This is a genomic window from Psychrobacter sp. CAM01 (assembly GCF_032842965.1).
GTDB classification, from domain to species: domain Bacteria; phylum Pseudomonadota; class Gammaproteobacteria; order Pseudomonadales; family Moraxellaceae; genus Psychrobacter; species Psychrobacter celer.
The window spans coordinates 1-115,343 of the sequence record NZ_JAWJBL010000009.1 but is presented as its reverse complement, the minus strand read 5'-3'; the positions used below and the strand labels follow the sequence as shown (position 1 = coordinate 115,343).

Genomic DNA, 115,343 nt, shown 5'->3' with positions numbered 1-115,343 from the left:
ATTAGCCCGTATGTTGTAAGAGCATTAGGGGTTAGGGCGTCGCATCGCTACTTTTTAAGTGCAGAAGTGTTTGATGCCAAAAAAGCGCATCAGCTCGGTTTTATCCATGAGCGGGTTAGTGAGGAAGCGCTCGAAGATGCGGTGGCAACGTTTTGTGCCAAGATGGTCAAAAACAGCCCCGATGCAGTGAGAACCTGCAAGCAGCTGTTGCATGATATCGCAGGCGCGCCCATTAGCGATGAGCTGATCGCCGATACGGTAAAAGGCATCGCTGATATTCGCTCATCCACACAAGGTAAGGAAGGCGTGCAAGCGTTTTTGCAAAAACGTAAGCCTGACTGGTTGACGGCAGACTAGCGACAAAAAACGATAGCCAAGCCGACAAATAAAAACGACAAGACACAGGGATAGTTATGTTTTCTAAAATTTTAATCGCCAACCGTGGTGAAATTGCCTGCCGTGTGGCCGCGACTGCCAAGCGCTTAGGCGTTCGTACCGTCGCTGTTTATTCTGATGCCGACCGCGGCGCCAAACATGTCGCCGTCTGTGATGAAGCCGTTTATTTGGGTGGCTCATCGCCGAAAGACAGCTATCTAAAAGGCGATGCGATCATTGCGATTGCTCTCGATGTAGGCGCGCAAGCGATCCATCCAGGCTATGGCTTTTTAAGTGAAAACGCTGACTTTGCTCAAGCTTGTCAGGATGCGGGGCTGGTGTTTATCGGTCCATCCGCTGATGCTATTCGCGCGATGGGCGGCAAGTCTGAGTCCAAGCGTTTGATGGAAGCGGCTGGCGTGCCGCTGATACCGGGTTATCATGGTGACAATCAAGACGCCGAGTTTTTAAAAGCGAAGGCCGACGCGATTGGTTATCCTGTATTGATTAAAGCCAGTGCCGGTGGCGGCGGTAAAGGCATGCGTATCGTTGAGCAAAGCAGCGATTTTATCGAAATGCTAGACTCTTGTCGCCGCGAAGCAATCACCAGCTTTGGTAATGATCAGGTACTCATCGAAAAATACGCGCTAAAGCCGCGCCATATCGAAATCCAAGTATTTGGTGATACGCATGGCAACTATGTACATCTGTTTGAGCGTGATTGCTCGGTGCAGCGCCGCCATCAAAAAGTGCTAGAAGAAGCGCCAGCGCCCGGTGTCGATGCAGCGATGCGTGAAGCCATGGGGACCGCGGCGATTGAGGCGGCGCGTGCGGTCAGCTATGTCGGCGCAGGGACGGTTGAGTTCATCGTTGAGCAGCGCGAAGGCACGATGAGCTTTTATTTTATGGAGATGAATACCCGCCTGCAAGTTGAGCATCCAGTCAGTGAAGCCATTACTGGTGTTGATTTGGTCGAGTGGCAGCTTTTGGTCGCCTCCGGTCAGCCATTGCCAAAGTCGCAAGATGATTTGGCGATTAATGGTCATGCGATTGAGGCGCGTATTTGCGCGGAAAACCCTGACAATGATTTCCTGCCAGCGACGGGTACACTCTTTACGTATCAAAAACCTGAACACCGCACCTTTGATGTTGCCGACGTACGTATCGATGATGGCGTACGCGAAGGCGATGTGATTAGTCCGTTTTATGACTCTATGATTGCCAAGCTTATCGTGCATGCGCCGACGCGCGAGCAGGCATTGGCCAAACTCGATCGTGCATTGGCACAAACGCGCATCGTCGGTTTACCTAATAATGTGGCGTTTTTGCGTTATATCTTGAATACAGAGTCGTTTAGTCAAGCCAATCTCGATACGGCGCTTATCGAGCGCGAGGCGGACGAGTTATTTGATCAGCATCCACTTGATTTATCGACGCTGGTTATGACTGCTATCGCCCAGCAGCTGGCTAGTGAAGACATGGCGCAAGACGCCGATCCTTTTAGTAAGCCGACAGGATTCCGTGCTTATAACGATTATACACGCTCGTTTAGCTTGGTTTATGATGAGCAATCTTATAGCGCTCGTATTAGTCATTGGTACAACGCCACTGCCGCTGATGATAAAAAAAGCACAGATAATCTGAGCAGCTTTACACTAGTGATTGAAAAAGAAATCGCGAACGCTGACGAAAACGCCAATGCCAATGTCGCCGCGCCAACCGAAACGGTATATGAAGGTGAGGTCAGCTACGCCAGCGATGACGCGCACCATCATACATTATGGCTCGATGGCGCACGTATCAATGCGCAGAGCTGGGTGAACAATGAGACCGTCTATGTGTTCACCGATCGTGGCCGTGACGAGATTACACTTGTCGATGTGATGGCACACGTAGGCGAAGAGTCTGCGGCAGTCGGTAGCTTAAAATCACCGATGCCAGGGCAGGTCGTTGCCTTTAAAGTGGCTGTCGGCGATAGTGTAAAAAAAGGCGAGCCACTCGCCGTGATCGAAGCGATGAAAATCGAGCACACCATTACTGCACCCACCGATGGCGTGGTGGGAGAGTTGTTATTTGCAGCAGGCGATTCGGTGGCTGATGGTGATGAGCTGCTACGTATTGATACCGAAGCTAGTGGCGCTTAAGCGCTGAAGTATAAGAGCTGAAGTATAACAACTAAAATATAAGAACCTGAACAGAAGAAAAGTGAAAGGATAATAACCATGAGCCATTCGTATCCAGAGCACGTCACCATCGTTGATGTCAGCCCGCGTGATGGCTTGCAAAACGAAGCCATGACGGTACCGACGGCGGTTAAGCAAACGTTGATTAACGATTTAATCACAGCAGGTGTCAAAAAGCTGGAGGCGACCAGCTTTGTCTCGCCAAAGTGGGTGCCCCAAATGGGCGACAACAGTGAGCTGATGACCGCGCTGGCAGAGACGCGGCATAATGACGTTATTTATTCGGTACTGGTGCCGAATATGCGCGGCTTTGATAGTGCTATCAATTACCGCCCTGATGAAATCGTTATCTTTGGTTCAGCCAGTGAAACCTTTAGTCAAAAAAACATCAATTGCAGTATTGATGAAAGTATTGAACGTTTTGCACCTGTTGCCGCTGCGGCAAAAGCGCAGGACATAAAGGTACGCGGCGTCATCTCTTGCACGGTTGGTTGCCCTTATGAAGGCGAGATTGACCCAAGCCAAGTGGCGTATGTCACCAAACGTTTGGTAGAGATTGGTGCTGAGCAGATTGGTATTGCTGATACTATCGGCGTCGGCACCCCGCTAAAAGTACAGCGCGCGCTACAAGCTGCTCTCGAGTATGCAGATATCACTATGCTATCAGGCCATTTTCATGATACTTATGGTCAAGCCGTCAGTAATACCTTGGCCGCCCTACAGATGGGCGTCAGCGAATTTGATACCTCGGTTGCGGGGCTTGGCGGCTGTCCGTATGCCAAAGGCGCAACGGGCAATGTCGCTACCGAAGATGTCGTCTACATGCTGCATGGTATGGGTATCAGCACAGGCATAGATTTAGATAAATTGGTCGTGGCAGGTGAGCGTATTAGTGAGTTTCTCGGTCGCCGCAATGGTTCAAGCGTGGCACGTGCGCTGATTAATAAGCGTCAGTCTTAACGAAAAAATAAAGCTAGACATAAGCTAAATGAATAGAAATAAATGAATTGATAGCTGGTATAAATTTTTTGAAGCCTCTGGAGTGACGCAGTCGCACAGCAAGCGATAAAAATTTGTACCAGCTATATGGTCTCTTTTTGAATGGATCTAAATTTTTAAGAAATTAAACATCAAAATACAAGGAATGGTTATGAGTTTACCCGGATTGAATTTCCAGCTTGGCGAAGATATCGACGCACTGCGTGACGTGGTACAGCAGTTTGCGGCTAATGAAATCGCCCCGCGCGCAAGCGAAATCGACAGCAGCGATGAGTTCCCAATGGATTTATGGCAAAAAATGGGCGACTTGGGTTTGCATGGCATTACTGTTCCTGAAGCGTACGGCGGCTCGGATATGGGCTACGTGGCTCATATGGTCGCAATGGAAGAAATCAGCCGCGCTTCTGCCTCTGTGGCGCTGAGCTATGGCGCGCACTCAAACCTATGTATCAACCAAATCAAACGTAATGGCAATGAGGCGCAAAAACAAAAGTACTTGCCTAAGCTCATCAGTGGTGAGTTTATTGGTGCGCTGGCGATGAGTGAAACCGGCGCTGGCTCAGATGTGGTCAGTATGAAGCTCAAAGCCGAAGAAAAAGACGGCTATTATGTGTTAAACGGTAGCAAAATGTGGATCACCAATGGCCCAGATGCTGATGTGATGGTGGTGTATGCCAAGACCAATCCAGAGCTGGGCGCCAAAGGCATGACTGCATTTATCGTAGAAAAAGGCATGAAGGGCTTTGGCACCGCACAAAAGCTCGACAAGCTCGGCATGCGTGGCAGTCATACTGGTGAGATGATTTTTGATAATGTCGAAGTGCCAAGTGATAATATCTTAGGCGGCGTCGGTGAAGGCGTCAAGGTGCTGATGAGCGGCCTTGATTATGAGCGTGCGGTACTTGCCGCAGGCCCTATCGGTATCATGCAAGCGGTAATGGATAATGTCGTGCCTTATATCCACGACCGCAAGCAGTTTGGGCAAGCGATTGGTGAATTTCAGCTTATCCAAGGCAAAGTCGCGGACATGTATACCATCTTGCAGGCGGGACGCAGCTTTTTATACACGGTCGGCAAAAACCTCGATATGCTCGATCAGCGTGGTGCAGGTCATAGCCGAGAAGTGCGTAAAGACTGTGCCAGTGTGATCCTGTGGTGTGCCGAAAAAGCCACATGGATGGCAGGCGAGGGCATTCAAATCTTTGGCGGCAATGGCTATACCAACGAGTATCCGCTCGGTCGCTTTTGGCGTGATGCCAAGCTCTATGAAATCGGCGCGGGTACCAGTGAGATACGTCGTATGCTGGTTGGGCGTGAGTTATTTAACGAGACTAAGTAGCAACACGTACTTTCATATTAATACTTTCATATTAAACCAAAAAAGCAGGTCGCTTAAAACGTCCTGCTTTTTTATGTTTATTTTATGTCTTATAAAAATCTTAGATCAAAAATGTTATGTCTGTTTACTATGGTCAAAATAGCGTGCCAGGCCATTTAATAGTAAATCATCACGTAGTCGTACAGGGCGATTGACGTGCTGGGCGATGATGGCGGCATCGCCACCCGTCATGATGACTTCGAAGTTAGGATGACGATGGCTGATCTCGTTGATCGCGCCAACGATAGAGAGCAGTATGCCGCGATGTACCGCGTCTTGAGTGGTCATGCCCTGGCCGACGCTATCGAAGGCACCGTTAGAGATGGTGATTTGCTTGGTGCCAGAAAATAGCGACTCGCGCTGCAAATAAATACTGGGAAAAATATAACCGCCCAAATGTGTCGCATGATCGATCAAGTCAATCGTCACCGCGGTCCCGCAACCTATCACGCACTGGCGCTTTTTTTTATCGACTGCGCCCAGCATCTGTAACCAGCGATCACAGCCGAGCTGCTGATCGTTATAGTCGCTACGCATCAATGGGTGCGAGGCATCGACATGGACAAACTCAAACGGGATATTTAGACGGCTGAGGGTTTCGGTGACTTTTATATTGAGCGCTTCACCGAGCACAGATGAGATGCCGATAAAATCGGGTGCATATCGCTCAAAGCGATCGGTGAGACCCATGAGCAATTCGGCAGGCGCTTGCAAATGCTGCTTGGCATCATGAGCGACGATCTGACCGATATCATCGGTGAGCCAGTATTTTAAGCGGGTGTTGCCAAGATCTAACCAGAGCATAAAAATCCCTTTATATAGTCAATTCACTAAAAAATGTTATGGCAAAGCTTGTAGTTGAAGCTTGTCAATAAAACCCAGAGACTTTTATGCCATAAGGGCGATAGCGCCCGCAGGCTCTATGTGTTAGGCCTGATGAATCACGTCAATGCGTCCAGTAAAAAGCGCAGAAATATTACCGTTATCTTGGCGCAATTGCAAACACCCATGTGTATCGATACCGCAGGCATATCCTGTCACCACAGTGCTATTGCCATGATGCTCTTGAGTGACACGTAGGCGCCGTCTTGCGAGGGCATCGACGTCATCAAACTGCTCTAAAAAACGATCCAAATAGTAGGTATGACCGGTGGGTTTTTCTAAACTAAAATATTCAAAACGCGTCATCGCTGCCATCAGCGCTTTGCTCATTTGCTGATAGAGTGTTTTGAGATTTGGCAAGCGCATCGTCGCCGCGTCAGGCAGCATCTGACAGATATCTTGTAGACTGATCGCCTGATAGCTCATGCCTTCGCAAGTCTGCGCGGTCAGCGCTGGTGCCGCTTGTACATTTAGCCCCACACCCATCACCACACCGACCAACTTGCCTGCTATGGTGACAGGCTCTATCAAGATACCCGCAAGCTTTGAGAACGGCTGAGTTTGTATTGCTTGCTCAGAGGGTGTCAACGCTGGCTTGGATATGGCAGCAAAAAAGCCCAAGTCATTGGCCCATTTTACCCCGATAGGCGTCAGCTGGCGCGCGCGCAGTTGCTCATTGAGCGCTTGAATGACAGGCATTTTTGCCAGCTCGACACCGATGACTAAAGACAACAAACCGCTAATCGGCTGATGCACAGGGTGATATAACGACAAGTAAACATTACCAGGTGGCGACTGCCAAGAGCGTCCGTGCTGTCCGCGACCAGCGCTTTGGGTGTCGGCAGTCAGCAGATGCATCTGTGCAGCATCAAGCGTGCCATCTTGTACCGCTGTGATCAGCTCGCTATTGGTCGAGGCGCTACTAGCGAGATGCCGATGGTTGAGCTCAGGCAAATGTACAAGCGTTGGCGATGTATCTGACGTAGTTGGCGTAGAGGCCTCGGCTAAAGGGTCAAAAGAGGCTGCAGATAAAGGGGCTGATGGCGGCATAAGTTTCGTCGATGTGGTTAAGGTCGTAGGAATAATCTTTGCTATACTGAGCGCGGGTCACGGCTTGGTATGAATAAGCGCGAATGAGCATGAATAATCATAGTGACGCGGCTTAGTGGCGGTAATCAAATAGCATAAAGATCAGCTGCAGGTTTGGCAAATAGAATATATAGTCAATTGCAAATAAAACGGTTATATAAAGTTAAACGTGCTACTGGTATAAGTTTTCCTTGCTGTGCCTACGACTTACAAATGCGTAGATGCGCTAAAAATACTCCAAAAAACTCTAAAACCCCAAAATAAAAGGCTGAGCTAATGATGTTATATGTATGGTTTGTGATTGCAGGGGCGTTTGCTGGGGTCTGTGCAGGCTTGTTTGGGGTAGGCGGCGGTATGATTATCGTGCCCGCCTTGGTGTGGATATTTACCGCCTATGACTTTTCGCCTGATGTCATTACCCATCTGGCGATTGGTACCTCGCTTGCGACCATTGTTGTCACCTCTATTAGCTCATTGACAGCACATAATAAACGCGGCGGTGTGCGCTGGGAAGTCTGGCGCAAGATGGCGCTGGGCTTGGTCATCGGAAGCCTTGTCGGTGCCGGTATCGCTGATATGATTGATGGAAAAGTTTTGCAAGCCATCATCGGTGTTGGTGCGTTATTGGTCGCGCTAAAGATGCTGTTTTTGTCTAACAAAGAGCAGCTCGGCAAGCCTTTGCCGCCCGCTGGCGTGCAGTTTGGCGCGGGTACAGGGATTGGTATGGCGTCCTCTATCTTTGGTATCGGCGGTGGTAGCTTGACCGTACCGTTTTTAAACTGGGCAGGACTGCCAATGAAGCAAGCGGTTGGCACCTCGGCCGCGTGCGGTTTACCGATTGCGGTGGCAGGCGCGGTAGGATTTGCATGGTTTGGTCAAGACGTGGTCAATTTGCCTGAGGGTACACTCGGTTTTGTCCATATCACAGGGTTTTTATGCATATCCGTCGCCAGCTTTATGATGGCAAAGGTCGGTGCTAAGCTTGCCCACATCTTGCCAGCCGCCACGCTTAAGCGCGCGTTTGGCGTGTTGTTACTGTTTGCCGGCGGGCAGCTGCTGCTGAGCGCGATTGGGGTGATATGACTTATCTTTTTTCAAGCGCATCGAGCCCCAAGCGCATCCATTTCATGGCCAGCTCGTCATGGTCGGTGAGCATATTCCATAACGCATCTTCGCTAAAGATAGAGTGCGCTTCGCCCGAGTGCTCGATGGGCAGATCTGCTTCACGGTCTTTCATCCACTGCGGATCCAGATAGTAGGTTTTTAGGTCATTTAGCAGCGCTTCTGCTTGTGCGAACTGCTCTTGCGCCTCTAGTTGCTGGCGGTATAGCTTGCACCACTGCTCATATTTTTGTTGTAATTCTTGTGGATTATAATCAGCCATTTTATTTCCTTTTGTTTTTTATGTTTAGATAAATCGCTTGAACATCAAGCCATAGTATCACACCTGCACAAAGTCCAAAAAATCGTCATCATTTGCGGTAGAATAGCCGCCTGTTTTTGTTAAGTTTGTCGATCCTTCATGCGTCTAAAATCTCTTAAGCTGGCAGGATTTAAATCCTTTGCCAATCCTACGACCTTTACCTTTCGTCATGGCATCACCGCCATCGTCGGGCCAAACGGCTGCGGCAAATCCAACGTCATCGATGCCATTCGCTGGGTGCTGGGTGAGACCTCCGCCAAGCAGTTACGCGGCGGGGCGATGAGCGATGTTATCTTTGCCGGTACTCAAGACAAAGCGGCCAAAAGTGTCGCCAGTGTCGAGCTGACCTTTGAGCATACTCAAGATGAGCAAACTGGTATTCGCCATGAATTGAATCTGTACCATGAGCTCTCTGTGCGCCGTCAGGTCAATAAAGAGGGACGTTCAGACTATTTTATCAATGGCACGCGCGCGCGCCGCCGTGATGTGGTCGATGTGTTTTTGGGTACTGGACTTGGGGCGCGTAGCTATGCGGTGATTGAGCAAGGCATGATTGGGCGTATTGTCGAGTCAAGTCCGATGCAGCTACGTGAGTTTATCGAAGAGGCGGCTGGGGTATCGCGCTATCAGGCACGCAGAATAGAGACACAAAAAAAGCTTGAGAAAACCCAAGACAATCTGGCGCGCCTGCATGACATGCAAAGCGAGCTGGTCAGTCAACAAAAACGCCTGTCCAAGCAAGCCGCTAGCGCTGAGCGTTATAAAGCGCTGGCACTGACACTGGCGGACATTCAGCAGCAGCTGGCCATTCAGCAGCTGTATCAGGCCAAGCATAGCCAGCAGCAGCAAAAACGCGCCCATGAGCAAAGCTGTGCTGAAACCGCTCGCCTGCAAGCACAGTATGAGGATCTAAAAGCCAAGCAAGATAAGCTGACGGTTCATATCAATCAAGAGCAATGGCTCAAAGACGATGCACAAAGCCGCCATTACCAGCAGCAGCTCAATTATCAAAATGCCGAGCACGCGCTAAACGATGCCAAATCGCAGCTTGCCAGTTTGGCGCAGCAGATGAGCAGCTTGGCGCAGCAGCGCGAGCAGGCCGTCAATGAGATTGAACGCATCACCACCGAGCAAGCCGAGCAGCAAAACGTGCTAGAAAAATTGCGCCCGCAGCTCGATGAGATAGCGAGTAAACGCGAGACGCATCAACGTGACGAGCGGCCGCTACAGCGCGCCTATCATGATGCACAAAACCAGCTGTCACGGCTACAAGACAATCATCGTGTGCTAGAGCAGCAGCAAGCGATTAATAGCCAAGCACAAAAACGCCAGCAGCAAAGCCATGAAAAATGGCAGCGCCGCCAGCAGAACTGGCAAAACCTCTGGCAGCAGCTACAGCAGTCACTGTCTGTCAAAGTAAATGCGGCTAATACACATAGCGCAGATGGACAAAATCCGACCTTAGCGTCGCACATTGATGAGCTGAATAAACAGCTACAACAGATCGAGCGCCAACAAGATAGCGTCGATGAGCGACTCTCCGAGCTACAGCCGCGCGCGCATGAGCTGCAGCAGCTTTTACATAAGCAGCAGCGCGCGCTGGGCGAGGAAGAAAAACGTCATGCAGTGTTGACCAGTGAATACGACACCTTGCACCAGATACTGCATCCAACACCTACGCCAAAGTCACAACAGTCTGCTAAGGTAAAAACCACCGATGTAGTAACAACTGATTTAGCAAATCAAGTAGTAAATAACGATAACGACTTAGCCATTACCACCTTGCGCGAGCAGATTGAGCTGAGTGCAGTAGGCAAGCAGCATGCTGAGCTGCTCGATAAGGTGTTAGCACTATGGCTCGATAGTCATGTGCTGACTTCTAAACAATCAAGTAATGAAAAAGTTAACGGCGAGGTGCAAAAAGCGAATAGCTTATGGCAAGCGCTTGAGTATAATTTAAGGGATGTGTTTACTTATCAGAATGCGCAAAACGAACAGACTAATACACAGGACAATTCGTCAATAGAAACGGGTCATAGCTTGTGGCTATCTGCTAAGCAAAATGATGTAAACGAAAAGCCATTTGTTGGCGCATTGCCAAATACTTTGACTGATAAGGTACTGCCTTTATCACAGCTGATCGCGGCGCCCACCCTAGCGCTTTGGCAGCAGTGCTATCTATATATCGCAGACCTTACAACAAACAGCCATCAGACCTTCGATGTGCTGGCAGATATACTCAAAGCTCTCCCACCGTCAGCGATTTTGCTAACGTCTGATGGCTGGCTTATCAGTCGTCAAGGTACGATAAATCTTGGCAAGCTTATTGGTGCGCAAGATGGTCAAAACGACAGCAATAGTCAATTTTTGACGCAGCGTCTACAGCAGCGCGAGCGGCTGCAGGCCTTAGAAGAACTACTTGATGGGCTTGAGAATAAAATAGAAGAACAGCGAAAAGCCATTGCCAATAATCAGCGAAGCTATGATGCGTTGACGATTGGATTAGAGGAGGCGCGGGCGCAAGCTGAGCAGCTGACGCGTGATAAATATAACTATCAGGAGCAGCTGACAACCCAGCGCGCTGCCGCTGAGCGCCTGCAAGCAGATAGCCAGCGCCTAACTGCGGACAAAGCAGCCCTTGAGCAAGAGCAGCAGGAACTGGCGCACGAGCAGCAGGCGCTTACGCATGAGCAGCAGCATATCGCAAGCGAGCTGGCAGCCCTTGCGCCGCAAATCACTGAGGCGCAGGCGACTATGCAGCAACTGCAAGCTGAGCGCCGTGAGCAGCAGCACCGTCAGCAAGCAGATGACGACGCTTGGCAAGCCCTGCAGCTACGTGTACAGCAAAGCCAAATGCGCCTTGAGCACAGTAGCAGTAGCCTAAAACGCGCAAATGCGCAATATGATAAGGCGCAACAAAACGAGAAAAGTCTAAAAACGCAGCATGAGCAACAGCAAAACAAACTGCCAGCGCTGCAGACCGCCTTGCAGGCACTGCAACAAACGCGCGATGAGCAGCAGGCGCTCTTGGCAGAACGCGCTGCGGCATTGACCGCGCTAAAAGAGACCTACAGTCAGCAGCAGGCGACTTTAGACGCGCTACAGCAGACGCTACAGACGCAGCAAAGCGAACAGTCCGCCCTTGCCACTGAGCTGGCATTGAGCACCGCGCGTTTAGAGGAGGCGAGTCGCTATGCTGAAGAAGCCATGGCCGAGTATCACCGTACCAGCGAACAGGGTGACACCGCGCAATTGATGAGTGTCTCGGGCTTGTTGGCGGATTTTATCGCCCATGATCGCCGCGTGCGCCCTGATAAAATCGCCGAGCTTGAGCGCGAAAAGTCCAAGCTTGAGCAGCAAATCAGCAAGATTGGCGCGGTTAATCTGGCCGCCGTGGCAGAGCTGGCCGAGGTCAATGAGCGCCTAGAGCCGCTCGCGCAGCAGACCACTGACATCACTGCCAGTATGAAGACATTGAGCGAGGCGATTGCTGCTATCGACGAGACCACCAAGACCTTGTTTATCGAGACCTTAGAGGCGGTGAATACTGAGCTTGCCAATTTGTTTGCTAAAGTCTTTGGCGGCGGTCAGGCAAGCTTGACCTTAAACTTAGAGGATCTACCAGCAAACACACCCAAATCAGAGCAGTGGCGGGCGGGGCTGACCTTGATGGCGCAGCCAAAAGGCAAGCGTAATAGCCGCCTTGCGGTACTCTCAGGCGGCGAAAAAACTCTAACAGCGCTCAGTCTTATTTTTGCCATTTTTAAGCAGCATCCTGCGCCGTTTTGTGTGCTTGACGAGGTCGATGCGCCACTCGATGATGCTAATGTCGGGCGTTTTACTAGCCTCATTCATGAGCTGGCAGGTGACTTGCAGTTTATTTTTATCAGTCATAATAAGCTGGCCATGCAGATCGCTGACGAGCTAAAAGGCATCACCATGCCAAGCGCTGGGGTCTCTCGTTTGGTGAGCGTCTCGCTCGATGAGGCGGCGCGCTATATTAGTGAATAACAAGAAGCATGAGGACACGCGCTAGACAAAACAAATCACGGAGCAATAAAATAGTGATAACAGCAAGCGGCGAGCAATGGTATAGTAAATAGCACGCCAGCAACGTCACACAACTGTGTCAGGCTGATGATAAACGATGACTATATGATGACGATATTCATAAGCCATGCTAGACTATTGCCATTTATTGTTTCTTGTGTATTCCCTTTTGTCATATATTAGGATGTATCTCTCATGACCGCTATTCAGTTTATCTTGATTGCCATTGCTACGTTTATCGTGCTCGCAGGACTGTATATGGTCATTCGTAGCTTGAAGCGTCGTAGCAGCGCTGACGCTCCTGTCGTCAATTATGACAAAAACGGTATTCCGATCATACCGCGTCACGAGCGCAACATCGTCGACCAACCAGATTTAGAAGATACTGTCGCCGGCGAGACCAGTATCGGCCCTGATCGCAGTTACTTAGATACGGTGGTTGAGCAAGAGCCTGTGGCTGCGCCTCACAATGCTGCGACCCCGTCAGCCACGGCGCAAAGCTCGGCCAATGATACGCCTGATAGCAATGATGAAGACTATATGCGCTGGCAAGAAGCCGAGCTGCGCCGTGATGATGCAGAGTTTGCGGACACAGCGGCGCAGATGGACAGTGAGCAAGAGCTCGATGCGTTCTCAAGTTTGGTATCGGCGACTGATAGCTTGATGCCGTCGATTGATACGGCAGAAGAGCCAAGCTTTGATAGCAACAGCCCCATACTAGATCAGCACCTCTCAGAGCCGGTCGATGAAGCGCAAAACGCGCCGCTTATCAACGCCCAAGACAACATCAACATCACTATTTTACCAACCCAGTATCGTGATCGCCCAACGGCGATTATTCGTGGCCGTGATTTGCTGGCACTAATTGACAAATATGGCCTGCGCTATGGGGCGATGAACATGTTTCATCGCTATGAAAAAAAAGACGGCACAGGCATGCTATGGTTTAGTATGATGGGTATCACCGAAAGCGGTATCGCTCCTTTTGATCCGCATAGCGTCGCGACCAATGTCTATAACGGTGTGGTGGTGTTTTTGTCATTGCCGCATCCACAAGCGCTGCGCAGCTTTGATAGTATGATGAGCATCGCTTATATGATGGCAAGCGATTTGGACGCTATCTTACTTGATGAAAATAACGAACCGATCACGCCCGAATACAAGCAGCAGCTACGCAACCAAGTCCGTGACTATGAAGCCTAAGCGCCAGCGCTAAATAAACCAATAAAAATTAAAATCAAAAGCAAAAAACATCATGATAGCGTGATGTTTTTTGCTTTTTTTATGAGCGGTTTATCACAATATTGGCCAAACTTGTTATGATATCAGCATCTAGAATAATCAAGACGCTGACTATGACTGACCTGCACTTATCGCCTGCCACGGCAAAAAAACCCCAACAACCCGCCACACCTGATGACATCGTGGCACAGATGCGCACGCTGATCGCTGCCATCAAAAAACACAATTATGCCTATTATGTACTCGATAATCCTATTTTGGACGATAGCGAATACGATCAATTGCGCCGCGCATTGCTTGAGATCGAAGAGGAATATCCAGATTTAGTGCAGTCCGATAGCCCTATCAACCAAGTCGGCGACATACCGCTGTCGGCATTTACGCAGGTGACCCATGACATCCCTATGCTATCGCTTGGCAACGTCTTTGATTATGACGAGCTGCACGGCTTTATGCGCCGCGTCAATGATCGCCTGAGCGATGCCCAACAAAACCCTGAGTACGAGATGGAGCTAAAGCTAGATGGCCTAGCGGTGTCACTCAAATACGAGTATGGGCAATTTGTGCAAGCGGTGACGCGCGGTGATGGGCAGACAGGCGAGGACATCACCCAAAACGCCAAAACCATTCGGAACTTGCCGCTATATCTTTGTGAAGCAAAAGACATCCCGCTATTAGAAGTGCGCGGCGAGGTGTTGATGCCAAAGGCGGGGTTTTTACGTTTAAACCGTCTGGCAGAAGAAAGCGGCGACAAGACCTTTGCCAACCCGCGCAATGCTGCCGCCGGTAGCCTGCGCCAACTCGACCCTGCTATCGCCGCCAGCCGCCCGTTGGCGTTTTATGCGTATTCGGTCAATCAAGGTCTGCCGGCGGCGATTGAGACTCAGTCCGATGCACTTGCTTGGCTAAAAGAGCTTGGCTTTACCGTGAGCGCCGTCGAAGTGGTACAGAATCCACGCGAAGCACAAGCCTACTATGAATCGGTGATCAAGAGCCGTGACGCGCTACCGTTTGAAATTGATGGGACAGTGATTAAGGTCAACCGTTTGGCATTGCAGCAGCAGCTTGGGTTTTTGTCGCGTGAGCCGCGCTGGGCGACGGCCTATAAATTCCCTGCCGAGACGGTGATGACGCGCTTAAACGATATCGAATGGCAAGTGGGGCGCACCGGGCAGATCACCCCTGTGGGTAAGCTTGAGCCTGTACAAGTCGGCGGCGTGACAGTCAGTAATGTCACCTTGCATAACTTTGGCGAAATCCAGCGCTTGGATGTGCGCGCAGGTGATATGGTCAGTGTGCATCGTGCCGGCGACGTCATCCCCAAAGTCACGCGTGTCTGGCACGACCAGCGCCCAGCGGACGCAAGGCCAGTCGAGCTACCATCGGCTTGCCCCGTGTGTGACTCGCCTGTGGTGCTGCCAGAGGGTGAGGCTTTGGCGCGCTGTAGCGGTGGCCTGTTTTGTCCTGCGCAGCAAGTCGAAGCGCTTATCCACTTTGTCTCACGGCGGGCGATGGATATCGATGGGCTGGGCGAGCGCTGGCTGATAAGTTTTTTTGAGCATGGCCTTATCAAAACCGTCGCTGATATCTATGACTTACACAACCATACCGACGAGCTGATCACTTTTGAAAAACTGGGCGAAAAATCAGTAAAAAATCTCATTAGTGCTATCGACGCCAGCAAGCAGACGACACTCGCACGCTTTATCTACGCGCTTGGTATTCGCGGCGTGGGTGAGACGACCGCGCAAAACCTCGCCCAGCAGTTTGGCGAGCTTGATGCCTTAATGTCTGCCAGTATCGAAAAACTGCTCCTCACGCCTGATGTCGGTGCGATCACCGCCGAGCTGATTTATGAGTTTTTCCGAGCGCCGCACAATATCGAGGTCATCACCGCGCTACGCGAGGCGGGCGTGCATTGGGACAAAGTCGAGCAGGTCGCAGCAGAAGGGCTACCACTTGATGGGCAGACGTGGGTCATCACCGGAGCGCTTGCGAGCATGGCACGTGACGAAGCCAAGGCCAAACTACAAGCCTTAGGCGCAAAGGTGGTGGGTAGTGTCTCCGCCAAAACTACCGCATTACTAGCAGGCGAAAAAGCAGGCTCAAAACTGACCAAAGCGGAAAAGCTCGGCGTAAAAGTGGTGAGTGAGGATGAGTTCTTGACGATGGTTGGGGAGTAGGGTATGAATATTGATGATATGGAAGGTCTGGACAAAGAAACTCGGAAAGAAATTGAAGAGTTGCTGACTGTGACGCGTGAGAGCGAAAGTGATGAGCAATTCTCACTTGCTCAGAGAAAGCTGGCTGAAATATTCTATAAGAATGGATTGCTTGATGAAGCTGTTAGAGTTAGTAAATTAATTGAGCCTCAGGACAATAGAGAACATTATAAAAAAGCACAATATAATATTGCTACTGTTTATGAAGAACAAGACAAAACTGAAGAAGCTCTAAAGATATGGTCGAAAATAGAAGCAGACTCTTCAGAGATATATTCTAGAGCACAATATAATATTGGCACTATAAAAAATGACTTAGGTGAATTTGAAGAAGCAAAAAACGCGTGGAGCAAGGTTAAGAAAAGCGGTAGTCCAGAGGCATATGCTAGAGCACAATATAATCTAGCTTCTCGACTTGTCAAAGAAGGTCAGGAAGACAATGCTATTCGAGCATGGCGTAATATAGGAAAGAAAGATGACTCTGAGATATATGCACTTGCACAGTTTAATATAGGCGTTAGTCTAAATATCAAAGACAGTACTTATGAAGCTTTAGAGACATGGGAAAAAATAGAAGCTAAGGATTCTTTAGAAGCATTCAATCGTGCTCAATACAATATTTGCACAGTATCGTTGGAAAATACGCAGTATCAAGATATTAATAGAGCTGAGAATGCACTTAAAAAAATCGTAAATGGGTATCAATATGAAAAGCGATGTCTAGAAAAAATCTGTAGATTGCTTAAGACTTCCTCTACTGATATTGGAAAACATTTATTACTACTATTCATTCGTACTACTGAGATTATTGAAATACTTAAAGTAGATTTTAGTCATAGAGTAAGTGACAATAAGCCTGTAGAACGTAAACTAGCTCACTATACTGGTACAGATACAACAAATAAATTACTAGATATAGAAAAAGGAAAAGAACAACCAAGCTCATTCCGTCTTAACACTATAAATAACGTAAATGATCCTAGTGAAGGTAAACTTCTTATAAATTACCTAAAAGAAATCAAAGAGGATTTTTCATATAATTCTCAATTTGATGAAAACTTACATGCTTTTATTAGTTGCTTTACTTTTAACCACGATAGCCTCAATCAATTCAGACTATACGGTAAGCAAGATAATAAAGAAGCCTCTGGAATTAGCTTAGTGTTTAATGAAGGTTTTTTTCAAAAATATAATTCTACTGTAGGGTTGTCTTACGTAGCATTTGAAGATAATTCAAAGGAAGTCAGCATAACTTCTGTTCAAAAGCATGTTGATGATAAATCTGGTAAAAATAATATAGAAGCTATAAACAAAATAAAAAAGCAGCCAGTAATGAGATGTGTTTATCTTGATCCTACGTCTGATTACATTCATTTAGCTCAACGTAATCGACTAACGTTTTTTCGAGAATTTAATGATGAAGTTGTACAGTTGGAAAGTGAGCAGATAAGTAAAGCCGAACACGAGTGGAAGAAATACCAGAGCTTTATTGATAAAAAGACTGAAGATTTCAGAATGGCCTTTATAGACCTTAGAATTGCTTATACAGCTATTGTAGAAGAATTAACTAAGATTGAGGAAAGAAATCCGAGTTTATCAGGCAGAATAAAAAATTTATTAAATGGAATTCTTTTACCTCTAAAATACCTTATCAAACATTCAGCATTTCAAGAAGAGCAAGAGTGTCGTATGGTTTATATGACTTCACTTGACGATGAAAAAGTACAAATGGACTTTGGCAAGTTTTTATATGTGGAATATGAGGCTGACGTAAAATCTAACCTTGATAAAATTTACATTGCCCCAGCTGCAATACAATATCAACCTTACTTAGCTAAACTACTTTGCAATACGAATGTCAAAATTGAACTTTCAAACAACCCATATCGTCAGACTTAATATTTCTTCGTAGCGTGTGTGATAAGACTCAAAACACACGCTATGAACTTCTACTCCGCCATTTCCCCATGCGCCTTTGCTTCACCTTTTTTACCATCTGGCTGAATGACGATAGGCAAGACCAACCCTTTTGCAAAGTCATCCGTCAATACATAATCATAACGGCTGGCCGCCACGTCAGGCGTGGTATGAATGACAAGTTTTATCTCTTCACTATCGATAATCTCATGTGAGGTATAGCGCTCGCTCAGCTGATCTAGCACTTTTGAGAGTGCTTCGTTGCTCGCCATGCTCACCGTGAGGTTATGCTGGGCAGTAGCAGCATCCATATCAAAATACTCGGCATAATCGAGGACGTTTTGGCTATCGATGGCAAAGGGGTACTCATAGGTGCTGCGTTCAGCAGGCTTTTCGCCGCTCGCGACCGATGACCAATCGATGGTGTAGGCGGCAGGCGCTGAGGTTTGTGCAGTGCCATCGCTGGACGCTGCCGCTTGCTCAGTTGTAGGTTTGGCTATCTCAGTTGGTTGGTCACAGCCTACTAGCGCCCAACCAGCAGTAGCCATCAGTAATATACTCGTTAAGCGCATTCCCATCGATGTATCCTCTTTGTTATTGGTCGTTATGGTTGCCCGTTGTGCTATTTTGCCAGCTTTTGCTCGGCTTCTCTAGGGCGTGTTCTCAACACTTTCTAATATCTCAATATTACCTGCGCTATTCTCGTTGTTTGATTAGGGCGTGTTGAACATTCAACCATGGCACTGACAGAGACTATTAACACGCATAAAAAAACAGCCATCTTTTGATGACTGCTTTTGACGTACTTTATTGGTTTGGCTTTTTGACCTTCTGTCGTTTAAACGCAAAAGCTTAACGACTAAACCTTAAACATTATCTACCGATCTGGCAGTTTACTTGATATTCTTTACCGTTTGCCCATTTGATGGCAAAGATACCTTTGTCGCCTTTCATATGCCAAGCATAGACTGCTTCTGGGTTTGAGTCATTGATATAGCTGGCTACGTCACCTTGTACGCCGCCGTTTAGGATAATTGGCTGCTCTGCCCATTTTACTTTAGGCATGGTGGCGTTTAGCATAACTTGTTTTTTATTGATAGACTGTTTTGCCATGATTTGGCTGTCATCAGTACAGGTATAAGGTGCTGGTGCCATACGGTCGTAAGCGGCATCCGTGACGCTCTCTGATGCTGGCGTGTTTGTAGCGTTTGGCGTGGTCGGTGCGGTAGTCGCACAAGCGCTTAGCAGTGCAAGGGCAGGTAAGGCAGTAGCGATTTTGGTTAGGGTCTTCATGGTATTCTCCAAATATTTAACAAAATTATAAGAGGTCTTAAGACGTTTATAAAAATTATCATGTATTTATTATTAACAATGCATTAAGCCGAAAATGCATTAAACATAGGCATAAGCATATAGTGCCTATGGTAACGAAAACTGCCTCTGATAAGTGTTAGAAATTGTTTGTTACATGTTCATTAAGTTACGTAAACACTGACTAATGTAACGCTATGGGACAGTCGTTAGTGATAGTCGGCTCGCTGCCCGTGCCACATTTGACAGTTAATGCGATATAACACCCTACAATCACCAAAAAAAACGCCTGCCGACCGTTGGTCGATAGGCGTTTTGCTTAAACAGCGCTTAGGATAGTTCTAGCCATCGTCCAGACTATTTAGTCTTGCGCGGCGGCAGGCCAGTATGCTGCGTCTGAAAGTTGCCTTTACTGACGCGCTTTTTGCTATTTTTGTTCCCAGCTTTTTTGGTCGTTGGGCGATCAGAGGCGCGGTTGCTGCGTTTGAGCGAGTCATTGCCGACGCGGCTGTTCTTTTTGCGTGCAGACTGGTAGCTGTCTTGCGCCGCATCACGGCCTTCTAGATGGGCGTTATATGGCGGTATCAGGCAGCCGCGGTTTTTACCGATCAGGTCGCTGCGGCCCATGTCTTGTAGCGCGCGTCGTAGTAATGCCCAGTTTTTTGGGTCATGGTAGCGAAGAAAGGCTTTGTGCAATTTGCGCTGCTTGCCTGATTTGACGATGTCCATATCACCACCCTCACGGCTGACCTTGTGTAGCGGGTCTTTGTGGGTATGGTACATGGTGGTCGCGGTCGCCATGGGGCTAGGATAAAACGCCTGCACTTGGTCGGCGCGGTAGCCGTTACGCTTTAGCCACAGCGCAAGGTTCATCATGTCTTCATCTTTGGTGCCAGGGTGAGCGGCGATAAAGTAAGGAATCAGATACTGCTCTTTGCCAGCCTCGGCGCTGAAGCGCTCAAACATGGCTTTAAATTCGTCGTAGCTGCCCATGCCCGGCTTCATCATCTTGGACAGTACGCCTTCTTCAGAATGCTCTGGGGCGATTTTTAGATAGCCGCCGACATGATGGCTGACCAGCTCTTTGACATACTCAGGGTCTTTGACCGCCAAGTCATAACGCAAGCCTGAGGCGATTAGGATTTTTTTTACACCTTTGATATCACGAGCTTTACGATATAGCTGGGTGAGGTTGCTGTGATCGGTAATGAGGTTTTCACAGACATCAGGATAGACACAAGACGGCTTGCGGCAGTTTTTCTCAATGGTCTCATCTTTGCAGTTGAGGCGGTACATGTTGGCAGTAGGGCCACCAAGATCGGAGATAACACCTGTGAAGTTAGGCGCAGTATCGCGGATGGCTTCGACTTCACGTAGGATGGAGTCCTCTGAGCGGTTTTGAATGATGCGGCCTTCGTGCTCAGTGATAGAGCAAAATGTACAACCACCAAAGCAGCCGCGCATGATATTGACCGAAAACTTAATCATGTCATAAGCTGGGATGCGTGCGTCACCATAGCTCGGATGCGGCAAGCGGGCATAAGGCAGGTCAAACACATAATCCATCTCTTCGGTGGACAGCGGAATCGGTGGCGGGTTTAGCCACACATCGATGGCGCTGTGTGAATTACCACCGCCGCTGCTGTGTCGTTGCACCAGCGCTCGAGCGTTACCGGGATTGGTTTCTAAATGCAGGATGCGGTTGGCATGCGCGTAGAGCACAGGGTCTGATTTGACCTGCTCATAGTCAGGCAGGCGAATAACTGTCTTATCACGTGGCGGCATTTTTAGCTTATGTTTCCGCGCGGTCATCGGCTTGTTTGTTTTTATCTTATCAAACCCGCGCATCTGTACCACTTGCGTGTCGGTATCGACTTGATCAGCATTTAAGACTTTGTTGGTGACGGGCTCGGCGACGAAGCCAGCATATTGGGCAGACATTCCTGTCATGGCTGATGTGGCTTGCCCAACTGGCGAGTCCGATGGTTTTTCTTGTTCGATTTTACAGCTATCAACGTCCTCGGTCATCACGTACGGGTTGATGATTGGATCGACGCGGCCGATGGTATCGACATCGTTGCTGGCGACCTCAGTCATATCCGCTTGCCAATGGCGACGACTCGGCGAGAGTAGGTACGCTGTGCCTCGCAGCTTACTCATCTGCTCAAACGTATAGCCTTTAGACAGACCATGTACCACATCGACGATGGCGCGCTCGGCATTGCCGTACAGTAACACATCAGCGCGGGCGTCGAGCAAGACGCTACGGCGCACTTTATCCGACCAGTAGTCGTAGTGGGCGATACGGCGAAGGCTACCCTCGATACCGCCGAGGATAATTGGCACATCGGGATAGGCCTCACGGCAGCGCTGGCTATAGACGATCGCAGCGCGGTCGGGGCGTTTGTTTGCCACGTTGCCTGGCGAGTACGCATCATCGCTACGAATCTTACGATCGGCGGTATAGCGGTTGATCATGCTGTCCATATTGCCCGCGGTCACGCCGTACGCATAGACTGGCTTGCCAAGCGCCATAAAGGCGTCTTTACTCTTCCAGTCAGGCTGGGCGATGATACCGACGCGAAAGCCCTGCGCTTCTAATAAGCGACCGATAATCGCCATACCAAAGCTTGGGTGATCGACATAAGCGTCGCCTGAGATGATAATGACATCACAGGCATCCCAGCCCAGCGCGTCCATCTCAGCACGGCTCATCGGTAGATAAGGCGCAGGCTCGTAGCAGCTCGCCCAGTGTTTGTCATAATCATAAAGCGGTTTGATGCCTTGTTTAAAGGCGGTACGGGCGATGGTATCGGCAGACATGGGCGGACCTGTTAAATAAAAAGAGACACTAAAAAATAAGCCGTTATTTATCAATAATAATAACGGCTCATTAAAAAACGCTCATTTTAACATGAATTGTCTTCAGGATGTCATAAAGCCGTTTTAATGAGTAAAGGGTAAGTTATTGATAGCGTAAGAAAATATTGAGCGTAAAGGCGGACACCAAACCGCTGGCTTGTGCCGTATTTTTAAAATCATGACTGCTTTAGTCAAAGACACAAGCTAATCGCCCAATAATTGTAATGGAAAAGTCACCACATCAAATGCTAAGGCAAAAGGCAGTAACACCAGTTTTTGGGCGCTATTAGGGCCGCGGCGATTGACCTGCTCGTGCTCTGTTTGTGTATAAAAGCTGACGGTATAAGGTTTGGTCAGTGAGCGGTAATTGGACTGAATCAAACGTAAATTGCTGACTTGCGGATAGATAGCGCCTTTGACAGGAACGCTAAAGCAAAAGCGCTGTGCATCGATGCGCTGGTCGCTAGTGGTGGTGCAGTCACGGCCATTATTTTGCAAAAAGAACTGATAGTCTGAGCGCTGAAACTCGTCTTTTAATTTGGCATAAGACAGCTTCATCTCTCCTTGAAAAACGCCAGCGTTATCGGGTACATAAAAGCTCATGTCATTATCGACGTGGATGTTTTTGGGTGTCAGGGTGCTCAGTAAGCTGATCATCTCTGTCCCGCCCTGCGTCAACACATAGCTGTTTTTTTCGCCGACGATGACCATGGTAGCATTGGGTGTTTTGGGTAACACTTGAGCTGGGCGACCAAAAGCGACGATCTGATCTTCGGATAATATCTCTTTGCTGGTTTGGCTGCTGACATGACGATCATTTTCTAGTAGTGCGCTGGTAGCGCAGCCTGAGCTGGCAAGTAGCGCTGCAAGCGATAGCCCTATACAGCTGGCTTTTAGATACCTGTTTAGGTATACGTTTAGGTACACGGCTGCGCTCATGCTTTGCAGCTTATGAGAGAGTGGGGTTTTTGATGGGGTCATGGTCGCACTTCCTTGTTTGCGATATTGTTGTGGGGAGATGACGGTGGTTTTCTGTAGATATCCTACCTTGTTTATCCAATACTTTGCTACTGCAAATAGAGGTTTTGCGGCGATGATATATAGCTATGGGCTGATCTGGTTCGGTATTGTGTGTTTACTGCTTCATGGTATCCGTCAGCTGCGCGGTGCCAAGAACGAAACGTTAGGCATTAAAGCTGCGGCTTAACGCATGTACGCTGGGGCGATATCTATAATAAAACAGGACGGTTTACGCGGTGGTAAATCGTCCTGTTTATCAGCTCGATAGGAGCAACGTCTGCCAGAGCATTCAATCCAAATGCTGCTTAAAGCCGCGCTGCTTATCGCGCTCCCAGTCGCGGTCTTTCAGGGTTTTACGTTTATCGTGTTGCTTTTTACCGACGGCAAGGGCGATCTGACACTTGACCATCGAGCGCTTCCAGTAGCAAGACAGCGGCACACAAGCGTAGCCTTTTTGATTGACCGCGCCATATAATTTGTCGATCTCGCGGCGGTTGAGCAGCAGCTTACGGGTACGGATGCTATCGGGGCTAATGTGTGTCGAGCTAGATAGCAGAGGCTGGATATGAGCACCAAACAAGAAAGCCTCACCATTACGAAAGGTAATATAAGCCTCGGTGATGGACATTTTGCCTGCACGAATGGCCTTGACTTCCCAGCCTTGCAATGACAAGCCTGCCTCAAAGGTTTCTTCGATAAAATACTCGTGCCGCGCTTTTTTATTGGCGCAGATTTGATTGTCTGGTTTTTTTGCTTTTTTTGACATAAATTCTCCATCAGGATGTCAGTGCGCTGCATCCTTGTCTTACCATTCCTCATCCAAGACCATTGGCGGCCTACTATGTGAGATGAGTCGAAGCGCTTATTGTAGCAAAGCAAAGGGGCAAAAGGTAAATCGGCTGTTAGGACAAATGTAGCAGATAAGTATTAAATGTAGGCAAAATTTGCTAGCATGTGCAGTATCATTAACGACCAGATTAACACTGCTATGAATTCAGCAAATGTCGCCCATGCTTCAAAGCCTCAGACCAAGATTTTATACCCTGGCACCTTTGACCCCATTACCAATGGCCATGTCGATTTGGTGACGCGAGCGACCAAATTGTTTGATGAGGTGGTCATCGCCGTGGCATCAGGGCACCACAAAAAACCGCTGTTTAGTTTTGAGGAGCGGGTGGATTTGGTCGAGACGGTGTTTGCAGATTTGCCGCAAGTGTCGGTGGTGGGTTTTGAAGGTCTGCTTGTGGATTTTATGCGCCTGCAAGGTGCCACTGCCGTCTTGCGTGGCCTGCGTGCGATGTCGGATTTTGAGTATGAGTTTCAGCTGGCCAATATGAACCGCGAGCTCGATGAAAATTTTGAGGCGGTGTTTTTGACGCCATCGCAAAACTACTCGTTTATCTCATCGACGATGATTCGTGAGATTGCCAAGCTTGGCGGCGATGTCAATAAATTTGTGCCGCCTTGTGTCTCGCAAGCTTTTGCCAAAAAGCTCACGCTTAACTAGCCGTCACCGTTTATCTGCTGACAGTTATTTTATCCTTCACCAAACTCGCCAGAGTAATCTGCCGCGCTTGTTATTAGTCATACATAAGGAGCAGTTTATGGCATTGTTCATCACTGACGAATGCATCAACTGTGATGTCTGCGAGCCTGCTTGCCCAAACGAGGCCATCTCTGAGGGCGATGATATTTATGTGATCGACCCTGACCTGTGCACAGAGTGTGTCGGTCACTTCGATGAGCCGCAATGCGTGGTCATCTGTCCTGTCGACTGTATTCCAAAAGACCCTGACCATGTCGAGAGCGAAAGCGATTTATTGGCCAAATACAAGCGTATCACTGGTCAATAATGCGCTGAGATGCTACTGCCCAACAACGCCTAGGAATAATATGATGAATACGGATATTCAACTGCCCATAGACTTTTTTCAACATACATACTTTTCGTTTGCGAGCAGACAATGAGTATGCCTACCAGCGACTTCGACCACCAGCACTTGTGGCATCCCTATGCCAGCTTGCCGCCCACTTATCCAAATATCGTCATTGACCATGCCGAAGGTGTCTATATCGTCACCCAAGATGGTACGCGCCTCATAGATGGTATGTCGTCATGGTGGGCAAGCGTGCACGGCTATAATCATCCGGTGCTCAATGCGGTAATGACTCATCAGCTCGGCAAAATGGCGCATGTGATGTTTGGGGGCTTGACTCATCAGCCGGCGATAGACTTGGGTGAAAAATTGCTCTCCATCGTACCAGCAGGCCTCGATGCTATTTTTTATGCTGATAGCGGCAGTATCGCGGTGGAAGTGGCATTAAAGATGGCGCTACAGTATCAGATTGCTGCTCAGCGTCCGCAAAAGTGCCAGTTTGCCTCGACACATTCAGGCTATTATGGCGATACCTGGCATGCGATGAGCGTCTGCGATCCTATCAATGGCATGCATAGCTTATACGGTAAGCAGCTGCCGGTGCAGCATTTTGTCCCAGCCCCGCCATTGGGATTTGAACATAGATTAACGCAAGACGTGCGCGATGAATTAACCCAGTTTTTTGCTAAACATAGCGCTCAGCTTGCCGGATTCATTATCGAGCCTGTCATTCAGGGCGCAGGCGGCATGCGCTTTTATAATCCAGAGTATTTGCAATTACTGCGGCAGTTATGTGATGTGCATGATGTGCTGTTGATTACCGATGAGATCGCCACAGGCTTCGGCCGTAGTGGTAAGCTTTTTGCGTGTGAGCATGCCGATATCAGCCCCGATATCATGACCGTGGGTAAGGCGCTAACGGGCGGCTATATGACCTTTGCGGCCACCTTATGCACCCGCCATATTGCCGATACCATTCATCACAGCGACTATCCTGCACTGATGCACGGGCCCACCTTTATGGGTAATCCGCTGGCTTGCGCGGTCGCTTGTGCGTCGATTGATTTGATTTTGTCTTACGATATCGAGAGGCGTACGGCAGAGATGCAAGCCGTTATGGAGTCGCAGCTTGCGCCTGCAGCGACATTGGATGGTGTCAAAGAGGTACGTTGTTTGGGCGCGGTCGCTGTCATTGAATTGGATGAAGCGGTCGATATGCCCGTTTTCCAATCCTTATTGATTAAAAATGGCATTTGGGTTAGACCCTTTGGTAAATTGGTCTATATCATGCCGCCCTATGTCATGACGGATGATGAGCTGATGACGTTATGTCAGTCACTACTGGCCGTCGTTACCTCTTATTTAAATCAAACTTGTGTCACCAATAGAGCGGCCATATGAGTGTGCTGTTTATCTCCGGTATCGATACCGACATTGGCAAAACTTACGCCACCGGTATGCTGGCTAAGGCCTTGATGCGGCAGGGCATAAATATCATCACCCAAAAGCTGGTACAAACGGGCGTTGGGGTTGATTTGGTCAGTGGTGAGATGGATATTGCTGATGACATTGTTACTCATCGCCAGTTGATGGATGTACCGCTACAGCCGTGTGACCTTGCTCACAGCACATGCCCTTATCGTTATAAAAAACCTGCGTCGCCGCATCTGGCGGTCAGGCTGGCCGATGACGTGTTAGACCCTGATATCATCACTCAGGCGACGCGGCAATTGCAAGTAAACTACGATGTGGTGTTGCTAGAAGGGGCAGGCGGTTTGCTCGTACCCATAACCGAGCAATTACTGACGCTAGATTATATTGCTACCCAAGGCTATCCAGTGGTTTTGGTGACCTCGGGTCGCCTTGGCAGTATCAATCATACTTTGCTTAGCCTTGAGGCCATCAAAGCACGCGGTTTAACGCTGCATAGCGTGATTTATAATCCCATTCATGATAATGCGGCTCAGACAGATACTGAGATTGCGACGAGTACCATGGCGTTTTTACAGCACCATCTGCAGCAGTACCATCCAGACACGCACTGGCTGACCCTGCCCTATATAAAGCAAGATAAGCAACGTCACACTCTGCCAGATTTTTATTTACCAAATGGTTTTTTCTGAGGCGGCTACAAGCGATTATTTGACGAGGCGAAATTAGTCACAAAAGATATTCCCAGATGAGCCTTGGGTTTGCTATACTAGCGCCCTTGGTAGACTAGGCGATCGCCGCTGCACACTGGCAACAGATGCGCAGGGGAGGAAAGTCCGGGCTACATAGGGCAGCGTGCCAGCTAACGGCTGGGCAGGGTAACCTGACGACCAGTGCAGCAGAGAGGAGACCGCCCCGCGCAAGCGAGGTAAGGGTGAAAGGGTGCGGTAAGAGCGCACCGCGTGGCCAGCAATGGTGCACGGCATGGTAAACTCCACGCGTAGCAAGACCAAATAGGCATCGGCATGGCGCGGCCCGCGTTCGATGCGGGTAGGTTGCTTGAGCGTATCAGCGATGATGCGCCTAGAGGAATGATCGTCCACGACAGAACCCGGCTTATCGGTCTACCAACTTTTTTATGCTTCGTTTTTTAAGCGTTGTGTCTAAACATTGTTTTTACGCATTGTTTTTACACTTCGTTTGTATAGTTAGCAGTGATGTTTTTGCGCTTAATTTGAATAAAACTCAATTTTTTTGCAAAAAAAGCCAATTAGGGGTTGACGATACCCACCTCTATCGGTATTATACCGAGCCTTAAATGGCGATGTAGCTCAGCTGGTTAGAGCGCACGACTCATAATCGTGAGGTCGAGAGTTCAAGTCTCTCCATCGCCACCATATATCATAAAACCTAATCAGTTTTAAAAAGCCAATCTTCAATGATTGGTTTTTTTTTGCCTAAAATAACTTAAAAAATCTGTCAGGCTGAGGGCTTTTTATCATGAAGCCGCTTATAAAACAGCCATTAAGCTTACGGATTTCTTGCTATATCATTGGTTTATCGGTTTACTCACAGATTAATTCTTGTAACTTATGTCCTGCTTACTTATCATAGGGGCTGTTTTCGGTAAAGTCCTGTAACGCCATGTCTGTACAACTGCCTCCTTATCGTCCTATCAAGCACCGTAGTGGCCTTAAAGTCATGGGTGCGGCATTTCATGCGTTGCTGATGCGTGAGCTACAGACGCGCTTCGGTGGTTATCGTTTGGGCTATCTGTGGGCGCCGCTTGAAGTCTTGTTTCAAGTGCTTATCTTTTTGGTTATTTTTGGCGTGATTATTGAACGCGCTTTACCAGGGATGGGTTTTCCGCTGTTTTTGGTGACAGGCATGGTGCCTTTTCGCATGTTTCAAACGATAGCGACGAGAGCATTAGGCGCTGTTGAAGGAAACAAAGGCTTGTTGATGTATCGCTCGATACGTCATATTGATGTCATTATTGCTCGATCGGTATTAGAACTAATCATCTATTTTATTACCTCGATTATTTTGTTAGTTGGTTTGGCCTTTTTTGATATTTATGCCAGCTTAGAGAATCTACATATCGTACTGTTTTGCTGGATCACACTGTTTTTATTTAGTTTTGGCATTGCACTGATGATGATGGTTATTGGTTATTATGGTGGTGAGATTAGCAAGGTGATTACCATTATATTTACCATCTTGTACTTTGCTTCTGGCATCATTTACCCGATTCATGTGGTACCAGAGCCATACTTTAGCTACCTGCTTTATAATCCTTTTATTCATAATATCGAGCTGATCAGGCATGCTTTTGCCCCTAATTATCCCGCTTATCATATTGATATCACCTATTTTTTGAAGTGGACAGTGGCTGTCAACTTCTTAGGTTTGCTCATGTATAAAGCGGTAGAAAAAGATCTAATACGCTCAAAATAAAGCTCGTAGTATTTCATTTTTATGATATTTATAATGTTTGATTTTATTTTATGGTAAATAAATGATTGAAGTTAAAAACATTTCTAAGTCATTTATGACAAAAAAAGGTCGGCATTATCTTTTTAAAGATCTCAATCTGACCATTGGTGATAAACAAAGTGTTGGCCTGCTCGGGCGTAATGGTGCGGGTAAGTCAACCTTGCTGCGTATCATCTGCGGACTTGATGAGCCAGACCATGGCGAGATCATCACGGACTCTACCATTTCATGGCCAGTCGGCGTGGCAGGGGGCTTCCAAGGCAGTTTGACGGGTCGGCAAAACGTCCGCTTTGTGTGCCGGCTGTATTCGAGCGGAGCATATATCGATGAAAAAATTCGTTTTGTCGAAGAGTTTGCGGATATTGGCAACTATTTTGATATGCCTGTCAAAAGCTACTCATCTGGTATGAAGGCTCGTTTGACCTTTGGGCTGAGTCTGGCGTTTGATTTTGATTATTATATGCTCGATGAAGCGGGGGCGGTGGGTGACGCGGCTTTTCGTAAGCGCAGCGAAGAGATTTTGGCCGCCCGCCGTGAGCAAGCAGGGTTTTTGATAGTGTCGCATAATATCGGTGATATTAAGCGTAACTGCGATATTGGTATTGTATTAATGGATCAGACAGCACACGTCTTTGAAGATACAACAGAAGCGATTGAGGTTTATGAAAAGCATATCCACAAAGCAAAAAAGTAAGATAATTAACCTCTCGTTATTTATCGGCTTAGTCATACTGCCTTGGGTGCTCGTGATATTTTATGTCATGACGCTGGCTCATCCGCGTTATATATCGACCGCTGATGTGGTGGTAAAGCAAGTCAGCGAGTCAAGTGTGCCGTCCGGTGGTGGTCTGTCTGCTTTACTGGGTGTCAATAGCACCAGCAAAGAAGACGCCACTTATCTGACGGAGTACATCTTATCGAATGATATGGTCAAGCGCCTTGATGATAAGTTTAAGTTTCGCGAGGCTTATTATGTCGATGGTTCAGACCCCATCTATGAGATTGATCCAGATGCCACGCAAGAAGAGCTACTCGATTACTTCAAAAAGCGGGTACACATCAACCTCGATGAGCAAAGCTATGTGCTGTCGGTGGCGACAGAAGCCTTTGATTCACGCTACGCGTATGAGCTAAATAAAACCATCTTGAACGAGTCTGAGAAATTCGTAAACCGTATCTCACAAGAAGTTGCGCGTGATCAGTTGGTGTTTGCCGAAACCCAATTAGAAGAGTCACAAGATCGCCTAAATGACGCCAAAGAAAAACTACTCAATTATCAAAACACCAATGAGATTTATGACCCGCAGGCCAACGCCCAGATTATCAATCAGCTTATCGGCAGCCTACAAGGACAGCTGAGCTCTCTACGTACTGAGGAGCGGCAACTGCTTAGCTATCTCAACCCTGATGCGCCGCAAGTGGTGTCGATCAGAAGCCAAATCAAAGCGATTGAAGCGCAAATTCGTCAAGAGCAAACCAAGCTGACCTCGCCAAATACCACCAAGCTAAACCGTCAAGCGGTGCAGTTTGAGACCATCAAAGCGGATGTGGACTTTGCCACAGAGCTGTATAAGCTGTCGCTATCATCACTTGAAAAGGCGCGCCTAGAAGCCTTTAAAAAGATGAAAAACCTGATTGTGATCTCAACCCCTTATGAGGCCGAAGAGGCGTTGTATCCACGCCGCGCTTATATCATTTGGACATCACTTATATTGTTATTGATATTCTACGGCTTTGTGCGTTTGGTGATGGCCGTTGTCCGCGATCATCGTAGCTAGTTTGCGGTCTGCCAGCTTTGACCGACCAGATACCACTAATGATCGACAGATCAGTAAAGGAATATAATTCATGAATACGAAACCACGTGCGATCGTGATGATGATAAGTGTGGCGATGGCTGCTATGAGCATGTCAGCAAACGCCGTCAGTTATGCCGAGCAAATGGCAGGCTCTAGCTTTGGTACAAGCGCCAATAATGCCAGCCAAGATCAAAATCGTAATAATATCAATGTCTCAACCCAAGCGTTTGCTGGCGGTGTAGCCGGGCAGGCCACCACTCAAGAAGCGGTGAATGCCGCCAGCTTGCCCAGTCAGTCGGTTATTAACACCACCCGCCCTTACCAAGACATCAACACCCAAGACATGATGTTTGGTGAGCAGCTATTTCGCGGGGCTTTTTCGACCACCTCCGGCTCGACCTTTAACGACAGCTATGTGATAAACCCAGGCGACAATGTCCAAGTGCGCATGTGGGGTGCTTATCAATTTGCTTCCACCATGACAGTCGATCCACAAGGCAATATTTTCTTACCAAACGTCGGTCCGGTACGTATCGCTGGGGTTCAAAACGGCAACTTGCAAAACGTGGTCAAAAGCGCGGTCAATCGTATCTACCGCTCAAACGTCGGCGTCTATGCTTCTTTAGAGCAAGCACAGCCGGTCAAAGTATTTGTCACCGGTTTTGTCAAACAGCCTGGTTATTATGGCGGGCTGGCGGCGGACTCGGTGCTGTCTTATCTGGACAGAGCCGGCGGCGTCGACCCGACACGCGGCAGCTTTATCGACATTCAGATCAAACGCAATGGCCAAATGCTCCAGCAAGTCAATCTTTATGATTTTTTATTGGCCGGTAAGTTGCAGCCTTTTGCCTTTCGTGATGGTGATGTGATTACAGTGGCTCCGCAGAAAAAAACCTTTGAGGTCAGCGGCCAAGTACAAAACGAATATACCTTTGAGTTTGATGTCAATGACCTGACCATCGGTGATGTCTTGCAAGTGGCCAATCCTGCCGCCAACGCCACCAACGTCAGTATTACCCGCAGTGCAGGCCGAGCCCAGACAGCGGAGTACTACTCACTGGCAGAGGCGCAAAACGTGCCTGTCTATAATGGTGATCAGATGGTAGTGACCTCAGATCGCTATGCTGGGACGATCGCTGTACAGGTAAAAGGGGCGCATACGGGCAATGGCGCGATGGTGGTGCCTTATGGCGCTCGTCTCAAAGACATCGTGCCGCAATTGCAGCCAAGCCCGCTGGCTAAGCTGACGCATTTGACCATTTATCGTCAGTCAGTCGCTGAGCAGCAAAAACGCATGATCAATGAGTCGCTTGATCGCCTAGAAGAGCTGACACTTGCCACGCAGTCAACGACCCGTGAAGAGGCCGCACTGCGTCAAGATGATGCCGCTTTGGTCAAGCAGTTTGTGGCAAAAGCGCGAAATGTACAGCCAGACGGTCAGATCGTTGTGGTGCCAAACTCATGGCAAGACATTATCCTTCAGCAAGGCGATGTCATCGAGATCCCCGCGCAGACGTCTGTGATTACGGTCAATGGACAGGTACGCGCGCAAGGGGCGTTGACCTTTAACCCAGATTATACCGTCGGCGATTATGTGGCCAATTCAGGCGGCTTCGGTGATAATGCAGATACCAACGAGATTTTGGTTGTCCATCAAAATGGCGCCAGCGAAGTGGTGAATACCGCTTACCGTATCCAGCAAGGCGATGAAATTATGGTATTGCCAAAGGTTAAGACCAAGCGGGTAGAGATTGCGCGCGGACTGTCGCAGATTTTCTATCAGTTGGCCATCGCTGCAAAAGTGGTGCTGGATCTATAACGACTGATAGGCGTTTTATAGGATAAGGTGTTTATACTAAAGTATCAGTGATTGGTACATCACTGATTGACAAGGGGAAATAATGGCAAACAGCGTCACAGATGAAGGCAAAAGCGCCTCTATATCGGCCTTTGATGACACGCTGTTTTTGCCCTTAACCCAGCGCTTGCAGCCGATGCAACTGGCGGTGATTGGTAAAGGTATGCAGCGTAATAATCTTTTGCTACCACAAGTGCTGCATGCTGATATTCAGCGCTGGTATCCGTGGTCAGCAGGGCAACAAGGTGTCACGGGCCCTGCTGCATCACTGCTGTCTAGGTTGCCCTTACCAAACCGTATCAAGAATCAGATCAAAACCATATCGAAGCCTCAGCCTGAGGCTTTTATCGGTTGGGGACGCAAAAAAAGCTTCCAGCGCGCCCATAAAGCCGCCAGCAAACAAAGCTGTGCTGCGCTGAGTATCGAAGACGGCTTTTTGCGCTCACTAGACTCTGGCATCAGTAGCCGCCATGCTGTCAGTGTGGTCGTCGATGATGTGGGTATTTATTTTGATTTGACCCAAAGCTCGCGCTTAGAGCAGCTTATCGTTGCCCGTGCCAGTTTTGACAATCATAACAATCGTGACAATCGTGACAGTGCTGGGCATCATGCGTTGCATCACCGTCGTGCCCAGCAGCTGATAGCACGCATCTGTGCAGAAAAGCTGAGTAAATATAATGCGGTGACGGCTTGCCCCTCACTCAATGAGTTGGCAAACAGCAAAGCGGCAAAGCGAAAAGTCGCCAATACCGCAAGCACTCCTCGGCAGCCACATATCTTATTAATCGATCAAGTCGCAGGCGATGCCTCTGTCAAAGGAGCTGGTGCAGATAAACGTCAGTTTAGGCGTATGCTAAAAGCCGCTTGCCGCAATCATCCGAATGCCCATATTTGGATAAAAGCACACCCTGCCGCCCGCACAGGTTATCTGACTGGTCTCAAACTACCCAAAAACGTGCAAGTGTTGACACAGGTGCTCAATCCTATCGCCTTACTGGCGCAGGTCGATCATGTGTATACAGTCAGCTCGCATATGGGTTTTGAGGCGCTGATGCTTGGTAAGCAGGTGCATTGCTTTGGGGTCAATTGGTATAGCGGCTGGGGGCTGACAGATGATAGCGGTGCGCCCAAACGCTTGTATCATACGGTCATGCACCGTCGTCAAAAATTTGCGATGGGTTTACCGCCGTCAAACCCCCAGCCTAATTCAGCCTTATTTCCACCAGCTTTTTCTCAAACGACGTCTAGAGCCAAGATGGCGAGAAACGTGAGCGCGACTCTAGAGATGCTGTTTTATAGTGCTTATGTCGATTATAGTCACTATGTTGATCCTGCGAGCAGAAAATCGTGCGACATAGAGGCGGCGATTGAGTGGCTGGTGACCAACCGTCACTGGCAAGCGCAGCTGGCAGGTCGTTTGACGGTTTATGAATTTAGCCGCTGGAAGCTGCCATTTGTTAAGGCTTTTTTGGATTTGCCGCGTACTGATTTGTTTATCAAACCAAAACCTCGTCTAAAAAACCTGCTGCATCCTGATCATTTACGGGTGGATTATCAGCAGCCGTTACTGGTTTGGGGCTTAGCAAAGCGGCAGCAGGTACAACAAAAACGCCAGCGCAAGCAGGTAGGTTTTGGCGCAGATAGCCCAGCTATCTACTGTATGGAAGATGGTTTTATCCGCTCCAACGGTCTGGGCGCAACGCTACTGGCGCCTTTATCTGTGGTGATAGACAAACAAGGCATCTATTACGACGCCACCGCGCCCTCGGATTTAGAGACGCTGTTACGCCATTGTCAGCCGCTAAGTCAGCTGCAGCGTCAGCGCGTCCAAAACCTACAAGCCAAACTGCTCACCCAGCGAGTCAGTAAATACAATGTGGGTGCAAGCCTCAGTCGTCAGGCAAGTCGTGATGGCAGCTGGCTCATACAGGCAAAGCAATCTGGCAAGCGTCGCCTCCTTATCGTTGGACAAGTAGAAGATGATCTCTCTGTGCAGCACTGCGGGTCAACGATCAAAAAAAACCGTGATCTGATCGCGCGCGTTAGGCAAGACAATCCTGATGCATATCTCATTTATAAACCGCATCCCGATGTAGAGGCAGGACTGCGCGCTGGCAAGGTAGGCGCTGATAGCTTACAGCTGGTAGATGCGGTCGCTCATGATACCGCGATGCCTGACTGCTTAGAAGGGGTCGATGCGGTGCACACCATCAGCTCATTGACAGGTTTTGAGGCGCTGCTTCGCGGTTTGAGTGTGACGTGTTATGGTCTGCCGTTTTATGCAGGGTGGGGGCTGACCACAGATATCGACGCGCATCTGCCGCTAAAATCTCAGTATCTGGTCAGACGTCATCGCGCCACTCCTTTATCGCTTGAGCAGCTATTGTATTGTACTCTGATTCGCTACCCGTTATATCGCCTGCCAAATGGCCATGGGCTGGCGCAAGTGGAGCAGGTCATCGACTATTTGTATCCGCCTGATGACGATGATTTGATGGCCAGTTCAGAGGCTTTCATTACTCCCAGCACCAAGAGCCCTATGCGCGCTTTATTACCAACGCCTACCCAATTAAAACGCCGCGCCGCGACGCGTTTTATGCAGTATCGCCATCAGTGGCAACAGCGTCTAAGTAATAAACCGCACTAACCTTATCTCAACAATCAACGTAAATCCCCTGCGACAGTCATGTCTTTTTTAGGTATAATTGCCTGTCGTTTATGCGGTTTTTTTGTATATTGGCCTGTTTTGATGCGACCTTCTTTTTCTTTGATTAATGGTAATTTGATACTATGACAGCTTCGATGTCTCATCTGCTTACTCATCGACATGTCTTGCTATTACAAGGAAAAATGGGCGGGTTTTTTCATCGTTTCTCAAGTTTTTTGCAGACGCAAGATATCAAGGTCAGCAAGATTAACTTTAATGCTGGCGATGCGCTGTTTTATCATCATCCCAATACTTACGAATACACAGGCACATTGGCGCAGTTTTCGTCGTGGTTGTCTGCTTTTATTCAAGAGCAAGGGGTCGATGCCATCGTCTGTTTTGGCGACTGCCGTCCGCACCATACTCAAGCGGCGCGGGTCGGTGAGCAGCTAGGCACCTCATTTTTCGTATTTGAAGAAGGCTATTTGCGCCCTGATTACATCACCTTGCAAGAGCATGGCATCAATGGCTACTCACGCCTCAATACGGCTGATATCAAGGCGCTGAAAAAAGCCAACGACCAGCCGCTATATACGCATAATCGCTTTTATCGCTTGAGCGTCGCGGCTGTCGTTTACTATGCGGCCACTTGGCTGTATAAAGGCCGCTACCCGCATTATTCCCATTATCGTGGCATGACCGCCTGGCAAGAGGCAATCGCTTGGCTAAAAGCGCCGTGGCGCAAGCTGCGTGGCTACTTACCTGACAAGCGCTTACAACAGCGGCTAACGCGGCAAGATAGCAATAATTATTTTTTGATTAGCTTACAGGTGCATAATGACTCGCAAATCACTCATCACAGTGACTATCGTGATGTGGTGCAGTTTATTGACGAGGCCATCGCAAGTTTTGCCCATCATGCCGATGCTGCGCAGCTGCTGGTATTTAAGCATCATCCGCTAGACCGAGGTCATCGGGATTATCGTGAGTTGATAGCAAGTTTGGCAGCGCGCTACCAAGTCGCAAACCGAGTGTTTTATGGCTGTGATATGCATCTGCCCACCTTGATTAAGCACAGTATCGGAATGGTCACCATCAACAGCACCACGGGTCTACAATCGGTATATCATAAAAAACCGACCAAAGTTATGGGCCGCGCTATCTATGACACTCCCAAACTGACGGATCAAAAGCCACTCGATAAATTCTGGCAGCAGCCAAAGGGCCCAGACAACGAGTTTTATCTGCGCTTTCGTGAGTATCTGATAGAGCAAACCCAGCTAAATGGTGCTTTTTATGGCAAGTCGCCATGGATATATAAGTATCTAAGCGCGACAAAAAACACTGACGATTCAGCGTTTTCTGAGAGTAAGACGCCCTAAAAAATAGCGGAGGTAAACGTGCGATATCGCAAAAGACACAGACGCGATAAACAAATTAGCCAACAATCTGTTGCCTCCTTTTTTTCTGTAGCGTTATCGGCTTGTAACCTCACTGGTAAATCCTCTGCCAACGCATAAAATCGCCTTACTTTATAGTGGAAAACTGCTAGAATACGCTTTTATGTTTGCGCATAACGGTTAGTGTCTTAAGTGGTTGACTAAAGACAGTAATACCGGATATCGGTCTGATAATATCTAGATATTTATGGCTCATTTATGGGCCGCCAGTTTTTAGATATCGACTTTTTAGATAGCGACCGTGTGACATGCGCCTGACAGCATTTGCTCGAATCTTTTTATTCTATCACCCTTAATTTAGTAGGCGCTTTGTGACTGCATTAGCAAATATTCGTAACTTTTCAATCATTGCCCACATCGATCATGGCAAGTCGACGCTTGCCGATCGTTTTATCCAGATGTGCGGTGCCTTGCAAGATCGCGAGATGCAAGCGCAGGTACTTGACTCCATGGATATCGAGCGTGAGCGCGGTATCACGATTAAGGCGCAGTCGGTCACTTTGTTTTATGACCATCCAAATGGCGAGCGCTATCAGCTTAACTTTATTGACACGCCAGGCCACGTCGACTTTTCTTATGAAGTGTCGCGCTCACTTGCCGCCTGTGAAGGGGCGCTGCTGGTGGTGGATGCTGCGCAAGGCGTCGAAGCACAGTCGGTGGCCAACTGCTACACCGCGGTCGATCAAGGTTTGGAGGTCATGGCAGTCTTAAATAAGATTGATTTGCCACAAGTAGAGCCTGAGCGCGTGATTCAAGAGATTGAAGACATCATAGGGATTGAAGCCATTGATGCGCCTCGTGTCTCTGCCAAATCAGGTCTAGGCGTCGATGAGCTATTAGAAACGTTAGTAGAGGTTATCCCCGCGCCAACAGGCGACCGCGACGCCCCGCTACAAGCCCTTATCATCGACTCTTGGTTTGACAGCTATTTGGGCGTGGTATCGTTGGTTCGTGTCCGTGAAGGGACGGTGAAAAAAGGCGATAAGATTTACATCAAATCGACCCAAGAGTCTCACCCTGTCAGCTCTATCGGTGTCTTTACGCCAAAACCTGTCGATACCGGCGTCCTAGAAGCAGGGGAGGTGGGTTTTGTCATCGCTGGTATCAAGGACATCGCAGGCGCGCCGGTGGGTGATACCATCACGCATGCCAGCACGCCTGACGTTGAGCGTATCCCAGGTTTTCAGCAAATCACCCCGCAGGTCTATGCAGGTATGTTCCCTGTCGATGCCAATGATTTTGAAAAATTCCGTGAAGCCTTACAAAAACTACAAATCAATGACGCTTCGCTTTTCTTTGAGCCAGATACCTCAGATGCGTTAGGGTTTGGTTTCCGCTGTGGCTTTTTGGGCATGCTGCATATGGAGATTATCCAAGAGCGCTTAGAGCGCGAGTATGACTTGGATTTGATCACCACTGCGCCATCGGTGATTTATGAGATTGTCAAAAAAGACGGTGAGATTATCTATGTCGATAACCCATCGAGATTGCCTGAGCCAAACAATATCGAAGAGTTCCGCGAGCCGATTGCCCGTTGTCAGATTTTAGTACCGCAAGATTACTTGGGTAACGTCATGACTTTGTGTATCGAGCGCCGCGGCGTACAGGTCGATATGCGCTTTATGGGTAAGCAAGTCCAGCTGACCTTTGATATTCCGATGGGCGAGGTGGTCATGGACTTCTTTGACCGTCTAAAATCAGTCTCGCGCGGCTTTGCCTCGTTAGATTATAACTTTGAGCGTTATCAAGTCGATAAGCTGGTGAAAGTAGATGTACTTATCAATGGTGATCGAGTTGATGCGCTCGCGATGATTGTCCATCAGGACCAAGCACGCTTCCGTGGCAACCAGCTAGTGACCAAGATGAAAGAGCTGATTCCGCGTCAGATGTTTGATGTGGCGATTCAGGCGGCGATTGGTAGCCAGATCATTGGCCGTAGTACGGTCAAAGCCATGCGTAAAGATGTCCTAGCCAAATGTTATGGTGGTGACGTATCACGTAAGAAAAAGCTGTTGTCTAAGCAAAAAGCGGGTAAAAAACGTATGAAGCAGGTGGGTAGCGTCGAGATTCCACAAGAAGCCTTCTTAGCCGTGCTGCAAGTAGATAGCTAAGAGTACATTCTGCTTTGGTAAAGGTTTGATAAAAAATACGTCACAGATGGTTTGATCTTATCGATGCTGCAATAAGATAAGCCGCTCGTTAATAGGCAAGTTATTATGGATTTTGATTTTAATTTAATTTTAGTGCCATTAACCATCGGCTTAGGTATCATCTGGCTATTAGATAAATTGACCCTCAAACAGCGTAAGACTCGCGGACGCGGCAAGGAGAGCTTATTGGTCCGCTGGGCCTATGACTTTTTCCCCGTATTGGCCGTGGTGTTAGTGGTACGCTCATTTTTGATTGAACCTTTTAATATTCCCTCATCATCGATGGTGCCTACGCTGTACACAGGCGACTTTATCGCGGTCAATAAGTATGCGTATGGTGTGCGTCTGCCTTTGACGTACAATAAAGTATTGGACACAGGCGAGCCTGAACATGGCGACGTGGCCGTGTTTCGCTATCCAGAAAATCCAAGTATTTACTACATAAAACGTGTGATTGGTCTGCCAGGGGATACGGTGAGCTATGATAAAGGGACGCTTGCGATCAATGACGTACCAGTAAAAACCAAGCCTGTCAGCTTTACGGCCAATACAGATCTGACGTCTCAGCTTTATTTGCCAGGACAGATTGCCCCCGGTCAAATACTCACCGAAGAGAGCGCTGCTGCCATGGGCCAGCAAGAAGAGCGTGAAGCGCAGTATTTTGCCGAAACCCAAGGGGATACGACACATCTTGTGCGCTATTTGACCGATATGAATAGCGCGCAATATGCGCCTTTTTTGCAGCAACAAGCGCCAGAAGTGGTCAGCTCTGAGGGCACACAGTGGCGTATCCAGGTACCAGAAGGTCAGTATTTTGTGATGGGTGATAACCGTGATCGCAGTGCTGACGGCCGGTTTTGGGGTTTTGTGCCCGAACAAAACCTAGCGGGCAAAGCGGTCTACATCTGGATGCATAAGCCGCCTGGCCTAAACCTGCCCACCTTTTCACGTAACGGTACGATTCACTAACCATAAAGATTGACTAGAGCGCCTCTTCACTTAGGGTTTAGATTGAGGCGGCGCGTACAAGCATGATATGTCTGCTGATAAACAAGCAATGCCGCTATTGGTTTCTTTATCGATAATAGTTTTGTGCTAATATTGTTACTAGTTAATAAACGCTCGCCTCATAGGTAGGCGGCGGTTAAAAAAGTGACTTATCAATATGGACCAGTAAAGGAAAAGGATCATGCAGCAGATATCTGGCTTGGCAACGCAGCGCGGTGCAAGTGTGACCAGCATCGTTTTAGTTATTATGGTTTTGGGTGTTGCTGCCAAACTCATCGTTGCTATCGTACCCGCTCACATTGGTGATTATCAATTAAATAAGACTTTGAGTGCCCAGCTAAAAGAGTCGAATAAGAATAACGAAACCGCCAGACAGTACGTCGAACGTGTCAATCGGCAGTTATCTATCAACGCTGATTATGACACCAAAGCAGAGGACGTCTTTACCTTTACCAATAAAAAAACGGGTCAACTGGCGATTCATAAGCAGTATGCGGTCACCAATAACTTCTTTGGCAATGTCGATATCGTCAATCGTTTTGAGGCCGATATCGATATGAATAGTGCAGAGTAGCGCAGCCGAGCCGCCGATGATTTTTATATCGCATTTATCATTTCAATCATTCACCACATCAGTAAAAACAGAAGGGATAACCATAAGCCACGCATGAAACCAACTTCGCAGCACTCCCAAGCGGTTACTACTCCCAAAAAAAATAGCACGTCTGTCGACAACCACGTTGTGAGTACAGAGTTCGTCCAACGATTAGCGGTTTTGACACGCAAATTAGGCTATGTGTTCAACGATTTGAGCTTGCCAAAGCTTGCGCTGACGCACCGCTCTTTTGACAGCAAAAAAAACTACGAGCGTTTAGAGTTTTTGGGTGACGCCCTGCTAGGGATGATCGTCGGAGAAGCTTTGTACCATCGTTATCCGACGCAAAATGAAGGGCGATTGACGCGTATGCGAGCCACCTTAGTACGTCAAGAGTCGCTGGTAATCATCGCGCAAAATCTTGAGCTCTCCAACCATTTGATTTTAGGCGTGGGCGAGCGTAAAGGTGGCGGACGCAATCGCGCTTCTATCTTGGCCGATGCCGTAGAGTCTTTGATTGGGGCGATTTACCTAGATAGCCAAGACATGGACATCACGCGCCAGTGCGTACTGTCGTGGTATGGAGATTTGATCGACAATGTCAACGATCAAAAAGCCTTAAAAGATGCCAAAAGCCGTTTGCAAGAGTGGCTACAGTCCAAGCAATTTGATTTGCCGCATTATGAGCTATTAGAAACTCGAGGGAATGCGCCGCATCAGATATTTGTAGTGCGCTGTCATGTCAATATTGATGAATGCCCTGATATTACTGAGTCTGGTGAGAGCCGCCGTATCGCTGAGCAAAAAGCGGCCGAGCTGATGATTAATCAGTTGCACAAGCTGCCAAACTCTGCCAAAAAACGCTTATAGCAAGTGATAAACCCACAGCCTTACGTATAATATGATTGTTGCAAGGCAGTTTGTCCATATTGATTTTACTCGTCTTGGCCACATATATTATAAAAGTACACCTATTTATTAGCCCATAACGCAATGGATGTTTTAATATTGGTGATAACACACCATTTAACGCCTAGTGATTTTTTATCAAACACCGTTTGGCTGGTGATAAACCCTACAGGATTACCTTATGAGCAATCATTCTGATTTGCCATCACACAATGCAGATAATACTGACAATATGACTGAAAATACCCCCATGCCCGCAGACCAAAATCAGGTAGCAATGAGCACAGACGAGATCAATCAGTCAGAAGATGTCTCATTAGAAAACGATGCCGCCATTGAGGCGTTTTTTGCACCGAGTAGCCAGACGCGTATCGCGGAGGATTTCAGGTCGGGCTATGTGGCGATTGTTGGTCGTCCAAACGTGGGTAAATCGACGCTGATGAACCACTTGCTTGGGCAAAAACTGTCTATTACCTCGCGCAAGCCGCAAACCACCAGACATCGTATCCACGGTATTTTGTCAAACCATGAGATGCAAGCGGTGTTTGTCGATACGCCAGGTATCCATCGTAACGAAGTACGGGCGATCAATGAGCGTATGAACAAAGCCGCGGTTTCGGCTTTGGTCGATGTGGATTTGGTGCTGTTTGTGGTCGACTCGGATCAATGGCGCGATGATGACCTTCTTACCTTGCAAAAACTTGGTGAGACAGATCTGACCGTGGTATTGGTCATTAACAAAGCCGATACCTTAAAGGATAAAGGTACGCTCTTGCCCCTGATCGAAACGTTCCACGAAAGCTTTGACTTTGCTGATATCGTTCCTGTATCTGCGCTAAAAAACCAAAACCTCGATCGCTTGCAAGAGGTGATCGCCTCACATTTACCAGTGGCGTCGCCTATTTATGACACCGAGCAAATCACCGACCGCTCAGAGCGCTTTTTGGCCAGTGAGATCATTCGCGAAAAAATCATGCGCAGTGCAGGCGATGAAGTACCCTATGATTTGACCGTGCAAATTGATGAGTTCAAAGACGAGCCTGCGCATACAGATGCCAAAACTGGCCGTCCACGCAAAGCTTGTACTTTTATTGATGCGACCATCTATGTGGAGCGTAGCGGACAAAAAGCCATCGTCATCGGAGATAAAGGCCAGCGTATCAAGCAAGTCGGTATGGATGCTCGTAAGGATATGGAGCAACTGTTTGACAAAAAAATCATGCTGACCTTATGGGTAAAAGTCAAACGTGGCTGGTCTGATGACGAACGAGCCTTGACCAGTTTGGGCTATTGATGAGTAGCGATATCGATAGGTACAGCCGTTTTTAAGTCACCTGATAGACATGGTTGCTGAGGTAATAGACATGCGTAACGAAGCGTTGACCGGTTACTTATTGCATCAGCGTCCTTATCAAGAAAAGCGCGCATTATATTGTCTTTTTTCTCAGCAGTATGGGGTCGTACATGGAGTTGGCAAAAAAGGCGCACCGCTATTTATGCCTTTGCAGCTATTTGCCAGTGGCAAGCGTGATTTAAAGACGTTTAGTCAAATCAACATCGCTGTACACAGTAATAGTGATGAAAAAGTCTCTTCAGATGCCCATCACGATAATGCAGCGGTAGATGACGCACACATGCTTACTGCCATGCCTTATGAGACAATCACGGGTCAACAGCAGTATTCAGCATTGTATCTCAACGAGATATTGTGGCGTCTTTTGCCAACCGAAGATCCAATGCCGACACTGTGGCAGCACTACCAAAACAGCCTATACCAACTCAAACAGCCTTTAACCCAGCAGCAGCTGCGTCTATGCTTGCGTCAATTTGAAAAGCACCTATTTGATGAGCTTGGTTTTACCCTGACTCTCAGTCATGACAGTATGCAAGAAGCGATTGTGCCTGAAGGGCTATATCGGTTTTTGCCAGATGCTGGGTTTTTGGCCATATCGCGTGATAACTCAGAGTCTGAGCGTTTAACAAATGCTAGTGGCTATGCGGTGTTTTTGGGTGCAGATATCATAACAATGGCGCAGTCAGGCATCACTACCACGACGCTAAACGACTGGTCAAAACTACATCGTCATCTGATTGATCATTTATTAGAGTATCAGCCCCTGCAAAGTCGATTGCTGTGGCAGCAGCAGCGGCGCTATCAATAACTGCGTCTAGCGGTAGTCATGTTTATCAATCAATCGTTACGTCTATCAATAGTCATGTCTGTCTATTAGGTCTCGTTATTAAAAGGATGTCTTATGACCACTTCATCATTATCCGCCGCTCATGGTACTTTGCAAAAACCTTTGCTAGGCGTCAATATTGACCATGTAGCGACATTGCGTCAAGCACGCGGTGTCAATTATCCAAGCCCTTTGGCAGCCGCTTTACTGTGTGAAAAGGCAGGCGCCGACGGTATCACGATACACCTACGCGAAGACCGTCGCCATATTCAAGATGCTGATGTCTATGAGATAGCCGAGCAGCTGACGACAAGAATGAATTTAGAAATCGCTGCAACAGAGGAGATGCTAAAAATCGCCAGTGAGGTTAAGCCGTACTGGGTATGTCTGGTGCCTGAAAAGCGTGCTGAGCTAACCACAGAAGGCGGTCTTGATGTCGCAGGACAACTGGCTTGGTTGACCGATTATATCGGTAAGCTACAAGCGGCGGGCATTAAAGTGTCACTGTTTATTGACCCTGACGACAAACAAGTCGCAGCAGCCATCGAGTGCGGCGCGGATGCCATCGAGCTACATACCGGTGCTTATGCCGAAGCAGGTTTGGCCGGTGATGCAGATGCCCAGCAAAATGAGCTTGCGCGCATCAAAGCGGCGGTTGCGACTGCGCAACGTCTCAATAACCAGCTACTGGTCAATGCAGGTCATGGCCTCACACGTGACAATGTCTATGCCATTGCACAGATAGAAGGGATTTATGAGTTAAACATCGGCCATGCGCTCATCGCAGATGCCGTATTTGCCGGACTAGAGCAGGCCGTCGTGATGATGAAGCAGGCCATGCATCAAGGCGGCTAATGCATATATAGCCAATCCGATATAAAAACGATACAGCGAGCGGCGTCGTCACAGCATGCAAGAAAAATAATTCTTTATTGAGCCGTTTTTAGCCTACTTAGATAACTATCGAGTGAATTGAAGACACGCCTTAGCTATTACACTGCGTAGGATGATGCTCATTGTGCTTTTGCTTGATGATGCCTCGTTGATTAAATGAGATAAGATACATGGCTTTATTATAAGCGGCCGTTGGGCAGTATTTTATATGACCAAAGTGCCCACGCGGCTTGCCACTATCTCCCCAAAACTTAGTATAGTGGCGTCTGCCGCCTACGCGTAACATCACCTTACTGTATTTTAGCTTCAGTGACTGCTGCACCAACAGCTGATCGACCTGCGCATCGAAGTGCTTGTTGTTATTTTTATCGATAAATAACAAGAGGGTTTTGTCACTGTTTCTATGACAGCGGCCACCTGCGTCTGATAAGCACAGCAACACGTTTTGTCTTCTGATAAAACTTTCAGCCTTGGCTAAAGCAAGTGTATCCTCTAATTGGTTTTTAACGCGCTCAGCTTCCATCCGCGCCAGCTGCGTCTGTATGGCTGGTGCCGCCATCATCGCTATAATAGCCAGTATCGCCACAGTGATAATCAGCTGAATTAAGGTAAAACCCTGACAACCTTTATATACGTGCGGACAATTCGTGATCTTGGATTTATTTAATGAAGTGGTTGGATATGGTGAGCGGGGCGACCAGGCTATACAGTCTTTACCTCTCTTGTCTTTACATCTCTTATAAAGCAAGTAACGTCTTGCTTTATCAAATAGCAGTGCACCCAAGACCAACGTTACTTTACCAAAGCGACCAACGCAGCAAATTCTAAGTAGCTCTATCCTAAGTAGCCAGTTCATGAGGTGTGTAACCTATATTAAGTGAAGGAATCTAATAACGGGGTCCCACTTGTTTCCTTGTTACTTCATCATATATTTGTATTTTTGAATATATTGCTAGTTTTTTATCAAAGTGCCACTGTTTTGCTTTACATAAAACTGTATAAATACGCTATATTCTACAGTGAATAAATGTCGACTTATGTAATTTAAACAAAATATATGTCTACTGTCAAAAAATGTTTCAATTGGTGAATGTTGGGTTTTAGCAATAGAGAAAAATTACTAACTGTATTAAAATACGCTCAGACAGTAGGTATTGTTAAGTGAACTATCTATTGCGAACTGACATACAAAAGATAAAAAACGTAAGGTGTGTTAGTTCTAGGTAACTTAAGCTGGTTATTGTGTTTTAGTTACGACATTATCGTGTAATAATGTGTAGCTCGTTAACGAAAAAAGTTGTAAACTGAATTGATAATCGCTAAGCTACTCCTTAATTGGTTTTGCTTTGTAACTTAAAATTCGTAAAAGATGTCTATTTTAGAGCGTCTTGAGAAGCGGTTTTGCTTAACGCATCACTAAAATTATCCTTTGGAGGAAGTCCATGAAATTGAATAAAATTGCTCTAGCTCTGGTTGCTGTAGCAGCTGCGCCTTTAGCAGCAAATGCTGGCGTAACAATCAGCCCGCTATTACTTGGTTATCACATGACTGAAGAGTTCAGCGATACTAGTGATAAGCAACGTGATATCCTAAGAACTGGTAAAGACCTATATATGGATGGTCAAACCCCTTCGCAGCCAATCGATGGTCGCAATGGTAACCTTAACGGTGGCGTAGCACAAGAAAGTGGTCTTTATACTGGTGCTGCTCTTGGTATCGAATTGACACCTTCCACGCAGTTCCAAGTTGAGTATGGTGTTACTAATACCAATGGTGAAGCTTCAGAAAGATCAGCAGATGCTGGCGTAAACCGTTTTGACGTAGAACAAACCATGCTTTCTGGTAACTTCTTGATTGGTACTGAAGAGTTCACTGGCTACACCGACAGCGCATTCAAACCATATGTATTGGTTGGTGCTGGTCAATCTAAAATCAAAGTAGAAAACCAAGAGCAATATGTAGCAACAGCTGATGCTCAAGGTACTACTGCTGGTGTAACTGTAGACGCTGGTACTGAGGTAGCAAACTCTAAAGACACTATCGGTAACCTAGGTCTAGGTGCTATGTATCGTATCAATGATGCACTAAGCCTACGTGGTGAAGCTCGTGCGATTCACAACTTTGACAACAACTGGTGGGAAGGCATGGCATTGGCCGGCCTAGAAGTTGTACTTGGTGGCCATTTAGCACCTACCGTAGCAGTACCACCTATGCAAGAGCCAGTAGTTGATAACACGCCAGTCGTGGTTGTTGATGACCTTGATTCTGATGGTGATGGTGTACCTGATAGCATCGACGCTTGCCCAGGCACTCCAATGAACGTTGTCGTTGATGAGCGCGGCTGCCCAGTTCCAGTAGATATTACTGATGAGCTAAAAATGGAACTACGCGTATTCTTTGACAACGACAAGTCAACGATCAAAAACCAGTACAAGCCAGAAATCGCTAAAGTTGCTGAGAAGATGCGTGAATATCCTAACTCTACCGCTCGCGTAGAAGGTCATGCTTCTAAGACTGGTCCTTCAGCACGTTATAACCAACGTCTATCTGAAGCGCGTGCCGTTGCGGTTAAATCTATGCTAACTAACGAATTTGGTATCGCGCCAAACCGTCTAACCACTGTTGGCTATGGTTACAACAACCCAATCGCGCCAAACGACACTGAAGAAGGTCGTGCTATGAACCGTCGTGTTTATGCCATCATCACTGGCGACAAAACAATGACTGTTGAGCAAACTAAGGACATGGTTGTTCAGTAAATAACAACTGATAGACTTAAGTCTTGAGTGAAAACACTCATATATAGTTACAAAAAAAGCTGCCCATAGGGTGGCTTTTTTTTGTTTATGTGTTGAGAAAAGCAAGTAATTACATAAATTTATCGGGCAATAATGTTATACTAGCAGCCCAAACATTCTGTAAATTGACAGAGTGTACATTAGCATAGCTATCTGTATGATGAATTTATCAGTGTAGATATTTGATTCTCTTGAAATAATTAGAAAGTCGGTACTTATTGGACGACTTTTTAAATCAGTATTAAATACCTGTCTGATTGATGATAAAAGTTTATCCAGCGGCGCTTATTGCTACTGCATTTTTTTAAGACGAAACGAGCATTTTATATGGCGAACGATATCAAACACCTGCGTAACATTGCAATTATTGCCCACGTTGACCACGGTAAAACCACTTTGGTTGATAAGTTATTACATCAGTCTGGTACTTTTGGCGACCGTGCAAACATTGCTGAGCGTGCGATGGATTCAGGTGATATTGAGCAAGAACGTGGTATTACTATTTTGGCTAAAAACACAGCCATCCGCTGGACAGATCAGACAGATGGTACCGAATACCGTATCAACATTGTAGACACCCCAGGTCACGCCGATTTTGGCGGTGAAGTCGAGCGTGTTATGTCAATGGTTGACTGTGTATTGTTGGTGGTGGACGCGGTTGATGGCCCAATGCCACAAACTCGTTTTGTGACGCAAAAAGCATTTGAGCAAGGTCTAAAGCCGATTGTGGTTATCAATAAAATCGACCGTCCAGGCGCGCGTCCTGACTGGGTCATGGATCAAATCTTTGATTTATTTGATAATTTGGGCGCAACCGACGAGCAGCTTGACTTCCCGGTAGTATATGCTTCAGCGCTAAACGGTATTGCAGGCTTAGATGCTGATGATTTAGCAGAAGATATGACGCCACTGTTTAAAACCATCGTTGATGTGGTACAGCCACCTCAAGTAGATGTAGATGCGCCATTCCGTATGCAAATTTCAAGCCTTGATTACAACAGTTTTGTTGGTGTTATCGGTGTTGGTCGTATCCAGCGCGGTAAAGTAAAGACCAACACACAGGTCACGATTATTGATAAAAACGGCAAAACACGTAACGGCCGTATTTTAAAAATTATGGGTTATCACGGTCTTGAGCGTATCGATGTAGAAGATGCGCAAGCAGGTGATATTGTTTGTATTACGGGTATCGACGCACTAAATATCTCAGATACCATCTGTGATCCAAATCATGTAGAAGCATTGCCAGCGTTGACGGTTGATGAGCCAACAGTCTCTATGAACTTCCAAGTAAACAACTCGCCGTTTGCTGGTCGTGATGGTAAGTTTGTGACGTCACGTAATATTCGTGAACGCCTGGAGCGCGAACTGATTCATAACGTCGCCCTGCGCGTAGAAGATACAGAGTCTCCTGATAAATTTAAAGTATCAGGCCGCGGTGAGCTACACCTTTCAGTATTGATCGAAAACATGCGCCGTGAAGGTTTTGAGCTTGGTGTATCAGGTCCTGAAGTTATCGTAAAAGAAGTCGATGGTAAGCTACAAGAACCGTATGAAAACGTGGTGTTCGATATCGAAGAAGAGCATCAAGGCCCTATCATGGAGCAAGTTGGTCTGCGTAAAGGCGAGATGACCAATATGGAGCTTGATGGTAAAGGTCGTATGCGTATTGAAGCGACGATACCTGCGCGCGGTTTGATTGGTTTCCGTTCTGAATTTTTAACGTTGACCTCAGGCACGGGCATCATGACATCGAGCTTTTCTCACTATGGTCCTCAAAAGATTGGTGATGTCGGTGGCCGCGCTAATGGTGTATTAGTATCTATGGCCAATGGCGTATGTCTAGGTTTTGCACTATTTAACCTACAAAAACGCGGTAAGCTCTTTGCTGAGCCACAGCTAGAAGTTTACGAAGGCATGATCGTCGGCCTAAACTCACGTAGTGATGATATGACCGTTAACCCCACAACGGCAAAACAGCTAACCAACGTTCGTGCTAGTGGTACTGATGAAGCGTTGACATTGACGCCAGCTGTGAAGTTCACCCTTGAGCAAGCGCTTGAATTTATTCAAGACGATGAATTGGTCGAAGTGACACCAAAAGCCATTCGTATCCGTAAGCGTTATTTGACGGAAAGTGAGCGTAAGCGTCACAGCCGTAGCAAAAAAGCATAAGACAAACCAGAGTTTAAACACTCAGTGCTAAAATATAGTACTAAAGTTTATTTAAGCTAAAAGTTCAGTAAAAAAACGGTTAACCCTAGGGTTAGCCGTTTTTTTTGCATATGTGTTAGGACAAAAGATAATGAGATTTAGAACAAAGACTAATGTAAGAGGTTTAGAGCAAAGAAGCAAAGACTAAGGGGTTACGACTACGTAGTCGTTAGTATTGATTAAGATCTCTGATGGCTGGTCTACAACGATACGTACGACGTTATCATTGACGGCTTGCGATTTATAATAGTTGTCTTCGGCGACGGTACAGCCTAAGCAGCGCCCCATTGCACTCCACGGCTCAACGAACAGCTTTTGCTGCGCTTGATCTGGATTACCCCCGATGATAGAAAATGGCAAACTGACGATATAAGCGGCGGTGCCAGCCACCGCATTGACCAGCTGCAAAGGCTTACCCACGACGGTATCCACGACCATGGTCTCATAAGAAGGGCCAAAGTCGCTTTCATCAATCTCTATCGCTGCCAACGCAGGCTGCATGCTAGCTGCCATCAAACCTAAGCTTGCGACTGCTGTAAAAAATTTCTGCTTAACGGCGCGTTGGTTGTTGGCTCTAACAGTCATAATGATATCCTAAAACTCATGATTAATATGGTTTGCTGCTGTTTTTAAAGCAATTAGGAAACCGCGTCCCTATAAAATTACCGCAGTAATAAACAGCTTGAATATTACAGATAGATGAACGATTCGCACAATTTATGTAAGTACTAGCACTATTAAAGCAAGATGTGCGCCAATAAGCAACAAAAATGCGTACAATCGCGCGGCGGAAATATAAACGGCGATTGTATTATCGATAAGCAGTAGAGCGATGAATGGCTGTTTAAAACCAATAAGGTAACAGTCGGCTGAGCTGCTAACAGGTGAGTATCACCTAAGGATTTAGCGGCTGACAGTTGGCACAATAGACACTTGCTCGGCCGTTAAGTTTGATGTTTTCAAGAAGTGTATCGCAGTGTGGACAAGCTTCTCCTTGTCTGCCATAAACATTGAGTGTCTGCTGAAAATAACCCGTGGTGCCGCTTGCCACCGTAAAGTCGCGTAGGGTCGAGCCGCCCAGCTCTATGGCTTTTAATAAAATATCTTTGATATGAGCGACCAAAACCAATAGCTGCTCATAGGAGAGCTGATGGGCTGGAGTGGCGGGGTGAATACCTGATAAATATAGGCTTTCTGTCGCATAGATATTGCCCACACCAACGACGACCTGCTGCTCCATAATTACTGATTTGATTGCGCGGGCGATCGGCTGTTTCTTTGACTTAGTGGTACTGGCAGCCGCTGTATCATTGCTGTCGTTAGGTGCAGTTGTCCGCTGAATCAGATGGTACAGATAGTCAGCGGTGAACGCCTCTGACAAAGGCTCAGGGCCTAAGTGATCAAGCAGCTTGGTGCGATAGTCTCGATGCCAGAGCACCGAGCCAAACCGTCTAGGGTCATAGTAGTGCAGCTGGGTTTTGTTGTTATCGGTATCGCGAAATGTGATCACCAGATGATCATGTTTACGTTTTTCGGTCGCATGCGCGTGTTGTTGCAGGCTGCCTGACATGCCCAAATGCACCAATAGCTTTTTTGGCTCCTTTATATGAGCATGCTGAGAGTGAGAGCCATCATCAGAAACAAAGGGTGAGAAGTTTAGTATCAAGTATTTGGCGCGGCGCTCCACACTGACTAAGGTATGATGAATCAAAATTCCCAAATCATCTGGCATAGCCCAGCGCAGTTTTGGCTGAAATACTTGTATGTCAACGACTTGCTGACCATGTAAGGGACTTAGGCTGGTTTTGGTGGTTTCTACTTCAGGCAATTCTGGCATGGTGTTTTATGATAACTCTATGATTAAGGTAAGTGTGCAAGCTCAGGTCAAGGGACAAACTATAAAAATACGCGCCTTATGCGACGGCACGTCTGGCATGCAAGATACCGTGCTGCTGCTCGAGCTTGGCCAATAGTTTAGACAAGTGCGCCAGTCCTGATACTTCGATGTGGAACTTTAAAAAAGCGATATTGTCGTCATTACTTAACGTCTCAACTTGGCGAATATTGACGTTTTCTTTGTCAATAATCTGTGTCAAATCGCGTAATAGCCCTCGTCTGTCATAGGCCTCTACATGTATATCGACTGGTTGATAGCGGCCAGGTTGGACGCGCCAGCTGGCCTCTACCTCGCGCTCAGGATCACGCTCGATAAGACGCATATATTCTGGACAGCCACGATTGTGGACACTGACACCGCGTGACAAAGTGATATAGCCGGCGATGGGTTCGCCATGGATAGGATGACAGCAGCCCGCCAAACTAATCTCGATATTGTCCAATCCATCGATTCGTATCTTATAGGCATCGAGCTTGCTTGTGTCTTTGGTATCGACACTGGGTACAAAATCCTCTGGCGGTCGCTCCGGCTCTAGCTGTAGCTGACGCGAGATATGACTGGTGAGCTGGTTTAAGCCGATGTCACCGGTGACCAACCCGACGATGATATCATCGGTATTATTGACATTAAAATGCTGGGTATAGTCATTAAGATCAATGCTGTTGGGGTGTACGGACAAGCGCTCAAGCTCTTTGCTGAGCATCTGCCGTCCAATCTCGATGTTTTTGTCACGGTCTTGCTTGTTAAACCATTGGCGTAGTTTTGAGCGTGCACGGTTGGTATGAATATAACCAAGCGAGGCCACCAGCCAATCACGATTAGGCTCACGTGAGGCTTTGGTGATGATCTCTACTTGCTCGCCTGTTTTGAGCTGGTAGGTCAGCGGCACATAGCGCTGATTGACCCGCGCTGCCTGTGCGCGGTTGCCCACCTGCGTATGGACATAATAGGCAAAATCAAGCACGGTCGCGCCTTTTGGCAGCTCGGTGATATCGCCATCACGACTAAAGATATAAATGCGCTCCAGCTCATCAAAATCGACTAACTGTTCTTCTTCATCAAGCTCCAGCTCTTCGATTTCTTCACCTGCTACAACTGCTGAGCGCGGCTGATTGCGGGTTTCGTTATTAATGGACAAAAGCTGCCGCAGCGAGCTGATTCTTTGATTGAGGTAATTGTCTTTTTTGTTTTTTAGGCCTTCTTTATAATTGACATGCGCACACATGCCAAGCTCGGCCTCAAAGTGCATCTCGTGCGTTCGAATCTGTACTTCCAGCGATTTGTTTTCGGCGATGACGGCAGTATGCAGCGAGCGATAGCCGTTGGACTTTGGGTTGGTGATATAGTCGTCAAACTGCTCAGGAATATAGCGCCATAAACCATGCACGAGCCCAAGTACGTGATAGCAATCTGAGGGGCTGGTGACCAAAACCCGCAGCGCCCGAATATCATAAAGCTGATCAAACGATAAGCCTTTGAGCTTCATTTTTCGATAAATCGAGTAGATGTGTTTGACGCGGCCCGATACTTCTCCTTCGATACCGGCGTCTGCCAGTGCCTCATTGAGCTTGTCTTGCACGCGCTGGATATAAGACTCGCGCTCACTGCGTTTTTCTGACAGCAGCTTAGCGATTTCTTTGTAGCGCTCAGGTGCCAGATAGCGAAAAGCTAAGTCCTCCAGCTCCCACTTTAATTGGGCGATACCCAATCGGTGCGCTAGTGGGGCATAGATGGTCATGACTTCTCGCGCCACGCGATTTTGCCGCTCCTCACTAGAAAACGTCAGCTCACGCATGGCAAAGGTACGCTCGGCAAGCTTTATCAGTACAACACGGACATCGTTGGTGACTGAGATGAGCATGCTGTAGATATTAGAGAGCTGGTCACGCTGGTTATTGACAAAGTGATCTTCTAAACGCTTGTTGCTCTCGATGATCTCCGACAGCTTACCCATCGCTAGGGTGTCTTTGACCAAAGTAGTGATATCTGCCCCGAATTTTTTTTCGATATCTGTCAGGCTAATGATAGACTTGCGCGCGCTACGATAGAGCATCGCTGCCACTAGGGCATCTTCGTCTTGATACAGATACGTCAAAATATCGGTCATGCCAATACCTGTGACATAAGCGCCTGAGCGCTCGGACTCACTGGTATTCATATGGCTGCGAATAAACTCACAAGCGGCGTTGAGATTGGGCACCGCATCTTGGCCGATACGTTTGGCGACATTGTCCAGCCACGTTGGGACGTCGATGTTGACTTGATCTAGATTGATCGCCTCCAGCTCTTTTTTGGTTAAAGTGTTGTTTTTGTCCAAAAGCGGATTGTTTGCATACTCATTGGCAAGTTTTGGATCATGAGTATGCAGTGCATGGTCGGCGGAGCGATCAAAGGTGGTGTGCAGCTTATGAGTGGCCAGTTGGTATTTGATATCGAGAGGAATTTGGGCATAGCTATTGGCAGATTGGTGAGAGCGCTGGCTCGCAACCAGTTGCGCCGCTAGTGTGGCACTGTCGGCTTGAGTGGTTTGTCCATCCACCAGCGGCAATCCTTCACGAATTTTAACCATAGCCGACTCCTCTTAGCTATCTTGAATTGATTATAACTTCATCTACTCTACACGCACTTTGGATGAAATCACAAAGTGTCAGCTATAAACCAATACAACTGCTAAAAAATCCTTTTTTAGCAGCTATAAAATGCAAGTAAAATATATAAAGCTATGAGCGCAGTCTTCGCCATGTGCTGATAGAGTAGACATAGGAAGATTGTTTATTATTATCTCATTTTGAGGGGACAAATCAAGCGAGGCTATGTAATGTCTGTTGTTGATAGATTGAAATAGCGGGTTTATCTCTCGATACTATCTATAGTTTTAGTAAAGACAGCGTGTCCCTTTTTGATAAGGACACGCCGGTAATATCAAACTGTAACCTTCTCAAAACGGGCAATGGACTCTACGTGACCGGTATGACAAAACATATCCATCACCCCAGCATGCGTCAGGCGATAGCCTTGCTCTAATAAGGCCTTGGTGTCGCGCGCGAGCGTCGCTGGGTTACAAGAGACATAAACGATGCGCTCAGCGTTGAACTTGGGCAGATACTGCATAATCTCCCACGCGCCAGAGCGTGGTGGGTCGATCAAGAGCGCATCAAAGCCTTGGTTGGCCCACGGCTGATCTGAGCAATCATGCGTCAAATCCTGACTATAAAATTCTGTGTTGTTAAGGCCATTACGACGAGCGTTGTCTGCGGCGCGCGCGGTCATCGCGTCACTGCCTTCTACGCCGACCACCGAGCCTGTCTCTCCGACAAGCCGCGCTAAGGGTAGACTAAAATTGCCCAGTCCACTAAACAAATCCAGTACCCGTTCGCCTGCTCTTAAATCCAACAAGTCGCAAGCAAGCTTGGTCATTTGACGGTTGACGGATAAGTTCACTTGCGTAAAGTCAGTTGGAATAAATTCATACGTCAGATCAAACTCAGGTAACTGATAATACAAACGTCCAAACTGCTGACTCATATCATCATCAGCGCTCAAGGCGATACGCTGAATGCTATCAGCACCTTTGGGCTGTAGATATAACTGCCAGCTGCGCGCTGCAAAAAACGCCTTTAGTTTTTCTACATCAGCATCTGACAACGGCGCTAAATTGCGTACGATCAAAGCAACGGGCTGATTGCCGTCTGGTACCCCGTCTATTTGTTCACCCATCGCCAGCTCAAGCTGGGCAATCTTGTCACGGCTCTCTAAAGTACTAATCAGCGCTTTTAGGTTTTCGATCTCAAAACCGATACGCGGATCTAGAATATGACACTCGTTTAGCTCCGCCAAAAAGTTACTAGAGCGCTCTCGAAATCCGACCAACGCTGTTTCTTTTTTGGCGACATAGCGTACGCCCAAGCGCGCTTTGGTGCGATAGCCGAGGCGATCACCGACCACAGGTGCCAGCCAAATATCAGGCTTGGCATTGGCCTGATGAATGAGCATCTCTGCCAATACTGATTGCTTAAAATCGATTTGGCCATCTGGCTGCCAATGCTGCAAGCTACAGCCGCCGCAGACGCCGAAATGCGGGCAGGGCGGAACTGCACGCTCAGGGTTTGGATTGGCCGTAATACTCACAGCGTCGCCTTCTTCAAAGCTGGCACGACTGTTGGTCAGCTTCACTAAAGCGCTCTCACCTGGTAGGGCAAAGCTGACAAAGACTTTTTTGCCGTGCTTGTCTTCGATATGGCCGTCATCTACGCCAAAGCCATTACCATATATCGCGACGCCGCGACCATCATGCGATAGACCATCAATCGAAAAAGGCAGTGGCTCGGCTTCTTTTAACCGCCGGCGCGTCTTTGAAGAGGGCTTGGATTTTTTTTTGTTGGGCGGAATGGTGATTGTTTGGCGAGCGCTCTCAGGCGTCGTCGCCTCGGGTGCCGTAGAAGTCTTTGAATCGGTGGGCTGCATAAACCTGCCTTAATAATAAATGATAAATAACGAAAAATAAGGGTGAGTGCTATAAATTCACTCGAAAAAGAGTACAAGCGCTACTGGGATGAATTTTGCGCAGCCTCTGTGAACGCAGCACGCAAGTAAAATTTATACCAGTAGCGTACTTAAACCTACAACAAATTTACTTTCAACTGACCATCTTATTTATAGCGCCGTTTTATAGCTTGGGCTTTTTAAGATTTGGGCGCAGATGACCAGTCAGCGATAAACTCATGATGACGTAGGCGACCATCTGCTTGGGTATATTGTCTTAAATAAGTCAGGCTCTGCTGCTGCCATATATCAAAATCCTGCAAAGACAGCTGTCCGGTTAGTCGTAACCAGCGCAAGTAAATCAGCCACGTATTCATGACATCAGACTCGCAATATATCGACAGTGTCTGCCAATCTGCCTCATTAACCAGATCGCCCACCATGCTACCATCGACACTGGTCTTGCCAGGCAGACCGTAGAGGCTTGCGACCACATCCATGGCTTCGCGGCGACTGGCACCATACTGGCTAAATCTATCCATCAAGTCTAGATGGCGAGTATGAAAGCGATTGACATAATTATCAAAACGCATATTTTTGATACGCTCGCCTTCTTCAAATAGCCACGGTGCTGCCAAGTCGTATTGCATGGCGCGATAAATAAGCACCGGAATATCAAAGCCAGAGCCGTTCCAGCTGATCAGTTGCGGCAGTTTTTTAAGGTCACTAAACGCCCGAAAGAACTTAGCAAGAATGTCTTTTTCGCTAAATTTGTCCGCCGTCAAAGAAAACAAAGAAAACTGACCGTCTTTGATATACAGCGCTGATATACAGACGATACGCTGCAGCGGCAAGCGCATAAAATCATGTCCTGCCTCTTGTGTGCGTATCGCTGTCAGTGCGCTTAGGGCATCGGCATCGTTAAGCTCAGCCAACTGAGGGTAGATACGGCGCGCCGCATCAGTATCTGCAACGGTCTCGATATCAAAGACCAGTATCGGGTCGGATGGTAAGGCTTGTGACATAGGTAAACCTAATTAATTGTTAGCTTATTGTGCGGCGTTTTCTGTACCGTTAACGATATTGTCGTCATTAACCTTGTCGTCATTTACATTGTATAAACCAGTCGATAAATAACGATCGCCGCGGTCGCAGACGATAAAAGCAATGACGGCGTCTGGATTGGCTTTGGCGACTTGCAGCGCCGCCCATGCAGCTGCTCCAGATGATACCCCAGCGAAAATACCTTCGGTTTTGGCCAGTTTACGCATATAGACTTCGGCGATACGTTGATCGACATCCATCACCTCATCGACCAAATCAGCATCAAAGATACCTGGCATATACTCAGCAGGCCACCGGCGGATGCCTGCGATAGAAGCGTCTTCATCAGGCTGTAGACCAATCACTTTAATATCTGGGTTTTGCTCTTTTAGATAGCGAGACACCCCAGTAATCGTGCCTGTGGTGCCCATTGAGCTGATAAAGTGAGTGATTTTGCCATCAGTCTGCTTCCACAGCTCAGGGCCTGTGGTGAGATAATGCGCTTGGCTATTGTCAGGGTTGTTGAACTGGTCTAATACAATCCCTTTGCCATCGGCTTGCATCTGCAGGGCCAAGTCGCGCGCCGCTTCCATGCCTTCATCGACTTCGATGAGGGTGGCACCATAAGCGGTCATGGCGTCTTTGCGCTCTTGGGTTGAGTTGGTTGGCATCAGCAGCGTCATCGGATAGCCGCGCATGGCGGCAACCATGGCGAGCGCAATGCCAGTATTGCCGCTGGTGGCCTCAATCAGCATATCACCCGGTTTGATATCACCGCGCCGCTCTGCTTGATAAATCATATTAAATGCTGGGCGATCTTTTACCGAGCCTGCTGGGTTATTGCCTTCTAGCTTGGCCAAGACCGCCGTGCCACCCGCAATCTGCTCTTGCTCGGGCAGGCGCTGCAGTTTCACCAAGGGTGTCTGCCCGACGCAATCGGCAAGGGCGGTAACTTGAGAGATGAAGGTGGCGTTTGACGTGGCCGTAGCTGACATAAGATACCCTTATTGTTAATATGAATGTTCAAACCTGATTTATGCACTTGCAAAGTGTGACCGTGTTGACCTCGATTGCCCAACATCAACGACAGTTTTTTTATCGTTGTCGCCGTGCATGCAAACGCTCGTCTACCGATGCATACGATGAGCCTGTCGCCAAATGGGCATGACAGCGCGCAAAAATAGCGGCAAGTAAAAAGCTGCGCCATTATATCATTTTGTTTTTGCCTACGCTGAATGCATGCAGAGATTTTGGTAAATGAATGATGCTTATAAATGGTAGTTGAGACAAACACTGTTAAAATACTTGTATGATTCAGAGGCGTTATGATGCAGCCACCGCACTTATCGCCACGACTAATATCCAACGACTGATAGCTATAGCCAAGTGATAACGATAGCGCTATAGTACAGGACGCGATGGCGCAAAGTCGCTGTGATAAACCTAGCGTATGTCCTCCATTTAATTGATAGTCATCTTATCTTGTTTTTATCATTGTTTTAAAATGAGGACACGCCCTAGCAAAACATTGAGATGAGAGCGAGCTTGCATGGCACACAAAAAACGTTTTGATACCAGTAGCGCTTATGGTCAGCTGATCATATTGGTGTTTTTGCCGATATGTATATTGGCCGCTGTCGGTGGTATTTTGGTGTTTCATGAGACCATGCGTGCCAGCGACTCTGAGCAAGAAGTGTTGGCCGAGGCGGTGCTGATTCGTTATACCCCTGAGATTGCAGATCTGATTCCTGAGCTGTTGGAGCAAGAGCGCCAGCAGGCGGGCAGTGCCTCTAAGGCTGCCGTCTCGACTCTAGAGGGCATTCGTGACAGGCTAGGCCGCATGCAGTCCGAGCAGCACGTGCAGCGCATCGCGATTGTCAATGAAGACAATAAGGTGCTGGCCACGGTCGGTTATGGGCTCAATGAGCCTTGGCCATTGATTGATGCTTCAGCGCAATTTATCTCGCAAAAGCCCACACCGATCGGCACCGCTTATGGCAGCGTGCTTGGTGAGTTTGAAGGGCAGCGGCTGTGGTTGCTCGTCGATATGGACAACGAGCCGCTGTATATCGCGCGTTATCGCATCGCCATGGCGCTGGTGATTACGGGGTTGTTTACCATCCTGATTTTGCTGTTGAGTTTAAACATTTACTCAAAACGCTGGATCGCACCGATTTATGAGCTGCGCTTGCAGTTGCAGCGCACTCACGTCGACAATTTATATCAGCCGATTCCGGTGGAATCGGATGGCGAGCTAAACTTATTGCAGCAAGATTTGGTCAATACCTTGCGCCGCTTGCACAGAAGCTTTCAAGACCTCAAAGACCATGCCGAGCAGACTGAGGATGACTTGCGTTTGGCGTTTGATGAGATGGAAATGCAAAACATTTCGATCAGAAACGCGCGTGATGCCGCCATCTCAACCAGCCAAGCCAAATCGGCGTTTTTGGCCAATATCAGTCACGAACTACGCACCCCGCTCAACAGTATCGATGGTTTTATCAACCTGCTGGCGCGTCACGGCGAGCTAAATCCTGAGCAAGATTTGTACGTACAGACCATTCGTAAATCCTCAGCGCATCTGCTGGCGCTGGTCAACGATGTCTTGGATTTTTCTAAAATCGAGGCGGGCAAGCTGGTGCTTGATCGTCATGAGTTCGATCTTTATGACACCATTTATGATGTGGTCGATATGCTCTCGCCAGTCGCCGCCGAAAAAGGCCTGCGCATGGCAGTGCTGTTTTATAACGATGTGCCGATGCGTATCAATGGCGATGCCTTACGCCTTAAGCAGGTACTGACCAATATCGTTGGCAATGCGATTAAGTTTACCGACAGTGGTGATGTGGTGGTGCGGGTCAGCCTTGATGATCACCGTGATAATTATCTGATGATAAGTGTGCAAGACAGCGGTAAGGGCATCTCGCTTGCTGATCAAAAAATGCTGTTTCAAAGCTTTAGTCAAGGCGACCCTTCTATCACGCGTCAGTATGGCGGGACTGGGCTGGGTTTGGTCATCTCCAAGCAGCTGACGCGATTGATGGGCGGTGATATTGGGTTTTATGACAATGCGCAAGAAAACATTGCCAATCAAGGCGCGACGTTTTGGTTTCGTATGCCAGCGCACGTCGATGTGCTCGAGGCGTCGACAGGGCAGACCATTGAGTTGCCTGTGCTCGCGCCGCTTGCTAGCGAGACTGATGAGTTTAATGTGCTGGTGTGGATCAACCATCCAGCTTCGATACAAGTGCTCAAAGCCAGTCTGCAATATTTACCAATTCAGCTGACCCAAGCCAACTCATTGCCAGGTGTGCTTGAATCGTTAAAAGAGCATGGTAATTACTGGGACTGGGTCATCGTCGATGATGATACCCAAGACGATATGATGGCGCTATTAAAACAAATTCGTCTGCACTATCAGGGCAAGCTTGCTGTCTTTGGCTATCAAGTGGCCGCCGATCAGGCTCTGCTCAATCGTTATCATGCCAATATCTTATATGAGCCTTTGGATAAAAGGCAGCTGTATGCCATGCTCGATACACAAAATCGCCGCCAGCCAACGAGTCTGCAAGAGCCGCGCTGGAAAGGGGTGACGGTGTTGGCGGTGGATGATCATCTGCCCAATCTCTTGGTACTCGATGCGCTGCTTAGCGAGCTGGGTATTCATGTCGTCACCGCCAGTAGCGGTTTTGATGCGATAGAGATTATCAGTAAGCAGCAAACCAAAAATCTAAAAACTGCCAAAAACCAAAAGCAAAGCCTGTCAAATAAAACCCAGCTCTCTAAAGCCGAAGCGCGAGATGACATGAGCAAAAAGTCAAACTCTGCGCTGTATGCAGAGGAGACTGCCAATGAAGATAAAGACACCCATAAAGACAACATCGACTTGATATTTATGGATATCCAAATGCCGCGCATGTCTGGGCATGAAGCGGCCAAGCAAATCCGCAGTATCGAAAGCGATGACGGTCACATTCCTATCATCGCCTTGACCGCACATGGGCTAGCTGATGAGCGTGACAAGCTGATAGCCAGTGGTATCAACGACTATGTCGGTAAACCCATTAGTCAGCCGCAGTTGCTGCAAGTGCTGCAAAAATGGCTGGGGCGCACCTCGACCACGCCGCAACTAACCGCGCTATCTGAAGCCAATCTACATGGACTTGGCTTGCAAGACACGGATGCGGCCTCTAGTCACACCGACGCATCAACAGATACCGACACGCAAACCTTCTCAGAATGGCCGCTGGGCGCGACGACCAGCACGTATCCTGTCAGTAAAAGCGCGCGCACCACCGATGCTAGCGAGCCGCCAAAAATAACGCGACCATTATCACTCAAAAAAATCCGTGATGACTATTTACGTGACAGTCAGCCGCGCGAAGACTATAGACGAGAGACACCGCGAGAGACTCAGCCGCGCTACGACAGCTTACGCTTACAAAAGCAAGGACAGGCGCCGCTGCTGAGCCCGCCGTCAGGGTCGATGGATCATGCCAGCAAACCAAATACTGATCTAGCCGCACGTCAGAATGAGCACAAGGATACAGCGATAGACAGCCCGAACTCAGAGATTTTGGACTGGCAAGATGCGCTGACTCGCTCAGCCAACAAGCCTGATCTGGCAGCCAAGCTGATCATCATGATGCTCGACACCATCAATGATGAAAAGCAAGCGTTGACTCAAGCCTGGGAGGCGCGCGACCGTAGTATGTTGGCGCAGATTGCCCATCGTATATTGGGCGGTAGCCGCTATACTGGCGTGCCGCAGCTGCGTCAGGCCAGCCAAGATTTAGAAGATAAGTGTTTATTAAATATCCAGCATACCACGCCTGCGCAGTTTGCTATGCTCCAGCCTTATTACGAAGCGCTACTAACCGCATTAAATAATTTGCAAACGCTGGATTTGTCCGCTTATCCGCAGCTCAATTACCACCGTCTCAGCGAAAACGACATGACGTGGAAAATGATTTAGGCATAACGATTTAGAAATAGTGACTGAGTAATAGTGATTGAGAAACAGTAAAAAGCGCGACTTCATGTTGCCATGCCCGTATAGTCGATCCACCATAAAATAAATACCGTGCGACTAGGAGTGATTTTACGCAGCATCTGCCTGCATCGTACAGCAAGCAAAATTGATACCAGTCGCGTGCGAAAAATCACATACTTCTTTTATTTGAGATTGACAATGCAGTCTCGCTATAAAGTATCGTGGCAGTCAGTTATTGCTAAGGTAGGATATGGATAAGCCTGCTAATATTATCGCTATCAGTCTATCTTTTACCCATTCATAAATAAGGATCGTTATGAACGCCATTGCAACTTACCAATACGAAACGCTACAAGTGAGTGTCACTGATAATATACTCACTGTGACGTTAAATCGTCCGCACAAAAAAAACGCCATGAGCTTTAAGGTCGTAGAAGAGCTGATCGCTGTGGCAGGCCGAGTGAGCAAAGATAAGACGATACGAGCGGTTATCTTAAACGGTGCCGAAGGGACGTTTTGTGCCGGTATCGACTTGGGCGATTTGAACCATCCCAAAAACCAAGCGTTTGCGGTGTGGGAGCTGGTGAAGCCGTGGCAAAGCTCGTTTCAGCGTGTTTGCTTGGTCTGGCGCGATGTGCCAGTACCGGTCATCGCGGTTTTAGAGGGCTACTGTATCGGCGCAGGGCTACAATTGGCGCTGGCGTGTGATGTGCGCATCAGCCATCCTGAGTGTAAACTGTCTATCATGGAAGCCAAGTGGGGGCTGGTGCCAGACATGGGTCTGACGCAATCGGCGTATGGCGTGGTACGAGAAGACGTGCTAAAAGAGCTGGCGATGACAGCACGCGTCGTCGATGCTAGCGAAGGCAAAGCGCTGGGTCTGGTCAGTCATTGCAGCGAGACGCCGCTTGAGCAAGCAAAGCATCTCGCTGCTGAGCTTGCCGAGCGCTCACCAGATGCGGTGCTCGCCAGTAAGCGTGTGATCAATGCCATGCATCATCAGCCTGCAACCACGCTCTATAAAGAAAAGATGTGGCAGCTAAAAATGATGCTGGGCCGCAATCGCAAGCTTGCACTGAGAAAAGCCAAGCAAGCCAGCACCACCTTTGCCAAGCGACAGTTTCGCTAGTCTTCTATAATGAGTCATAAATCATAAAGGTTTACATCATAGGTAGAAAAATTTAGACAGAACCTGAGGTTTTACAATGATTGTTTTTAGTGGTTAAGGTTTGTTTTATTCGCGTTAGGCGTCTATTGCAATGGCGGTCAAAATCACGATATAACCCCCATATAACATTGTCCGCTTGCATAGACGTTGGTAAATATGCACTATTGCTATAAGCTGCCATTTTATGACGACAGCAAACCAAAAACGCTATCGTAAAACTATAAAATATAAAACAATAATCACTATATAATCTGGTCTAAATATGTCTGCTCCAAAATCCTCCCCACCTCCAAAACCCATCGCCGCCGAGCGTGTTCGCTCGGCTGACTTGCCCGTTGCTTGGATTATGATGCTCGGGCTGATCGTCGCGGTAGGGCCTTTATCCATCGATATGTATCTGCCAGCACTACCCTCGATGGCAGATGATTTTGGTGTGTCAACCGCCTTTATGGCCAACTCAGTCCCAGCGTATTTTGTGGGTTTGGTATTTGGTCAGTTGTTTTACGGCCCCTTTAGCGATCGCGTTGGTCGAGTCAAGCCGCTGTATATGGGCATGACGCTTTATGTGATTGCTTCTGTTATCTGTGCCACTACGGATAATGAGTATGTGTTGTTTGTCGGTCGTACCATGCAGGCTCTTGGGGCCTGCGTTGGGGCAGTGGTAACTCGAGCTGCGATTCGTGATCGGCTAACGGCTAAACAAACCGCAAAAGCTTTTTCTATCATGATTTTGGTGATGGGACTGGCACCGATACTCGCGCCGTCTCTGGGCGCACTGTTTTTACAGTTTTTTAATTGGCACTCTATTTTTTGGTTTTTGGCGGCTTTTGGGGTCCTCAACTTACTGCTCACCAAGTTCTTCTTTTTTGAAACCCTTACCGAAGAGAACCGTAACATACGCCCTGCCAGAGAAGTGCTGAGCCAGTATTGGGATTTGTTAAAAGATCCCAGCTTTAACTATCCTGCAATCGGCGGCGGGCTGTTGATGGGTGCGATGTTTGTCTATATCAGCTCAGCTTCTGAATTAATTATGGATACTTATGGCGTCTCGGCCACGCATTTTGGCTGGTTGTTTGGAGTGAATGCGGCAGGGTTTGTGGGTTTGACTCAGCTGAATCAGTGGTTGACCAATCGCTTTCGTATCTTGAGCATATTACGTTTCGGGGCGATGATGCAGGTGCTCTCTGCCGGCACGTTGTTTGTTGTCGGTATATTTTTGGGGACCGATGCTTGGTTGCCACTGGTGCTGGCGTGTATTTTCTTTTGTATTGCAGGCTTGGGATTGACCCAGCCAAACGCTTCAGCGATTGCGCTGGCTTTTCAAAAGCAGCGTGCGGGTATGGCAAGCGCGCTGCAAGGCTCGCTGATGTTTTCAGTAGGTATTTTTGGTGGTTTATTATTAAACTTATTCCCTCTTAATCCAGTGTTAAAAATGGGTATTGCACTTTTTGTCCTGATGAGCTTGGGTGCGTTTTTAATCTGGCAGATAGATCGTGATTTAGACCTCGATGACGCAGAGTAGCGGCTGCAAGTTTTTGAGACACCCAATATTGGGTGTTTTTTTTGTCTTAATAAAAGGGTTTTGATACATGAGCGCTACGCGTGGTTAATGCAGAGCCTGATGCTTTTATAAGACACGTCTTATAATGACTGAAGTGTCATGTTTAATCGTAGTTGATTGAAAATAAATAGTTTGTTGTCACCAAACAAATTTATCAGAAATATTTCATTTGGAAAAAAATTAGTGTAAATTGTAACTTTATGTTTACAATGTAAGGTTTTTTGAAACTGACAGTTACCATACAGTGATGTTAAGACAACAAGCGTTGCAACTTTAAGGACAAAACATGATGCAGTTATATAGAGTAGTACCAGTTATATTAAGCGTTGGTTTATTTGGTTGTGGTAATTCTTCTACCACAGAAAATACCAACGCAGCTGGCACACCAGTGACAAAAAATGAAGACAGTTTTGTAAGTAACTTACCGGATACTGCTCCAGTCATCAAAGTGGGTACTGAAGCCAATTATGCGCCTTATGAGTTTAAGGATGAATATGGAAATGTAACTGGATTCGATATCGAGCTAATGCAATATATTGGCGAAAATCAAGGGTTTAAAATCGAGGTTTATAACGATCCTTGGGAAGGATTATTCAATAACTTGGATAACAAAAGCCGAGATATGGTTGCGGCAGGTTTGACCTATAGTAATGAAAGAGCTAGTAAGTATCTACTTTCAAATCCCTATGCACCGCTCCCTACTAGTATTGTATATCTAGATAAATCATTAAATATCCAGTCTTTAAACGATTTAGGTAACGTCAGACTAGGTGTTTTGAGTAACTCAGAGCCTTATGAATATTTTGCTAAGGGAGAGTACAAAACTGAATCTGTAGAACAGTACCCAACCACGTTTGCAGCAGTAGAAGCCATGGCGCAAGACAAAGTTGATGCTGTAGTAGATGATTCGGGTGTACTTCGCTATACCCTAAACGACTTACCAAGCCTCCAGCCACTATACTTTGATTATGAAAGTATCAAAGCAGAGGGTGCTCGAAAAGTATTTTTGATTGATAAAAGCCACCCTGACTTACTTAAAAAAGTAAATACTGGCCTTAAAGAGCTTCAAGAAGATGGCACCTATGCCAAATTAACCACTAAATGGTTTGGTACAGATCTGACAAAGACGTCTTTACAGCAACAACAAATGTTGCAGTAGTCTTAAGTGTAATAGTGATGGAACGTATTATTTTTAAATAAATAATAAATATGAATTTATCTATATTAAAAGGAATATGCTATGACTGTATCAACTCAAAACGGTAACTCCCGTTACCGAGGTTTGATTCTGTCCATCGCTGCCTTCTTGGCATTGATTGGGGTGTTGCTCGCCTTTACGTTTTATACATCAAGTGTTCTTGAACGTAATACAACACTTGTAAATATATCTAATAAAACAGCTAATAATGCTCAAGCGATTATTAAGGATCTGTTTGACTTGCAAAGTAGTGTGGGGGAGCATATTAACTCCCCCCATCAAAAGCGTGTTAGGAAAAGGTTGGAGAGTAACACTCAAGAAATCGATCAATTGCTTATCAGTATGCGTGAGGGTTCGAAATATACCGATGCCGCAGGTACTGTTTATAATATTCCTAGTATCAAGACAGCGGGTGAGTTGGCAGCTTTAGAAGAGGCACGGGGAGAGTGGAATACTCTAAAACCACTAATTGTCAATTATTTAGAAACTGCTGGTGATATCCGGATTGATTCTTCAGATGAGCTGGCATTAGCTTATGAGCAAGCCAAAACCTCCAGTTTGCTGATCAACGACTCGCTAGATAATCTGACACGCGACGTATTTAGTAATGCAGAGCGCCAAGCCACCACCATTCGTCTGATTCAGGTGTTGGGTGTTGCGGCGATTTTTGCTTACTTTTTGATTTTCGTATTCTTCTTTGTGCGCCGCTTACGTGAGACCGATGCCGAAGCTGCTGCTGCGCGCCGCGAAACACAAGAAATCATGGAAACGGTCAATACTGGTCTATTCTTGCTAGATAAAGACTTGAAAATTGGTCAACAGCACTCTCGTGCCCTCAATAGCATCATTGGTGCTGACAATTTGGCAGGTGAGAACTTTACCAGTGTCTTACGTGGTCGTATCTCTGATAAAGACCTAAACACCACCAAGCAGTTTATCGAGCAGTTATACAACCCGCGCGTCAAAGAAAAGCTGGTGGATTCACTAAACCCTTTACATAAGGTCATGCTACACAACGCCGGTGAAAATAAAGGCGCTGATAGCCGCTTCTTGGATTTTAAATTCTCACGCGTTTATGACAAAAAAGACATCGCCCGTATTTTGGTCAACGTCAATGATGTCTCTGATGCCGTCTACCTAGAGCAGCGCTTAGAAAAAGAGCGCTCGCAAAACGACATGCAAATCGAGATGCTCACCACCATCTTAAATGTAAACCCTAAGATCATTAATGAGTTTATCGCCAACACTGAGGCGCATATCAATAAGATGAACAACATCTTAAAAAATCCTGGTAGCTCGCAATACGAGCTGGAAAATAAGCTAAAAGCCATTTATCGCGAAATGCATAGTCTAAAAGGCGAAGCATCAGCGCTAAAACTGCACAGCTTTACCAAGATTGCCTCAGATGCCGAAGACAAATTGCATGCCTTACAAAACCAAGGCCAACTATCAGGTAATGACTTCTTACCATTGGCGGTCCATCTAGATGACTTACTCAGCCTATCGAACACCATTGCCACGCTAGGTGAGCGTATCAATCGCTCAGAGCCTGCTCCTAGCAAGCCCGCTACTACCTCTACCACCGCATTAAGTGATGCCGTGGCACAGCAAAGCATAGCGCTTGCTGAGAGCGCCGCGGCCAAAAGCCAACCAACCAGCTTGACGATTGGTAACATCAGTTTGGATGGCGGTCAAGATATCGATTTGAGTGATGATGCAGCTGAAGATCAGCTGTCTTTTTATCGTGATTTTGCCAAAGATATTGCCGCAAGACAGGGCAAGCAAGTACAGCTCAACAGCCATACATTGACCCAAGTCAATATCTCAGAGCGTCTGGCCAAGCCCATCAAAGAGATTGGTATCCAGCTGCTACGAAATGCTGTGGTGCACGGTGTCGAGGCGCCAAGCGTCCGTCATTCGCTCGGTAAAGAAACAGCAGGCAAGATTGATCTAGAAGTACAAGACAACGGCCAAGAGGTCATGCTCATTGTGCAGGACGACGGTCAAGGCATCGATTACGACAGTATCCGTCATAAATTGGTGGCAGAAAACCACGTCGATAATGAAGCAGCAAGTCAGCTGACGCATAGCGATTTGCTCAAGCAGCTGTTTTCTTCAGGTTTTTCTACCAAAGAAGATGCTGATGAAGACGGTGGTCGCGGCGTGGGTTTGGACATCATCAAATCACTGGTCAAGGACTACGACGGCAAGCTGAATGTAAATAGTGAACGGGGCAAAATGACAAGATTTGTCATTACACTACCAAAAGCTTAATAAGAGAGGTTAGGCATATCGTTCACCACAACGATGTGCCTCATTACAGGTAATAGGTTATGCATAAATTAATGATTGTTGATGATTCTAATATCATTAGAAACCGTATTCAGCGTGCGTATGACTCAGGTGAGTTTATGCTGGTCGCTACTGCTACCAGTGGTGTGCAGGCGCTAGAGAAGTTTAATATACATCGTCCTGATGTGATCACCATGGATCTGACCATGCCGCAAATGGATGGTTTGGAGTGTATCGAAAAAATCATCGCCACGGATCCAGATGTCCGTATTTTAGTCGTATCTGCTTTGTCTGATAAAGCCACGGGGATTGAGGCGCTATCGCTTGGTGCTAGTGGGTTTTTGTGCAAGCCGTTTTCAGAAGAAGAGCTTGTAGAGTCTTTGCACGAGCTGGTGCAAGATTAATACCATTCAACGACTTGAGTAATGTCTATATGAAAGAACAAAAGCTACAGATTTTTTTAAACATCATTAGCAATTATTTTGATCAGTTTGGTGGAGAAGAGCTCGTCGCTGACACGCCATATTTGCTAGAAAACAAACAGCCCAAAGTACATGACTACACTGGCGTGATTGGCATCTCTGGTGGTCAAAAAGGCGTGGTGTATTTTTCGGCGACTCACAAATTGTTGTCCTCGCTACTAGATAGCATGGGCGAGACTGATAAAAGTGATGACAATTATATTGATCTAGCAGGCGAGGTTGCCAATACCATCGCAGGCAACGCCCGTACTGAGTTTGGCTCAGAGTTTCATATCTCGGTACCGTTTGTGTTTAAAGGAGCGCCCAAAAGTATCGTCCTACCAAACGATGAGCGTTCTTTTATCATCCCGATCACTTGGCATTCGCAAGTCGGTGAGATTGTGGTCTGTTTGCAGGATTGATGATCTCGCTATTACGTTCTAATACGGATGTTCGTTATTATGATTAAAGTAGAAAAATTGGGCGTGTTTTTAAGTTCAATTAATGCGTTTTTTACGCAGATTGATGGGACAGAAGTAGACATCGATACGCCTTATTTAAATAACAATAAGACAGCGGTAGGCTATGACTACAGCGGCGTTATCAAAATCTCAGGCCCGCTACAAGGCTGCGTTTATGTCAGTGCGCCAAGCGCGATGCTGCGTGCGGTGGTTCAGGTGATGGGCGAGACCGACTCCTCTATTATGATGTTGAAGGACTTACTCGGAGAGATGGCCAACACCATCTCTGGTAACGCTCGGACGGAATTTGGGTCAGAGTTTATCATCTCGCCGCCGCACATCGTCGAGAGCGCGCCCAACGTGTCGTATCTACCCAAAGATCGGCAAAGCTATATCACGCCCTTTACCTGGCGTGGTCACAAGGCCGTCATCGGTATCTGCATCACTTAATGACAATTAACTGATCAACGACAATCAACTGATAGCCTATCGTTTATCGCTTTGCCTTAACGAAAAGCGACAAAAAGCGCCAACAATAAAAAGCGATACAATGGTGTCGCTTTTTTGTTGATACGATGATTTGAGGCGTGAGGCTCACGAGTTGCTAAATCGCGGTTTGTCCTCATAAAGCGCTGGAGGTTGTGAGGCGTTGTATGATAAAATACGGCGCAGCTATTTCTATAATTTGCTTTATAGGAGGGGTTTGAGTTTTTTGCTAAAACCCAACATGGCTTCTTTTTTACACCAACCAATGACACACACATCATGGTAAAAAATTGCTGGGTGTTTGGCGACTTGATTAATTTGCAAGTTAGGTCAGTGCCATGATTATAGGCACGACCCACAGGCAGATGCGTGTTGCTAGATAGGCAGTTTTTGTGATGTGGAGGCATAACCCAACCAACAGGATATTTCACATGGCTACAAACAACCCAACCAAAATCGAAATGCGCGACTTACTACAAGCCGGCGCTCACTTTGGTCACCAAACACGTTTTTGGAACCCAAAAATGGGTCCTTATATCTTTGGTGCACGTAACAAAATCCATATCATCAACCTAGAGCACACCGTAAAAGCGTTCAACGAAGCGTTGACTTACGTAAACGGCCTAGCTGCCAAGAAAAACAAAGTATTGTTTGTTGGTACCAAACGTGCCGCTAGCGGTATTATCCGTGAGCAAGCCCAGCGCGCTGGCATGCCATACGTCGACCATCGCTGGTTGGGTGGTATGTTGACCAACTGGAAAACACTACGTCAGTCAATCAGCCGTCTAAAAGAGCTTGAGAAGCAATCAGAAGACGGTACTTTTGCTAAGTTGACCAAACGTGAAGCGCTTGAGCGTACTCGCGATATGGAAAAACTTGAGCGCTCACTTGGCGGTATCAAAGACATGGGTGGCCTACCTGACGCTATCTTTGTAGTAGACGTAGATCACGAAGCGATCGCTATCAAAGAAGCCAAAAACCTTGGTATCCCAGTAATCGGTATCGTAGATACCAACTCTAGCCCAGACAACGTTGACTACATCATCCCAGCTAACGATGATGCTATCCGCGCTGTGACTCTATACGTCACGTCTATGGCTGATGCGATCATCGCTGGTAAAGAGTACGCACAGACTCAAGCGGGCGGCAAAGCTGAGCAAGCACCTGCCGAAGAAGCCAATGCAGAAGAAGCAGCAACGCCAGCTGAATAATTCGCTGCATTAAAAGTGTTACTTTGTAAGGATGTCTTGATAGCACCGCTAGCAGCATCCATATAAAGTCATTAATGATTAAGCTCGTAGTAGGCATGATGCAGTTTTACTCGTCATGCCTTGTTGTTAAATAATAGCGCTGAAACTATGGCTATTACATAACGTGATGAAATGATGGCTGTCAAATGCCTTCAATCAATAACTGCTATTACATAAAATATATTAAATACATGCTGATGACATGCTCGTCATCTATCATAAACTGGCCAAACGAGTATTATCGTTTATTCCAGTGGGTAGAGTCGCTGGATGTCATGATTTATTTCTATTAATAAGCAGATAATACGAGCGTTTTTCTTAAGTCATCAGCAGCCTTGAGAAAAATAGGCATTAAGCCCTCCTATACATAACTATACTAAGGTGACTCTTATGACAGAAGTAAAAGTATCTGCCAAAATGGTAAAAGAATTGCGCGACCGTACTGGTCTTGGCATGATGGAATGTAAAAAAGCCCTACAAGAAGCCAATGGTGATGTTGAAGTTGCCATCGATAACTTGCGTAAGTCTGGTCAAGCAAAAGCGGCCAAAAAAGCAGGTAACATCGCAGCTGACGGCGCTATCATCATTGCTCAAGGCGACAACAAAGCGTTTTTGTTAGAAGTAAACTGCCAAACTGACTTTGTGGCAAAAGACGCCAACTTTACTGCTTTTGCAGAAAAAGTAGCCAACATCGCGCTAGAAAATAACGTCACAGACGTTGCTGCTATCTCTGAGCTACCATATGGCGATGGCCAAACCGTCGAAGAAGCACGCGTGGCTTTGGTACAAAAAATCGGCGAAAACATTCAGGTTCGCCGTGTAGAAACTCTAGAAGGTGCCAACCTAGCATCATATCGCCACGGTCTACGTATCGGTGTTGTGGTATCGTATGAAGGCGGCAGCGAAGAGACTGGCAAAAACCTAGCGATGCATATCGCGGCGTTCAACCCTGTAGCGGTCGATGACGAAAGCGTTGATGCTGATGTATTGGCTCGCGAAAAAGACATCATCGAAGCCAAAGCCAAAGAGTCTGGCAAGCCTGACAACATCGTTGAAAAAATGATCGAAGGTGGCCTACGTAAGTACCTAGACGAAGTAACTCTACTACGTCAGCCATACGTCATGGACAACGACAAAAAAGTTGGCGATGTCTTAAAAGCGGAAGGCGTAAAAATACTAAGCTTCAAACGTCTAGAAGTGGGTGAAGGTATCGAGAAAAAGCAAGAAGACTTCGCAGCTGAAGTTGCAGCGGCTCAAGCGGCTAGCAAATAATATCCAAGTCATATCTCTGTGCACTTGCACTGATGAGGACGGTTAAGCCATTGGTTTTGCCGTCAGACACAAAAAAGCCCGTTATCGAATAACGGGCTTTTTTGTGTCTGAGCTTGACCCCTTTATGGACTTACTAGCGTAAGGCCTCGTAGGCAGACTTGATATAACTTGGGCTATTGCTATTACTGCTCGTGCCATAGCTGACGTTTTGTAGCCCATTGTTTGTACTACTCATATTGACTTGATTGCTGGCATTGATACTGGCGCCAGACAGACCGGCGTCATTTTTGTATAAGCTATGATAGCGGCTCATCACTCTTTTGACATAGTTGCGCGTCTCTTTAAAAGGCGGGATGCCGCCGTATTTATCGACATTGCCCTCGCCTGCGTTATAGCCTGCCACAGCATGTTCGACATTATTATTAAAACGGCGCATCAACCAGGCGATGTATTTGGCTGAGCCTTCGATGTTGTCGGCAGGGTTCCAAGGATTGCCCACATTAAATCGCCGTGCGGTAGCAGGCATCAGCTGCATCAGCCCTTGAGCCCCGACTGGTGAGCGAGCATTTGGATTAAAAGCCGACTCAGTATGCATCATGGCTTTCATCAAGGCAGGATCGACGCCATGACGTGCCGCGGACGCGCGAATATAGCTATCATAGGCGTTGCGACCGGCACTACTACTTGCCGGACTGCTGCCATAGCCATTGCTGCTGCCGTCATACATCTTAGAGTCTTTATAATAAGTGACTTTGACTTTTTTGGTGAACTTATCAAAGTTGCCACTGGGGCTAACGTTGGTCAAGAGCACCTGACCGCCTTGGTCTTTGTAGATATACATATTGCCCGCATGAGCACTCACACTCAGGCTTGAGATAGTAAGGATACTGGCAATGCCAGTGATGGCATCTAATAAAAACGGAGACAAACAGCGAGTCTTGATGGTAGTCGTATTTATCATAGAGATATCACTTTTTATCGAGTAGTCGCAAATGACTGTCGCTGATGAGTCGGCCAGCCCGTAGAGGCAAGTGCTTATTTTATCTGCCGTGTTTTGTCGCCAGCTTCCTAGCAACAACCCTGACCTATTCATGTTTTGTTAAAATCATTTGCAATAGATACAAAAAATAATAGTGGTTTACTATAACATATAATAAATTTTTGACGCATAGGATTGTCAAAATAATACGCAAAAGTGAGCATTATTTTGTAAATAATACGAAATAAATCAATAAGCTATCATTTGCAGTGCATGCATGTCAGTGCCAGCTCGGCTGCCGTAAGGGCTTATGGTGGTAGTAAGCGGCTATGATAAGAGTGTAGGAGCGGTGGGATAAGAGCGGCTAATGCTTTGAGCTTGTCTTAATCGACGAGAGGTCAGGGAGTAGCTATAACGTAACGGCACTAATGAATATCGGTACCCAAATCGCGGTGACCAGACCATTGACTGCCAGTCCAAAGGCTGCATAGCGTCCGGCGGTATGACTGATCTGCCACGCTTCGACTGTACCAAAAGCGTGAGCGGCCAAGCCAAGTGCTAAGCCTTTGGCACGGTCATCATCGACACGGCGAAATAAAAAGCGCGCCAAAGTACCCCCAACGATACCCGAGACAATGATAATAAGGTTGGCCATCGCCAGCGGCGCTTTGATCAAATCCGCCACACTAAGACCGATAGGGGTGGTCACTGAGCGGGTAGCAAATGCCAGTATCGTCTCGTGACTGAGTGACAGTAGATAGGCTAGCGACATCGGTAGCAAAGCTCCGACCACGCTTGCAATCATGACGATAAAGGTGAGTTTTTTGACAGGTAGGCCTTTAAAGTTCATGGCGGCGAGTGGTACTGCCAATAAAACCGTGACGTATCCTAAGAGATGGTCAAACACAGGCTTTGCGACGCTATAGTAGTGGTTGTAGTCCCACTGCAGCACAAACAAAAACAGCAAAACCAGCGCTAAGGCCGTGATAACCATCGGTAGCCACGATAGCTTACGCGCTAAGATACGGGCAATGACGTGGGCGACCAAGGTCAATAATATCGCCGCAAGGGTTGCTGTCAATACGCTATCAAAAGTCATAAGTCTGCCTTGTTCATTCAGCTGAGCGCTGCCCGTGTTGCTTGCTGGTGCTGCCGGTGTTATCAGCTTGCGAGTCACTATCGGACTCAGTGTCAGTATCTTGATTGAGCCAGCGATTGGCCAGCAATGCTAATCCCCAAAGCGGTATCAAGGTGCTGATAAGCATCGTCAGCATCACGCCCCACAGCTCGTCTCCTAAGGCAAATAACAATAAACCTGCACCAGCAGAAACGGGCAAAAAAGCAAAGCCGCTATCAACCAATAACGTATTGCTGGCTTGAGTGAGCCAGCTAGGCAGGCCTTTTAGCAAACGCCACGCCATCAATACCACAAACATCACCACCAAACCGACGATATTGGCCGCTTTTTCGATACCCGCCCATTGACAGACCAGCACCGCTGTTTCACGGACAAAAATAACCATCGCTAATGTTAATATCAGCGCCAGCCATAGCGGTAGGTTGGAGGAGTGAGTGGACTTCATAAGCAGTTTTGGCCAAATCGGAGATGGGTAGGCGCAGCGATAACGGTTGGCGCATGGCTATGGCAGCTGCACCCTTATAAGCACACTTTATCGTTATGGTATTTTGTATATGGCATATCGTATAGGCGATTATATAGAGAATCACGTAACTAATAAAGCCTATCGTCGTGACTAAATAAAAGAGAGGTAAGATAAAGAGATACACTGCATACATTCGCTAGACTGGTACAAACTTTTTTGCGTGCTGTGCTTGCGCCGACAGATGCTACGAAAAATTTACTTCAGTCTCGCTATATCCTTTTTTTTATTGACCTGACTATAGGTATAACCGCCCTAGTATCATCGCGCTATTCTGTCTTATGGTCTTAGGGAGATCGTATTAGGGGAGATGATATTGTGAAAAACGGTTTTAGGAAAGATGGCTTTGAGAGAGACGGCTTTAAGAGAAGCAATAAAAAACAGACGATATCAGCGATACCGTCTGTGTGTAGGGCTTTGTCTGTAGGCAGAGCAAAGCGGTTTGCAAATAAAAGCTGAGCCGCCTGCTCTTATAAGTTATGAGTCAGGCAGGCTGCTTTTTTGAGGCGAGGACGGTGCTGTGTTTGTCTCAAACTCATCAAAGGCTTTTTCTTCGGCCGCAGTCAAGGTAGGCTCTATGTTTTCATCTGGCTTTTCAAACTCCTCAAGCGTCGGCATCAGTAGCGTCGCTTGCGCCAGTGGTAGGACATCTACAGGATCGAGATTGGCTTGTCCAAGCAGCTGTTTGAGCCGCTCGCTTGGCAGGCGAATGGTTAGGCACTCGTGGCCTGTGTCATCATAGCTTTCTTCTAAGATGACGCCTAGCTCATACAAGGTGTTTTTAAATTGACCCGCGCCATAAGGCAATGTCAAATCAAAGGTGGTCAGTGCGCCAGTGAGCAGCTGCTGTACGGCAAGCGACAGCGCTTCTATTCCGAGGTTTTCTTTTGATGAGACGTAGACGCGGTTTGGCTGGCCTTCGCTGGCATAACCGATATGAGCAGGCTCGCCTGTGATATCGATTTTGTTGTACACATTGAGCACGGGCACGTCGTTATCAATTTCGGCCAAGACATTTTTTACCGCTTCGATTTGCTCGTGCATGTCTTCGCTAGAGGAGTCGATGACGTGTAGTAGCAAGTCCGCCTCTAGCGTCTCTTCTAGTGTCGCGTGAAACGACTCGACCAGCTCGTGCGGCAAATGACGCACAAAACCGACAGTATCGACCAGTACCACACGTCCCACGCCTTGCCAGTCGAGGCGACGTAGCGTTGGGTCTAGAGTGGCAAACAGCTGGTCGGCGGCATAGATATTTTCGTCAACCAAGCGGTTAAACAGTGTCGATTTACCAGCGTTGGTATAGCCGACTAGCGAGATGGTTGGCACGTCAGATTTTTGTCGACGGGCGCGGCCTTGTGCGCGGGTTTGCCGTACTTTTTCGAGTTTGTTTTTGAGCTGATTGACTCGCGTTTGTAGTAAGCGGCGATCGGTCTCAAGCTGGGTCTCACCCGGCCCGCGCAGACCGATACCGCCTTTTTGCCGCTCCAAATGCGTCCAGCCACGTACCAGCCGTGTCGATAAATGGTTGAGCTGCGCCAGCTCCACTTGTAGCTTGCCCTCATAAGTGCGGGCACGCTGAGCAAAAATATCCAAAATCAGTCCGGTGCGATCCAGTACGCGGCATTTGACCACCGACTCGATATTACGCTCCTGCGAGGGCGATAAGCTGTGATTAAAAAGAACGATATCGGCGTCGTGCTCACGCACTAGCGCTGCAATCTCTTCTGCTTTGCCGCTACCCACAAAAAACTTGGCATCAGGCTTTAAACGTGAGCCTGTCACCAATGCCAAACGATCGGCGCCTGCTGAGTCTGCCAATAGCTCAAACTCGCTAAGATCGTCAGGGTCTTGGATTTGACGAATGTCTAAATGTACAATGATGGCACGCTCGCCACCTTCATGTCTTTCAAAATAATCCAAAAAATATCACCTATTTAATAAAGTAAATAAATCGCTACCATTTGTCTGTCAACTATCGAGGCGGCGTTCATATGACCTTCTATATGTGGTCTTATCTGTTGATATTAAAGCGTAACGACACAATTAGCGATAGATTTATGTTACACAGGTTTTTGTTTCCTAGCGCGAAGAGCGGCTGGTAAGTTAGCGCGTTTATAAACGGCTTTATTGCGCGTTTGTATAAAACTTTGTATAAAACTAGGCACTGACTCAGTGAACAGGCTATCACTGAGTTGCCTAACTTTGCTATACTTAGCTCGTTTTTTTTTGTTGATATAAACAGCAGTTATTTAATCATGAGGGCGAAGATGAGCCAAGCTAAGTCAAACTTTTCACTCAGACAACAGCTGGGACGCGGCAAGCAAATCGCTGGTATGACCACAACGATGGTCGGCGGATTGCGGGCCGCTCAGCGTCTTGGTGCCTTTAAGCAGCCGCCACGCGAAAAGCTACCCCGTTATATTCAGGCGTTTTGTCGTAAGATGGCAGGCTCTTTTGGTGTCAAAGTCATCGAGGTCGAGCCAGTACAGCAGCATCATGGCCTGTGGGTGTCCAATCATGTGTCATGGATGGATATTCCTGTCGTGGGAACGGTAAGCCCCGCGTTTTTCTTATCCAAGGCGGAGATTGGTGAATGGCCTGTGTTTGGCAAGTTGGCGCATGCTGCCGGCACGCTCTTTATTGAGCGCGGCTCCGGTGATGCAGGCTCAGTGGCCACGCAGATTGCTGAGTTTTTGACCAAAGGGTTTTCGGTTATCTTTTTCCCTGAGGCGACCACCACCGATGGAAAAAAGGTCAAGCGTATTCACGGTACCCTGCTACAAGCTGCGATAGACGCAGATGTCCCTGTACGACCGATTCTTATCGCTTATGTCGACAAAGACGGAGCGCTCAGTGAGGCATTGCCGTATTATGGCAAGATTACTATGAAAGAGAGCCTAAAAAAGGTACTAGATAGTAAGGATGTGACGGCCTATGTGCTGCCATTAGAGCCGATAGACCCTAAAGGCTATAGCAAAAGCGAGCTGACCGACTTGCTGCAAAGAAAAATGCAAGAAGGACTGGCCGATCTGCATGCGCGGGTACTGAGTGTGCCACCTAGTCAATAATCAGTTGAGCTGTACAGTCAAATGAAAAGTCGCTGAATAAAAAAAGGCGCCAATCGCAGCAATATTACCGCGATTGGCGCTTTTTTTAGTGCTTTGTCAATGACACATTGGGCGCAGCCTATTAAGGTGACGGATTGGGCTGGCGCGTGTGCACCGCTTCAATGGCGTCCAATACATCATCAGTGAGCGTCAGATCAATGCTATCGATATTGGATTTTAACTGCGCAAGTGTGGTCGCGCCAATGATGTTGCTGGTGACAAACGGGCGTGAATTGACAAAGGCCAGCGCCATCTGCGCCATATCCAAGCCAGCATCGGCCGCTATTTTGGCATACTCAGCGGTGGCGGCAATGGCCTGCTCATTGATATAACGGCTAAAGCGATCATACATGGTCAGGCGCGCGCCAGCTGGGCGTTTGCCGTCCAAGTACTTACCTGATAGTACGCCAAACCCAAGCGGCGAGTAGGCAAGCAAGCCAACGTTTTCACGGTGGGCAATCTCCGCCATGCCGACCTCATAAAGACGGTTGAGGAGGCTATACGGGTTTTGCACCGTCAGCGGCGCGATTAGGCCGTTTTTGTCCGCTTCCCACAGATAGCGCATCAGTCCCCACGCGGTATCATTCGACAACCCATAAGCACGAATGCGGCCTTTTTTAATCTCATTATTCAGTGCTTGAATGGTCTCCAAAAATGGCGTTAGGCCTTCTAAAGACTGCGCTGCCATATCGGCATCATAACCGCGCTGCCCAAAAAAGTTGGCTTGTCGCTCAGGCCAATGCAGCTGGTAAATATCGATATAATCGGTTTGTAGACGCTCAAGGTTGCTATCGATGGCGCTGCTGATTTGCTCAGCATTAAAGCGCGTTTTACCATCACGCAAAAAGCTCATGGGTGACATTTTACTGGCCAAAATGACCTTGTCACGCTGCTGGGTCTTGGCAAACCAAGTACCGATATAACGCTCGGTATCGCCTTGCTTGTCTTTATCTGGTGGTGATGGATACATCTCTGCCGTATCCCAAAAGTTGACGCCTTCGCTCAGTGCCATATCCATCTGGGCGTGTGCCTCCGCCTCAGTGTTTTGCTGCGCCCATGTCATGGTGCCCAGACAGATTTTAGAAACCTGTTCATCGAGTTGCGGCAACGTTGTATATTGCATGTCAGTCTCCTTGTGGACTTTGATTTTAGGGTTGAGCATTGAGTATTGAGCGTTGTCAGGGCATTACATGATTTGGATGCCAGTCACCCCAGGCGGGGTTACTTTAAAGACTTTGACCTTAAACAATACCGATTGGCCGGCCAGCGGATGGTTAAAGTCGACCTCAATCTCGTCCTCATTAATCGCGCTAATAATACCGGGTAAGGTGTTTTTGCCTTTATCCTCAAACTCAACCATCATGCCGACTTCTGGATGATCGGCGATAAGAGCAAACTGCGGACGGCTAAAGTGCTGGACGTTGTCAGGGTTCCATTCACCAAATGCCTGCTCTGGCTCAAGGTGAGCTGTGCGCGTGTCGCCTGCGCGTAGATTCATAAGTACTTGCTCAAACCCTGGCAACAAGCTTTCATCGCCGACCGTCAGCGTCACTGGTGCCTCACGGCCAAAGGTCGAGTCAATCACCGTGCCGTTTTCTAATGAAACTTCAAAGTGTAGGCTAACAAGGCTACCAAAAGTGATGCGCGTGTCTTCGTTGGGGTTAATAAATTGTGATTCAGTCATAATCAAAAGCCAGTTGTCATAAATATAATAAAGAAATGATAAGTCATTTTGCTGGGTGTGTAAGCGCAAATAGTGTAACGCAAATGGTGTAATATATCTGCCATATCTATAAATAGGGCAGGATTATGGCAACTCAACCACCCAGCAAACAACAGGGGCGCGTGCATAAATGGCAAGATGACAAAGGCTTTGGCTTTATCGAAACGTCAAGCGGGGTATCGCTGTTTTTTCACATTAGTGAGTTTAGAGCGCAGCGCCGCCCTGAGGTTGGTGAGGCGGTGGTCTTTGATGTCGGACAAGATAGCCAAGGCCGCCTGCAAGCCAGACAAGTCCAAGAGCTGAGCTTTGTCCAACAAAAAATGGCAGAAAAAAACCGCCAAATCCGTCAGCGTAATCGCAAACGTAATGCCCAAGCAGAGTTTGCAGCAAGGCAAAAGAAACGCTTGTTCCTTGGTATTGGTTTTTATGGGGTTTTAATTTTATTGGCGGCAACTCAAGAGCTCAGCTGGCTGGTGGTTGCATGGTACGCTGTGCTAGGCATCGTCACTTATCTCACCTATGCCAAAGACAAAGCTGCTGCTCAAAATGGCGATTGGCGCACGCCTGAGTCGACGCTGCATCTGCTAAGCGCGCTTGGCGGCTGGGTCGGCGCATTGGTAGCACAGACGTATTTGCGCCACAAATCACAAAAGCCTGAGTTTCGTATCGTTTATTATTTAACGGTTATTATCAACTTAGCAGGATTGCTCTTTGTCATCATGGGCGGCGAACTAGCGCTTTTAAGCGAATTGGGTAAAGCGTTGAATTAAATCTGCGCCAGTATTTGCTCATAAACGGCGGCATCTGAGGCAGAAAAACAGCAAAAAATCACGTCGTGAATGGAAAAATCAGCCATTTGTTCTAAGCCGTTTTGCACATATGCTGTGACTGTATCGATTGCAACCTTAGCTGCCTTATCAATAGGGTAGCCGTAGACGCCGGTACTAATAGAAGGGAAGGCAATACTGCTAAGTCCTTGTTGCGCTGCCAAATCTAAAGACTTTTGATAACAGCTGGCCAGTAGTGCTTGCTCATTACTACGACCGCCATGCCAGATAGGGCCTACCGTATGAATCACATACTGACAGGGCAAATCAAATGCTGGGCTGATTTTGGCATCACCAGTTTGGCAGCCATTTAATGTACGGCAATACTCAAGCAGCTTAGGTCCTGCTGCTCGATGAATCGCACCATCGACACCGCCGCCACCGAGCAAGCTTTTATTAGCCGCATTGACAATGGCATCGACATGCAACGTGGTGATATCCGTCTGTAACACTGATAAGGTCACGCTGTGAGTACCACTATTGTTACCATTATGGTCATTAGATACTGACAGCTGCTTTTGAGCAATAGGCGTTGTTTTGCTATTTGTCATTTGATTGTTCGTCACTTGATTATTAGGCATGGCTGCATCCTTTTTATAGTGAGCGTATGATACTTTAGCGATAAATATCAATAGTTTCAATCTACAAACACACAAAAAAATAGGCCACCACCTGGTAGCCTATTGATAACCCCTATTGTTTTTAGGATGTGTCCTCACTCTAGTCGATAGTCATCTAGATGCGTGAAAAATAGCTGACTAATATTTTGATACTATCTGCGCTATTTTCGTTGTTTAATTACAACATTTGGCGGCCATTTATCTCACTTTTATCACCATTTCTAAAATGAGAGCACGCCCTAATATTATATTATTTAGGGCTGCGTTTACCTTCCAAAAACAGCATGTCGATGACGATGAACACGACGCCGATACAAATAGCAATATCGGCAATATTAAAAATCGGATAATGCCACACATCAGCATAATGCACATGAATAAAGTCAATCACATGGCCATGTAGCAAGCGATCAATCAGGTTGCCAATAGCACCGCCAAGCACCAGCGCCAGGCCTGTCGATAGCAGCTTGGCTTGCCGTGGCGCTTTGATTAGATAGCCGATCAAAAACAGCGACATCACCAGCGCCAGTCCCGCAAAAAACCACTTTTGCCAGCCGCCTGCATCGGCCAAAAAGCTAAACGCGGCGCCATAGTTGTAAGCCAGTGTCCAGTTGAGAAACGGCTCTAACACTGGTACAGGCTCAAGAAAATTGAGCGTGGTCTCAGCCAGCCATTTGCTCCACTGGTCGATGATGATCACCACCAGCGATAACGCATACCACATAAAGGCGCGACTGCCATTGGCGACCATCTTAGGTGTCTTAGTCAGGCGGCCTCTAGGCGTCGATGAGCTGCCAGTGGTTGCATGCGCAGGCTTGGGCGAGCCGTCGGCCTCAACCTGCGGCGGCTTGTGAGGTGAGTCTGACCGGTTAGGCGCAGAATTAGGCATAGTGGCGCACCTCGCCTGTACCGATCACGTTGGTCACGCAGCGCGCGCATAGCTCAGGATGGGCGCTATCGACGCCGATGTCATCACGGATATGCCAGCAGCGTACGCACTTGGTACCTGTGGCTGCACTCACTTTGACCTGCAAGTCGCTTGACTCCTCGGCATGGCTCTCTGCTGGTACTGAGCCAGTATCTGTGCTCTGAGCAGGGGCTTCGCTCATTGGCTGCAGGGTCGCGCTACTGGTAATCAAGACAAAACGTAGCTCTTCGCCAAGCTTGGCCAAGCTCTCTTGCATCGCGCCGCTGGCATAAAGATCGACGCCCGCTGATAAGTTGGCATTGATGATTTTTTCGCCGCGCGCTGTTTCGATATGTTTGTTGACGATGTCTTTGGCCTGCATGATGCGCTGCCAGTCGTCGCTTGTGATGGCGCTTAGCTCAAACGCTGGGAAGGTGTACCATTCTTGGGTAAACACATAACCTGCGTCTTGTCCGTTTTTGCCTTCTAGTACTTCCCACGCTTCTTGGGCCGTAAAGGACAAGATAGGTGTGATCCAGCGAATCAGCGCATGAGCGATATGATAAATCGCCGTCTGGGCAGAACGGCGCGGCTGTCCATCGGTCTGAGTGGTGTACTGGCGATCTTTGATGATATCTAAATAAAAGCTGCCCAAGTCTTGCGAGCAAAACGCGGTGACGTGCTGGGTGACTTGGTGAAAGTCCATCGCATCATAAGCGCTAATGATTTGTGCTTGCACGGTTTGCGCGCGCTCAATGATGAATTTATCAAGGCTGACCAGCTTATCCATCGCCACGCTGTTGGTCGCTGGATCAAAGTCATCAGTATTGGCAAGCAAAAAGCGCAAGGTGTTACGGATACGGCGATACATGTCGATCGCGCCCTTAAACACGGTCTTACCCGCGCTCATCTCATAACGATAATCACTCGAGGCGATCCATAAGCGCAGCATGTCCGCGCCCGTTTTATTGATCTCGTCTTGCGGGGTGATGATGTTGCCAAGCGACTTACTCATCTTGCGGCCGTTTTCATCTACCACAAAACCATGAGTCAATACTTGCTTAAATGGTGGACGCTCGTACATCGCCTCTGAGGTCAGCAAGGAAGTCTGGAACCAGCCGCGATGCTGATCTGAGCCTTCTAAATACATATCCGCTGGATTGGTCAGCTCATCGCGCTGCTCAAGTACAGCAAAATGCGTGGTCCCTGAGTCAAACCATACGTCTAGCGTGTCGGTCGCTTTGTCATAGTCAGCAGCCTCATCGCCCAAAAAGTCCTCACAGCTGGCATCAAACCATGCTTCCACGCCGCCATCAGCGATTTTTTGTGCCGCCGCTTCCATCAGCTCCAGCGTATTTGGATGCAGCTCGCCTGTTTCTTTATGCGTAAAGAAAGTAATTGGCACGCCCCAAGTACGCTGACGAGAGATACACCAGTCAGGACGGTCAGTCATCATCGCCTCGATGCGGTTTTGTCCCCAAGCTGGCGTCCATTTGACCGTTGGAATATCAGTAAGCGCTCGCTCGCGTAAGCCTTTAGCTTCCATATTGATAAACCACTGCGGGGTGGCGCGGAAGATAATTGGCGACTTGTGACGCCAGCAATGCGGGTAACTGTGCTCGATTTTGGTATGGCTGACGAGGTGGCCGTTGTCGTGCAAGGTGGCGATGATTTTTGGGTTGGCTTTATAGATATGCTCACCGGCAAATACCGCGGCGCTGTCTAAATACACACCCGTACCGCCCACAGGGTTTTCTACAGGTAGATTGTATTTTAGGCCGACGATATAATCGTCAAGACCATGACCCGGCGCGGTATGGACGAGGCCTGTACCGCTATCGGTGGTGACGTGATCGCCTAGGATAAGCGGCACTTGACGCCCTTCAATCAGTGGGTGCTGGGCCTGCAGACCTTCAAGCTTGCGTCCTGATACGGTCGCCAAGATACCCTTGTGGTCAAGCTTTAGCTCGGTCAGCGCGGTTTCGACCAAATCTGTCGCCAATAAAAAATGGCCTTTGTCCGTTGCCACCACGCTATAGTCGTGCTCAGGATGCACGGCAATGGCTTGGTTGGCAGGCAGCGTCCATGGCGTCGTCGTCCAAATGATGGCAGCAATACCGCCGTCGATGCCATTTAGCGCTTCTACCTTGTCGGTATCCACTACATCAAAGCTGACGTAAATGGCGTCAGAGACTTTGTCTTGGTATTCTACTTCGGCTTCGGCAAGGGCAGAGCTACAGTCCAAGCACCAGTTCACAGGCTTCATGCCGCGGGTTACGTGACCATTGTCATAGATTTTCGCAAGTGCACGGACGATATTGGCTTCCTGCGCAAAGTTCATGGTGAGATAGGGGTTGTCCCAATCACCAAACACGCCCAGACGTTTAAAGTCGGCTTTTTGTAGCTCAATCTGTGTGCTGGCATACTCGCGGCACAGACCACGAAACTCAGTGGCCGAGACTTTTTGACCGACTTTGCCGACCTTGGCTTCGACTTTTTGTTCGATAGGTAGGCCATGACAATCCCAACCAGGAACATAAGGCGCATCAAACCCCGACAGCGTTTTTGACTTAACGATGATGTCTTTTAAAACTTTATTGACCGCATGACCTAAGTGAATTTGACCGTTGGCATAAGGAGGGCCATCATGCAAAATATACTTTGGCGCACCTGTGCGCGCCTGACGAATTTTGCCATAGACATCATCGGCTTCCCACGCCGCTAGCCAGTCAGGCTCGCGTTTGGCGAGGTTTGCACGCATGGCAAACGGGGTGTCGGCGAGGTTTAATGTATCTTTATAATCGTGGCTTGGGGTGTCGGTGCTTTTGTCAGTCATAGAAGGTATCTTATAAAATGATGGTTAGAAATGGGAAAAAGAGCCGAGTACATGCTGATCTAAAATAGCGTGCGAATGTTACGTGAACGCTACGCTTACTGTGTCACTATTAATACTGGTATTTGGTTGCGGCGCTAGTTAGTCATATAGCGGCTTCCAACTACAATCACTTTATGTCGTCACAAGCAGATAAAAGCGTCTGCCTACATCATAAATACTAATGAGATGATTGCAATACCATATAGCGATATCAAAATAGTAAGAAAAGTGGCGATAATAATGACAGCTATTATATGACAAAACCAGTGGGGTAAAAAGAGCTGGCCGGTATCGTCCTGCTTTTAGCCAAAAACAATAGTTTATACCATCAAACCAAGGCTAAAAAATAAGGCTAAAAAAACAAGAACTAAAAAATTGATGACAGCCATAAGCGTAATTTTAGTGACCACAATGGCTGAATGCCCGTTAGGCCTTGCGCCATCTCACCATCTTTTAAGATGACATAAGAGGGCGTCACTTGCCCTTGCCAGTCAGCAAATATCTCGCCTTCTTGATCATTGATGGTGGTAAAGCGGTAGTTGTGTTCGGTAAGGTAGCTATGCAGCGTTTGATCAGAGCCTGATTGAATCGCAATGGTCACCACCGGGTAGTCATTGGTCGCCGCGAGCGTGTCTATGGTCGGCGAGGTCACACGGCAAACTGGGCACCACGTCCCCCAAAAGTACACCAGCGCGGGCTTATCGGTGCTTAGCGCCGCCAAGTCGATACTTTGTCCTTGATAATCGGTGAGTTGCAATTGCGGGTTGGCAGGCATGACTGGCTGCCGCCACCAATTGATCGCGGTATAAATGATGGCAAACATCAAGCCATATATCAGTATCGTCTTGATAAGCGACAGTGCTTTTTGCTGTGGCGTCTTTTTAGGCTTTGCCGCTGTGGTATCAGTATCAGTTGTCATAAGGGCTGCTTTTTATGCTTATTATGGTATCAAAAAGTGTCTGGTCGCTGTTTGTTATCACGTGTGCTAGGCTGTGTCCTCATTTTAATCACTATTTTTAGAATGAGGACATGCTCTGGATAAAAATAAACGGCTGAATGCTCAGCCGTATGATTCCTAAATGCTTTAAAATACTAATTCTTTAGAGCACTTTCAAAATATCGTCCATCGCTATTGCTGTATCGATTTTATGTCGGAGTGACGATAAGCGCTTAAGGTTTTTGTGCGCGGTCTTGTAGTGGGTCACCGGTCAGCACGCTGCCTGAGTTTTCTCGACGCTCGCTTGTGCTGAGCTGACTGGCTGGTACTTTCGACTTTCTCTTCCATTTTAGGCTAAACAAGTCATCGCGGCGGTCAAGTAAGTTATGTACCGAGCCTTCGTTACGGACGTGGATTAGCTTGTCCAAATCTAAGTCAGAGAAAAAAACCATCTCAGTGTTTGCGGTGGTTTCTGCCATAATTGCGTCATGAGGGAAGGCAAAATCTGATGGCGAAAAGATGGACGACTGGGCGTACTGAATATCTAAGCTCTCAACCTGCGGCAAGTTGCCAACAGAGCCACAAATCATCACGTAGCATTCGTTTTCGATGGCACGCGCCTGCGCACAGTGGCGTACGCGCAGGTAGCCGTTTTGGGTGTCCGTCCAAAATGGAACAAACAAAATATCCATGTCATCTAGTGCCATCAAACGGGCAAGCTCTGGGAACTCGATATCATAACAAACCAAGATGCCGATACGTCCAGCATCCGTATCAAATACTTTTACCTCATCGCCGCCCTCAATCACCCAAGCGCTACGCTCGTGGGGGGTGATATGAATTTTGCGCTGCTCCTCAACGGTGCCATCACGGCGACATAAGTAACTGACGTTATAGAGGGTATCGTTTTCATCGAGTAGCGGCATAGAGCCGGTAATGACGTTGACGTTATAGCTGACGGCTAAATGCGAGATTTCATTCTTAAACCATTCGGTATAATCTGCCAAAAAGCGAATGGCAACGTTTTGATCCGTCGACTCACAAAGCCCCATAAGTGGTGCATTAAAAAACTCAGGCAGGCAAGCAAAGTCAGAGTTGTAGTCGGCCATGATATCGACAAAAAACTCCACTTGCTGTAGTAGCTCTTCAGGCGAGTCAACTTCACGCATCTGCCACTGAATACCGCCGATACGCACCTCTGACTTGCGGGTGCTGGGCTTGTATTCTTGTGGTTCATAATAGATATTGGCCCACTCAAGTAGCGTAGCAAAGCCCTTGGACTGGGCATCATCTGGTAGGTACGCGGTCAAAATACGCTTGACGATAAAGCCATTGGACAGCTGAAATGATAGCGCAGAGTCGTGAATCTCACGAGACTCGACAGCATCGATATACTCGCCAGGGGTCAGGTCTTGGTGGTTGTGATAATTGGGAATACGGCCACCGGCCAAAATCGCGCGAAAGTTAAGCTGACGGCATAGCTCTTTGCGCGCATCATACAGCCGGCGTCCGAGGCGATACCCGCGATACTCAGGATCGATAAGCGCATCCAACCCGTAGATAGCGTCGCCCTTAGGATTGTCTTTTATAATCTCTCTATGACCGATAAGATCGTCATAAGTATGCGGGTTAGAAAACTTGGCATAGTCGACGCGCATCGACAGCACGATGCCGATCAGCTGATCATGGTCAAACAGCGCAATCTGCCCTTCAGGAAAGGCGTCTATGAGCGTATGAATGGTGTTTTTTGACCACGCGCCGCCTAGGTTGGCGTAGACGCGATCCATCAAGGCTTTTAACTGGGGGTAGTCTTTTTTCTTAATCTCGGCAATCGTCAAATGAAAGTCGTCTGTTTTTTCAATCTTGCTCATAAGGTTCCTATCTGCTGTTTTTATAAAAACTTTTCGTGTAACAAAAGCAATAAAAATATTTCCATATAGAGAATATTGTCGTTACAATCGTTTATTGCCATGTTTACAATGGGTTAGAATGATATAGTCCATCTGATATAAAAATGATATAACGCTTCATTGAGCGATTTAATGGCCATGTGTCTGATTTATGTGGATTCGATTATACTCTCTCATCTACCCTGCTGAATTGCCAGTAGTGCTGTAGATATCGCGGTGCGTTTTTTATCGCCATAAAGGCTATGTTACTGGTTATCATAGCAAGTCATATGGGCAATGACAGTCTAACGTGGTAACTATTTGCTACGTTTTTGTGAGCCGGTCTTGATAGCCCACCCCATATCAAAGCCGCTGGTATTACTTATAATGCGCTGGGCAATATGGTGCGTCATATCGCCGCCCAGCTCAGGCTTTTCTTGCTGGTGCAGGGGACGTTAAATGTGCTATTAATAGTTGGTATATCGCTACTGTATTTATGAGTCCCATGAGAGTCTGATGACATAGATGACATAAACGCACCGTACAAAAGTGCCGCTAATATTGAAAGATTAGCGGCACTTTTTATCGGCGTGCTGTGGCATAACGTGCTGCAAAGGCTGCAAGCCATATCATTAAGCTAGCATCGCTTTGTCAGCCTTCACACATCAAACACCTTACCTCGATTCATAATATTATTGGGGTCAAACACCTTCTTAATCTCACGTAAATACGCAATCTCAGTCTCACTGCGGCTATAGTGTAGATACGGTTTTTTCGTCATACCCACCCCATGCTCTGCAGACACCGAGCCGCCGTATTTTTGTACCGTCTCAAACACGTATTTATTGACAATTTGACACTCACTAAAGAAATCATCTTTGCTCATGTTTTCAGGCTTTAGAATATTAAGATGCAAATTGCCATCGCCGATATGACCAAACCAGCACACCTCAAAGTCTGGATAGTTGCTGGCGACGATATGATCAATCTCAGCGATAAACTCCGGTACATAGCTGATGAGTACTGACACATCGTTCTTATAAGGGGTAAAGACTGAGATAGTCTCAGAGATATACTCACGCAGCTTCCACAGCTCTGCCGCTTGCGCAAGACTTTGGCTCATGACGCCATCAACGACCCAGCCCTCACTCATACAATGCTCAAAGATGGCCATGGCCTTATCCATGATAGGCTCATAGGGCGCTTCAAACTCGAGTAAGGTATAAAACTTGGTACGAGACTCAAAGGGCTCTTGTACTTGACCGTGCGCCATCAGCTTATCAACTGCCACGTCATCAAAGAATTCAAAGGCGGTCAGATCAATCTGCGCTTGAAAGGCGGATAACACATTCATGACATCATTAAAGCTGTCCATGCCCAGTACCATGACGTTTAAGTCTTGCGGCTGACGCTCAAGCTTGATTTGAACATGGGTGACAAAACCTAGGGTGCCTTCACTACCGATAAACAGCTGACGCAAGTCATAGCCGGTGGCGTTTTTTATCATGCCGCGGTTGAGCTGCAAGATATCCCCTTTACCAGTGACGACGGTGAGCCCCATGATCCATTGACGGGTCATGCCATAGCGGATGACCTTGATGCCGCCGGCGTTAGTGCCGATATTGCCCCCGATTTGACTGGAGCCTGCTGAGGCAAAGTCGACAGGGTAGTATAGGTCTTTTGACTCTGCGAACTGTTGCAGCTGTTCGGTGATGACGCCGGCTTCAATCTCGACCATACGATCGGCAGGATAAAAGGTGCCGATTTGATTCATTTTGTCCATGCTGACGACGATTTCGCCATTGGCGGCAACGGCACCTGCCGACAGACCGGTACGGCCACCACTGGGGGTGAGGACGATGTTGTGCTCATTGGCAAGCAGGACGATGGCTTGTACTTGTTCGGTGGTCTTTGGAAAGACGATGGCAGAGGCGGCTGGGGCGAAGTGTTTGGTCCAGTCTTTGCCCCAATACTCAAGGCTTTCTGGGTCAGTTTTGATTTGGGCTGGGTCAAACTGATGGCTTGCAAGCAAACAGTCTAAAAGGCTTTGGACGGCGGCGGTACTAGGGTTAGACGGGCTTTGGCTAGATAAAGAAGTCATGGTCAACTCTCGGTATAAACGGTAAGTACTATGCATAAAGGGGATTATTATATCGCTAAATGGATATAACGCGGCAGTTATAAGTATGTTTATATAAGGGGCGGTCGCCCTCAAAAAAACAGTTCAACCCAGTTTGGCAGCGTGTCGCTACCACAGTTTACTATAGCATAAATAGTTTTCAGGCTAGATAATCAATAATTCATCTAATCTGCTAACATCGAGACGGAATTTTGTGTAAGATATCTGGACTGTTTTCGTTTCACCCATCATAGATTATCGAGCAGATAATCTTATAAGACAATCATAGGACAGTTCTCATATGGCGTTATCATTAGAAAAAGACAAAATTCGTTTTTTATTGCTTGAAGGTCTGCACGACAATGCCCTAAAAGTATTAAAAGACGCGGGCTACCACAACATCGAAAATATCAGTCACGCCTTAGATCAAGATGAGCTGATCGAAAAAATCAAAGATGCGCATTTTATCGGTATTCGCTCGCGTACGCAGCTGACACGTGAAGTGCTGGAGCATGCGCACAAGCTCATCGGTATCGGCTGTTTTTGTATCGGTACCAACCAAGTCGATCTAGACGCGGCTCGCGACCTAGGTATCCCCGTCTTTAACGCGCCATACTCGAACACCCGCTCGGTGGCTGAGCTGGTATTGGCAGAAGCCATCATGCTATATCGCGGCATTCCAGAAAAAAACGCCACCGTTCATCGTGGCGGCTGGGGTAAGTCTGCTACCAACTCGCATGAAGTACGCGGCAAAACCATCGGTATCGTCGGTTATGGCTCTATCGGCTCACAGTTGTCTGTACTGGCCGAAAGCTTTGGTATGAAAGTCATCTATCATGATGTCGTGACCAAATTGCCACTGGGCAACGCCGTACAAGTGGGTAGCCTAGAAGAGCTGCTATCGACCGCTGATATCGTCACCTTGCATGTGCCTGACGTCCCAAGCACCCGCTACATGATGGGCGCTGAGCAGTTTGCACACATGAAAGACGGCAGCTACTTTATCAACGCCGCTCGTGGTACTTGCGTAGAGATTGATGATTTGGCGGCCGCGCTTGAGTCTGGTAAGCTTTTGGGCGCTGCGGTTGACGTGTTTCCAAAAGAGCCAAAATCAGCGGACGAAGAGTTTGAATCGCCACTACGTAAGTTTGACAATGTGATTTTGACACCGCATATCGGTGGCTCAACCCAAGAAGCACAGGCCAATATCGGTCTTGAAGTGGCTGATAAGTTTGTCAGATACTCAGATCAAGGTGATACGGCGACGGCGGTGAACTTCCCAGAGGTTTCTATACCGTTTAAAGAAGGCTCACATCGTCTGCTACATATCCATAAAAACGTGCCAGGCGTACTGTCACAGATCAACCGTCTGTTCGCCGAGGCGCATATCAACATCTTGGCGCAGAGCCTGATGACAGAAGGCGACGTTGGCTATCTCGTGATGGATGTGGATTATAACGATTCAACCGCCGCGCTTGATCAACTAAAAGACGTTGAAGAAACCATTCGCGTGCGTATCTTGTTCTAACATTAACTGTGATCGTTTGATGTTAAACTGATACAAAAAAAGAGATGCGCTATGAATAGGGCATCTCTTTTTTATGTCTAATCGTTTAACATTTAAAGCAGGGTATGTTGTCAACCGATTAGGCTTTGGCTTTATTGGCCGCTTCTGCTTGGCGACGTGCTTCAATTTTAGCCGCTTTACGCTTTTCGATGATGTCCATCACATCGCTACCGATATGCGCTTCACCACGTTTTTTGGCCAGCTGCATTTGATGCTCGCGCTCACGGAATCGAGCCTTTTGTTCCTCAGTCGCTTTGTCGATACAATGCGGGCACGACTCACCTTTGATATAGGCAGCGCTTTGCATGTCCTCGGCTGTAATCGGCATACGACAAGCAAAGCACTGCTCGTAGTTGCCTTTTTCTAAGTTGTGATTGACCGACACACGGTTGTCAAAGACAAAGCAGTCGCCTTGCCACATAGAGTCACTGGCAGGGATTTCTTCTAGATATTTTAAGATACCGCCTTCTAAATGATAGACTTCCTCAAAGCCTTGCTCGCGCATATAGGCCGTGGACTTCTCACAGCGAATACCGCCGGTACAAAACATCGCCACTTTTTTGTGTTTGGTTGGATCGAGTTCTTTTGCCACATATTCTGGAAACTCACGGAAGGTTTCGGTGTGTGGGTTGACGGCGTTTTGAAAGGTGCCAATCTGTACTTCGTAGTCGTTGCGGGTGTCGATTAGGAGCACGTCAGGATCAGAGATCAGCGCATTCCATTCGCTCGGCTTGACGTAGCGGCCGACAGATTGCAGTGGATCGATATCTTCTACGCCCATGGTGACGATTTCTTTTTTGAGCTTGACCTTGGTACGATAAAAAGGCTGGACGTCGGTATAAGACTCTTTAAACTCAAAACGACCAATCGCTTCGATGCTACGCAAATAATCAAGGACCGTATCGATGCCTTGGCGGCTACCAGAAATCGTACCGTTGATGCCTTCATTGGCCAGCAATAAAGTGCCTTTGACGTCATTGTCCAGCATGGTGTTTAAAATCGGCTCACGGTACTGCGCAAAATCAGCAAAGCGGGTAAATTTATAAAGTGCAGCGACGACGATATTATTGGTGACGCTATCGTAGGCTGGTGCGGCGTTGTTTTCAGCTGCCGTACTGCTTTGGGTGTTGTTTTGGGTATGGCTGTCTTGAGTGGTACTCATAATGGTCTCCTGCTGGCTGAGTCGTAAACCCAGTGCAATATTAAAAAAGGTAGATAAGCAAATAACACTAGCGCAATTGTGGAATTGGGCCAGTGCGCGCGTAGTGTAGCAAATTTTGGTAACGGTTTAAAACTTAAAAATACAAAAGTATCAGTGTTATATATTTAAGCAAAGGCTATGTTGTGAGTTTCTTCTGGTTTAAGCACGGTTTTGGAAAATTTGCTGGTACTGTTATCAATATAATTATCATCAAAATTAAGCTTTTGTATATCAGGTGTTTCAATAAACTCCAACCATTTATTTTTCATCCAATTCTCGACAGTATCTTTACCAAGAATTGCTATCAGGTTCGACAGTTGGGCATGTGGTTGTGAGTAGTAATAAACGATGACTCTTAATGAATATTTTTGGTCTTGATTAAATGAAAAAATTTCATGAATATAATCGCTATCGGAAGAGTCTAAAGAGTGTCCCCAAATATAAATTTCAATAGGATGGTACTTTTTAAGACTTGGACTTTTCATCTTATTCTCTATCGCTATGATAGGAGATTTTGGTCTAAGAAATTGATAATCAGTATTGTTTACGAGTTTTTGATAATGTTTGACAAAGCCGTAAGCTTTATTATCTATAAGTACTTGGTTTTGAAGTTCTGAAATACCTAAAACGATTTTTTTATTACTAGCCTTCCCATGTATAAAGCTGATATTAGAGTGATTGTATAAGCGATCGATAGTAGATGAATAGTTAAAGCTATAAATAGCATCCAAATCTTTTTCAAAGACTTCGGGCTTCTTTAAAGCATTTTTTATTTTTAGTCTATCAATAAAGGCAATATATTGAGAGAATATCTTAATAAAACACATTAAATCTTCCTCTAAGTGCTTTAATAAGCAAGAAGAACATATATTTACAGGTTGTCCTGAATAGTACTTTACAAAATTTTTATTAAAAATCATATGATTTCCATATTGTGTAAACTCTCTCTGCGCCACAGAAAAACTTTTAAGAAACTCATCGATGAAAGGGTATTTTCTAATAGTGTTTTTGTCGAATATTTTTTCATGCAGAGCTAAGGTATTGTGGCCCCTTGGTATATACAGATATTCTGCGTCATTTTCTAACTCATCTATAATATGACAGATAGCATCTAATGCTATTTCCATCTCATTTTCAAAGTCTATCCATGTATCGATACCACTATCAATATAGCTTTTAAAATATTGAAACCAACCATTTTTCTTCAAATTATATTGAAGCTCTTTAACTTCTTCTAGCAGTAAGGTAGCTTCTTCAGTTTTATAAAGCTTAGCAGTATTATCAAAAAAGTAATTTTCACTATTTATCAAATCCGTATACAAAGACTCAAAGGTCATTGGTACACCTTTATTATAATTTCCACATTACGCATTGCATGCATGAAGTGGTCATATTTTGTGGGAAGAAAACGAGCTAAATCAAACCCATTACCTAACATTAGAATTTTTCTTGTTCCACTCATAATATTGCCCTTATTATTGACATGGTTTCAAAATCATTGTTCTGATAATACCAAGTTTTAATATACTAAATTGTCTTTTATCGAAATATTAACTATTTTCTCTAGACAAAAAAAAGCCCAGTAAAATACTGAGCTTTATTATATTCACTGCGTAAAAAAATATTAGAGTTTACTTACTCTGGAACCAACGATCCGCTTGGCTACGAGCATTGGCGATGTCTGAGCTCGATAGGTTCAACGCCAGCTGGCCGATTTTACCACGGGCCTTGTTGCGTACTTTTTCATCGAGCATACCGTCACGGGCAGCCAAATCATACCATTTATAGGCATCGACCAAGTTTTTTTGTTTTTCATCAAGCAAGGCTAGCGTGTAGCTGGCGCGATTGTCACCACGCATGGCCGCTTTTTCTAACCAGTGGCGTGCTTGCTGAAGGTTGGGCTTCACGCCTTCACCGCGTAGATACATGATGGCCAGATTTAGCTGGGCTGGGGCAACACCTTGCTGCGCGGCTTTGGTATACCACTGAATGGCTTTCTGAGTGTTTTGCGCCACGCCTTCGCCCTTTTGTAGGCGCTTGGCTAAGTAAAACTGCGCATGGTCATTCCCTTGCGCCGCACGGTTGGACAACTCACTGATAGGCATCAGCTCAAAACGTGAGGTATCAAGCGGTACGTTTGATATTAACTCAGCATTGGCAAGACCTGCGCAAGAAAATAAGGCAGTAAACAACGCAGCTTTTAATAGTTTCATAGCAGCTCCAAAATTAGGCAGTTAATAAGCAAAAAAATTGTACCGCTAAAGTGTCTTAGGCGGCGCTAATGATAAGGGAGCGTCGTATCAATGACGTATTATCCAAACGTCCCAAACCATTCATCAAGTATAGTGAGCCCTTTACCTCATCGCCTTGCTCAGCAGTTGCTGTCAAGCCACACAGATAAACGGTGCAAATACGGGTGTCAGTGACATTATTTTGCTAGCTTAACACCCACACTTACGAAACTCAAATACTAATTACAAGAAATCATGGCCGATTATACCTGAGTGTCTTCAATAAAATCATAGAGTTACTTGCGCGTAAGAATAAATCAATCATTTTATAAAAATCAGATAAGGAGGATTAGGCCGTTTGGTTTTTGAATATTACACAGGCTTCCGTTTGGTGACGCGATAGATAGCGACATCTGCCAAGAGGTTGGGTGCTTGACGGATTAAAGAGGTCATCAGCGGTGAATGGCCTTTTTCTGAGTCGCTAACAGCAAAGCGGTTGATGATATGAATGTCATGCTCAGCACACAGCTGCTCAAAGTCTTTAAAGGTACACAAATGAATGTTTGGGGTGTTGTACCACTCATAAGGCAGGGCTTCTGAGACGGGCATCAGGCCTTTTAGTCCAAGGTGAATACGGTTTTGCCAATGGGCAAAGTTAGGAAAGGTGATGACCGCTTCACGGGCCACGCGTAGCATATCGAGCAGCAAAACGTCGGGGGCTTTGACCGCTTGGAGCGCCCGTGCCATGACGACGGTGTCAAAGCTGTCGTCAGCAAAGCGCGCCAGCCCATCATTGAGGTCTTGCTCGACGATAGAGAGACCCTTGCTGATGGCTTCATTGATTTTATCTTCATCAATCTCTAGCCCATAACCCGTCACGCCCAGTTTTTGCTGCAAGTGCGCGAGCAGCTCACCATTACCACAGCCCAAATCCAGGACATGCGATTGTGGCGCGATCCAGCGCTCAGCCAACTGATGGTCCATTCTCATGAGCGTTCTCCTGTGCCGGTCACGTTAGTGGTCATAAAAGGGGCGGTCAAAAAGCCTTTAACCGCGCCCATATAACGAGGAATATCAAATAAAAACGAATCATGGCCATGTGGGGCGTCGACATTGATATAGCTGACCGGCTTACCTGTGGCCATCAGAGCATCCACGATTTCTTGTGAGCGCTCAGGGGCAAAGCGCCAATCAGTGGTAAACGACACCACCAGATATTGGCACTTGGTATGGGCAAGGGCCGATTTTAGGGCGCTCAGCTCAAGCTGGCTGTCGGTATCGTCGCTGTGCGCAGCAGTATGGTCGCTATCTGTGCTACCTGTGTGTGCATCATTGATGGTGGCAGTCAAACTATCATCAATGGCGTCGTCATCGTCAGTATTAGCATAGTCGCGCGTAGGATCAAAGTAATCTAAAGCTTTGGTCATGAGCAAATAGGTATTGGCATCGAAGTTTTTGCTAAAGCGCTCGCCTTGATAGCGCAGATAGCTCTCTACTTGGAACTCGACATCGTAGCCATACATAAACTTGCCCGATTTTAGATCGCGGCCAAATTTGGCCTTCATCGCGTCATCGGTTAAGTAGGTGATATGGCCGACCATACGCGCCAATATCAGGCCACGGCGCGGATAAGTGCCGGCTTGTATATAGCGGCCGTCCTTAAAATCTGGGTCAGAGAGAATGGACTGACGAGCGACTTCGTTAAAGGCGATGTTTTGTGCCGATAGCTTGGGCGTACTGGCAATAATGACGCAGCGTTTTAGCCGGTCTGGATAGTCGACCGACCATTGCAGCGCCTGCATCCCGCCCATAGAGCCGCCGACGATGGCATGCCAAACATCGATGCCTAAGCGGTCTGAGAGCAGAGCTTGGGTTTTGACCCAGTCTTTGATGGTGATCAGCGGAAAGTCAGGGCCATAGACTTGTGGCTCGCTGCCATCAGCTTGATTGAGGGTATCAGGGTTGATGGTGGTGGGGCCTGTCGAGCCAAAGCAGCTGCCGATATTATTGACGCACACCACATAAAACTGATTGGTGTCGATGGCTTTGTTGGGTCCGATCATATTGTCCCACCAGCCCGCTTTTTTATCATCATGACTATAATACCCTGCCGCATGATGGCTGCCAGACAAGGCATGGCAAATCAAAATAGCATTTGATTTGTCTTGATTGAGCGTGCCGTAAGTCTCTACCATCAAATCAAAAGACGGCAAGGTGCGATTGCACTCAAGGGTAAGCGGCTCGGCAAAATGGATTTTTTCGGGCGTGACGATTCCGACTGAGCCTGCCTGATCGGTCAAGCCTTGTGGGTCGAGTGTATCTGTTGGGAGTTGGTCACTGGTACTATCAGAGCGTGCGTTCAAAGCTACCTCGCAAGACAACAATCATCTATAAATAAGCGTCAATTAAGCGTCAATAAAATCACCAGCCACACAAGCAAAATAGCATGTATGTCTTTATACGGTTTTGGTGATGGTTGGCTCTATTGTATGGCGATGGGCGTAGGAGTACAACCTCCGTACGCGGTCTTTATTTGACCTGCGTAGCAAATTGTATAAAGGCGGCCTTCATCATGCGTTTTTTGGCGATAAAATGCTACACTAATCAGATGCTCAATGAATAATGCCTTCACAATTCTTTTTATCACTTATGAATCACACACGACTTTTATGAAACCTAAACTGCCGCCACGTATCGCCGTCTTATTGGTCAACCTTGGGACACCTGATGAGCCGACAGCGCCTGCTGTCCGTCGTTATCTCAAACAGTTTTTATCAGACCCTCGGGTGATTGAAATCCCTAAGTTTTTGTGGGCCATCATTCTTAACTTGTTTGTCCTGCCTAGTCGGCCGAAGCGCGTCGCAAAAGCTTATGCCAGTATCTGGGAGGGCGACTCGCCGATCCGCAAGATATTAAACGGCCAAGTGGCATTATTAGAGCCGCGTCTGGCTGATAGTGCAGCGCCGTTTCGTGTGTCGGTACATGCGGCGATGAGCTATGGCAATCCTGGTCTGCCTGAGGTTATGGACAATCTACGTGATGAGGGCGTGGATCACTTTGTCATCTTGCCATTGTTCCCGCAGTATTCTGCCACCTCAGGCGGCGCTGTCTATGATGCGCTGACCAAATGGACGCTGACGCAGCGCAATTTGCCCAACTATACCATTGTGAAGGACTACTTTGCCCATCCACTGTATATTCAGGCACTAGCAGACTCGATTCGTCGCTTTCAGGCAGCGCATGGCAAACCTGATAAGCTGATGTTTAGTTTTCACGGTATCCCGCAGCCGTATGCGGACAAGGGAGATCCGTATCCAAAGCGCTGTAAGTGTACTGCCGCCCAAGTGGCCCATGTGCTAGGTTTGAGAGATGATGAATGGATCATCAGCTTTCAGTCGCGTTTTGGCAAACAAGAATGGGTCAAGCCATATACCGATGTGGTACTAGAGGAGTGGGGTCAGTCTGGCGTGCGCTCGGTGCAGGTCATCAGTCCTGCATTTTCTGCTGATTGTCTAGAGACGCTAGAAGAGCTGGCGATTGAAAACCGTGATAATTTCTTAAACGCTGGCGGGCAAGAGTATCATTATATACCTGCACTTAACCTTGATGAGGTGCACATTGACTTACTCGAAGCGCTTAGCAAACCATTGGTCAAAGGCTGGGCGGACACGCTTGATGGCTGGGCGTAGTTAAGTTTTTTGATCTTAATGAAAGCCTTTTGGTCTTAATGAATAATAAAACACCGGACATGATGTTCGGTGTTTTTTTATCAATGTTTGATGTCATTGATGCTGTACTGAGCAGATAGGGTTAGAAGTTATCATCGCTGCTGCGCTCAGCAGCGTCGGTATCCGCGATATCGACGATGTCTGGATAATCCTTGTCATCCAGATTGTCCTCTACTAATACCTCATCGACACGGGCTTCATCGATATTTTGGCGATGCATCGGTGTGAGGCCTTGCGTGGCCTCGCTGCCTGCTTGTGAGTTGTCAAACCCTGCGCTATTGTCAATGACGTCATCGTCATCAATCGTATGCAGCATTGGATTGTCTAAATCGACTCGCTGGTTGTCATCGCCATCGATACGGTCTTGCGCCTCTGGGAGCGGGGTTTTTGTATTATCCATCTGTCATTCCTTTTATATTATGATTGATTTTTATCTGTATGATGAGGATTAGTGTGCCGTGTTAGCTCGAGCTCGACTAGTAGTAAGGTGTCACAGGATGTTCAAAAAATGTAAGACAACCCGCAGTGAGCGTTATTTATGCCCCTTGTTTCTCGCCTAAAATATGTCAATGTATTATCGATCATGGTCGGCCTGATAATCGCTATGAGCTTAAGCGCTTGTGACGATCAGCCAGCCATCAGTCAAACGGACACTACAAAAAAACCGTTGGTCATGGATGCTAAGCTACCAAGTACCGCGGCCGTGATAGAGTGCGCGCAGCTGACGCCCAAGCAAGCTGTGACGATAAAAGGTCATAACACCCTGAGTAAAAACTGCGACTTAACAGGGCAGTCGATACGCTTTGAGCTCAGTGACTCTCATAGCTCGCTTGACTGTCAAGGGGCGCAGCTTAGCACCAGTGCTGATGATTCATCAAAGGCCAGTGCTATCGTGATTAAACCAAAGACGGATGCTGCTATTGAGAATATTACCGTTGCCAATTGTCATATAACAGGCTACGGCCATGCGTTGCATATTCGCCAATACAGCAACCCCAATCAGCGTCATACGCGCGGCATTATCGACCCTGCTGCCAATCGCGCGCTGGCCCCAAGAGATATCCGCGTCATCAATGTCAGCAGTCAGAATAGTATCAACAGCGGCATGTTCGTCGGCGATCACGCACACGGCGTGAGCTTTGAGCACGTGCGTATTCAAAATGCTGGCACTGTTGGGTTATATTTAGAGTTTGGCAGTCGCGACAATGTGATTAAAGACTCTGTGTTTGTCGGTAATGGTTTTCGCACGTTTAAGCCCAATCGTGAAGCCATCGCGGTGGACTCATCAAGTAACAATCGTATTGAGAATAATCAATTTATACACAATGGCGCAGGCAGTATCTTGCTCTATCGCAACTGCTTTGAGCATGCTGATGACCCGTCACGTAGCAATCACTTTAAGCGTACTGAGTCGAGTCGTGACAATATCATTCGTGGTAATGTCTTTCAAAATGAACCAGTGGGCGTGTGGGTGGCGTCAAGGCAGTCGCGCAACCTAAAAGGGTTTGAATGCGGCGCGTATTTGGTCAAGCAAACGCTGTTTGCCAGCTATCACTTAGACAGTGCTAAAGACAATCAAATCATTGATAATCAGTTTACCCAAGTCGAGCAGGGCGTTATTGTGGAAGATGATGGCACGCTGATTAGGGGTAATACATTTGCCGCCGACGTTCGTTTGCCCATTCAGGTTGGCTCAAAAATTCGCGAAGACATTGCCGCAGGGCCAATTAAAAACACGCTGATTAACAACAATACTTTCATCGATAAAACCATAGAGCAAGCAATTGACATTCGAGCGGCAAGCAAAACGGCTACTCAGATTGAGTAGCCGTCAGGACAATAGGATAAGCTGTTGGTAAATGGGCCGCGCTTTATTTGGCACCCACTTTGGTATTTACCCAGCGAATCACAGGATCAGGCGTGACTTGTGAGAGGGTCTGAAAGACTTTGGCTGGCATGCCGACCGAGTAGTGCGTGCTTTTGAGTTTACGATTGGGGCGGGTGGTCAGTTTGCACAGAGTCTTTGCCACATCATTGACGTTTAGATTGATGCCCAAGCGCTCAATACTGGTGACACTAAGATCCTCTGTCATGTCTGATTTCACCCACAGCGGCATGACATCAATGACCTTGATACCAAGGCGGTCATACTCGATATTTAGCCCTTCGGTAAGCCCACGGACAAAAAACTTGCTGGCAGAATACGCCGCAACCTCAGGCTGGCCGTAGATAGCCGAGGCCGAGGAGACATTGACGATTTTACCATTGGTGCTATCCGCCAAATAAGGTGCAAGCTTATGACAGCCGATAAGCACGCCTTTACAATTGACATCGACTAAGGCCAGCTGCTCTTGCAAATCAGTCGTCGGCAAAGTGCCACTGACCAACACGCCTGCGTTATTGATTAGTGCATCGATACTGCCAAAATGATCAATCATTTGTGTGATGGCGTCGTCCCATAGCTCAGGCTGGGTGACATCTAGTTTGCCGATAATGACACGGTTTTTTTTCAGCGCCTTTTTAAAGGCTTTGTCGTCGATGGCATCCTCAAGCGTGGCCGTATTGGTGGCAAACAGGCCGACGTTGTGGCCTTTTTCTGCCAGTTTTTTTGCGGTGGCCAGACCGATACCGCGTGAGGCGCCAGTGATTAAGATATTCATAATAAGTGACTCGGTGATTTGGGGGTGTCCTCATTTTTATTACCCTTATCAAAATGAGGACACGCCCTAGCAGTAATGGATAAGTCGAGAGCAAGTGGATATCAGAGATATGTGCGCTCGGGCGTTGATCCAGTATAGCAAATCTGGCGGCAAGTATTGATAGACAGCGCGGCACAGCGGCTTTGGCCGAGGTTAGATCAGATATCTATGCTGAATGTGATACCGCGTGAGAGTGCGATAGGTCTGCGTGCGCTGAAGGACAGTCATAGTCGCTTAACGTAAAGCGCCATAGGTATATCAAGGCAATGGCATAGATGGCGGTTTCTGACAGCTCCTCGATCACCACACCAAGGGCTTCAGGTATGCCAATCATGTTTTCGCCCATGTATTCTAGTAGTGCCAGTACCGCTACCGTCACATATAACGATATGGGCACACGCTTTAATACTGCCAAAAGATAGCGCCATGAGTAAGCCAGCAGCCCAACAATCATCAGGTAAACGACGGTTAGCACACAATCTTCCCACCAGTCATAGGGCTGGCTTAGCAATAAAAAATCAGCTGGGATAAAAAGATCGGGTAAGTAGTTTAGCTCGCGGCGTATGACCGCAAAAAACACCAACACTGCCGCCAACCAAAACGCTTCAGTTTTTTTGCTATGACTGCGCCGAAAATACTGTAGACAGCGTATCCAGCAAGCAAACAATATAATAATGCCAGGGGCTTCGATAAGACCATCTGTAATCAAAATAAGGACTCCAGATTTTGCAATAAAAAAAGCGAGCGCTAAGGCTCACTTCCAATCACAAGTAATAGAAAAATAAAGATATAAAATAGAATACAGCGTTATTATACGCTTGATTATCCATAAATGGCATTATGAAACATAACTAATTGGTCATAAGGGATTGTTAATATTTACAAAATAGTCAACACTGTTTCACAGATGGCAACATATTATTTGTCTTGTGCCGGCTGCCAAGCGAGACAGCGATGGGCTATCGCGGACTAAAACAGTGCCTCCATGCGTAATAGTGCTGATGGGTAGTGGTCTTTGTTTTCTGTTTTGTCATTATAATAGTTTAGCTCTGTCTGCACGTAGAGCCACTCCCGCCAAATCGGCTGACGGTAAGTGATGGCTGGGCCATAGCTATTGAGCAGTGATTTGTTTTTATCAAAATAACCACTGGTCGAAATACCATAGGCCAGCTGCTTTTCTTCACCGAGCTGATGGACTTGTCTTAGGTCATGGCTCCAGTCGGTGTCCTCCCTGCTGTCTTGATTGCGGTAGCGCACGGTAGTACGGTTGTTAAGAAAGCGTGCTGGATCAGCGCCATACCGCAAGGTAAGTCCGCCTTTGGCGTAGTGTTCGCTATCGAGGCCATAACGATAAAAACTATCGGTGGTTACTTGTAGCTTTTCATTTTGGTACCAGTCTCGATCGACACTGACTTTGACATACAGATCATCAAGTGAGCGTACGCCGACATCGACATCTGTTTTGACGCCCAATTGCTCCTCGATCTCATCGTTGAAGCGTGACCAGCGCAGCGCAATAGAGGCGTTGTCTTCACGAGTCTTTTTACTATTAATTAATCTATCAGAGCTTGCGGTACTGGCCTGATAAGCCGCTCCTGTCGCGCTTTGTCGTAAAAAATCATCGTCATCCAAGTCTTCATCACCGATAATCAAGCTTAGGCGGCGCTCTAAGACCGGTAAGCGTAAACGTCCACGAACCCGAGGCTCGACGCTCACATCACTGCCTGATATTGGGTCATTGGCCCAGCGAGTGTCTAGCACCAGCCGTAGGCTCGCGGTAGCAGGCGCTTTTGGGTCAGGCTCACCAAACCACCCGTCCATTTCGTGTGCCCATTCGTCTAGCTGCGCTTTTGCGTCTTGTCGCCGCTCATCGGCCCAGCCCCATTGTGTTGAGGACTCAATGGGCTGCGGCGCGGTAAATGGTGAGCGCGCTTGATAGCCCAGCTGCTGATAGGCTGTGTCTGTTTTATGGACATCACCGATCTGAGGACTGGATGAAGGGTGGGCGGTGTTTTGATGCTTTGCTGGTATGGCGGCGCTATAATCAGCCAACGCTGGCGTGCACAGGCTCAGCGCAGCTAAAGCAGTATAAGTCAAAGTATGACGAGTCGGTGTGGTAAGGCTTGAGGATTTCATAATGACAGATAGTCGCCTGTAAGCAAAAATTGAAAAACAATCATGTCATATTGACCGATTTCCCAACAGTTGACAAGGCGTATGCGGTCGCGCGCATCGCTATGTGGTTATAGGGCGGCGATAACTATTCTGACAAATAAAAGATAGCAAATAACAAATCACAAATAGGCCAAGCAGGCCGCTCAGCCCTTTTAGGGGTCAATAGTAATAGATGCTATAGTCAATCCGCCATAAAATGAGTACAGTAGCACGTTATATCAGCTGTACTCTTTTTATTTAGGATCTACTATATAGTTAATTCGATAGTGCTTATCGTAGCTGGTGCGATATCTTCTTTGGGCGATTAATGTGCCTCGTCCCAATTAGCACCGCTATCTGTTTCTACCAGCAATGGTACGGCAAAGTCGACTTGCCAGCCTTTTTCAGCTGCAGTGGTCGTTAACACATCTTGCATCGCATCGGTGATAAGCTGACTAATTTCATCGACCTTATCGCTATCAACTTCAAATACCAACTCATCATGGACTTGCAGCAGCATTTTGGCTTGGTCTTCGGGCAATACCTTATCGACAGCAATCATGGCAAGTTTGATGATGTCAGCGGCAGAGCCTTGTAGTGGCGCGTTGATCGCGGCTCGCTCAGCGCCTTGCTTGACCATGCGGTTGCTATGAGTGATATCGGGCGTGTAGAGCTTACGGCCCAATATTGTCTCGACATAGCCTTGCTCATAAGCGCTGGCACGCGTGTTGATCATATAGTCTTTGACACCAGGGTAGCGCTCAAAATACATGTCGATATACTCTTGCGCTTCACCGCGGCTCATCTGTAGCTGTTTGGCAAGGCCAAAGGCGCTCATGCCGTAGAGCAGACCAAAGTTAATGGCTTTGGCATTGCGGCGCTCGGTCGCAGTTACCTCAGCGACTTCTTTACCTAGCACTTCTGCTGCGGTGGCTGCGTGAATGTCCAGACCTTCATTAAAGGCTTGTGTCAAGTTTTTGTCGCCTGAGAAATGCGCCATCAGACGCAGCTCAATCTGTGAGTAATCCGCCGCCAAGATAACGCGACCTGCTGGCGCGATAAAGGCTTGGCGAATCAAGCGGCCGGTGGCAGTACGAATTGGGATGTTTTGCAAGTTAGGATCCGTCGATGAGAGTCGTCCGGTGCTGGTCAGCGCTTGATGATAGCTGGTATGTACGCGGTCGCTCTGGGTGTCTGCGACATTGGCCAGCGCATCGGTATAGGTGTTTTTAAGCTTAGACAGCCCGCGATACTCAAGGACAATCTCGACCAATGGGTGATCAATCTTTGATAGTATCGCTTCACCAGTTGAGTACTGGCCTGACTTGGTTTTTTTGCCGCCAGGGATGCCCAGCTTATCAAACAGCATCTCACCCAGCTGCTTTGGCGAGCCAAGGTTAAATTCTTCGCCAGCAATTTCATAAGCGCGTTTTTCTAGAGCGATGATTTCTTCATCAAACCGCTCTGATAGCTCATTTAAAAACGAGCGCTTGATTAAAATACCGTTTGCTTCCATTTGGCACAGTATCTCCGCCGTTGGAATCTCTAACTCGTGCAGCAGTTTGGCGTTATTTTCGTCATCAGACAGTTTTTTATGAAAGATATCAAATAGCTGATAAGTGATATCGGCATCTTCACAAGCATAGTCGCTGGCGATATCGATGGCCACCTGATCAAAGGTGACCTGTTTGGCGCCCTTACCCGCGACATCTTCAAAACTGATCGTTTGCGTCTGTAGATAGTGGCGTGCCAGATCATCCATACCGTGGCGAGTGATGGCGGCATTGATGACGTAGCTTGCCAGCATGGTATCCATCGCCCAGTTGTTAGGGCTGGCGTGAATCGCGCCGATCAAGTCGATATCATAATGACTTAACACATGAGCGTCGTATTTGAGGTGCTGGCCGATTTTACCGATATTGGGGTTTTCTAAGATAGGCTTTAAACGCGCCAATACCATATCGCGATCCAGCTGCTTGGCGGTCAGCTCATCCCCTTCTAAACTATGAGTCAGCGGTACATAGTAGGCTTCGTGCGCTTGCAGCGCAAAAGACAGGCCGACGATTTCGGCTTGTCGCCAATAGACGCTGGTGGTCTCGGTATCGATGACGAAGTGCGGTGCGGCTTCTAGTCGTTTGATCAAACTATCAAAAGCAGGCGCGTCTAAAATCGTATGCCATGCGCTATCGCGACTTTTGCTATCGGCGATGTTGTCCGTGCGGTTTGCTTGTAGAGACTTGGCGATTTGCGCTTGTGACTCACTATCGGCCTGAGCGTGCGCCACGCTTTGTGAACCATTGGCAGGGTGGTTTGGATGATCAAGCGAGGCCAGCTCGTTTCGAAACTCAAGCTCTGTATACAGAGCGCGTAGCTCATCGATATGGGCGCACGGATCGGTATTGATTTTCAGATCGGTCCAGTCTTGGCCAATCTCTAAATCGGTGACGATAGTGGCCAGCTGCGCGTTAAAAGGAATATCATCGGCGTACTCGACCAGATTTTTGCCAGCACGGCCTTTGATATCGGCGACATTGGCCAGCATGGTCTCGATATTACCGTATTTATTGAGCAAATCTTTGGCGGTTTTTTTGCCGATGCCCGGTACGCCTTTGATGCCATCTGATGAGTCGCCCATCAACGTCAAAAAATCGATCATCTGATGCGGCTCAATCCCGAATTTTTCCACCACGCCTGCGCCATCAGTAATCTTGCCCGTAAAACTGTCTTCTAGTATCACGCAGTCATTAATCAGCTGCATCATGTCTTTGTCACCTGTCGAGATGACCACGTGATGCCCTTCAGCGACGGCGCGATAGGTCAGCGTACCGATGATGTCGTCGGCTTCTGCGCCCTCGATACGCAATAGTGGAATCCCAAGCGCGGCAACCAAACTATGAATATACGGAATCTGCTCAGCCAGCTCTACATCCATTTTGGGGCGATTGGCTTTGTACTCCTCAGACATCGCATGGCGAAAGGTCGGTGATTTGGTATCAAAGCACACCGCCATATGGGTGGGGTGATAGCGGCGCATCAGCTTTAATAGCGCATTTAACGTACCGCGTATGGCGTTGGTGATGAGGCCTTGCGAGTTTTGCATGGTCTTTGGCAAGGCATGATAAGTGCGAAACAGGTAGTAAGAGCCGTCGACCAAGATAAAAGGTGGTTGCTCTTTATCCACATGACTGGTGTCCATCGTTGCGACGTTGGGCATACAGGCAAAATTTGGCAGGGTGTTTGGGTTAATGGGCGAGTGGGAGTTGTGGTCGTTGTCAGTCATAGAGGGTCACTTATCAAGTATTTGGCAGCAGGTATTGGATAATAAAATATGGGATAAAAACAAGCATTAGGTAAAAAGATAGCCTCATTATAACGATAAAATACCTTCTTGCCGAATGAATGACAAACGAATAAAACGAACCAATAAAAGCCGCGATGCGTACAAGATATGTACAAACAAAAGCGTCAGACAATAAAAAAGAACCCAGACTCGCTGCGTTCTTTTTATGCTTCGTGACACTATAGTAGCCGAGGACTTACTGAACTTCTGATGTCACCTCGACGTCGATATTGCCGCGTGTGGCTTTTGAGTATGGGCAGACTTGGTGGGCTTTTTCGACCAGCTTTTGGAACTCATCAGCAGATAGCTCAGTATTTGTGCCAATCACGTGGATTTTTGCCGCCAGCTTATAATCGTGCCCTTCGCCTTGCATAAGATCCACTTCTACTTCGGTGGTTGAGTCAAACTTGGCTTTTTCCATTTGTTTGACCGCGCCTAATGCGCCATCAAAACAAGCGCTGTAACCCATGGCAAATAGCTGCTCTGGGTTGTTGCCATCTTTGCCAGAGCCGGGCGGTACCATATTGATACTCAGATCGCTATCAGCGAGACTGGCTGAACCTGCACGGCCGCCGGTGGTTGTACCTTTGGTAGAGTATAACGTTTTCATAACATATCCTTTGTCGTTGGTTTTGTCGCTCGTGCTGAGCTTTATTGATTTAGAGCCTATTGTATTAAAATTGATTTAGAAACTTATGTGTTAAAGACTTATATAAATACGATTGTAGGTGCGAGCGTCGAATAAAAGCTGGTAAGCTCGTATTGTTTTTATCCATGGTAGCAAGCTATTTGATGCACACAATGAGTCAGGCGTAAACATATATGACAAGTTTGTAAATCTACAAACAGTGTGTGCACAACAAAACAGCGTTGATATATAAATAATGAGTGTACTACGGTAAACTAATCACACCAATGTCGCTGTTTGGTCCTCAGTATAGATGACAAAAATGGCAACCGACCTGACCATGACAAGGATATATTTAATGAGCAACTCTATAAAAAAACGGATGGTGATTCCCAGCGTATTGTCTGTGTTGGCGCTGACGATGGTTGGCTGCGGCGAAGACGATGGTGTGTATGGTTCGGGGAATAATAACATCACAGTGAGTAGTTTTGAGAGTCAGTCAAATGCGATTACGCGTATCGATACAACTTACCGAAATGGCGAACGTCAGGTACAGCCAGTCAATATTATTGGTATTGCCCAGCCTGACGTTGATAACTTAGAGAGCTCGATAGTGTTAGCCAATAGATTTGAAGGTACCATAGCCGATAAAGACATTAGTGTTGATGGTAATATAGTTAGTCGTCCTATTTACCAGAAAAACAGTAATAATAAATTAATGTTTACTATTGATTATAAAGAGTATGATTTATATGGTGTCAGAGCGGACAGTTACAGTGTGGATAAAGTCACAGGTAAGCGAGCTGGCGTACTAACAGACTTATATAATTACTCGAGAATAAGCAGTAAAGTTTCTTTTCCTAAAAACGCGCAATGCTATATTCCTATGACAAACAGTGAGCGTGAGTTTGTCTACTTTAATGAAAAGGGTATGACAGGTTATAAAAACATCGACTCGTGGGTAGAGTTTATTGAAAATCAAATTGGTGACGACTACAGCAAGAAGATCACTAGAACCAGCCTTGGGTTTAATAAACAATACCCTTTAGCAAGTGTGCAAGCTTATAATGATGACCAGCAAATCGTTGCGACTTATAACGGTGTAGAATATAAAGGTCGGGTGTATAATGCTAAGCATGTGGCGAGTGGAGTTAATGACTCAAATAATGATCCTCTGAGCGGCGTAGTCGATTGCACGTTGGTCAACGACGTAGCGGCTGACTTTTTAGAGCGAGAAATCAAACGCTATTATTAAAAAATCCCATAATTTAGGCCAAAAACATCGTAATTTCTAAGGTCGCACGCTCTATTGAGCTATCATAGAGCGTGTTTTTTATACGCTAATTCTGCAGTCTGGCGCTAAATCCGTTACAATACGCTCATATTTACCCTATTTATTTAGACTAATCTCTAAATGACCCAACTGCTGAAGCCGAACATTATGAGCGTAGACCCAAAAAAACTAAATCAAGAAGTTGCCAAGCGCCGCACCTTCGCCATTATCTCGCACCCTGATGCGGGTAAGACCACCATGACCGAAAAGCTGCTCCTGTGGGGGCAAGCCATTCAGGTAGTGGGTGAGGTCAAAGGCCGTAAAACCGACCGTCATGCGACCTCTGACTGGATGAGCATGGAGCAAGAGCGTGGCATCTCTATCACCACCTCCGTCATGCAGTTTCCTTACAAAGACCATATGGTCAATCTACTAGACACCCCAGGTCACGCCGACTTCTCAGAAGATACTTATCGTACTCTGACCGCCGTAGACAGCGCGCTGATGATGGTCGATGGTGCTAAGGGTGTCGAAGAGCGTACCATCAAGCTGATGGAAGTCTGCCGTATGCGCGACACCCCCATCATCTCATTTGTCAACAAGCTTGATCGTCAGATTCGCGAGCCGCTTGAGCTGCTCAGTGAAATCGAAGACGTTTTAAAAATTAAATGCATTCCTGTTACTTGGCCGATCGGTATGGGACAAGATTTTGTTGGGGTCTATCATCTGGCCGAAAACAAAACCTATCTGTACGAAAAAGGCCATGGCGGTGATATGAGCGTGGCAGAAACCCGCGAAGGCTATGATTATCCTGATATCCGTGAGCGTTTGGGCAAGCTGATGTTTGATGCTTTTGAGGAGTCGCTTGAGCTGGTACAAATGGCGCTCGAAGACTTCGATGTTTCGGCGTTTTTAAAAGGCGAGATGACCCCTGTATTATTTGGTACCGCGCTGGGAAACTTTGGCGTCAATATGGTACTTGATACTTTGGTGAAGTATGCGCCGCCGCCCAAAGCGCACCCGACGCATGAGCGCGAAGTGGCTGCGACCGAAACGGCGTTTAGTGGTTTTGTCTTTAAAATTCAGGCCAATATGGACCCGCGCCACCGTGACCGCATCGCGTTTTTGCGGGTCTGCTCAGGTAAATACGAAAAAGGCATGAAAATGAAGCACGTGCGCCTAGGAAAAGACGTGCGTATTGCTGATGCCTTAACCTTTTTAGCGGGCGACCGTGAAGCATTAGAAGAGGCGTATCCGGGTGATATTATTGGTCTACACAACCACGGGACGATCTCTATCGGTGATAGCTTCACCGAAGGCGAGGAGTTGAATTTTACGGGGATTCCGCATTTTGCTCCTGAGCTGTTTCGCCGCGTAGTATTAAAAGACCCGCTCAAATCCAAGGCGCTACAAAAAGGCCTGCAGCAGCTGAGCGAGGAAGGCGCCACGCAGGTATTTATGCCGCAGATCAATAACGATTTGATTTTGGGCGCGGTCGGTGTCCTGCAGTTTGAGGTGGTGGCCCATCGTCTGAAAGAAGAATACAAGGTACAATGTATCTTTGAGCCTGTCTCTATCGCGACGGTACGCTGGATTCATTGTGATGATGAAGCGGCGCTGGCGAAGTTTAAGAAAAAAGCCCATGATCAGCTATCGATAGATGGCGGTGGTTATTTGACTTACCTTGCGCCATCACGTGTCAACTTGCAATTGATGCAAGATCGTTATCCAGAAATCACCTTTAGCAGCACGCGTGAGCATTAAAACGACTGTTATCAAATCAACCATATCACTATATTGTTCATTGATTAAGACACGCTAGCCGTGTCTTTTTTATTGTCCGTTATTTATGCGGCAAATGAGTCAAGAGAGGTTTTGAGTGATTAGCAACACTTCAAAAACACAAACAGTGTTCCTACAATACAGCGTCATTGTTACGGTAGAATGTTAAACAATACTTTATATTATAAAAAGGAATGCATGAAAGCTATGGTTCAATCTCATCTTAATAGGTTCACGCTGACGCATACTTCTTTAGGCAGAGTAGGGCGTATACGGCGAATTGGTCTCTTAGCAAGCGGTTTACTGATGGGGGCCGCTAGTCTGTCCGCAAATGCAGGTAGCCTGATCAGTTCAACAGAGTATCTCGATTATCAGTTACCAGAAAAAATTCAAAAAATATGTACTGAGCGTGATAATTGCCCAGATATTGAAGTCAAATATCTCAAAAGCAATCACAGCTGGATAGACAACACCGTCAACGCCCGTATTGATGCACTAGTGGTCAATAGCAAACCTAGCGAGTCAGGCGCACGAGTGGTAAAAACGCCTGACGATGTCAAGGAGGCGCTTGATGAATTTGTGGCCTCACAGTTTGCGGAGGTGCCAGCAGACAGCGTGTTTGTCTATAGCCTTATGATCACGCCAGAATACTTAGGTCACGTCAATGATCTTGAGTTGTTTGAGATAAACTCATACGTCTTTACGGGCGGCGCTCACGGCATGCCCTATAGTGAATACTTAATATTTGATCAACAAACCAAAAAACCAATCCAGCTGGCAGACATGCTACAACCCAACAAAAAATCTCGCTTTAACGCCTTAGCCTATAGCGCTTATAAAGAGTGGGTCAAGACAGTCGATGAGGATGTTGCCAACTATGAGAAAAGCTGGCCGTTTACCCTAAGTGATAATGTCACATTGACAGATCAAGGCATCGATATTCGCTATCAGCACTATTCTATCGGGCCTTATGCTTATGGCATGCCAGTGCTGAGCATCCCTTATAGCCAGCTTCAGGGGATTATCAAACCGCAGTTTTTGCCAGCGCGCTTGTCGAATAAATATGATAGCTGATGTGTCTGGCACATTTGCCTGCTCACCGAGCAAATCTGAGAGATACCTGAATACATTACATGTAAAATTTCATAAAAAATAAGGAGTCATAGCATGATGAACCATACAGATAATGCACATACCACCGCAGACGCAGACAGTTGGCGTCTCAATGCCCTAACCGAAGCGTTGGGCGATTTGACATTGACTGTCACAGATAGCCTCTCTGTTGGCCGTGGCAGCGACAATGATGTGGTGCTAGGTAGCAAGCAAGTCTCGCGTAATCATGCTGTGCTTAGCGTATTGGACGGTCAGCTCTACGTAAAAGACTTGGATTCATCCAACGGTACGTTTGTCAATGATCAGCGCTTGGAAGGCAATAAGTCAACGCCGCTACAAGCAGAAGACACCTTGGGGTTTGCCAGTTTTCGCTTTCAGGTCAGTGCACCTGTACGGGCGCAAGAGGCCGCTCAGACGATAGAGCAAGCAGCATCAACTGACGAAGTGGCCGCAGCGAGCACCCCTGTGGTTGACACCGCAGGCGCGCCTGAAACGCCCGTTATAAAAGAAACGGGTATCGATGAGGTGTTATCGGCAGCTGAGCAGACAGAGCCAGTCAACGACACACCAATGACACAGCCTGCATCTGCAGGTATCAAAGAAGAGGCCATCATAGAGCCTGTCACAGAGCAGCCAGTGGCTCATAAAGCGCCCACTACAGTAGATCAGACAATGGATGAAGCGGTGCCAGACGAGCATGACAAAACCACCAAAACTGCGCTACAAGAAGAAGCGGATCCTGAGGTGCTGCGTGCCAAGCAAGCGGCGACTGCTCAATTTTCTGGGACTGCCAATCTCGGTCAGGAGCGAGACCTTGGTACCGAAGGCAATAACGCCATGGATCAAGCCATCAATAACCCTGCCAATGCTGGCCAAATAGAGAAAAAACCCAGCGGCGGCTGGTTTGTATGGGTGTTTATCGCAATTTTGATTATTGGGTTGGCGTTATGGTTGTTTAATATGGGCGGTGCTTAATTTTAATGGTGCTTAATTTTAATGCAGTACTGGCCAGTCCGTTTGAGCCGCTATAACCTCAGCGGGCTTTGGTATAATTAGGGGTTACTAGGTAGCCGCTATCAGTCTACCAGTTATCCTTACTACGCCACTGATAATAAAATAAGCCACCAATCTACCATTTTTATAGCGTCAACATTCAGTAGAGTGTTGACGCTATCTTGCATTTGTATTGTGACTATCGTTTTTACTGTGCTTATCTTTTGCCAATCGTTTGCTAAGAGAGTTTCATTATGATGACCTTTGAAGAATATCAAGCTTTTCAAGACCGTGGTTTTAGCCATGCGCCACTGATAAAAAAACGCTTGATGGATGCCCAAACGCCAGTATCGGTGTTTTCTAAAGTGCGTGATTTGAGCGGTTCGGCCTACTTGTTTGAGTCGGTGGCAGGCGGTGAGCGTTGGGCACGGTATTCGATGATTGGTCTGGGTGGTGATATGATCGTGCAATATATAGATGGGGTGATGACGGTCAAAAAAAATGATCATATCGATGTGGAGATGGTAGACCAACCATTTGAGTATATTCGTACTCTGATGGCAGGGTATCAAATGCCAACCTCAACAGACATGCCAGCCCTGCCAAGCTTTAGCGGTGGCCTGGTTGGGTACTTCGGCTACGATATGGTACGGGTGATTGAGCCGAGTATGGGGGAGTGTGAAGCGCCCAACCCAATGACCATGCCTGATATGTGGCTCATGCTATCGATGAATGTGATAGTCTTTGATAGGCTAGAAAACACCCTGTCTATCATCGTCTATGCTGACTGCAGAAGCGATGACGGCTATAGCCATGCCATTCGCGAGCTAGAAAAAATAGAAGACAAGCTGACAGAGATGCCAAGCTTGTACGCCCCTATCATGCCCACACCTAAGTTTAAATCGCATACTGGCATGGATAAATACAGTACAGATGTCAATAAAATCAAAGACTACATTGTGGCAGGGGAGGTGCAGCAAGTGGTGCCAGCCCAGCGCCTGACCGCGGATTATAAAGGCAACTCGCTGGCAATCTATCGTGCGCTGCGATTTTTAAACCCATCGCCGTATTTGTTTTTAGTGCATGGCTACACGTTAAATGATCACAAACGTTTTGATATCATCGGTGCGTCTCCTGAGATGCTATCTCGCGTAGAAAATGGCCGTGTCAGCGTGCGTCCGCTGGCTGGCACGCGCAAACGTGGCCAAGATGCCGCCAACGATTTGGCACTTGAGACGGCGCTGCTCGCTGACCAGCAAGCGGTCGCCGAGCACTGCAAGCTCGTTGACTTAGCTCGTGATGATCTTAGCCGCGTCTGTGAAGGTGGCAGCGTTGAGGTCAGCCAAAAAATGGCTGTTGAGCGTTATTCACAAGTGATGCAGATGGCCTCTCATGTTGAGGGCACGATAGCTGCTGACAAAGATGCGCTCGATGTATTGTGTGCCACTTTTCCCGCAGGCTCACTATCAGGTGCGCCCAAAGGCCGCGCGATGCAAATCCTCGATGAGATTGAGCCGGTGCGTCGAAGCGTCTTTGGCGGCTGCGTTGGTTATTTGGGCTGGCATGGCAATATGGACACCGCGATTGCGGTGCGCACAGCAGTGATGCGCCGCGGCAAGATACATATCCAAGTAGGCGCAAATGTGAATGACGGTGCTACTGCAGACGCGATGTGGGAGGAGACCAATCAAAAATCCCAAATACTGATAAAAGCCGTAAAAATGGCCTGTAATGGATTACGTATTCGCTAACGGCTAGGCTTGCGGCGAGCGGTAAGACAAGCATAAACGCTATGACTGCGATAAAAGCGGTTTTACGGCCAAAAAAAACAGTAACATAATCAACCGTTTGACAATTAATGTGAAATTAATCGCAAAAAAAATAAAAAAGGGCTTGCGTCTCTCAAAATATTTGATAGAATAGCCACCACTTTGAGAGAACAAGCCGACTTAGCTCAGTTGGTAGAGCAACTGACTTGTAATCAGTAGGTCGCCAGTTCGATCCCGGCAGTCGGCACCATCTCTTTCAAAGTCGCTTTTTATAAAATTGCCTTGTTTTAAAGTCATTTTTGTTTAAAGCACCCTAAGGTGGGATTGGGGAGCGGTCAAACCCAACAGACTGTAAATCTGTCGCGAAAGCTTCGAAGGTTCGAATCCTTCTCCCACCACCATATTTTAAGTTTGTCATAGCGCCAAGCATGCTCTTATTATGATAGACTCTCTATTAGAGTCAGCCAAAACAAGAGTAATTGCGGGTGTGGTATAATGGTAACACCTTAGCCTTCCAAGCTAATGACGCGGGTTCGATTCCCGCCACCCGCTCCATTTATACACCATCGCAAAGATTATTAACAATACATCACGACAGTCAGTTATCATCGCTGCATCGTGATATTTTTTTTAGTAAACCTACGGATTTCTGCTGTAGTTATTAAAAATATGCTCATATAGCTCAGCGGTAGAGCACTCCCTTGGTAAGGGAGAGGTCTCGAGTTCAATTCTCGATATGAGCTCCATTTATTGTTTTAACTTTTTGTGTTTGCTTTGCAGCTTTAATACACAGCTTTACGTCGATATCGAAATTATAGAATATTGAAAACTATAAAATTAGTGTGGCAGATTATAATTCAAAGGTGACACTGAGGTGTTGCCTTTTAGTGCTGTCAATTGGTTAATAAAAAAGTAAAGCCTTAGTTGGCAGATTGGTTAGGGACTCGTAAGATATCGTAACGTAACCACCATATCGCGATACCGTGAATGATGGGCAATCGTGCAAAAAGTAAGTATAATAGCCAAACATATAAGCGTGATAAAAAGTAAGTTTGAATAAAAACAAGTTTGAATAAAGCATTGAAACGTACCCTGTTTATAAGCAAATAAAAAGTCTTGTGTTTGCGATAACACGTTAAGCAAGGTCGTTTTGGTAGTTAAGCCATAGCGTCAACGGTTTGATGGTTGAATATGCATCAAAAGCCGTCAAACAGCTATTCACTGATCTTTTATTGATAAAGATTCACCAAAAAAAGAGGAATTACCCATGGCAAAGGCCAAGTTTGAACGCAACAAGCCACACGTCAACGTCGGCACCATCGGACACGTTGACCACGGTAAAACAACCCTAACTGCCGCTATCGCAACCGTAGCAGCAAAAACCTCA

87 protein-coding genes, 5 tRNA genes and 1 other RNA gene (1 of these 93 running past the window's edge) are annotated in these 115,343 nt (G+C 47.2%); 55 read left to right on the top strand and 38 right to left on the bottom strand.

Annotation, left to right across the window (positions count from 1 at the left end):
• From R0I52_RS07790 to R0I52_RS07775, 4 genes are all read left to right on the top strand, one after another.
• A protein-coding gene (locus tag R0I52_RS07790) for an enoyl-CoA hydratase/isomerase family protein (RefSeq protein ID WP_317053863.1) crosses the window boundary here: on the top strand, nt 1-357 show its end. The gene continues 438 nt to the left of window position 1, outside the view; 357 of the gene's 795 nt are visible here — the last part of the coding sequence; its start codon lies off the left edge, out of view; its stop codon occupies nt 355-357.
• A 56-nt stretch (nt 358-413) separates the two neighbouring features.
• Nucleotides 414-2,519, top strand: a complete 2,106-nt coding sequence (locus R0I52_RS07785) for an acetyl/propionyl/methylcrotonyl-CoA carboxylase subunit alpha (RefSeq protein ID WP_317053862.1) — start codon at nt 414-416, stop codon at nt 2,517-2,519.
• A 78-nt stretch (nt 2,520-2,597) separates the two neighbouring features.
• A complete protein-coding gene (locus R0I52_RS07780) occupies nt 2,598-3,518 on the top strand; it encodes a hydroxymethylglutaryl-CoA lyase (RefSeq protein WP_317053861.1) in 921 nt (306 codons plus the stop codon).
• Nucleotides 3,519-3,708: 190 nt separating this feature from the next.
• Nucleotides 3,709-4,896, top strand: a complete 1,188-nt coding sequence (locus R0I52_RS07775; RefSeq protein WP_317053860.1) for an isovaleryl-CoA dehydrogenase — start codon at nt 3,709-3,711, stop codon at nt 4,894-4,896.
• Nucleotides 4,897-5,010: 114 nt separating this feature from the next.
• Here the strand turns inward: R0I52_RS07775 and R0I52_RS07770 are convergent, their stop codons facing one another.
• Together R0I52_RS07770 and R0I52_RS07765 are read right to left on the bottom strand one after the other, a co-directional pair.
• Nucleotides 5,011-5,739 (bottom strand): pantothenate kinase, encoded by a 729-nt coding sequence (locus R0I52_RS07770; RefSeq protein WP_317053859.1) that lies wholly within the window; start codon nt 5,737-5,739, stop codon nt 5,011-5,013.
• Between the two features lie 123 nt (nt 5,740-5,862).
• On the bottom strand, nt 5,863-6,867 hold the full coding sequence (locus R0I52_RS07765) for a biotin--[acetyl-CoA-carboxylase] ligase (RefSeq protein WP_317053858.1): 1,005 nt from the start codon (nt 6,865-6,867) through the stop codon (nt 5,863-5,865).
• A gap of 318 nt (nt 6,868-7,185) precedes the next feature.
• Between R0I52_RS07765 and R0I52_RS07760 the strand changes: the two genes are divergently transcribed.
• The gene (locus tag R0I52_RS07760; RefSeq protein WP_317053880.1) at nt 7,186-7,989 is read left to right on the top strand and encodes a sulfite exporter TauE/SafE family protein; all 804 of its coding nucleotides are present in this window, start codon (nt 7,186-7,188) and stop codon (nt 7,987-7,989) included.
• 1 nt (nt 7,990) lies between these two features.
• On the opposite strand, the gene R0I52_RS07755 is transcribed toward R0I52_RS07760, so the two are convergent.
• Nucleotides 7,991-8,290: a DUF4298 domain-containing protein gene (locus R0I52_RS07755; protein ID WP_317053857.1), complete on the bottom strand. Its 300-nt coding sequence runs from the start codon at nt 8,288-8,290 to the stop codon at nt 7,991-7,993.
• A gap of 138 nt (nt 8,291-8,428) precedes the next feature.
• Between R0I52_RS07755 and R0I52_RS07750 the strand changes: the two genes are divergently transcribed.
• The 4 genes from R0I52_RS07750 (at nt 8,429) to R0I52_RS07735 (ending at nt 17,742) form a co-directional block, all read left to right on the top strand.
• Entirely contained in the window at nt 8,429-12,340 is a 3,912-nt protein-coding gene (locus R0I52_RS07750; protein WP_317053856.1) for an AAA family ATPase, read from the top strand.
• 234 nt (nt 12,341-12,574) lie between these two features.
• On the top strand, nt 12,575-13,582 hold the full coding sequence (locus R0I52_RS07745) for a cell division protein ZipA C-terminal FtsZ-binding domain-containing protein (RefSeq protein ID WP_317053855.1): 1,008 nt from the start codon (nt 12,575-12,577) through the stop codon (nt 13,580-13,582).
• A 152-nt stretch (nt 13,583-13,734) separates the two neighbouring features.
• Entirely contained in the window at nt 13,735-15,804 is a 2,070-nt protein-coding gene (gene ligA / locus R0I52_RS07740) for an NAD-dependent DNA ligase LigA (protein ID WP_317053854.1), read from the top strand.
• A 3-nt stretch (nt 15,805-15,807) separates the two neighbouring features.
• Nucleotides 15,808-17,742, top strand: a complete 1,935-nt coding sequence (locus R0I52_RS07735) for a tetratricopeptide repeat protein (RefSeq protein WP_317053853.1) — start codon at nt 15,808-15,810, stop codon at nt 17,740-17,742.
• Between the two features lie 50 nt (nt 17,743-17,792).
• On the opposite strand, the gene R0I52_RS07730 is transcribed toward R0I52_RS07735, so the two are convergent.
• The 5 genes from R0I52_RS07730 to smpB all read right to left on the bottom strand — a co-directional run bounded on the left by R0I52_RS07730 (nt 17,793) and on the right by smpB (nt 23,719).
• Nucleotides 17,793-18,308, bottom strand: a complete 516-nt coding sequence (locus R0I52_RS07730; RefSeq protein ID WP_317053852.1) for a hypothetical protein — start codon at nt 18,306-18,308, stop codon at nt 17,793-17,795.
• A gap of 325 nt (nt 18,309-18,633) precedes the next feature.
• On the bottom strand, nt 18,634-19,053 hold the full coding sequence (locus tag R0I52_RS07725) for a hypothetical protein (RefSeq protein ID WP_317053851.1): 420 nt from the start codon (nt 19,051-19,053) through the stop codon (nt 18,634-18,636).
• Between the two features lie 375 nt (nt 19,054-19,428).
• Complete coding sequence (locus R0I52_RS07720) at nt 19,429-21,894, bottom strand: YgiQ family radical SAM protein (protein WP_317053850.1); 2,466 nt, start codon at nt 21,892-21,894, stop codon at nt 19,429-19,431.
• 243 nt (nt 21,895-22,137) lie between these two features.
• Nucleotides 22,138-22,914 (bottom strand): hypothetical protein, encoded by a 777-nt coding sequence (locus R0I52_RS07715; RefSeq protein WP_317053849.1) that lies wholly within the window; start codon nt 22,912-22,914, stop codon nt 22,138-22,140.
• 328 nt (nt 22,915-23,242) lie between these two features.
• Nucleotides 23,243-23,719 (bottom strand): SsrA-binding protein SmpB, encoded by a 477-nt coding sequence (smpB, locus tag R0I52_RS07710; protein ID WP_075101997.1) that lies wholly within the window; start codon nt 23,717-23,719, stop codon nt 23,243-23,245.
• 222 nt (nt 23,720-23,941) lie between these two features.
• On the opposite strand from smpB, the gene coaD reads away from it, so the two are divergent.
• The 19 genes from coaD (at nt 23,942) to pdxJ (ending at nt 44,218) form a co-directional block, all read left to right on the top strand.
• Nucleotides 23,942-24,460 (top strand): pantetheine-phosphate adenylyltransferase, encoded by a 519-nt coding sequence (gene coaD, locus R0I52_RS07705; protein ID WP_317053848.1) that lies wholly within the window; start codon nt 23,942-23,944, stop codon nt 24,458-24,460.
• A 97-nt stretch (nt 24,461-24,557) separates the two neighbouring features.
• Complete coding sequence (locus R0I52_RS07700) at nt 24,558-24,806, top strand: YfhL family 4Fe-4S dicluster ferredoxin (RefSeq protein ID WP_317053847.1); 249 nt, start codon at nt 24,558-24,560, stop codon at nt 24,804-24,806.
• A 111-nt stretch (nt 24,807-24,917) separates the two neighbouring features.
• Nucleotides 24,918-26,231: an adenosylmethionine--8-amino-7-oxononanoate transaminase gene (gene bioA / locus R0I52_RS07695; protein WP_317053846.1), complete on the top strand. Its 1,314-nt coding sequence runs from the start codon at nt 24,918-24,920 to the stop codon at nt 26,229-26,231.
• Nucleotides 26,228-26,953 carry a dethiobiotin synthase gene (bioD, locus tag R0I52_RS07690; protein ID WP_317053845.1) on the top strand — a complete coding sequence of 242 codons (726 nt, stop codon included), beginning with the start codon at nt 26,228-26,230 and terminating at the stop codon, nt 26,951-26,953. Before bioA ends, bioD begins: the two co-directional genes overlap by 4 nt.
• Nucleotides 26,954-27,039: 86 nt before the next feature.
• An RNA gene (rnpB, locus tag R0I52_RS07685) (RNase P RNA component class A) lies at nt 27,040-27,396 on the top strand.
• Nucleotides 27,397-27,581: 185 nt separating this feature from the next.
• Nucleotides 27,582-27,658: transfer RNA gene (locus tag R0I52_RS07680), tRNA-Met, on the top strand.
• Between the two features lie 247 nt (nt 27,659-27,905).
• Entirely contained in the window at nt 27,906-28,718 is an 813-nt protein-coding gene (locus tag R0I52_RS07675; protein WP_207969427.1) for an ABC transporter permease, read from the top strand.
• Nucleotides 28,719-28,779: 61 nt separating this feature from the next.
• Nucleotides 28,780-29,451 carry an ABC transporter ATP-binding protein gene (locus tag R0I52_RS07670; RefSeq protein ID WP_075102002.1) on the top strand — a complete coding sequence of 224 codons (672 nt, stop codon included), beginning with the start codon at nt 28,780-28,782 and terminating at the stop codon, nt 29,449-29,451.
• Nucleotides 29,420-30,535, top strand: coding sequence for a capsule biosynthesis protein (locus R0I52_RS07665; protein WP_100748902.1), 1,116 nt, complete (start codon nt 29,420-29,422; stop codon nt 30,533-30,535). The genes R0I52_RS07670 and R0I52_RS07665 overlap by 32 nt, the downstream gene beginning before the upstream one ends.
• Before the next feature lie 70 nt (nt 30,536-30,605).
• Nucleotides 30,606-32,375 carry a polysaccharide biosynthesis/export family protein gene (locus tag R0I52_RS07660; RefSeq protein ID WP_317053844.1) on the top strand — a complete coding sequence of 590 codons (1,770 nt, stop codon included), beginning with the start codon at nt 30,606-30,608 and terminating at the stop codon, nt 32,373-32,375.
• Between the two features lie 82 nt (nt 32,376-32,457).
• The gene (locus R0I52_RS07655; RefSeq protein ID WP_317053843.1) at nt 32,458-35,061 is read left to right on the top strand and encodes a capsular polysaccharide biosynthesis protein; all 2,604 of its coding nucleotides are present in this window, start codon (nt 32,458-32,460) and stop codon (nt 35,059-35,061) included.
• 143 nt (nt 35,062-35,204) lie between these two features.
• Complete coding sequence (locus R0I52_RS07650; protein WP_317053842.1) at nt 35,205-36,443, top strand: capsular biosynthesis protein; 1,239 nt, start codon at nt 35,205-35,207, stop codon at nt 36,441-36,443.
• Nucleotides 36,444-36,832: 389 nt separating this feature from the next.
• Nucleotides 36,833-38,632: a translation elongation factor 4 gene (gene lepA, locus R0I52_RS07645; RefSeq protein WP_317053841.1), complete on the top strand. Its 1,800-nt coding sequence runs from the start codon at nt 36,833-36,835 to the stop codon at nt 38,630-38,632.
• A 105-nt stretch (nt 38,633-38,737) separates the two neighbouring features.
• Nucleotides 38,738-39,640, top strand: a complete 903-nt coding sequence (gene lepB, locus R0I52_RS07640; protein ID WP_317053840.1) for a signal peptidase I — start codon at nt 38,738-38,740, stop codon at nt 39,638-39,640.
• Between the two features lie 220 nt (nt 39,641-39,860).
• Nucleotides 39,861-40,253, top strand: a complete 393-nt coding sequence (locus R0I52_RS07635) for a DUF4845 domain-containing protein (protein ID WP_317053839.1) — start codon at nt 39,861-39,863, stop codon at nt 40,251-40,253.
• A 93-nt stretch (nt 40,254-40,346) separates the two neighbouring features.
• Nucleotides 40,347-41,144 carry a ribonuclease III gene (rnc, locus tag R0I52_RS07630; protein WP_317053838.1) on the top strand — a complete coding sequence of 266 codons (798 nt, stop codon included), beginning with the start codon at nt 40,347-40,349 and terminating at the stop codon, nt 41,142-41,144.
• A gap of 316 nt (nt 41,145-41,460) precedes the next feature.
• Nucleotides 41,461-42,477, top strand: a complete 1,017-nt coding sequence (era, locus tag R0I52_RS07625) for a GTPase Era (RefSeq protein WP_410524048.1) — start codon at nt 41,461-41,463, stop codon at nt 42,475-42,477.
• 70 nt (nt 42,478-42,547) lie between these two features.
• Nucleotides 42,548-43,345: a DNA repair protein RecO gene (recO, locus tag R0I52_RS07620; protein ID WP_317053836.1), complete on the top strand. Its 798-nt coding sequence runs from the start codon at nt 42,548-42,550 to the stop codon at nt 43,343-43,345.
• Between the two features lie 93 nt (nt 43,346-43,438).
• Nucleotides 43,439-44,218, top strand: coding sequence for a pyridoxine 5'-phosphate synthase (pdxJ, locus tag R0I52_RS07615; RefSeq protein ID WP_317053835.1), 780 nt, complete (start codon nt 43,439-43,441; stop codon nt 44,216-44,218).
• Nucleotides 44,219-44,348: 130 nt separating this feature from the next.
• Here pdxJ and R0I52_RS07610 read toward each other — a convergent pair whose 3' ends face one another.
• Nucleotides 44,349-45,113, bottom strand: coding sequence for a Tfp pilus assembly protein FimT/FimU (locus R0I52_RS07610; protein ID WP_410524047.1), 765 nt, complete (start codon nt 45,111-45,113; stop codon nt 44,349-44,351).
• Nucleotides 45,114-45,699: 586 nt separating this feature from the next.
• Between R0I52_RS07610 and R0I52_RS07605 the strand changes: the two genes are divergently transcribed.
• Nucleotides 45,700-47,016 (top strand): OmpA family protein, encoded by a 1,317-nt coding sequence (locus tag R0I52_RS07605; protein WP_317053834.1) that lies wholly within the window; start codon nt 45,700-45,702, stop codon nt 47,014-47,016.
• 366 nt (nt 47,017-47,382) lie between these two features.
• Nucleotides 47,383-49,230, top strand: a complete 1,848-nt coding sequence (gene typA, locus R0I52_RS07600) for a translational GTPase TypA (RefSeq protein ID WP_317053833.1) — start codon at nt 47,383-47,385, stop codon at nt 49,228-49,230.
• Between the two features lie 183 nt (nt 49,231-49,413).
• On the opposite strand, the gene R0I52_RS07595 is transcribed toward typA, so the two are convergent.
• The 6 genes from R0I52_RS07595 to cysM all read right to left on the bottom strand — a co-directional run bounded on the left by R0I52_RS07595 (nt 49,414) and on the right by cysM (nt 57,687).
• The gene (locus R0I52_RS07595; protein WP_317053832.1) at nt 49,414-49,854 is read right to left on the bottom strand and encodes a hypothetical protein; all 441 of its coding nucleotides are present in this window, start codon (nt 49,852-49,854) and stop codon (nt 49,414-49,416) included.
• A 310-nt stretch (nt 49,855-50,164) separates the two neighbouring features.
• Nucleotides 50,165-51,106, bottom strand: coding sequence for a bifunctional DNA-formamidopyrimidine glycosylase/DNA-(apurinic or apyrimidinic site) lyase (mutM, locus tag R0I52_RS07590; RefSeq protein ID WP_317053831.1), 942 nt, complete (start codon nt 51,104-51,106; stop codon nt 50,165-50,167).
• Nucleotides 51,107-51,182: 76 nt separating this feature from the next.
• Nucleotides 51,183-53,735, bottom strand: coding sequence for a bifunctional (p)ppGpp synthetase/guanosine-3',5'-bis(diphosphate) 3'-pyrophosphohydrolase (locus tag R0I52_RS07585; protein WP_317053830.1), 2,553 nt, complete (start codon nt 53,733-53,735; stop codon nt 51,183-51,185).
• Between the two features lie 353 nt (nt 53,736-54,088).
• Entirely contained in the window at nt 54,089-55,630 is a 1,542-nt protein-coding gene (gene rlmD, locus R0I52_RS07580; RefSeq protein WP_317053829.1) for a 23S rRNA (uracil(1939)-C(5))-methyltransferase RlmD, read from the bottom strand.
• A 218-nt stretch (nt 55,631-55,848) separates the two neighbouring features.
• Nucleotides 55,849-56,673 carry a 3'-5' exonuclease gene (locus tag R0I52_RS07575; RefSeq protein WP_317053828.1) on the bottom strand — a complete coding sequence of 275 codons (825 nt, stop codon included), beginning with the start codon at nt 56,671-56,673 and terminating at the stop codon, nt 55,849-55,851.
• Between the two features lie 24 nt (nt 56,674-56,697).
• Nucleotides 56,698-57,687 carry a cysteine synthase CysM gene (gene cysM / locus R0I52_RS07570; RefSeq protein ID WP_317053827.1) on the bottom strand — a complete coding sequence of 330 codons (990 nt, stop codon included), beginning with the start codon at nt 57,685-57,687 and terminating at the stop codon, nt 56,698-56,700.
• A 554-nt stretch (nt 57,688-58,241) separates the two neighbouring features.
• Here cysM and R0I52_RS07565 point away from each other — a divergent pair.
• The 10 genes from R0I52_RS07565 to tsf all read left to right on the top strand — a co-directional run bounded on the left by R0I52_RS07565 (nt 58,242) and on the right by tsf (nt 71,834).
• Nucleotides 58,242-61,667: an ATP-binding protein gene (locus tag R0I52_RS07565; RefSeq protein WP_317053826.1), complete on the top strand. Its 3,426-nt coding sequence runs from the start codon at nt 58,242-58,244 to the stop codon at nt 61,665-61,667.
• A 334-nt stretch (nt 61,668-62,001) separates the two neighbouring features.
• Nucleotides 62,002-62,814 carry a crotonase/enoyl-CoA hydratase family protein gene (locus R0I52_RS07560; RefSeq protein WP_317053825.1) on the top strand — a complete coding sequence of 271 codons (813 nt, stop codon included), beginning with the start codon at nt 62,002-62,004 and terminating at the stop codon, nt 62,812-62,814.
• Nucleotides 62,815-63,115: 301 nt separating this feature from the next.
• Complete coding sequence (locus R0I52_RS07555) at nt 63,116-64,375, top strand: multidrug effflux MFS transporter (protein ID WP_317053824.1); 1,260 nt, start codon at nt 63,116-63,118, stop codon at nt 64,373-64,375.
• A gap of 325 nt (nt 64,376-64,700) precedes the next feature.
• Nucleotides 64,701-65,573: a transporter substrate-binding domain-containing protein gene (locus R0I52_RS07550; RefSeq protein ID WP_317053823.1), complete on the top strand. Its 873-nt coding sequence runs from the start codon at nt 64,701-64,703 to the stop codon at nt 65,571-65,573.
• An 81-nt stretch (nt 65,574-65,654) separates the two neighbouring features.
• Nucleotides 65,655-67,886, top strand: a complete 2,232-nt coding sequence (locus tag R0I52_RS07545) for an ATP-binding protein (protein ID WP_317053822.1) — start codon at nt 65,655-65,657, stop codon at nt 67,884-67,886.
• Nucleotides 67,887-67,945: 59 nt separating this feature from the next.
• Nucleotides 67,946-68,308 carry a response regulator gene (locus R0I52_RS07540; RefSeq protein ID WP_075102026.1) on the top strand — a complete coding sequence of 121 codons (363 nt, stop codon included), beginning with the start codon at nt 67,946-67,948 and terminating at the stop codon, nt 68,306-68,308.
• A gap of 29 nt (nt 68,309-68,337) precedes the next feature.
• Nucleotides 68,338-68,787, top strand: a complete 450-nt coding sequence (locus R0I52_RS07535; protein WP_075102027.1) for a chemotaxis protein CheX — start codon at nt 68,338-68,340, stop codon at nt 68,785-68,787.
• Between the two features lie 39 nt (nt 68,788-68,826).
• Nucleotides 68,827-69,276 carry a chemotaxis protein CheX gene (locus tag R0I52_RS07530; protein WP_317053821.1) on the top strand — a complete coding sequence of 150 codons (450 nt, stop codon included), beginning with the start codon at nt 68,827-68,829 and terminating at the stop codon, nt 69,274-69,276.
• Between the two features lie 467 nt (nt 69,277-69,743).
• On the top strand, nt 69,744-70,523 hold the full coding sequence (rpsB, locus tag R0I52_RS07525; protein ID WP_100748923.1) for a 30S ribosomal protein S2: 780 nt from the start codon (nt 69,744-69,746) through the stop codon (nt 70,521-70,523).
• Nucleotides 70,524-70,952: 429 nt separating this feature from the next.
• The gene (tsf, locus tag R0I52_RS07520) at nt 70,953-71,834 is read left to right on the top strand and encodes a translation elongation factor Ts (RefSeq protein ID WP_317053820.1); all 882 of its coding nucleotides are present in this window, start codon (nt 70,953-70,955) and stop codon (nt 71,832-71,834) included.
• Between the two features lie 133 nt (nt 71,835-71,967).
• On the opposite strand, the gene R0I52_RS07515 is transcribed toward tsf, so the two are convergent.
• From R0I52_RS07515 to hflX, 4 genes are all read right to left on the bottom strand, one after another.
• Nucleotides 71,968-72,795 (bottom strand): lytic transglycosylase domain-containing protein, encoded by an 828-nt coding sequence (locus tag R0I52_RS07515; protein ID WP_317053819.1) that lies wholly within the window; start codon nt 72,793-72,795, stop codon nt 71,968-71,970.
• 427 nt (nt 72,796-73,222) lie between these two features.
• Nucleotides 73,223-73,912, bottom strand: coding sequence for an LrgB family protein (locus tag R0I52_RS07510; RefSeq protein WP_317053818.1), 690 nt, complete (start codon nt 73,910-73,912; stop codon nt 73,223-73,225).
• Between the two features lie 13 nt (nt 73,913-73,925).
• Entirely contained in the window at nt 73,926-74,396 is a 471-nt protein-coding gene (locus tag R0I52_RS07505) for a CidA/LrgA family protein (RefSeq protein ID WP_317053817.1), read from the bottom strand.
• Nucleotides 74,397-74,951: 555 nt separating this feature from the next.
• On the bottom strand, nt 74,952-76,394 hold the full coding sequence (gene hflX / locus R0I52_RS07500; RefSeq protein ID WP_100748925.1) for a ribosome rescue GTPase HflX: 1,443 nt from the start codon (nt 76,392-76,394) through the stop codon (nt 74,952-74,954).
• A 347-nt stretch (nt 76,395-76,741) separates the two neighbouring features.
• On the opposite strand from hflX, the gene R0I52_RS07495 reads away from it, so the two are divergent.
• Nucleotides 76,742-77,542, top strand: a complete 801-nt coding sequence (locus R0I52_RS07495; protein ID WP_100748926.1) for a lysophospholipid acyltransferase family protein — start codon at nt 76,742-76,744, stop codon at nt 77,540-77,542.
• A 121-nt stretch (nt 77,543-77,663) separates the two neighbouring features.
• On the opposite strand, the gene R0I52_RS07490 is transcribed toward R0I52_RS07495, so the two are convergent.
• Nucleotides 77,664-78,704 (bottom strand): NADP(H)-dependent aldo-keto reductase, encoded by a 1,041-nt coding sequence (locus R0I52_RS07490; protein ID WP_317053816.1) that lies wholly within the window; start codon nt 78,702-78,704, stop codon nt 77,664-77,666.
• Between the two features lie 63 nt (nt 78,705-78,767).
• Nucleotides 78,768-79,265 carry an FKBP-type peptidyl-prolyl cis-trans isomerase gene (gene fkpB / locus R0I52_RS07485; RefSeq protein WP_075102068.1) on the bottom strand — a complete coding sequence of 166 codons (498 nt, stop codon included), beginning with the start codon at nt 79,263-79,265 and terminating at the stop codon, nt 78,768-78,770.
• Nucleotides 79,266-79,390: 125 nt separating this feature from the next.
• On the opposite strand from fkpB, the gene R0I52_RS07480 reads away from it, so the two are divergent.
• A complete protein-coding gene (locus R0I52_RS07480; protein ID WP_317053815.1) occupies nt 79,391-80,074 on the top strand; it encodes a DUF1294 domain-containing protein in 684 nt (227 codons plus the stop codon).
• Here R0I52_RS07480 and R0I52_RS07475 read toward each other — a convergent pair.
• The 6 genes from R0I52_RS07475 to R0I52_RS07450 form a co-directional block, all read right to left on the bottom strand.
• Nucleotides 80,071-80,712, bottom strand: coding sequence for an O-acetyl-ADP-ribose deacetylase (locus tag R0I52_RS07475; RefSeq protein WP_317053814.1), 642 nt, complete (start codon nt 80,710-80,712; stop codon nt 80,071-80,073). The two genes, R0I52_RS07480 and R0I52_RS07475, sit on opposite strands and share 4 nt — an antisense overlap.
• Nucleotides 80,713-81,001: 289 nt before the next feature.
• Nucleotides 81,002-81,640 (bottom strand): signal peptidase II, encoded by a 639-nt coding sequence (lspA, locus tag R0I52_RS07470; RefSeq protein ID WP_317053813.1) that lies wholly within the window; start codon nt 81,638-81,640, stop codon nt 81,002-81,004.
• The gene (gene ileS / locus R0I52_RS07465) at nt 81,633-84,494 is read right to left on the bottom strand and encodes an isoleucine--tRNA ligase (protein ID WP_317053812.1); all 2,862 of its coding nucleotides are present in this window, start codon (nt 84,492-84,494) and stop codon (nt 81,633-81,635) included. Before ileS ends, lspA begins: the two co-directional genes overlap by 8 nt.
• 406 nt (nt 84,495-84,900) lie before the next feature.
• Complete coding sequence (locus tag R0I52_RS07460; RefSeq protein ID WP_317053811.1) at nt 84,901-85,452, bottom strand: protein disulfide oxidoreductase; 552 nt, start codon at nt 85,450-85,452, stop codon at nt 84,901-84,903.
• A gap of 251 nt (nt 85,453-85,703) precedes the next feature.
• The gene (locus R0I52_RS07455) at nt 85,704-87,341 is read right to left on the bottom strand and encodes a bifunctional GNAT family N-acetyltransferase/carbon-nitrogen hydrolase family protein (protein WP_317053810.1); all 1,638 of its coding nucleotides are present in this window, start codon (nt 87,339-87,341) and stop codon (nt 85,704-85,706) included.
• Between the two features lie 676 nt (nt 87,342-88,017).
• Nucleotides 88,018-89,460: an FAD-binding oxidoreductase gene (locus tag R0I52_RS07450; RefSeq protein ID WP_317053809.1), complete on the bottom strand. Its 1,443-nt coding sequence runs from the start codon at nt 89,458-89,460 to the stop codon at nt 88,018-88,020.
• A gap of 319 nt (nt 89,461-89,779) precedes the next feature.
• Between R0I52_RS07450 and serA the strand changes: the two genes are divergently transcribed.
• Nucleotides 89,780-91,006 carry a phosphoglycerate dehydrogenase gene (serA, locus tag R0I52_RS07445; protein ID WP_100748933.1) on the top strand — a complete coding sequence of 409 codons (1,227 nt, stop codon included), beginning with the start codon at nt 89,780-89,782 and terminating at the stop codon, nt 91,004-91,006.
• Nucleotides 91,007-91,124: 118 nt separating this feature from the next.
• Here the strand turns inward: serA and R0I52_RS07440 are convergent, their stop codons facing one another.
• The 5 genes from R0I52_RS07440 to R0I52_RS07420 all read right to left on the bottom strand — a co-directional run bounded on the left by R0I52_RS07440 (nt 91,125) and on the right by R0I52_RS07420 (nt 96,777).
• Complete coding sequence (locus R0I52_RS07440; RefSeq protein WP_317053808.1) at nt 91,125-92,207, bottom strand: rhodanese-related sulfurtransferase; 1,083 nt, start codon at nt 92,205-92,207, stop codon at nt 91,125-91,127.
• Between the two features lie 164 nt (nt 92,208-92,371).
• The gene (locus tag R0I52_RS07435) at nt 92,372-93,583 is read right to left on the bottom strand and encodes an AbiH family protein (protein ID WP_317053807.1); all 1,212 of its coding nucleotides are present in this window, start codon (nt 93,581-93,583) and stop codon (nt 92,372-92,374) included.
• Between the two features lie 294 nt (nt 93,584-93,877).
• Nucleotides 93,878-94,459 carry a tetratricopeptide repeat protein gene (locus R0I52_RS07430; protein ID WP_317053806.1) on the bottom strand — a complete coding sequence of 194 codons (582 nt, stop codon included), beginning with the start codon at nt 94,457-94,459 and terminating at the stop codon, nt 93,878-93,880.
• A 390-nt stretch (nt 94,460-94,849) separates the two neighbouring features.
• Nucleotides 94,850-95,467 (bottom strand): methionine biosynthesis protein MetW, encoded by a 618-nt coding sequence (gene metW, locus R0I52_RS07425; protein WP_317053805.1) that lies wholly within the window; start codon nt 95,465-95,467, stop codon nt 94,850-94,852.
• Nucleotides 95,464-96,777, bottom strand: a complete 1,314-nt coding sequence (locus tag R0I52_RS07420) for a homoserine O-acetyltransferase MetX (protein ID WP_317053878.1) — start codon at nt 96,775-96,777, stop codon at nt 95,464-95,466. Before R0I52_RS07420 ends, metW begins: the two co-directional genes overlap by 4 nt.
• A gap of 369 nt (nt 96,778-97,146) precedes the next feature.
• Here R0I52_RS07420 and hemH point away from each other — a divergent pair, with 369 nt between their 5' ends.
• On the top strand, nt 97,147-98,166 hold the full coding sequence (hemH, locus tag R0I52_RS07415; RefSeq protein ID WP_317053804.1) for a ferrochelatase: 1,020 nt from the start codon (nt 97,147-97,149) through the stop codon (nt 98,164-98,166).
• Between the two features lie 121 nt (nt 98,167-98,287).
• Here hemH and R0I52_RS07410 read toward each other — a convergent pair whose 3' ends face one another.
• On the bottom strand, nt 98,288-98,605 hold the full coding sequence (locus tag R0I52_RS07410; protein WP_317053803.1) for a hypothetical protein: 318 nt from the start codon (nt 98,603-98,605) through the stop codon (nt 98,288-98,290).
• A gap of 138 nt (nt 98,606-98,743) precedes the next feature.
• Here R0I52_RS07410 and R0I52_RS07405 point away from each other — a divergent pair, with 138 nt between their 5' ends.
• The gene (locus R0I52_RS07405; RefSeq protein ID WP_317053802.1) at nt 98,744-100,033 is read left to right on the top strand and encodes a right-handed parallel beta-helix repeat-containing protein; all 1,290 of its coding nucleotides are present in this window, start codon (nt 98,744-98,746) and stop codon (nt 100,031-100,033) included.
• A 43-nt stretch (nt 100,034-100,076) separates the two neighbouring features.
• On the opposite strand, the gene R0I52_RS07400 is transcribed toward R0I52_RS07405, so the two are convergent.
• The 5 genes from R0I52_RS07400 to R0I52_RS07380 form a co-directional block, all read right to left on the bottom strand.
• Entirely contained in the window at nt 100,077-100,865 is a 789-nt protein-coding gene (locus R0I52_RS07400; protein WP_075102049.1) for an SDR family NAD(P)-dependent oxidoreductase, read from the bottom strand.
• Nucleotides 100,866-101,070: 205 nt separating this feature from the next.
• On the bottom strand, nt 101,071-101,613 hold the full coding sequence (locus R0I52_RS07395) for a hypothetical protein (protein WP_317053801.1): 543 nt from the start codon (nt 101,611-101,613) through the stop codon (nt 101,071-101,073).
• A gap of 260 nt (nt 101,614-101,873) precedes the next feature.
• Nucleotides 101,874-103,040, bottom strand: coding sequence for a hypothetical protein (locus R0I52_RS07390; protein ID WP_317053800.1), 1,167 nt, complete (start codon nt 103,038-103,040; stop codon nt 101,874-101,876).
• Between the two features lie 343 nt (nt 103,041-103,383).
• Nucleotides 103,384-106,338, bottom strand: a complete 2,955-nt coding sequence (polA, locus tag R0I52_RS07385) for a DNA polymerase I (protein WP_317053799.1) — start codon at nt 106,336-106,338, stop codon at nt 103,384-103,386.
• Nucleotides 106,339-106,594: 256 nt separating this feature from the next.
• Nucleotides 106,595-107,008, bottom strand: a complete 414-nt coding sequence (locus R0I52_RS07380) for an organic hydroperoxide resistance protein (protein WP_317053798.1) — start codon at nt 107,006-107,008, stop codon at nt 106,595-106,597.
• A gap of 376 nt (nt 107,009-107,384) precedes the next feature.
• Between R0I52_RS07380 and R0I52_RS07375 the strand changes: the two genes are divergently transcribed.
• From R0I52_RS07375 to R0I52_RS07330, 10 genes are all read left to right on the top strand, one after another.
• Nucleotides 107,385-108,281, top strand: a complete 897-nt coding sequence (locus R0I52_RS07375; protein ID WP_317053797.1) for a hypothetical protein — start codon at nt 107,385-107,387, stop codon at nt 108,279-108,281.
• A 186-nt stretch (nt 108,282-108,467) separates the two neighbouring features.
• A complete protein-coding gene (locus R0I52_RS07370) occupies nt 108,468-110,063 on the top strand; it encodes a peptide chain release factor 3 (RefSeq protein ID WP_317053796.1) in 1,596 nt (531 codons plus the stop codon).
• 324 nt (nt 110,064-110,387) lie between these two features.
• Nucleotides 110,388-111,155, top strand: coding sequence for an RsiV family protein (locus R0I52_RS07365; protein ID WP_317053795.1), 768 nt, complete (start codon nt 110,388-110,390; stop codon nt 111,153-111,155).
• A 93-nt stretch (nt 111,156-111,248) separates the two neighbouring features.
• The gene (locus R0I52_RS07360; RefSeq protein ID WP_317053794.1) at nt 111,249-112,169 is read left to right on the top strand and encodes an FHA domain-containing protein; all 921 of its coding nucleotides are present in this window, start codon (nt 111,249-111,251) and stop codon (nt 112,167-112,169) included.
• A 272-nt stretch (nt 112,170-112,441) separates the two neighbouring features.
• Nucleotides 112,442-113,938, top strand: a complete 1,497-nt coding sequence (locus tag R0I52_RS07355; protein WP_317053793.1) for an anthranilate synthase component I family protein — start codon at nt 112,442-112,444, stop codon at nt 113,936-113,938.
• 192 nt (nt 113,939-114,130) lie between these two features.
• Nucleotides 114,131-114,206 (top strand) — tRNA-Thr (locus R0I52_RS07350).
• A 67-nt stretch (nt 114,207-114,273) separates the two neighbouring features.
• Nucleotides 114,274-114,357: transfer RNA gene (locus tag R0I52_RS07345), tRNA-Tyr, on the top strand.
• An 80-nt stretch (nt 114,358-114,437) separates the two neighbouring features.
• Nucleotides 114,438-114,511 (top strand) — tRNA-Gly (locus R0I52_RS07340).
• 116 nt (nt 114,512-114,627) lie between these two features.
• A tRNA-Thr gene (locus tag R0I52_RS07335) sits at nt 114,628-114,702 on the top strand.
• A 521-nt stretch (nt 114,703-115,223) separates the two neighbouring features.
• Nucleotides 115,224-115,343 (top strand): GTP-binding protein (locus R0I52_RS07330; protein ID WP_317053877.1); only part of this gene is annotated, 120 nt, incomplete at its 3' end.

What these genes read in the sequence shown, in the direction of transcription:
- R0I52_RS07785 (WP_317053862.1), top strand. Translation starts at nt 414, where the DNA reads ATGTTTTCTAAAATTTTAATCGCCAACCGTGGTGAAATTGCCTGCCGT.
- R0I52_RS07780 (WP_317053861.1), top strand. Translation starts at nt 2,598, where the DNA reads ATGAGCCATTCGTATCCAGAGCACGTCACCATCGTTGATGTCAGCCCG.
- R0I52_RS07775 (WP_317053860.1), top strand. Translation starts at nt 3,709, where the DNA reads ATGAGTTTACCCGGATTGAATTTCCAGCTTGGCGAAGATATCGACGCA.
- R0I52_RS07770 (WP_317053859.1), bottom strand. Translation starts at nt 5,739, where the DNA reads ATGCTCTGGTTAGATCTTGGCAACACCCGCTTAAAATACTGGCTCACC.
- R0I52_RS07765 (WP_317053858.1), bottom strand. Translation starts at nt 6,867, where the DNA reads ATGCCGCCATCAGCCCCTTTATCTGCAGCCTCTTTTGACCCTTTAGCC.
- R0I52_RS07760 (WP_317053880.1), top strand. Translation starts at nt 7,186, where the DNA reads ATGTTATATGTATGGTTTGTGATTGCAGGGGCGTTTGCTGGGGTCTGT.
- R0I52_RS07755 (WP_317053857.1), bottom strand. Translation starts at nt 8,290, where the DNA reads ATGGCTGATTATAATCCACAAGAATTACAACAAAAATATGAGCAGTGG.
- R0I52_RS07750 (WP_317053856.1), top strand. Translation starts at nt 8,429, where the DNA reads ATGCGTCTAAAATCTCTTAAGCTGGCAGGATTTAAATCCTTTGCCAAT.
- R0I52_RS07745 (WP_317053855.1), top strand. Translation starts at nt 12,575, where the DNA reads ATGACCGCTATTCAGTTTATCTTGATTGCCATTGCTACGTTTATCGTG.
- ligA (WP_317053854.1), top strand. Translation starts at nt 13,735, where the DNA reads ATGACTGACCTGCACTTATCGCCTGCCACGGCAAAAAAACCCCAACAA.
- R0I52_RS07735 (WP_317053853.1), top strand. Translation starts at nt 15,808, where the DNA reads ATGAATATTGATGATATGGAAGGTCTGGACAAAGAAACTCGGAAAGAA.
- R0I52_RS07730 (WP_317053852.1), bottom strand. Translation starts at nt 18,308, where the DNA reads ATGGCTACTGCTGGTTGGGCGCTAGTAGGCTGTGACCAACCAACTGAG.
- R0I52_RS07725 (WP_317053851.1), bottom strand. Translation starts at nt 19,053, where the DNA reads ATGAAGACCCTAACCAAAATCGCTACTGCCTTACCTGCCCTTGCACTG.
- R0I52_RS07720 (WP_317053850.1), bottom strand. Translation starts at nt 21,894, where the DNA reads ATGTCTGCCGATACCATCGCCCGTACCGCCTTTAAACAAGGCATCAAA.
- R0I52_RS07715 (WP_317053849.1), bottom strand. Translation starts at nt 22,914, where the DNA reads ATGACCCCATCAAAAACCCCACTCTCTCATAAGCTGCAAAGCATGAGC.
- smpB (WP_075101997.1), bottom strand. Translation starts at nt 23,719, where the DNA reads ATGTCAAAAAAAGCAAAAAAACCAGACAATCAAATCTGCGCCAATAAA.
- coaD (WP_317053848.1), top strand. Translation starts at nt 23,942, where the DNA reads ATGAATTCAGCAAATGTCGCCCATGCTTCAAAGCCTCAGACCAAGATT.
- R0I52_RS07700 (WP_317053847.1), top strand. Translation starts at nt 24,558, where the DNA reads ATGGCATTGTTCATCACTGACGAATGCATCAACTGTGATGTCTGCGAG.
- bioA (WP_317053846.1), top strand. Translation starts at nt 24,918, where the DNA reads ATGAGTATGCCTACCAGCGACTTCGACCACCAGCACTTGTGGCATCCC.
- bioD (WP_317053845.1), top strand. Translation starts at nt 26,228, where the DNA reads ATGAGTGTGCTGTTTATCTCCGGTATCGATACCGACATTGGCAAAACT.
- R0I52_RS07675 (WP_207969427.1), top strand. Translation starts at nt 27,906, where the DNA reads ATGTCTGTACAACTGCCTCCTTATCGTCCTATCAAGCACCGTAGTGGC.
- R0I52_RS07670 (WP_075102002.1), top strand. Translation starts at nt 28,780, where the DNA reads ATGATTGAAGTTAAAAACATTTCTAAGTCATTTATGACAAAAAAAGGT.
- R0I52_RS07665 (WP_100748902.1), top strand. Translation starts at nt 29,420, where the DNA reads ATGAAAAGCATATCCACAAAGCAAAAAAGTAAGATAATTAACCTCTCG.
- R0I52_RS07660 (WP_317053844.1), top strand. Translation starts at nt 30,606, where the DNA reads ATGAATACGAAACCACGTGCGATCGTGATGATGATAAGTGTGGCGATG.
- R0I52_RS07655 (WP_317053843.1), top strand. Translation starts at nt 32,458, where the DNA reads ATGGCAAACAGCGTCACAGATGAAGGCAAAAGCGCCTCTATATCGGCC.
- R0I52_RS07650 (WP_317053842.1), top strand. Translation starts at nt 35,205, where the DNA reads ATGACAGCTTCGATGTCTCATCTGCTTACTCATCGACATGTCTTGCTA.
- lepB (WP_317053840.1), top strand. Translation starts at nt 38,738, where the DNA reads ATGGATTTTGATTTTAATTTAATTTTAGTGCCATTAACCATCGGCTTA.
- R0I52_RS07635 (WP_317053839.1), top strand. Translation starts at nt 39,861, where the DNA reads ATGCAGCAGATATCTGGCTTGGCAACGCAGCGCGGTGCAAGTGTGACC.
- rnc (WP_317053838.1), top strand. Translation starts at nt 40,347, where the DNA reads ATGAAACCAACTTCGCAGCACTCCCAAGCGGTTACTACTCCCAAAAAA.
- era (WP_410524048.1), top strand. Translation starts at nt 41,461, where the DNA reads ATGAGCACAGACGAGATCAATCAGTCAGAAGATGTCTCATTAGAAAAC.
- recO (WP_317053836.1), top strand. Translation starts at nt 42,548, where the DNA reads ATGCGTAACGAAGCGTTGACCGGTTACTTATTGCATCAGCGTCCTTAT.
- pdxJ (WP_317053835.1), top strand. Translation starts at nt 43,439, where the DNA reads ATGACCACTTCATCATTATCCGCCGCTCATGGTACTTTGCAAAAACCT.
- R0I52_RS07610 (WP_410524047.1), bottom strand. Translation starts at nt 45,113, where the DNA reads ATGAACTGGCTACTTAGGATAGAGCTACTTAGAATTTGCTGCGTTGGT.
- R0I52_RS07605 (WP_317053834.1), top strand. Translation starts at nt 45,700, where the DNA reads ATGAAATTGAATAAAATTGCTCTAGCTCTGGTTGCTGTAGCAGCTGCG.
- typA (WP_317053833.1), top strand. Translation starts at nt 47,383, where the DNA reads ATGGCGAACGATATCAAACACCTGCGTAACATTGCAATTATTGCCCAC.
- R0I52_RS07595 (WP_317053832.1), bottom strand. Translation starts at nt 49,854, where the DNA reads ATGACTGTTAGAGCCAACAACCAACGCGCCGTTAAGCAGAAATTTTTT.
- mutM (WP_317053831.1), bottom strand. Translation starts at nt 51,106, where the DNA reads ATGCCAGAATTGCCTGAAGTAGAAACCACCAAAACCAGCCTAAGTCCC.
- R0I52_RS07585 (WP_317053830.1), bottom strand. Translation starts at nt 53,735, where the DNA reads ATGGTTAAAATTCGTGAAGGATTGCCGCTGGTGGATGGACAAACCACT.
- rlmD (WP_317053829.1), bottom strand. Translation starts at nt 55,630, where the DNA reads ATGCAGCCCACCGATTCAAAGACTTCTACGGCACCCGAGGCGACGACG.
- R0I52_RS07575 (WP_317053828.1), bottom strand. Translation starts at nt 56,673, where the DNA reads ATGTCACAAGCCTTACCATCCGACCCGATACTGGTCTTTGATATCGAG.
- cysM (WP_317053827.1), bottom strand. Translation starts at nt 57,687, where the DNA reads ATGTCAGCTACGGCCACGTCAAACGCCACCTTCATCTCTCAAGTTACC.
- R0I52_RS07565 (WP_317053826.1), top strand. Translation starts at nt 58,242, where the DNA reads ATGGCACACAAAAAACGTTTTGATACCAGTAGCGCTTATGGTCAGCTG.
- R0I52_RS07560 (WP_317053825.1), top strand. Translation starts at nt 62,002, where the DNA reads ATGAACGCCATTGCAACTTACCAATACGAAACGCTACAAGTGAGTGTC.
- R0I52_RS07555 (WP_317053824.1), top strand. Translation starts at nt 63,116, where the DNA reads ATGTCTGCTCCAAAATCCTCCCCACCTCCAAAACCCATCGCCGCCGAG.
- R0I52_RS07550 (WP_317053823.1), top strand. Translation starts at nt 64,701, where the DNA reads ATGATGCAGTTATATAGAGTAGTACCAGTTATATTAAGCGTTGGTTTA.
- R0I52_RS07545 (WP_317053822.1), top strand. Translation starts at nt 65,655, where the DNA reads ATGACTGTATCAACTCAAAACGGTAACTCCCGTTACCGAGGTTTGATT.
- R0I52_RS07540 (WP_075102026.1), top strand. Translation starts at nt 67,946, where the DNA reads ATGCATAAATTAATGATTGTTGATGATTCTAATATCATTAGAAACCGT.
- R0I52_RS07535 (WP_075102027.1), top strand. Translation starts at nt 68,338, where the DNA reads ATGAAAGAACAAAAGCTACAGATTTTTTTAAACATCATTAGCAATTAT.
- R0I52_RS07530 (WP_317053821.1), top strand. Translation starts at nt 68,827, where the DNA reads ATGATTAAAGTAGAAAAATTGGGCGTGTTTTTAAGTTCAATTAATGCG.
- rpsB (WP_100748923.1), top strand. Translation starts at nt 69,744, where the DNA reads ATGGCTACAAACAACCCAACCAAAATCGAAATGCGCGACTTACTACAA.
- tsf (WP_317053820.1), top strand. Translation starts at nt 70,953, where the DNA reads ATGACAGAAGTAAAAGTATCTGCCAAAATGGTAAAAGAATTGCGCGAC.
- R0I52_RS07515 (WP_317053819.1), bottom strand. Translation starts at nt 72,795, where the DNA reads ATGATAAATACGACTACCATCAAGACTCGCTGTTTGTCTCCGTTTTTA.
- R0I52_RS07510 (WP_317053818.1), bottom strand. Translation starts at nt 73,912, where the DNA reads ATGACTTTTGATAGCGTATTGACAGCAACCCTTGCGGCGATATTATTG.
- R0I52_RS07505 (WP_317053817.1), bottom strand. Translation starts at nt 74,396, where the DNA reads ATGAAGTCCACTCACTCCTCCAACCTACCGCTATGGCTGGCGCTGATA.
- R0I52_RS07495 (WP_100748926.1), top strand. Translation starts at nt 76,742, where the DNA reads ATGAGCCAAGCTAAGTCAAACTTTTCACTCAGACAACAGCTGGGACGC.
- R0I52_RS07490 (WP_317053816.1), bottom strand. Translation starts at nt 78,704, where the DNA reads ATGCAATATACAACGTTGCCGCAACTCGATGAACAGGTTTCTAAAATC.
- fkpB (WP_075102068.1), bottom strand. Translation starts at nt 79,265, where the DNA reads ATGACTGAATCACAATTTATTAACCCCAACGAAGACACGCGCATCACT.
- R0I52_RS07480 (WP_317053815.1), top strand. Translation starts at nt 79,391, where the DNA reads ATGGCAACTCAACCACCCAGCAAACAACAGGGGCGCGTGCATAAATGG.
- R0I52_RS07475 (WP_317053814.1), bottom strand. Translation starts at nt 80,712, where the DNA reads ATGCCTAATAATCAAGTGACGAACAATCAAATGACAAATAGCAAAACA.
- lspA (WP_317053813.1), bottom strand. Translation starts at nt 81,640, where the DNA reads ATGCCTAATTCTGCGCCTAACCGGTCAGACTCACCTCACAAGCCGCCG.
- ileS (WP_317053812.1), bottom strand. Translation starts at nt 84,494, where the DNA reads ATGACTGACAAAAGCACCGACACCCCAAGCCACGATTATAAAGATACA.
- R0I52_RS07460 (WP_317053811.1), bottom strand. Translation starts at nt 85,452, where the DNA reads ATGACAACTGATACTGATACCACAGCGGCAAAGCCTAAAAAGACGCCA.
- R0I52_RS07455 (WP_317053810.1), bottom strand. Translation starts at nt 87,341, where the DNA reads ATGAGCAAGATTGAAAAAACAGACGACTTTCATTTGACGATTGCCGAG.
- R0I52_RS07450 (WP_317053809.1), bottom strand. Translation starts at nt 89,460, where the DNA reads ATGACTTCTTTATCTAGCCAAAGCCCGTCTAACCCTAGTACCGCCGCC.
- serA (WP_100748933.1), top strand. Translation starts at nt 89,780, where the DNA reads ATGGCGTTATCATTAGAAAAAGACAAAATTCGTTTTTTATTGCTTGAA.
- R0I52_RS07440 (WP_317053808.1), bottom strand. Translation starts at nt 92,207, where the DNA reads ATGAGTACCACTCAAGACAGCCATACCCAAAACAACACCCAAAGCAGT.
- R0I52_RS07435 (WP_317053807.1), bottom strand. Translation starts at nt 93,583, where the DNA reads ATGACCTTTGAGTCTTTGTATACGGATTTGATAAATAGTGAAAATTAC.
- R0I52_RS07430 (WP_317053806.1), bottom strand. Translation starts at nt 94,459, where the DNA reads ATGAAACTATTAAAAGCTGCGTTGTTTACTGCCTTATTTTCTTGCGCA.
- metW (WP_317053805.1), bottom strand. Translation starts at nt 95,467, where the DNA reads ATGAGAATGGACCATCAGTTGGCTGAGCGCTGGATCGCGCCACAATCG.
- hemH (WP_317053804.1), top strand. Translation starts at nt 97,147, where the DNA reads ATGAAACCTAAACTGCCGCCACGTATCGCCGTCTTATTGGTCAACCTT.
- R0I52_RS07410 (WP_317053803.1), bottom strand. Translation starts at nt 98,605, where the DNA reads ATGGATAATACAAAAACCCCGCTCCCAGAGGCGCAAGACCGTATCGAT.
- R0I52_RS07405 (WP_317053802.1), top strand. Translation starts at nt 98,744, where the DNA reads ATGCCCCTTGTTTCTCGCCTAAAATATGTCAATGTATTATCGATCATG.
- R0I52_RS07400 (WP_075102049.1), bottom strand. Translation starts at nt 100,865, where the DNA reads ATGAATATCTTAATCACTGGCGCCTCACGCGGTATCGGTCTGGCCACC.
- R0I52_RS07390 (WP_317053800.1), bottom strand. Translation starts at nt 103,040, where the DNA reads ATGAAATCCTCAAGCCTTACCACACCGACTCGTCATACTTTGACTTAT.
- polA (WP_317053799.1), bottom strand. Translation starts at nt 106,338, where the DNA reads ATGACTGACAACGACCACAACTCCCACTCGCCCATTAACCCAAACACC.
- R0I52_RS07380 (WP_317053798.1), bottom strand. Translation starts at nt 107,008, where the DNA reads ATGAAAACGTTATACTCTACCAAAGGTACAACCACCGGCGGCCGTGCA.
- R0I52_RS07375 (WP_317053797.1), top strand. Translation starts at nt 107,385, where the DNA reads ATGAGCAACTCTATAAAAAAACGGATGGTGATTCCCAGCGTATTGTCT.
- R0I52_RS07370 (WP_317053796.1), top strand. Translation starts at nt 108,468, where the DNA reads ATGAGCGTAGACCCAAAAAAACTAAATCAAGAAGTTGCCAAGCGCCGC.
- R0I52_RS07365 (WP_317053795.1), top strand. Translation starts at nt 110,388, where the DNA reads ATGGGGGCCGCTAGTCTGTCCGCAAATGCAGGTAGCCTGATCAGTTCA.
- R0I52_RS07360 (WP_317053794.1), top strand. Translation starts at nt 111,249, where the DNA reads ATGATGAACCATACAGATAATGCACATACCACCGCAGACGCAGACAGT.
- R0I52_RS07355 (WP_317053793.1), top strand. Translation starts at nt 112,442, where the DNA reads ATGATGACCTTTGAAGAATATCAAGCTTTTCAAGACCGTGGTTTTAGC.